This window comes from Paenibacillus sp. FSL K6-2859, from assembly GCF_038008265.1.
Classification (GTDB): Bacteria; Bacillota; Bacilli; order Paenibacillales; family Paenibacillaceae; genus Paenibacillus_AQ; species Paenibacillus_AQ nitricinens.
The window spans coordinates 1,845,211-1,960,553 of record NZ_JBBOYU010000001.1 but is presented as its reverse complement, the minus strand read 5'-3'; the positions used below and the strand labels follow the sequence as shown (position 1 = coordinate 1,960,553).

Here is a 115,343-nt window from a genome sequence, read left to right as displayed (position 1 = left end):
CTGAGCATATCCGCCTGCACTGCCGCCCGAGCCTCCGCCTTGGGAGAAAACCTGGTTGGATAATAGAATATCACGCAGAATGATTTGTAACGGCTGCAGGTCATTCGAATGAATATAGATAAGCCCAGTAAAAAAATCATTCCAATGTGCTACCAGATAATACAGCGCAATGACCGATATGACGGACTTAGATAAAGGGATCGCAATATAGAAGAAAAACTTAAAATGAGTACATCCATCCAATGCAGCGGATTCATAAATTTCTTTAGGCAGTGAAGCTTCAAAGAACGTGCGTGCAATAATAAGATTAAACACATTCACTGCAAAGGGAAGAATAAAGACCCACATCGAATTGGTCAGGGATAGATCCTTCATCAGGATATACGTTGGAATTAGTCCACCATTAAAAAATAATGTAAAAACGAAGAAAAACATCAGGAACCGGCGTGCACGGAACTCTTGTCTGGATAGTGTATACGCTGCTGGGATCGTAAGAAGCAGATTAAACATTGTTCCCAAAACTGTATAAATAACGGTATTCTTGTAACCTATCCAAATACGCATATCCTGAAAAATTTGCTCGTAGCCAAAGAAACTGACTCCTCTGGGAAATAGAGTAACCTTTCCTGTGGAGACCAATGTCTGATCACTGACAGAAGCAATAATAACAAAGTACAAGGGATACGCAACGATCAGGAAAATTAGAACACATAAGATAATGATCGAAATATCAAATAGAATCTCACCCGTGCTGCGCTTGTGAATAGTTGTCGCCTGCATAAGCATCACCTTTCGATGTTCTTTCCATTTACCAGAGGCTAATATCTGAGTTGCGTTTGGAAATCCAGTTCATGGTAACCAAAAAGAAAAAATTGATGACGGTATTAAATAGTCCGATGGCTGACGAATAACTGAATTGATTGGAAAGAATACCGATTTTATAAACATAGGTGGAAATGACCTCTGATACGGGAAGGTTCAATGAATTCTGCATCAAGAATACCTTCTCGAATCCGGTTCCCAGTACATTCCCCATACTCAGAATAAATAATATGATGATTGTCGGAACCAAAGCAGGGATATCGATATGCAGAATCATCTTCCATTTGTTCGCTCCGTCAATCTTGGCAGCATCATACAGACTTGGACTCACTGTTGATAATGCGGCCAGATAAATAATACTGTTCCATCCAGCATGCTGCCAGATATCCGAAATCACAAACACCGGGACGAAAGAATTCGTGGAGGCGAGCAAATTAATGTCTGCATCGCCAAGCTTGGAGATCAATTGACCAAGGATTCCTGTATTCGGTGACAGGAGAACATTCAGCAATCCAACCATAACTACAATTGAGATAAAATGAGGCATATATACGATGGTCTGCAGCAGCTTCTTAGTGCGGAACCATTTCACCTGATTCAGTATAAGCGCTAGTATGATCGGTGCCGGAAATCCAAGAACGATTGTTGTGATGCTGATAATCACAGTATTTCTCATCAAATCCCAAAACTGATAGTTATTGATGAATTGTGAGAAATAATGCAGACCGCGCCAGGCCCCGCCTGCCAATCCACGCGAGAAATCATAATCCCTGAAGGCAAGCTGAATTCCATACATTGGAATATAGTTAAAGATGATAACTACAACGATCGCCGGAATAATCATAATCCATAATTGATAGTCGCGTTTAAGCTCCATTAGATTTCTTCTATGTTTATTGGGAGTTATTGAGGACATCATAAGCCTCCTTAATAAGGAGACAGCTTCTCTTCATCCTGTAAAGAAAAGCCGTCTCCAGATGTTCTATAAATCTTTACAGCTTATTTCTTACTTTTGTAATCATCATAGTATTTCTGCATAGTGGACAAGTTGTTATCCAGCCCCATCTGCTTAATGTTACTCACATAGGAGTCCCATTCCTTGGTAACTCCCCCTTTGGTAACCCACTGCGAGAACTTAGACATCGCCAGATTAATCATATTCGTATTCACTAACACCATGGCATTGTTGTCTTCCGGGTTATATTTAATGAACATGCTTGGTAAAATATCGTTATCCTTGTCAATCCCACTGAGGACCGCCTGCAGGGGTTCTGTCTGTTTGCCAACAGATTGCATATCAGTTCCAAGTGTCAGCTTCAATGAATCAGAGATAAAGGTAGGTCCATTATCCGCCCAGGTTGATGTCCACTTCCATGTGCCTGGGTCCATTTGGCTGTCAGCAGGTGGCAGGACCGCGTAGCTTCCATCTCCATTATCTTTAATGTTCGTACCAAGTGAACCGAATAGTACCTGCATACTAACTGTAGGATTATACAGCTCATTAATAAATTTCATTGCCGCTTCTTTATTCTTGGACTTAGCAGACATGACGACCATATTACCGCCGAAATTCAGTGAGTAGCCGTCATAGTCATAGGACTGCTTAATCGTTGAATCTGCCGAGACTTTAAGCGGAGCGATCGACTCATATTGTGGAGCCAAGGTGTTGCCGAAGCGGTCCGTTACTTCCCAGCCCCATGAAAAGCCAACCTTCGCTTTGTCCCCGCTGCCGCGCGCAACCGATTGGAATTTGGAATAATCCTGCGTGAAGGCTTCCGGGTTGATTAAGCCAGCCTGCCAGCACTTATTCATGAATTCCACGAACTGCTTGTATCGATCATCCACAAAGTAATTTTTAATCTGGCCACCCTCAGTGAAATATCCCTGACCACTACTATCCGTTAATGTAATACCTAAACTGCCAAGCAATATTTGTGGCTGAAAATAACCAAATCCAGTCGTCCCCACCGGAGCGAAATCCATAGGAATTTCATCATTTACATCACCATCTCCATTGGCATCCTTCTCTTTGAACGCCAGGAGCACATTATATAATTCATCCCAATTAGTCGGTTCCTTGAGACCTAAATTGTCTAGCCATTGTTTATTGATATATTGCCGGCTTACCGTATCCGGCCAGAATCGTTGATATTTCGGTAAACCGTATATTTTGCCATCCAGCTGTGTAGCAATTAATTTGGTCTCCGGCTTCTCTGTAAACATCTGTTGAATGTTAGGGCCGCCTGTTGAAATGAGCTCGGTTAAATCCTGAAAGAGTCCGGTGAACTGGGCAAAATCAGCATCCGTGATCACATTCGGTCCTATAAGGATATCCGGAATATCTCCTCCGGCTAACAAAGCGCCTTTTTTCTGATCCCAGTCCGCTGAAATTTCTTGCCACTCAATATCTACCCCCACTTGCTCCTCAACCTTGGTCAACCATTCCATTTTGGCGAACTCTTGCGTAAGAGGATGCTTCAGCATGATCCCTTTTAGTTTGACTGTACCGGTTGTAGAATTCGTTGACGAACTTGAATTAGAAGAAGAGGCACCCTCATTACTCCCGCCTCCACACCCCGCAAGAATTATTCCAAATAGGCTAAGTGCTAATACGGGCTTCATTACCTTTGACAAATATCCCCTCATACAACGAACCTCCCTTTTTGGTTTAACGCGCACGTTCAAGCTGTGAGGCGAGCAATTGGAATATAATTTATTGCTTCTTGCTGCTCGCGCTTTACATGACAGCCACATCGCAACTTTAACCCGGGGTTGAGGCGGTTGTATACGAACAAGAATTTAAGTATTCGCAATATTTGAAAGCGTTAACAACTTTATAATTTCGGGTGTTTTTTGAATTCGTTTTCAATTATTGTTGACGTTCAAATTTGGTTGAGCATAATAATCCTCATACCCCTGTTGATATATTCGGTACAGTACTGGCAGTCCCATTTGTTTCAGCTGATTAATATACTGATCCCATTCTTTATCTACAGTTGAATTCATAATCCATTCCGCAAATTTCTCATCGACCAGTTTAAATATATCTGATTTCGCCAAGGCCATTTCATTAAGCGCCTCTGACGAAAATTTAATCATCGGATAGATGTCCACTGGTTTAGGTTCATAAGCTTTATAGATGCTGTCCAATTCTCTTCGTATCGTTACCGCAGGAGGAACAATCGTTTTGTTCTCCAATGATTGCGAAAAGTAAAGCGGACCATTATCCACGAGAGCATTCGTCCATTGCTGTGTATCCTGATCACCTTCTGGAGCGGGTACTATGGTATATATGCCGTCAGATTCCTTAGCCACATAATCAGGCATGGAGCCGTAATAGCCTTGGATCGAATTTTCCTCAGAGTAGAATTGATCAATCCATTGAATGGTCTCAACAGGATGCGGATTAGCTGTTGTCATGCTAAACAGATTGGTTGTTATTCTTACGCGAGAAGGACTCATTGGCCATAATGGCGCCACATTACTACTGCTGCGCAGCGGTGGCAAAGCCACATATTCATCGGCCCATTTACCAACGCGATCTGTTAATGACCAGCCGAAGGTCACACCAACCGTTGCCACATCATCTTGTTGCGCACTTGCCTTCATTCCTGAATAATCTTGCGTGAACACGTCAGGGTTGATCAGCTTTTCCTTCCAGAGCTCTGCCAGGTAAGAGACTAAGCTCTTATATTCATCACTCTCGAACAAAAATCGGATCTGCCCTTTCGTCACTCCGATCATCTCCTCGGTGAAATTATCTGTCACTCCATAAGCCCCTAGTAAACTGGTCACACTAAATAGACCTCTGCTCCCCAGACTTCCTCCAGCACCTGCCCACCAGTCCATTCCAAGCTCATCCTGCTTCCCGTTGCCATTGGGATCTCCATTGCGAAAGGCGGTTAATACCTCGCGCAATTCTTCCAGCGTAGTCGGTTCTGTCAGTCCAAGCTTATCCAGCCATTTCTTATTAATCATCAAGACATTATAGCTATCTGTATTAATCGGTCTTACACCGGGAAGAGAATACATCTTCCCATCCGGAAATGTACTCACCCGCTTGGTTTCGGGAACTTCTTCAAACATTCTCTTGATATTCGGGGCATATTTATCGATATATTCACTAAGGTCTACGAATTTATCTTTATTCGCGATGATATCCTGATCGGTCAATCCAGCCAAAAAAGCATCAGGCAATTCTCCGCTTGTCAGAGCAGTGCTTTTCGCTTCTTCCCATCCGTTACGTTTCTGCATCCAGTTCACATGAATTTTTGCATCAGAAGCGATGCGATTCAAATAAGGAATATCCTGAAGATTCTTGGATAGCTGATGTGTAGGTGTCATCACGCTAATCTGTACCCTGTCTAGCGGCTCTACATTGCGCTCTGTAGTATGTTCAGACTCATTATTCGCACTGCATCCCTGGAGCAGTATAATCACCGGTAGCATACACACACATATAACCCATCGTCTCATTCCTCGCATATTGAATCCCCCCGTATCTTATATCTGCAATAGACAAGAAGATATTCACTTGTTAAACAATCTGAATTGCCCAGGTGTGACTCCTACATGTTTTTTGAAGGCGCGAATAAAGCTGGAAGGGTTAGTGTAGCCTACCCTGCCTGCAATCCAATCAATAGTTTCATCGGAATGAATAAGCAGCTGCTTCGAATGATTGATTCGGCGCCCATCCATAAAGTCTTTAAAGTTCTGTCCGGCGTTCTTCTTGAAATAGTGGCTAAAATTCGACACCGACATCCCAAAGTGATCGGCAATAGCTTGTAGTGAGAAGTTGATATCGAACTGATTCTCTTGAATATATTTAAGCACTTCATCCAATGTAGCTGCCTTAGAGGAAGTATGCGTACTAGCCATCAATTCACATAATATATCCGCACTTTTCTCTAAAATCTCAGTGATCTGGGCTACCGTAATACGATTGTGAAACGATGTAATCCCAAGCTGCTCCATATTCTCCTGATGCTTTAAACGAATCAGATTGTTTAATATAATGGTCGAGATATTTACAAATACAGCCCGAATCATATAGGGAGGCGTTCGATCATGTTGCAGAAACTCAATGAGTCGTTGAACTGTTTTCTGCACTTCGGTGACATCACCCGTCATGATGAACAATTCCAGCGATTGAATCGTTTCAGCCGGATAAGGTACAGGCTCATTCCGCTGCTGCATCAGATCATGAAAGGACAGGATGGAATCTTCATTCTTGATGCGTAAATGTTCGACTGTTCTAAGCGCATTAATATAAGAAGCATGAAATTCGCCTGGGTTATCAACGGTATTTCCTATTCCGATCACAAGCTTAGCGCCGGTAACCAATTCAATCTCAGCCTGCAGCTTCATGAACATCTCCCGTAATGCTTGCTCCGCTGTGTGTGTGGAAATAAATAGAATATCATCATTATGAATACTCCGAATAAAATACCCTTCCATTGCGTCCTCGGGCTGTAATTTAACGCTCTTCACAATTTCAAATACTTGCTCGATATCTCCAATCACATTGATGACCACAGTCGTGCATTTCGCATACGTAAAGGTGATGCCATAGGACTTTGCCTCAAGCAGCATGTCTTGAAGTGAAGAGTACTGTCCACTTATGATTTCATACAGAATATTATCACGTAACTTCGGAACGATACTTTGGACATTCCGGTCTAATTGCTCTTTTGACTGAAACAGGTTCTGGATCGTGGAGCGTATAATATCAAACTCATTGCCGCCACTTTCCGTGTTGCCTTTAAATGCATGCCTGGAGAATTGGACAAGGGACTTAATCGGGGCATAATTATTACGGATGGATAAATAGATGATAATAATCTCAGTAAGCAGGATGGATATAACGAGAATAATTGTGTTGCGCTGCGTTTCCTTCGTCTCCATTAGTACCGATTCCAGCGGATTCATGCTTATGTATTTCCAGCCATTCTGCTTGGAAACGGTCTGGGAGGCAATATAAGCATCTCCGTCATAATCCATTTCACCGCCTGATGGTGATGCTTGCAGCTGCTGAATAAATTGCTTGAAATTCGCCTCATGCAAATCATCACGATGGTTGAGTGAAAAGATAGGGGTGTTATGTTGATCAAGAATGATGAAATCTCCTGTATAGCTATTAGACACTGACTTCATCATTCGCTCGATCGTATCATGCCTGATCATATAGATGACGCAGCCTTCGGATTGGTCGACACCTAGAGGAAGAGGAATCATCACCGTAATCATCTTAACGCGTCCTTCGCCAAGAATGGCAACATCCTCTGAAGGGCGAACTTGAATAGAGTTGATTACATTGATCTCTTGGTTGAACTGCTCTTGACTCCAAGACGTATATACATAACCATTCTTAGGATTCATAAAGCGCTCCAACTCATAGATATACCCTGTACTTGAGAACAGATACCCACTTTGTTTGATATATAAGAAAGTATCATTCAAGAGGGTATCTGTTGTTTTGTATTTCTTCATCTCATTAGCCACGACGTATCGCTGGTATGCATCATTTTTTAATAAGGATAATTTGATTTCAGGATTAGCTACAATCGAAGTGGGGAGAGAATAGATTGGCCGCATAAACAGATCCATACTGCTGGCTACTTGCTCGGTAATATGTGTATTCCAGTCCAATATTTTATTCTTCACAATTGAATTGGAATATGGATAGTAATAAAAGATAATAACAGAAAGCGGCAGCAACAAGACAATAATATATGAAAGTAGAAATTTCCATAAAATATTTATTTTAAATTTACGCATTTTTACCTCCATAATCATAATCACTGAGGAGTAGCACTGGGATGTGCAGCTATACTAAGTTCATCTGTCCTTCCTGTATCTCAACATCGTCAACCGAGGATTTCCAATCTTATCACTCCCACTTGTTAGATTTAGGCTGAATAAGGAATGTTCCAAACAAGATTTATGTTTTTGTTAATCATTTAATAAATCTACATATGAATACGGTTACATCGCTAAATTAGCACATGCATTGGCGATTGTAAATACCGAAACGGTATTCATATAAACTTATTTATATTTAATTAAATTAAATCTGCAATGCTGTAGCTTTCATGTTGAGAAATTCACACTGGAGAATGGATTGCTTAACAAGAAGCTACTTATCTTTATGGAGTGATATTCTCCCGACATTCAAAAGTCTTTGTGCCATAGGGACAACGAGGAAGAGTCGTCATATTGCCCTTCCCCTACCCATATATATAATATGAACTACATTGATCGACCCATCTATATGAAGCCAAACCCCATTTCGTGAGGGTTTATTCAGGTTGGATCTACAGAATTATAGGAGGGAGCACAGAATCATGCCAAGCGAAGAAATTAATGCGTTGGAGCGGGCGATTGCTGAAATTACTGAAATAGCTACTGGCTTCGGCTTGGATTTTTATCCCATGCGTTATGAAATATGCCCAGCAGATATTATTTATACATTCGGCGCTTATGGAATGCCAACACGATTTGGTCACTGGAGCTTCGGAAAGACGTTTCACAAAATGAAATCCCAATACGATTTCGGGCTGAGTAAAATATACGAGCTCGTTATTAACTCCAACCCTTGTTATGCCTTCCTGCTTGATGGGAACTCGCTGATTCAGAACAAACTGATCGTAGCTCACGTGCTGGCACACTGCGATTTTTTCAAAAATAACATGCGATTCTCTATGTCCAACCGGGATATGGTCGAGAGCATGTCAGCTACAGCGGACCGAATCGCCGGTTATTCAGTGACCTACGGCACCGATGCTGTGGAGAAGTTCATTGATTCGGTACTGGCCATTCAAGAGCATATAGATCCCAGCCTCATTCAGCCGCGCAAGCTGGGTAAGACCCATCTGCTGGAAGCCAAAATGAAGGAACTCAAGGATGCCCCTCTGGGTGGCTCCAAACCAGCCAATCCGTACGACGAGTTATGGAATCTAGACAAGAGCAATTCTGGACCACAGGAAGCATCATCCGGAAATCGTGCGTTCCCACCTGAGCCGGAAAAAGATATCGTCTGGTTTATCCAGCAATATTCCACCGTCTTGGAGGATTGGCAGCGAGACATTATGACCATGCTCCACGATGAAATGCTCTACTTCTGGCCACAAATGGAGACGAAGATCATGAACGAAGGCTGGGCTTCGTACTGGCATCAGCGTATCGTCCGTGAACTGGATCTAACGGTTGAGGAAACCGTAGAATACGCTAAACTAAATTCCTCCGTCGTGCAGCCTTCACGGCAAAGCCTGAATCCATACTATCTTGGTCTAAAAATCTTCGAAGACATCGAACGCCGCTGGGACCGTGAGAAAATATTTGAGGTTCGCGAGTTGGAGTCCGATACTTCTTTTATTCGCAGCTATCTGTCCAAGGAACTGGTGAACGACCTCGATCTTTATGTTTTTGAGAAAAAAGGCCCGGAATGGAAAATCACCGACAAAGCATGGGAAAATGTACGGGATCAACTGGTGCTCGCTCGAGTCAACGGCGGCTCTCCTTACTTAGTTATAGAGGATGCCGACTTCGAGAAGAATGGCGAGCTATTTATAACCCACCGCTACGAAAGCATCGAGCTGGATCTGAAGTATTTGGAGCGCACGCTCCCGCATATCTATTCGTTATGGGGTCGGACCGTTCATCTACAGACCGTTGTGGAGGACAAAAAGGCGCGGTTCTCGTATGATGGCAAGAAGGTACAGCGGAAGTTTATTTAGGGGTTAGCTTTACGAAGGCCCACAGAGCATCAGCGCTCTGTGGGCCTTCTTCATTTTAGTTGTTATGTTATTACCACTCTGGTAAGGGCACTATTATAACGACTGGACCCGGGTTAGACTTCCCATCAATAACCGTGAAATTAGTTCCGATAAAGGTGGATATTTTGTTCGTTAGATTTAAATGGGACATTACTCTATAGTTACCATCAGGTAAATAAAAATCAAATTTGCCATCAATCATTGAAACAGTTAACTGAAAAGTAGATCCCGACTCCGTACTAATCACAAAAAATAATCCGTCTGCTAAGTTCGATCCATCTGAATAGGTTAAAGTACCTGTAATATTTTTTTGAGGTAATGCTATATGGATTGAAACCGGACTAGTCTGCTCCTTCCCTATTGTAATAGGAAAGCTTAGCGGTGTTTGATTTTGATTCAAATCAGTAAATGTATTAACTTCATATGACCCCTCCGGTAAGTAAAGGTTAAATTCTCCATTTTTTACTTGGAAGAAGTTTTTAGTAGCAGGCTTCTCGGAACCAGTGCTAACAAGGCCGAGCCATCCATTTACCTGTGATCCCTCCTCAGAACTAATTGTCCCCGTATACTTCTTTGGCACTATAATATTTAGTAGATTCGGTTCAGGTTGGTCATTTGCTATTATAAAAGAATAATTTAGTCGTATTTGCTCTATGCCGCTAGATAAATTAATTAATTGATAGGCACCTTCAGGCAAAAACAAGGTAAATATTCCTTGGTAAATAGCTGCAGTGAAAAAGGACTGGGAACCATCTACATTAGTCTTATATACGGTTATAGATCCATTTGTTATAACACTTCCATCCGCATTTTGAACACTACCAACATATGCTTTAGGTATCGTAATTGCCAACGGACTTGGGATCGTCTTACCGTTAATCACCGTGAACCTATAATCTATTGAAATTCTATTAGCGATATTATTGACGAAAAAATTATCTGCCTGGTAGTTACCGTCAGACAAATACAGGCTATACTCGCCCTCTAGAACCTGTGCGAAATAACCTGGAACCTCTGGACTATCTGTTCTATGCACCATAAGTGTTCCTGAAGGTACTACTGATCCATCTACCCTAGCGATAGTCCCAGTAGTCTTAAGAGGAATTATTATAGCAAGTTGACTTGGGTCAATCTGACCATTAACAATCTTGAGTTTATAATTTAGTGAGATTTGCTCTTTGGTTTCATTATTAATCTGATTAACTAGATATGTTCCATCCGGTAAGTACAAAGTAAATCCACCTTCTACTATTTGTGCATTGAAAATAGCAGATACATTGGGCTCTATCCTTGAAATAGTTAACGAACCGTTTCTTACTGAAGTACCATCATGAAACTTAACACTACCTTGATGTCCTTCTGGGATTACAATATCAAGCGAACTAGGGTCAGGCTGTCCATTAGATACTTTGAAAATATAATATAACGAAATCTGCTCCGATGAGTTTAAATCAGAAACCTCTGTAATTAGATAATCTCCATCATGTAAATTAATATTAAATTTCCCGTCAATCACCATTGTTCCGTAACCAATACTCATATCATTTTCAACCTTTTTCAAAGAAAGAATGCCCTCTTTAAATAATTTCTGACCATCTGCACGTGTAACTGTTCCAAATACATTATTCACTGGTCCCGGCGTGCTTGTTGGTGCTGGTGGTGTCACTTCAGGCGTAAATGTCGGCATTGGAGTTGGTAATGGAGATACAATAGGCGTTGGCGCTGGTGTTGGTGTTGGTGTTGGTGTTGGTGTTGGTGTTGGTGTTGGTGTTGGTGTTGGTGTTGGTGTTGGTGTTGGTGTTGGTGTTGGTGTTGGTGTTGGTGTAGTTACCGGTGTCGGTGCCGGTGTTACCGTTGGTACCGTTCCCGTTCCCCCCGGTGATGATCCGCCTGGCGAACCAGAAGAACCAGATGTTATTCCTGCAGGAGCCTGTGTAGGCGTTGATACTGATCTAGTTACACCGTTAATAGTTATGCTCACATTTGAAGATACATCTTTTCCAACTTCTAAATTACGTGGGGCTTGTTCCATAATAATTCCGAGTGCATTTATAATTGCATGAACAATCGTCCCATTCCCTACAACATTCGTACTAGCGTTCAGAATCAAAGTTTGAATACTCACTCCATTAGCAGCTTCAATAGTTGCCGCAGATTGAACCTGAAGCTTATCAATAACTGTTGAACCTATAGCAACAATTCTAATCGTCCCTATCTTCTTATCAACAATCACTGAGGTTAGTCTAACATTTTCGAACTGAACACTGTGAGCTCCCCCACCTTTAACCGTAGTAATACCGTTAACCGTGACATCTTTTAACAATATATCTCCCTCGGCAATTCCTTCTGCGAGTAATAAGTTACCCGTGATCGTCATGTTTCTTAGTGTTACATTAGGAGAGTTAATAACTACGTCTCCGCTTACTTTCTCATTCCCTGTTAAAGGACCATAAGTACCCGCTATATCGTACGAGAGGCTTCCTATAGAAGCTTCATTCTTGATCGTTAAGGATCTGTCCAAGATTACGATAGCCTCTGCACGAGTAGCAAATGATTCTGGATGAAAGGTGTTATCCGCATATCCCGACATTATTCCTTTATCGTATACAGACCCTATAGCCCCTTTACTCCATACAGGACTAGCTGATGTGTCGATAAACTTATTAGTTGAATCTGAAGAAGACAGTGCAAGTAATTTACTAATAATCACCGCAAATTCTTGTCGTGTGACCTTCTTATTAGGCCCGAATGAACCATCTGAATAACCTTGTATGTATCCTGCCGCATTCGCCACTAGAAGACCTGAATAATACCAATCTGAAGCTTTTACATCTTTAAAAGAATGCTCCTCTGTCTTAACAAATCCAAAAGACTTATTGATTAGCACAACCAATTCAGCTCTTGTAATCGAATGATCCGGTTTAAAATCCCCGTCTGGATAACCTGATACTAGTCCTTTCTCCATCCATTTCGTAATTTGCGCTTCAGCCCAAGTCCCTTGAATATCAGAAGCCTTACTTGCAAAAATCGTACCGAAAGGTAATGAGGTAAGACAAACAATAAGCATGAATACGATAGTTTTCTTTAATAAAACCTGTTTAGTAATCACTTTACTCCTCCTATTTATGTATAAAATGAACTACAGATACTTCTAATCCTTTAACTATTAGTTCAATAGTGCTAGAGAATTCATAGCGATCATATCATACTGTTTTTTACATAGGTGTCTTATTTTGTCGATCATGATATGTTGTTTTCTTGTCTATTAGATCCGCTCCAGATGCTTCTATTATTAGCACGTTAAAAAGCCCGCAGCGTATAACCCGCTGCGGACCTTCTTACGTCGACACCCCGTATCGACTGAATAATTGAACTTTGCAAATGCTGCTGAGGTAAAAGTAACGTAGGGGAAGTTTGGAACTGTAGGAGCGTAGCGTTCGCCTTTGTTTCTGGATTTAATCCGCTAAGGAATAATCAATAAATTCAGAGACAACAGCGACCGAAAGTCCAAACATTCCCCGAAGTTACGATCATCACCGAGCAGCATTTGCCCTTACACATCATTCGGTCGATTTTTTCACAGGAACATAAATCTCCATCACCGTATCCGGCCGCGAATGGCAGCGTTCGTCATAGAATTCGAAATCCAGCTTACTGTCATCATAGAAGTAGCCGCTGTCCTTAAACCATTCTTCGAAGATATACTTCCAAGTGCTTTTTATAACCTGTGCAAACTGTATTTGCTCTGTATCCGTTGAAGTATCCACTGGCGGCGTTGTGAACACAGCATATTCGGCTTCCGGCACATCCATCGTCAGCATATCCTTTTCCACCTTGGAGTAGTCCTCTACAATAACACCTAGAAGATAGGTGGCATTGCCATTATCCGAGGAAGGAATACACAAACCGACTTCTCCGTGTTTAGGCGGATTTAATATTTTATACATTTTAGACTCCAGATTCTCACCCTCATAATGACTCCAAAAAGAAGCAATATCCTTAGTGTACATACTTCCTGCAACATTAGTTTGGATCCCATACCCAGCGACCTTAAATGCAGGCTGGCGAACAATAACAGGGTTCATTATAAAACCTCCGATTTCAAATCGTGTTTTTCCTTTAGTAAATCCGTCCATCCGTGCGGCATACTGTGTCGGGCTATAGCCAAAAGCCTTGCGAAAGGCCTTAGTGAATCCACTTTGTGTCTCAAAACCATAGTCCAGCGCAATATCAATGATTCTTCTACCGGCAAACAATTCAATTGACGCTAAAGATAATTTCCGGCTCCGCACATATTCCATCACGGACATTTCCTTGCATAAGCTGAACACTCGGCAAAAATGATACACCGAATATCCAACCTCAGCGGCTATTTCTTCCACAGTTATATTTTCTTTGATATGAGCTTCAATATATTCAACACATTTCTCTATATCTTTACTGTAATTCAAGTGCAGCACCAGCCTTCCCCCGTACGGTGATTTCATTATATCAACTGCAAGCGAGGAGGATTGTTCCTGTTTTGCTGAGCTGTATAATTAACTGTACAACAACAAGAGCTTGTCCCACTAATGAAATGCATCGCCCCCATTAGCTTACGGACCCAGATGACGTTATTGGCAAACATATGGCCTTTTGAGCGGAGTTTCGGACTCCAGTGCAGCTATTACTCAAAAAGCAGCTCATATTTAGTGCTTTTCCTACTAATAGCGTCTATGGAGTCCGATAACCTTCGAATGTGTTTAAAATCAACCTTTAGGGTCACCTGTGTCCTTTAGCAGCTCCGAACTTTCTACATAAAACAACCAAATTAGTCAGATGGGGGGCGGGGCGTTAAGATCAACATAAAGAGGGTAAAAGGAGGAAGATAAAAAAATGAAAGGGCAAAAAAGGGTGCCCCATAGCCATTTTCATGGCTTTTGGAACACCCACGTACTTTAAAGGAACTCTTTTTACCGATTAAGCAGACTTCCCACATACTTCAGCAGCTCATTAGCGCAGATGGGGCAATAGTGATGCCCATCAATCAGTCTAGCGCACACCTCATTGATCCGTTTGAGCTGACTTTCATCCGGCGTTTTGGACGAGGTGGTGATTTTGACGATATCTTTGAGATCTGTGAATAGCTTCTTCTCAATTGCTTCCCGCAGGCGGTCGTGGTTGTTGTACTCGAATTTCTTCCCTTTGCGTGAATACGCGGAAATCCGGATCAGGATCTCTTCACGGAACGCTTTTTTCGCATTCTCTGAGATACCAATTTGCTCTTCAATCGAACGCATTAACCGCTCATCCGGCTCCATCTCCTCATCCGTCAACGGATCGCGGATTTTAGACCAATTGCAGAAGGCTTCGATATTATCAAGATAATTCTCAAATAATGTCTTGGCGGACTCCTCAAAGGAGTAGACGAAGGCCTTTTGCACTTCGCTTTTAGCTAAAATGTCATATTCTTTGCGGGCAATGGAGATGAAGTTCAAATAACGCTCCCGCTCCTCTTTTGTAATCGATGGATGCTGATCCAGTCCGTCTTTAATGGCCCGCAGGACATCCAGTGCGTTCATGCACTGCAGATCACCTTTGATCAAAGCGCTGGAAATCCGGTTGATAACATACCGTGGATCTATTCCGGACATGCCTTCATCCAAATACTCCGTTTGCATCTCTTTGAGATCTGCTTCTTTGTAGCCCTCGACCTCTTCCCCATCATACATCCGGAGCTTTTTGATCAAATCCATGCCTTGTTTTTTACTTTCTTTCAGACGGGTCAGGATCGAGAAAATAGCAGCGGCACGCAGCGCATGCGGCGCAATATGCACATGGTTCATATCACTCTGGGCGATCAGCTTCGCGTAGATTTTTTCCTCTTCCGACACTCTTAAGTTATACGGAACAGGCATGACAATCATACGGGACTGGAGCGCTTCATTCTTTTTATTAGAAATAAATGACTTATACTCGGTTTCATTGGTGTGAGCGATGATCATTTCGTCCGCACTGATCAGCGCGAACCGGCCAGCCTTGAAATTGCCTTCTTGTGTCAGTGATAGCAGGTTCCATAGAAATTTTTCGTCGCATTTGAGCATTTCTTGAAATTCCATCAGTCCACGGTTAGCTTTATTGAGCTCTCCGTCAAAACGGTATGCACGTGGATCAGATTCCGAACCAAATTCAGTAATGGTCGAAAAGTCGATACTTCCTGTCAAATCGGCGATATCTTGCGACTTCGGATCGGATGGACTAAAGGTACCAATCCCTACCCGCTCTTCTTCTGACAAAATGACACGAGTCACTTTGACCTGCTCAATATCTCCCGCATATTCATTTCTCAGCCGCATCTGGCAAGACGGGCACAGGTTGCCCTCAATACGCACACCGAGCTCCTTTTCAATCTCTGGACGAAGCTCCAGGGGGATCAAATGTAGTGGGTCCTCATGCATCGGGCAGCCCTCTATTGCATATACCGCACCCGCATCGGTCCGCGAGTACTGTTCCAAACCACGTTTTAGCAGCGTGACTAGGGTCGATTTCCCCCCACTGACAGGTCCCATCAATAACAGAATCCGTTTACGAACATCTAGCCGGCGTGCTGCAGAATGAAAATATTCCTCCACTAACTTTTCGACTGCACGATCAAGTCCAAAAATCTCCTGTTCAAAAAACTTATAACGTTTGCGTCCGTTTATGTCCTCTACGCCATGCGACTTGATCATGTCATAAACGCGGGAGTGTGCGGTTTTAGCGGGAGAGGGGTCTTTTTTCAAAAGTTCTATATACTGCTTGAAGGTCCCGCTCCACGCCAAACGGTCGTTCTCAGCCCGATACGAAGCTATTCGCTCAAAAATATCCATTGCTCGCTGCCTCCTCTTGCGCTCCTACTTGCTCTCCTATAGCGTTAAAAAGTGTATTACATACCTATGCGGCAAGCGCGGAATAGTTGACCTCTTTTTTGCTGTGCTATAATAGAGAATCATAAAATCGCAGTAAAACCTTAATGGAAACCCGAAAATAAAGGGCTACGGGAGTGACACTATGGCGGTACGACATGAAACGGAGCTGTATGCTCCTTTGAAGGTTTTTTTTGAAAAGCAAGGATACAGCATCAAGGGAGAGGTTCGGACTTGTGATTTGGTGGGTATTCGTGAGGATTTAGAGCACCCTCTAATCGTAGAGATGAAAAAATCGTTCAACCTCGCCTTGCTCCTGCAAGGCGTGGAACGGCTAAAGCTCAGTCCTACGGTCTATCTCGCAGTGGAACGTGTCCGTGATAAAAAAGGGGCGGTGAACCAGCGCTGGGGCGAGCTTAGCGGACTGTGTCGCCGTCTTGGTCTCGGGCTGATCACCGTTGTTTTTTATAAGACCAAAGCCCCGCTGGTCGAGGTGCTCGTAGAGCCGGACGAGAAGCCTCCTGCGCAGCGCAGCAACAAGCGGCGGCGCGAGCGCCTGCTCTATGAGTTCCGCGAGCGCAGCGGAGACTACAACATCGGCGGCAGCACGCGCGTCAAGCTCGTGACAGCCTACCGCGAGAAAGCGCTGCGTGTCGCGCTTTCTCTACAGGCAGCGGAGGCGGAAGCCGCCGTCGCTGCCGAGAAGGCCGCTGCGAAGGCTTCGCTCGCAGCGGGCAAACGTGCAGCGGCGAGCACCGCTGCACAGGCTCCGGCGCTGAGCTCAGCGCCGGAGGGGCGTGCTGCCGGGGACACGGCAGCACGGGAGGCAGCGGCGGCTGGCACGCGAAGCGGTGCCCCTAGCGCTGCCTCAAGCGCCCGCTCGGCCGGGATCTCTCCGGCCGAGCTGCGGAAGCGTAGCGGCGTACCGAACGCCGCCGCTATGCTGCAGCACAACTACTACGGCTGGTTCCACCGTGTCAGCCGTGGGCGCTATACCCTGACTCCAGCCGGTCAGGCCGCGCTAGTGGAATACGCCGCTATCACTGGCGGCGCCGCCTCCAATAGTCATCACAGTAATTAGCTTGCCTATACTAAATAAAAAATTCTTTCAACTTCAAATTTTTGCTGGAGCCTTTATCTTTTTCTCTGCTTTTGATCTTTCACTAGGACTTTTATCTTTTTCTCTGCTTTTGATCTTTCACTTCGATTTTGATCTTTCACTTCGATTTTGATCTTTCACTTCGTTTTTGATCTTTCACTTCGATTTTGATCTTTCACTTCGATTTTCGTCTTTTAATCAGGTTCTAATCATTTACTCGGACTTTAAACTTATTATTCTAATGCACACGTAACAATGTCTAGGTAACATCAAAAAGCATCCCATCGACGGGATGCTTTTTGTGTTCCAATCCGTTAAGCCATAGAAACAGAACTTACCTTCGAAGCATTAATCTCAAGGGGAGAAGTTGGATTAAGGGGAAATCATCCCTATAATTCCTCAATATACGCGCTAAAAACCGAGATATAGGGATTTCCTCCCTATAAATGCATAGATTGCTCCATAAAAAGGGCTTTTTCCGAAATTTATAGAGAGAGATTCCCTATAATCTCCATTCCAGAATATAAATCAGCCAGTTATAGGGAGAAATCACCTATAATGACCTCCCCCGCACTCTACTCCTTGCCTAATGCACCACTCTGTCCTTTATGACTTCCAGGGTGTGTCATACATTGATCTGCCAGTTCATCTGCCCACACTTCTATCTGCGCATATGACCGCTCATCAACCTGTTCGTTACTTTTATACGTCCGATCCATCAGATTCCTTAATCAGCACCCACCTAACTCCGAGCCGTGAACTCCTTAACCGCCTCGCTCATCAGATTCATGCCGAGTAACAGCTCATCCCGGCCGGGATGGCTGAAGTTAAGACGAATGTGATTTCCGCTGCCATCGACACTACATAACGGTCCTGGCAAAAATGCCACTCCCTTACCTAGCGCACATTTTAGCAGTGCCATAACATCCATTCCCTCCGGTGGAGATACCCATAGAAACATACCTCCTGACGGCAGGTCGTAGGAGCTTCCCTTCCAAGCTGAACGTTTTAGCAGTTCAACCATTAATTTCAGTCGGGTGTTATATTCTCGGTTCAGCTGCGCAATATGCTCACGAAGATCAAAAGCGGTCACATCCAACAAATGATGCAAGAGCCGCTGATTTAATGCGCTCGATTGCCAGTCTGCCATCTGCTTGGCAGCAGCCATCATCCCGATCACTTCCCGGCTGCCTGCAGCCCAGCCCGTCCGCAGCGCGGGCGCAACGGTCTTACTGAACGAACCGATATATAATACGTGTCCGCCATCACTTATATTTTCCAGCGCATACAAGGATGGATATCTTGTGGCCCAATGTTCACCATACTTCTGGAAATGTAAATCACCATAAGAATCATCTTCTACAATCAGGATGTTATAAGCGATACAAAGACCCAGCACCTCACGCCGTCTCTCTAAGCTCCATAGGATACCACTTGGATTCGTAAAGCTTGGTGTTGCGAACAGCATCTTAGGCTTATGCAGTTCAATTTGCCTCCGCAAATGATCTGGATGAAGCCCATCCAAGTCACCCTCTACGGGAATAATGATGGCACCCTGCATCCGAAGAGTTTGCAAGAATCCTGGAGATGTCGGATTTTCTACTAATACACGATCTCCCGGGTCAATATACACCCGCGATAACAAATCAATCGCTTGCTGGCTCCCCGTTGTTAGCAGAACTCCACCCTCGGTAACAGTTACCCCTTTTTCTCTGAGCCAATCCCCGGCAAGCCACTCCCGAAGTGGACCATACCCTGCAGGATCACCATATTGAAGTGCTCCTGCATCTGCAGATATCACCGTAGAGGCTGCTTCGGCAAGCAGCGATAATGGGAACAGTTCTTCCGCTGGTAATTCTTCAGCAAGCGATATCATGGAGCTTCTCCGTGTTTGGGTGCGAATACTTAGAAGCGGTGACGATAGCAGTGTGTGCGCGCGAGCAGAAAATTGGTAAAGCATGCGAAATCCCCCTTCCCTAGTACCAAGTAGAAATGGCTAAGTTATCCTCCTTCGAGAACCATTATCCATTTAACGTGATATGCTTTCTTCTATTTCAAGAATATTCCGCCTTTACCTTCATTATGTCGTATAGCTTGGGTTATGCGTAGATTTGCCTGTTTTGTCTTGAAAATAGAGCAAATTTCTCAATGGCTTGCGCTCGCGTCGAAACATCAAGCTTCACATAAATTTTGCGCAGGTAATTGTCAATCGAACGGCGACTTACTGCAATTTCAAGCGCTATTTTATCATAAGTAATCCCCTGAACGATTCGCTCCATAATAAACATCTCTGTCTGCGTCAATTGAAGAACATCATCCAGTCCTTTAGACGTCGAAATCGGCCAGGATCCTTTTTCTATCCATTCTAGCGGCATTGAAAGAAAACCCACTCGCAAACCCAGGATCAGCTGTAAAAGCTGATGAGGAGAAGCTCCTTTCGAAAATATCCCGCTGGCTCCCAGCTCTATGAGGGGCTGTAGCAGATCCCTGCCGTCTTCATCCGTCATCACGACAAAATGTGAGTTTGGTGAGCTTTTTTTCATATTTAACAGCACACTCTCAATATTACCTTCAGGCATATGATAATCTGCCAGCACTAGCTCGGGATTCTTTTCCCTTACGATGGAAGCGCCTTCGTCCCAAGTTGAATACATTCCTAGAACTTTAAGCTCTCCTCCCTCTTCCAAAATCAATTTTGTCCCCAGCATACTTGTAGGATGACACCCCACAATAACCACCTGCCAAACCTTCATCATTAATGCCCAGACCTCCTGCTTTATATAATCATCCAGAAAGGAAAGCGCCGCAGCGTTTCCGGTTTAAACGCAAGCAAGGAAGTATGATGACTTGTTCGTTTATTCTCTCGCTGGTTACCTTGAGTACGTCTATCAGAAATTCCAATCTATAGAAATTGTATCGCAGTAGTTTAATAGGATGCAATTACTTTTTCTAGTTTTCACACTCTCTTACATTTTTGCGAAACTAGTCAAAGTCTGATAGAATGGGGACTTGAAAAAAAGACCAACCCGAGGTGATCAAATGCAACCGCTAGCGGAAACGTCCCCGGTACACTCGCGCCGTGCTGCTGTGAGAAGCGGCTCTTCCGTAAAATGGTTTTTACTGTTCTGGATCGTGATGATTGGAATGGGTGTATATGCTGTATACAGCTACACAAACCATTTAAAGCAGCAAGTGCTGAGCGAACTTAGCAATCAGAGCCAGCAGCAGCTTACCGTTCTTAAGACCGACTATGAGTCGAAAATTGCCGTTCTCACTGAAGAAGTGAAGGAATTGCAGAATACAGTGCAAAGTTTTAACGAACTATTAACCTTCACTAAAGATAATGCAAGTGCCAAAACAGACAATAGTAACAAGCTATATACGCAATTGAGCGAGGTTAGCAAACAGTTAGAAGCTTTGAAGAAAGAAATGGATCTGATTAAATGATGACACCAGTCAAAAGAGTGAACCGTTTCTTTATGCTTCTAACCGCACCTTTTTTAGGTTTACTGATATGTATGTGGTGGTATCGACCACCGCTCGAGCTGGATCTTGATGTAGGACAATTCGCACCTATCTCAGGGCCTCTGAATGAAACAGCTGTCCTAAAAAAGGATTTAACCCTAGCCGAAGGCACTGCATCCTACACCATAGATGCAGTCAGCGCTAGCGCTAAGCTATATAAAGGAACCACTACTGCTATGAATAAGTTGGTCGAGACAGCGAAGAATCAAGCGAGCCGTCCTGAGCTTATCTATAACCGCCGGATATCTGCCAAGCTTGGAATACCTTCTGAGGTCCTTAGCAGCGACCGGATTAGAATCGAGCTGTATAAGCTGAATCCAGGTAACTATAAGGCCTATGCTTTGAAGATCAAATTGAAGGATCCAACCGCGATGCAGATGAGTCTTGCTAAAGAAGCTACTGGTGGCGCAGAAACCACAATGCACGCTGTACAAAGTCATGGCGCTATTGCAGGTATTAATGCTGGAGGCTTTGCGGATAAAGCCGGAAAACGCTATCCCTTAAGTACTACTGTGGTTGATGGAAAGTACCTCAATGGTTTCGAGCCGACATTCAAGGATCTCAGCTTCGTAGGTCTGAACAAGTCCGGACAGTTAATCGGAGGGAAATTTTACAGTCGTGCACAGTTAGATCAACTCGAACCCGTATTTGGTGCAACCTTTGTTCCTGTTCTACTTAAGAACAACGTCAAAATACCGATCCCGGAAAAGTGGAAAACGTCCCCCAATCGCGCGCCACGTACAGTAATCGGTAATTATAAGGATGATCAGCTTCTCATCCTTGTAGCGGATGGTTATAATGAGCTTGGCAGCTCTGGTGCCCGGCTAGAGGAAATTCAGAACAAGCTATATAACATGGGCGTCATGGATGCTTATAATCTGGATGGCGGAGGATCGTCATCGCTCATCTTCAACGGAAGAGTAGTCAACAAGCCCTCAGACGGAAATCTTAGAGCTGTACCGACAAATTTCCTGTTTTTTGAATGATTATAGTAAAATGTCTATGCAACATATCACATTTGCGTTTATTTTTATTGATTTGCAGGGTATAATCTTGATAACGAATACATTTGCTAATGGAGGTGCCAGCATGTCGTTCTCATTAACCTTTTGGATCGTAACTATCGTATTTGTGTTATTTATGGTCGGCATCCTTACCTCATCTTACAACGACGACAAAACAAAAGGTCTATAAGCAAGAAATGTCTCAGTAGCCACTTGGCTCTGAGGCATTTTTTTATAAGCCTGAAACAAAAAAACTGCCACATAAGTAGAAGAAGTCTACGAATGGGACAGTTTCTTTGTTTAGAAAACTATAGGCTGTCAGAATTCTAAATGTGTAAATATGTACTTCCTAGGCGTGTCTTGGCAATTGCGTCATTTCTGAGAGGCATGCAGCGCAAATATAACGATCTTTATATTCACTCACACCTTCCATTGAACCGCAGAAAACACATTTTGGACGGTAACGCTCCAAGATGATATGGTCACCCTGTACCAAAATTTCAACCGGGTCGCCTTCATTCATCTGATACCTTTTACGCAGGGACTTAGGCAGAACAATTCTACCCAGCTGATCCACTTTGCGAACTACACCAGCAGGTTTCATATCTAACGTACACCTCTCCTGTTCAACTAATAATTTGTAGCTACTATATATTTCGGCTCATTCATTATATTTCGTTATTAAAATGTCGAATCCTGCTGAAAAAAAACAAAAAAATGTCTTTTTTCTAAACAAGATTAGGAAAATCCAGCTGTCGAAGGGCTTCATATACAATAATAGCCGCAGAATTCGATAAATTCAGCGATCTCACTGCATCACTCATCGGCATGCGCATTTTTGTTTCTTTACCCGCTTCCAGAATTTCAGCAGAAAGCCCCTTCGTTTCTTTACCAAAAACAAAGAAATCTCCATCTTGAAAATCAAAGTCGCTATATCTCTTTTCTGCTTTCGTCGTGGCATAAAAGAAACGTCCCTCACTGTACTTCTCAAGTACCTCAGCAAAAGAGTCGTGGTATTCAATGTTAACAGCGTGCCAGTAATCCAATCCTGCTCTTTTCAATGTAGCATCGTCTGTACGGAATCCGAGCGGGCGAACCAGGTGAAGATGAGTGCCTGTTGCTGCGCAGGTACGCGCAATGTTTCCAGTATTGGCCGGTATTTCCGGCTCAACTAATACGATATGGAGTGCCATTATAGGGTTCCTTCCTCTCTAAAGGCTTTAATAGCCAGATGTTTTACTCTAGTGCATAACCATAGCTTCTCCAAACAAACTGAAAACCTTCCACCCATAGGCGGAAGGTTTACGATAGAGTTCATTAACCTTGAGTTTGCCGGAAATGGTTCATGAAATCAGAAAGTGCTTTAACACTTTCGTAAGGAACTGCATTGTAAATGGAAGCGCGCAAGCCACCCACACTACGATGTCCCTTTAAGCCGACAAAACCTTCCAGTTCAGCAGCTTTAACAAACCGTTTTTCGAGTTCTTCCGATTGCATCCGGAAGGTAACGTTCATAATGGAGCGACTGCTCTTCTCAGCAACCCCACTGTAGAAGCCGTCACTTCCATCGATGTGATCATATAATAGACCCGCTTTTTCAAGGTTCTTGGAATGGATACCAGCAAGACCACCTTGCTCCTCAATCCATTTTAATACTTCGTTAACCATATATACAGAGAAAGATGGAGGTGTATTGTAAAGAGAGTTATTTTTGTAATGAGTGCTGTAACGCATGATAGTTGGAATGTTAGAAGGTGATTCTGCGAGTAATTCCTCTTTAGCAATAACTACAGTCACACCGGAAGGACCAAGGTTCTTTTGTGCTCCAGCGTAGATCATTCCGAATTGGTTGACATCGATTGGCCGGCAAAGGATATCACTGGACATATCTGCGATGAGCGGAATCGAGCCAGCATCCGGATATTCTGCATATTGCGTTCCTTCAATGGTCTCATTGGAAGTAACGTGAAGGTAGGCAGCATTTTCCGCAGCTTTAATCGAACTCAATTCAGGTATAGCTAAGAACTTCTTGTCTTCGGAAGAAGCAGCAACATGAGCGCCCCCTACCAATTTAGCTTCTTTATAAGCCTTATCTGCCCAGCTACCTGTCATAACATAGCTACCTACTTGGCCTGCGGAAATCAGGTTCATAGGGATCATTGCAAACTGTGTGCTTGCTCCACCTTGTACGAACAATACCTTATAGCCCTTCGGATTGCCGAGGAGCGAAAGCAGACGTTCCTGCGCTTCATTATGCACGGATTCGTAGATTGCTCCACGGTGCGACATCTCCATGATAGACATTCCACTTTCTCGGAAATCAACAAACTCCGCTTGTGCGCGTTCCAGTACCGTAAGCGGCAACGCTGCCGGTCCGGCATTAAAATTGTATGCTCTCTTATTCAAAACTACTCCCCACCCTTTCTCTCCTATCAATATGGATATCGCTTATGATAGCAATAATCTCACACACCAGCAAGTATAATTATTCACATAAAAGCTTTGATTGCTGCTTATTAGGATGTGAAAAAATGATAAGTTCGGCTCCAGGACTTGCTTTCATGCGGTAAAAGACTAATGTTCACAAAAACTTCAGGTGAGACCACATGGCGTTCTCCCCATAGCGCCATTCGTGCCACCGGGAAATCTCCGCTCTCGCGCACTCCTGTTCCACTAGGCTTATGGACCAACTCCCAATTGAACTCAGCCTCCGGGCCTCCCCAGCCACTCAGCTTGCAGTAAAAGGATCGGTCTGGCTCTTCTGACCAAGTAAGTGTATTACCAGATACCTCTAGTAAATTATTCGTATATTGAGATTCCGGTTCTTCTATTTTGAGCCCATTCGAGAGACGCAATTCAAAATCCGAACCTATGTTCAAGCCATCAATCCCTACGAAATTGTGGATGTACTCCTCGGTTTGGATTGGCTTATCCCCTTTGTTATGCAATTCATATGCAATTTTCAATTGATCGTTCTTTATAGAGATCGTTTTGGTCAAAAGCATTGCGTATCCGTTACTTTCCATCGGCTGGACAGTATATATAATCGAATCAACCCTAACCTCCATATCAATAGCAAAGGGAGTTAGTGGATACTTGCTATGAAAGCTATAGCCCTGCGAATCCAGCTTTTGTAACAATCCGACTCCGGGCTTTGGAAACCAGCCTCCGATCGGCGTTTCATCATACCCAATTGCCCGGGAAATGCCAAACTCGTTGCATAGTCCACTTCCACCAGTACCTTCGCCTTCCTTCAAGCTCTCTGGCACACAAAACGTATGGTTACCCTTTTCTAACGTAACTTGTGTGATGAACCCCGTCCAGTCAAAACGAGTCCCTTTATAATCTTCACCAATATCAGCGATATCCACAGATAATACGCCATTTGAAAGCCTATACCCCATCCCTCACAAACCCCTTTCAATCATTCAACAAATAAGTAAATTAGTCCCATTATATCATTTATGAAGAACCTTAGTTTTTATAACTTTCAAAAAAACGTCTGCAGCCGCTATTCATAACGGTGCAGACGTCTTTAATAAAATCTTGTTATGATTACGCCAGAGTCACTTCAATCACGTGAAGCTTCTCTGTCTGCAGAGCAAGGAGCTCTTCACGTGGAATAATCGCACTTCCTGAGCCGCGCTGCAGCGTCACCCCACTGCCATTCAACGTAACGGAGTGTATTTGGTACTCTCCGAAGTTAAAGCTTCCTGTGGCTTTATAGAGCACTTCAAATTCACGATCTGCAAAGATTGTCTTAATGGATGCTTTGCCCTCAGAATCAAATTGTTCTTTTACTAATTTAGGTTCTAGCAATAGATCGCCCAGCTTGCCCTTCACACCAAATACTTCAGTGACCATGGTTAGCAAGAGCCAGCTTGCAGAGCCTGTTAGATACGTGTACATCCCTCTGCCTTGCTCGTTAATATATTCAGGAATACCTGGGTAGATACGCGCTTTTTCGAAATCTGTACTCAAGCTGTAAAGAGATTCAAGGACCTTATGACCTTCTTTTACATAACCACGTTTGTAAAGCGCATTTCCATACATGATGGTCATGTGACTGAACATGGCCCCATTTTCTTTATGGCCAAAAGCAAAACCAAAAGCACGACCCAGATTTTGCTGAATCCCACCGAAACGGGAATTAAGCCTGTATCCAATCTTATCATCAAATAGATTACGATCTACAGCTGCTATAATGTGTGGAATTTGCTCCGGAGCCGCTGCATGACCCATAAGCGGGAACACTTGACCCGTTAGCGTCATACGAACGCCTTCAGAAAATTCACCCTCTACCTGTTCACCATCGTTATTATAATAACCATTAAACCAGCCATCACCATTCTCACTCTGTACCCACTCGTTGCTACGCAAATGGTTAAATAACCATTCCGCTTTTTGCTCCAGATCATCAGCTACTTTATCAATATCGAGAGATACACGAACTCCACTCACCTTATTTGGTGCGGCAGCATAATATCGATCCAATCTCTCTTGCTTACCTGATACAGAACCATAATCTACAGACTCATTAAGAGTATCCAGCAGTAGCTGCATTTCTTCCGCTAATTCAACAGTTTCCTGACCTTTGGAAGTCTTAAGATTACGCAGCACCCGAGAAATATCCAATAGATTGCTAGCATAGAAAGATGTAAATGCTACACTCTCTCCGCGATCCGCACCCATATCGAGGCCATCATTCCAGTCCGCTCCCTCGAGCAGGATATTATTATGTTCCCCTACATTAAAGAATGGAACTAGATTTTGCAGCAAAATATGTTCCAGAATTGTACCTTTGTAGATTTCCCCAGAGGCTGTTCTAAGATCACTGCCTACAGAGGTATTCCATGAAGTATCACGTTCCTTACAACGACTCATAAAAGTATCCCGGAAATAAGTCTGTTCTTGCAACAAGAAATCAAGATCACCACTCTGATCCAGATAGAGCATCGTTGTTAAAAACGGCCATGCCCCATGATCCATCCATACACGAGGGATATTGTTACGGTCAGCGATAAATTCACCTGGCTGTTGACCGATAATGGTTGCGTTACTGCCATCAATTCTCACACCAGCGTAATTGTTGAAGAGTAGGCTACGAACTTCGGCAGGCTCCATAATGAGCAGTGCCAGACAGTCTTGCCAAAGATCTCGCCAGCCACGTCCGCCTCTTCCATAATCATGATACGGTAAGAAGGAGTTACCATACAGTCTCCTAAGGACCGGTTGGATGGTTACCCATTTCATCCATTGATCTGCATCCGAGTCGCCGGTATGAAATTCAACCATATTCACTTTGTCTGCCCAGAACGCTTTAGTTTCCTCTAGCAGATGATCAAAAGCTTCAGATGTACCATATTTACTCATCAACGCTTCAACGTTAATTCTATCATTATCAATTGCCATAACTACGACATAAGAATGGCTTGCACCAGAAGACAAGGTAATTGAAGCAAAACGAAGACCACCAACGGCTTCATAACCCTCTCTATCCACGCCGCCACCTTTACCAATCTCTGGCGTAGCATTCAGAATAACAGCTTCTGGCCAGTCAAGACTTCCACCTTCACCGATAAATTCTTCTTGAATCGGGAAGAAACCATCAGGCTGACTGCCATCACCCTCTGCACCAAATACACCGTAAGAAGTGTGATTAATGCGATGACCACGCTCATCGAAAGATAGTGCAGGTTGAACCTCAACACCATAAGCTGAGGTGTAAATCCGGTTCAGCAGGGAGGTTACATGTCTGTGATCGCGCAGATCATCTGCGGAACGGGCATACAAGGGAACTACAGCCGTTGGTGTAAGAGTAAGCTCCTCTGTTCCCGTATTCGTCAACGTAACTTTCATAAGTTCTACCTTATCATTACCGCTAGGTACGAAGCTGGTAATCTCAGCTTTGACACCCATCTCAGAGTTGCTGCGAGTCACACGATGCCATAGGAATCCAGCCTCAAGTACTGCATCATCAGCAGATGAGGTGTAGAACGCTGCATTTTGCTTAGCAGAGTTTCCAGCTGCAGACCAAGCACCTTTGCCTTCGACGTAAACCCAGAAATTACGTGAGGCGCGTGAATTATGCAAATCTTCAACAGATAAGGGCGGTGTTAAAAATGTATTATGACCAGTCGTCGCCTGACCATGAAGCTTCGGGGTTACAGTCGACATCATTCCCCCCTCATTTACTAGAGGGAAGTATAAGAAACTACTATGATCCGGTTGCTGAAGCTTGAACTCCCCATCCTTTCCGGTGAATTCAAAGCCTTGAATTTTTTTGCGGTCCATTGTCCCCATCCTCTCATTTACACATCTACTTAAGCTTTAACCGCACCTGCCAATGCACCGTCAACGATATACTTTTGAATGAAGGTGTACAGGACGATAAGGGGTGCAGATACGATCATGATACCGCACGCCAACATAGGCCAGTTGTTTCCGTATTGACCGCGGAATTCTTTAAGCCCGAAGGTAATTGGATAATGTTCCGGACTTGGCAAATACATGATTGGACCTACAAAGTCATTCCAAATCGTAATCGCCGTCAGGATAACACCTGTTGCGATAACAGGTTTCATCAGTGGCATAATGATCTGGAATAAATACCGCATATACCCAGCACCATCCATACCGGCAGCTTCATCCATCTCACGGCTGATCCCTTTAATATAACCTACGAACATCATGAAGACGATCCCTGTCCCTCCTGTTTTTAGGAGAATATAACCCAGCTTCGTATCATAGCCCACAAATCCAAGCTCTTGTTTCATGGTAAGCATCAATTTGAACTGTGCAACCATAGGGTTAGGCAAGAACTGTGACATCAAGAAGAACAAATAAATAAAACCGCTCCACTTCACATAATTTCTCGCCACCGGGAAAGCTCCGAATAACGAAACGATAAGTGTTAGCACTGTTGCTACAACAGTGTACAGCAAACTGTTAATGAAATAATTAGAGAAATTACCTTTTAACCAAGCTTCCTTGTAATTATCCCATTGAATACTTTTCACAAGTCCGATCGGGTCTAGCAAATAGTCCGAAAAAGACTTGAATGAAATGTTTATTACAAACAATAGTGGCATGATATACAAAACAAGCAATACTGCAATCAGAATATAGGAGAGAGTTTTGGCGGTTTTGGAATCTTTCATTAATACTCCACCTCTCTCTTACGCATTTGTTTAACTGCAAATACAACGAAGACCAGAATCATAAGGAACTGCACCACAGAAAGCGCGGATGGAAGTCCCATCTGGAGAGAACCACGGAACGTCTCTTTATACACGTCATAAGCCATCGTTCTTGTGTTAAAGCGACCGTCCGTAGTTGCGAGAATAATATCAAAGGTCGACATCGCACCGATAATGGACAAAATAATATTAATGGTGAACGATGGTGCAATAAGCGGGAACGTAATGTTTTTAAAAGATTGCCACTTCGTGGTTCCATCAATATATCCAGCTTCATACAGATCTTTCGGTACGGATTGAAGTCCTGCAAGGAAAATCAGCATGGAGTAACCCATGTACATCCAAATTTGCGTAAATATAATATAACCAAACGCATGGGTGAAGCTTCCAAAGAACATATCTTTATATCCGAACAATGAATCATACAGTTGATTTACGGGACCACTTAGCGGATCGAACATCAAGCCCCATACCAGTGCAACTACCGATACACCGAGCACAACCGGCAAAAAGAAAACTGCGCGATAAAAATAATCGCCTTTCAGCTTCTGATTAATAACTACGGCCATAAGGAGACCGACACCGTTTTGTACGATTGTAACAATGACCATGAAATAAACTGTTCGTATAATGGAATCCCATCGTTCGCCTGAATTTCCGGAGTTAAAAACACTGTAATAATTGTCAAGGCCTACGAAATTCAATTTGCTTCCTGGAACGTTAGTAATATCTGTAAATGAATAAATGACCGTCATCATAGAGGGTCCAAAATAAAAAATAACGTACAACGATAATGGAATCATAAGCAGCAGAAGCGGTAAATATCTTTTTATACCTTTTCCGAACGGATACATTTCTCTCACCTACCCAATCCTAATTCAATAAAATGATCGGGGTCTGTACGAACAGACCCCGATGTTGTAGTACATGATGGTGCACAGTATGTTGTTGATGTCTGTTTATTGGAATAACAGCTTATTTAGGAGCTGCTGCTTCCCATTCTTTTTGTTGTACATCTGCAAGTTCTTTAGCAGTTTTGAATTCGCCGCCTGGTGCCAGGTATTCAGTGTGAACACCTTCAGCAGCAATGTGCTCGCCTACATTGTCGCGGTTAATCATAATGATTTCATAAGCAAGTTCAAAGTCTTCTGCCATGTATTGGGCAAGTTCGTTATCAATGAAGTCACTGCCAGTTGCGATGTTATCTTGTGTGGGTACAAATCCGGCAGCCTTAACATATTCCGTGTAATTTTCTGGTTCAGAGAAGAATTCCAGCCATTTCAAAGCGCCTTCTTTGTTCGGACCTTTTTCTGCTGCATACCAAGTTACATCGTACTTACCGACAAGAGATGAGTTCTTAGCAGCATCTTCAGTAGCTGGGATTGGGAAATATCCAAATTTCACATCAGGATTTGCCGCAGCGATTGTAGGTGCATCCCAAGTACCGTCAGCAATCATAGCTGCTTTACCTGTTGCGAAGTACGAAGGTGCTGTTGCATAGTCAATACCCAAGAAACCATCGATGATGTAGTTATCTTGAAGGGTCTTCATTTTATCCAATACTTCTACAGCCTCAGCATCGTTGAACGCCGAAGTGCCTTTCCAAACGCCTTCAATCCATTTTTGTTGGTCGCCGCCACCTAGAATCTTAGCTTGCAAACCGAACACTGGCAGTTTCAAAGGCCATACATCTTTACCAGCCACTACGATTGGTACAATGCTCTTGGATTTCAAAGTATCTAAAACACTGATGAACTCTGTCCATGTTGTTGGAACAGTCAAACCGTTCTGTTCAAAAATTTCTTTATTATAGAAGAAACCTGACATCGCTACTTTACCGGTTGGGATCGCATACACTTTATCGTTGTAAGTACCCGCTTTGGCAATATCATTCGCATTATAGTTTTTAACGAAAGCTTCGTTGCTCAGATCAGCAATCAAACCGGAATCAATCCATTGTTGCCAGTCTGGCACTTTCGCACCTGGTGTCCAATCTTTCGGAGACAATCTCATACCGGACAAATCGGCAAGGACGTCTACGTCACCAGCTGTAATTCTTGCTCTTTGTGCTTGTTTAAATTCATCATCCGGACCTGTCGTCGTGTACTCAATCTTGTATTCCGGATATTTTTCTTCAAACTTCTTATTAATGTCTGTAATGACCTTGTTAATGTTTTCTTGTTTCCAGTGCAAGATTTTAATAACCTTTTTCTCACCATTTGCGGGCTTGCTTGTTCCGTTGCCCGAAGTAGCCTCATCATTTGTGTTGTTGCCGCTTCCACATGCTGCTAATGAGAGCACTAGCGCTGAGCTCAACAATACCGCAGAAAGCTTCTTTACCATTTTTGTTACCCCCCAGATGATTTGTATGACCTTTTAACGAAACACCATCTTAATTCCTGAAATTACGAAACTTTAGTGATTATAATACAGAAAGCGGTTTCGTTGTTTTTATTATTACATCGTTATTTATCTTTGTAAAGACTTTTTTTATTCTTTATCTTTGAACAATTCTTGAACTAAAATCCTCAAAAACCCTTTTAAATCAAGGATATTTCTATTTGAACACCAAAGATCCCATTGACTATCTACCTATATAATTATAAAATCATTTACGAAAACGTTTCGCAATTCATATTTGAAAATCCATAAAAAACTTAACTCAACTATACTTTTATCATAGATTATAGAGTATTTCGCATTATAAGGAGGACCAAAGTTGGCCTATAACATTAAAGACATAGCGAAAATAGCTGGAGTTTCTGTTTCGACAGTATCTAAAATCATAAATAACTACAGCGATATTTCGGAAGACACCAAGACTAGGGTACAACAAATCATAAAGGAAACCGGATATACTCCCTCCAATTCAGCAAAAACATTAGCTACAAAATCATCGAATCTAATTGGTGTTATTTTTGCAGGAATGCTGAACGTTGACTTTACCCACCCTTTTTTCATCGAAGTCCTAAATTCCTTCAAAAAACAAATGGGACTATTAGGTTACGACCTGATCTTTTTCTCTAACGAAAAATTTCAAAGTGGCGATACTAATGATTATCTTGCCCGTTGTCTGCATTTTAATGTAGATGGCTGCCTACTTATTACCGGACAAGAGCTAGAAACCTCCATCAGCGAATTGGATAATAGTTCTATCCCATGCATCGGCGTAGATTTAAAGCTGTCAGGCGACAATTCGGGTTATATCATGTCTGATAATTTTAAGTTGTCTACCAAGGTAGTCGAACACTTTTACTTATTAGGCTATCGAGAACTTGGTTATATCGGCAGCTCCTCTGAGTCAGAAATCTCCAATATACGTGAAAGTGGTTTCCGCAAAGCACTTGAAGATTTAGGACTACCGATCAACGAAAGCTGGTTCTTAAACGGCAGCAACTTCTTTGAAGCCAGCGGTTATGAGACCATGCGTAGAATGATTTCAAATGGAAACTTGCCCAGAGCGATATTCGCGGCTTCTGATCAGTTAGCTATTGGAGCTATGCGTGCCCTAAAGGAATCTGCTATTACTGTTCCTGGAACCGTCGCGATTATTGGCTGTGACGATATCGAAGCCTGCAATTACACAACACCACTCTTAACTACGATTAAACAAAATAAAGATAAAATCGGCCGTCTAGCCGCGTTAATGCTGTATGATCTAATAAACAATCAATCAGGCACGAGCTCTTTCAGCGTCGAGCCTGAGCTCATCATAAGAGAATCCTGTGGCGCTCCTGAGCGGGGTTTAGTATAGCCCTGAAGCAAAAAAAGAGGATATCCGTAGCCATATCAATGGCCAAAGATATCCTAAACAACACAAAAGGTGTCCCTAAGCCCTTCCCATGGCTTCGGAACACCTTTATTCGTTTAAGCTTTATTTATCTAAGCAATCTTACAGGTCGAAGTACAGAGAATATTCATGTGGATGAACACGAATCGCAACCTCTTGAGCCTCGGAACGTTTCAGAGCAATATAATTATCAATGAAGTCCTTAGTAAATACGTCGCCTTCAGTAAGGAACTCGTAATCAGCTTCCAAAGAATCAAGCGCTTCGCCCAGGCTGCCTGGAACGCTGCGGATCTTTTCTTTGTCTGCATCGGACAATTCATAGATGTTCTTATCCAGAGGACCGTAACCCAGTTCTTGTGGGTTGATCTTGTTCTTGATTCCATCCAGACCTGCCATCAGCATGGCGGAGAATGCCAAGTAAGGGTTAGCCGTGGAATCCGGTGTACGGAACTCGATACGACAGCCTTTTGGTGTCACAGCTGCTACCGGGATACGAACTGCTGCAGAACGATTTCCTTTGGAGTATACCAAGTTAACCGGTGCTTCGTAACCAGGAACCAAACGTTTAAAGGAGTTGGTGCTTGGGTTAGTCAAAGCGATCAGAGCTGGTGCATGGTACAAAATACCACCAATATAATGAAGAGCCATTTCACTCAAGTTAGCATAGGCGCCTTTTTCGTAGAACAAAGGAGTGTCTCCATCAAAGATGGATTGGTGTACGTGCATTCCGCTACCATTATCACCGAACAGTGGTTTTGGCATGAAAGTCGCTACTTTTCCGTACTGACGTGCAGTGTTTTGTACAATATATTTATAAGTCATGAGATTATCAGCAGTTTTCTTCAAGGTATCAAAACGGAAGTTAATTTCCGCTTGACCTGCAGTGGCTACTTCGTGGTGATGACGCTCAATGCGTAGTCCAACTTCAGCAAGCAGACGGCACATTTCACTGCGGATATCCTGTTGGGAATCCACAGGTGCTACAGGTACATATCCACCTTTAACGCCAACTTTAAATGCCAGGTTGCCTCCCTCTTCTTTACGACCCGTATTCCAAGCCGCTTCTTCAGAATCGACGAAGAATGAGGAACTGTTCATACCGCTCTCGTAACGAACATCATCAAAGATAAAAAATTCAGACTCAGGTGCGAAGAATGCCGATGTTCCAACTCCGCTCTTCTGCAGGAATTCTTCAGCTTTCACAGCAATACCGCGAGGATCGCGCTCATAGCGTTCACCATCAGGAGTGAAAATGTCGCACATTACGTTCAGCGTTGGATGAGCTGTAAACGGATCAATGAACACACTGTTCGGATCAGGCATCATAACCATGTCTGATTCTTCAATACCACGGAATCCTTTGATGGAAGAACCGTCGAATGCTACCCCATTTACAAAAGTTTCATCTTCCACTTCAGAAGCAGGCAGAGAAATGTGGTGAGCACGGCCACCTAAATCTACGAATCGAAAATCTACCCACTCGATATTGTTTTCTTTAATTGTTTGCAACACTTTTTCAACCGACATGAATTTTTCCTCCCCCAAGTTCCGAACATTAAGCCCCTCACAGTATGCAAATGTTCTTGTTTCATTTTTATTTGCTGTCGTCATTATAAATCTCATACCTAACATCGTCAATGCTTATGTCAGGTATTTCTTTCAGCAATGTAAGATATTCTAACGCTTTCGTGAAATCCATTATTTTCGTTAATATTCATAACATTTCTAACTTATCCAATAGAAAAAAAGCCCAACTATCCCGTTATAGCGCGGGTTTAGAGGGCTTCCAAGGTAGCGATATGCTTACATATTATAGCGCCGAAACTGTTTCTGGCGAAGTTGAAAACTTACGTCCAACAATTGGAGCAAGCCTTTCTAGATCCTTAAGCAGATTATCGAACTGTTCAGGGAATAACGATTGAACACCGTCACCTGTCATGGAATTGTCCGGATCTGTGTGCATTTCGATGATTAGACCATTCGCACCAGCAGCAACCGATGCTTTGGCCATAGGTTCAACTAATTCACGACGTCCAGTGCCATGACTGGGGTCAGAGATTACCGGAAGGTGGCTTAAGCTTTGTAGAACCGGAATAGCCGATAGATCCAGTGTATTACGTGTATAAGTCTCAAATGTACGAATACCACGCTCACAGAGCATTACATCCTTATTTCCGCCGGCCAAAATGTACTCCGCTGCATTGAGCAACTCATCATAAGTTGCACTGAAGCCACGTTTCAAAAGGACAGGTCTTCCGCAAGTACCCAGCTTGCGCAGCAAATCAAAGTTCTGCATGTTCCGTGTACCTACCTGGAGGATATCCGCATGTTCTGCACAAATATCCACATACTCTGGTGTCATAACCTCTGTAATGGTTAACAGGCCATGACGCTTTCCTGCTTCAGCCATCATCGTCAATCCTTCTACACCTACACCTTGGAAGCTGTAAGGACCTGTACGGGGCTTAAACGCGCCTCCACGCAGTACCTGAGCACCTGAAGCTTTAACTAGACGAGCGATCTCATCAATCTGCTCTGGTGACTCCACAGCACAAGGCCCGCCCATGATTACCAGATTCTCGCCACCGATCTTAACACCCTTGATATCGATAATCGTATCCTCTGGGTGGAAATCACGGCTAGCTAGCTTGTAGGACTTGGAGATTTTCACGACGTTCTCCACACCCTTCATTTGCCGCAAATGCTCTGCAAGCTTAGGGGTGACACTTCCTACTAAACCGATAACGGTGTGATCTGCACCCTTGGAGAGATGTACCTGCAAGCCCTCTCTTTCGATAACTGCGATAATATCTTTAACCTGCTCTTCTGGCGTTTGATTGGATGTAATGACGATCATTTTAATAACTTCCTCTCTACACTTAAAATTTATAATAATTCCGCTAAATACACTCACACTACGACGCGTGTTCGCTTTTAAGCTTTTAAGCTTTTATGCTTTTAACCGATAAAGCGATTTTACTCTAAAAATCCTTTACCGTCAATCCTCTTTCCTGATTAATAAGATGAAACCGCTTGCTTCATATAAAAAGAGCGCGTAACCTCGATAGACGAGGTTACGCGCTCTTGTCACAATTCAAATATATAAGTTCGCTTACAGCGATTATGATGTACTTGCACTCTTTTTCTTAACCGGAGGAAGTAGCTTCGCCATATTTACAGTACGTTTGATCTCCCATGTCTCAGGATTCTCGGAATCATACTGCTCCAAATAATGAATAACTTCTTTGGTAATTGGGGTAGGTGTAGATGCACCAGAAGTAACACCCACAATATTCACACCCTTCAGCCAGTCTGTGTTCAGTTCAGACACATCAGAAATCCGATGAGCAGGAACTCCAGCAATTTCTTCCGACACCTGTGCCAGACGATTAGAATTGTTACTTCGCGGATCACCAACGACAATCAATAGATCACACTGGCCCGCCTGCTCCGCTACAGCCTCTTGACGCACCTGAGTAGCCATACATATCTCATTATGCACTTCGGCACCCGGGAAGGTCTCTAGGAGCTTTTTCATGATATGTTTAATATCCCACTGGCTCATAGTAGTCTGATTCGTAATAACAATCCGTGAAGAAGGGATGGATAATGTGGCGATCTCATCTTCTTTTTCAATCAGATGCACATGCTCAGGAGCAATACCAACAGCACCTTCCGGTTCCGGATGGCCTTTCTTGCCGATATAAATGACCTCATAGCCATCATCTACTTTTTCCTGAATAAGATCATGGGTCTTGGTGACATCAGGACAGGTCGCATCAACCGTAGTCAATCCTTTATCCCTTGCCATCTTACGCACCTCAGGTGAAACCCCGTGAGCAGTGAATATAACAGTCCCACTGTCTACTTGATCTAGAATATCCAGACGATTATGACCGTCTAAGGTAATAATGCCATCGTCTTCGAACGAATTTGTGACATGACTATTATGAACAATCATGCCCAGTATATAAATCGGCCGGGGAAGATCGAGATTTTGCGCAGCCTGCCTTGCCATTACCATTGCATCGACGACTCCGTAACAGTATCCCCGGGGAGAAATTTTAATGACTTCCATGACTTCACCAACTTTCTGCTTTCGTTGACTTCTGTAATAGGACACACTTTAAATTATACCCTATTCCAGCGGCGGAGCAAAGAGAAGCGGAAGCCAGATCACAAAAGTAGTTCCCTCACCCTGACGAGTAACAACTTCCACAGACCCACCATGTTCGTCAATAATCCACTTCGCAATGGATAAACCAAGCCCAATCCCTTCTGTAATTCCACGTGATTCATCTGCACGATAGAAACGGTCGAAAATATATGGAACCTCATCTTTATCCATACCTATACCCGTATCGGTGATCCGAATACCAACCTGGTTCTGATAGAAAATCGTATCTAAACTCACCTCGCCAGAAGGTGTGTATTTAAAAGCATTGTCGATGAAAATAAACAACATTTGTTGTAAATAATCTTTATTCCCAACAACATATTTCCCATTTAAAGCAGACATATCTCCAGTAACCCACTCCGCTTGCCGAGGCAGGAAAGACGCCCGACGAGCAATCTCAGTCATCATTGGTTCCAATGCCACGGGTTCTATCTCGAAGGTTCGCCCTGTATCAGCACGCGCAAGAGAGAGCATATCCGCTACCAGTCGGCTCATCCGCTTAGACTCGTCCGCGATATCCTTCACCGATTCCATGGAGAGCTGGCGAATTTCAGCCTCGCTCATCTTCCCTTCACCCGGCTCCATCTCCCATACTTTTTGCAGCAGATCGATATTCCCGCGAATGGTTGTGAGCGGAGTCCGCAGCTCATGTGAAGCATCCGATACGAAACGACGCTGAGCCGCATACGAATCCTCAAGCTCTGTGTAGAATCCTTCCATACGCCCAAGCATACTGTTAACGGTCTCAATAAGTCTTCCTATTTCGTCTGGAGGTCCATCATATTCAATACGGGAGCTTAGGTCATTTCCCGTCTGAATCCCATTCGCAGCTTCAATTACTTTTCCAATGGGACTCATCGCTTTACGGGCCAGGAATAAACCAAAGGTAAATGCCGCGATCAAGGTAGCAAAAGAACCGACGAGCAATATATTTTTCAAACGCTCCAAGAGCTTACTCTGCTCACCCACATAAGCAGCGACTTGTAATACAGCAACTGGATTATTATTAAAATTCTCTATTTCTAAAGAAATAGGCATTTCGTAGATCAAAAACTGATTGCCGTCTACAACAACATTACGATATCCCTGTACAACCTTATCTTGAGCAGGATAATCAAACTGTAGGCCAAAATTAATCATGTTTGTCGACTGTGATAAGCTTTTGCTACCATAAGTATAAATCTGTGTATACATATTGGAATTTTCAGGACGTCTGACTCCTCCAAGCTTCAACTCACCATTGTAGCGATCAATACTAAACAAGGGTTTCGTCTGTTCAGCTTGCACTCTTAGTCGATCCTTCAAGTCCCCATACGTATTAAAATAGACAAAACCGTAAATTGCGGCTGATAAGGCCAGCAGCATAACGGCCAAAATCCCTGAATACCAAGCAGTCAGCCGCAATCTTATAGACATGTTAGTTGTCACCTCTTAGAATGTAACCGGCACCCCGGATCGTTTGAATGAGGCGTTTACCGCCATGCTCCTCCGTCTTTTGACGTAGCATAGCTATGTATACCTCAAGTACATTTGATTCACCGCTATAATCATAACCCCATATTTTATCCATAATCAGATCCCGCGAAAGCACCCGTTTCGGATTCTGCATAAAGAGATGCAGCAGCTCAAATTCCTTCGCTGTCAGTTCCAGTCTTTTACCGGCGCGTGTAACCTCCCGTGAATCTACATCTAAGGTAATATCCTCATAAGTAACCGCTTGCTCACTGCCGCCATTTTGTTCACTCTTACGTCGTAGTAATGCTCGTACACGTGCAAGTAATTCTTCCAGCGCAAATGGTTTAACTAGATAATCGTCCGCACCCAGATCAAGCCCTTTCACACGATGCTCAATTTCATCCTTGGCTGTAAGCATTAGAACAGGCACATTACTGCCTCCTTCACGCAAACGACGACAGACTTCAAATCCATCCACCTGAGGCATCATAACATCCAGAATCACCACATCCGGATCACTGCTCAGGATTGCTCGTAACCCATCCGCTCCATTCACCGCAGTCTTTACATCGTAACCTTCAAAAGCTAGTCCTCGGCGAAGCATGGAAATAATTTTTTCATCATCATCAATGATTAGAATATTCGGTCGCATCAAGCAGCCCCCATTGTTTCTGTTTATTTATATTGTAGCAGTCATACCATGATTAGACAAAAACGGAAGGGTTGCCCCTTCCGCGTGATTCACCGTCCGGTGTTATCGTTGCTGACTTTGCCCAGTAGTCGTTGTATCAAAATCATTTTTGTTGCCGATTGTAACGGAAAGATCCAGCTTTTTACCATCACGCACCACATTCAGCGTTACTTTGTCACCGACTTTTAACGTTTGAATGAAAGCGATCAGATCTTGGTTTGTTGCATATTGCGTTCCATTTGCACCTGTAATGATATCGTAAGGGCGCAAATCAGCGGCATACGCTGGTGATTTAAAGATAATATCTGCAACGACAGATCCTTCTTTAATATCTGTGCCCATTTGCTTAGCAACTTCATCCGTAATCGTCATAAGTGTTGCACCAATAAATGGAACGGGTTCTTTTGGAATCGCTTGGTTCGCTTCCAGTTTATCTACGACTTCTTTTATCGTGTTCACAGCGATAGCAAAACCAATCCCTTGGGAATCCGTACTAACGGCTACGTTCATACCAATTACCTGTCCATTCATATTAAGCAGCGGACCACCAGAGTTACCTGGGTTAATAGAAGCGTCAGTTTGCAGCAAGTTCTTGTAGTTGCGTGTTCCACTACCATCTTCTTCATTAATATCGATGCTGCGTCCTTTTGCACTAAGAACACCAGAGGTTACTGTATGGTCGAAGCCTTGTGGGTTACCGATAGCAACCACTTCTGAACCTACTTTCAGACTATCCGAATCTCCCAGGGCAACTGTAGGGAAATCACTGTCTCCTTCAATCTTCAGAACGGCCAAATCCAGATCTTTGCTGGAACCTAGCAATTTCGCTTCGTATGGTTTCGTCACCCCATCCACTGTAACTTGGATGACATCGGCATTTTCAATGACATGCTGATTCGTCAAAATATATCCAGATTTCTCATAAATGAAGCCTGTTCCAATTCCATAAGGGATAAGCTGCGATGAGGAGTTTGAACCTGACTTCGAGTCCTGCTCATTTTGTGAAGAACCATTGCTGCCATATTGATCTCCGAAAAAGAATTGAGAAAACGGATCACTCAAATTCGGACTGGATGAACTTCCATTACGTGAACCGGACTTCACTAGCGTCTCAATTTTGACGACTGCTGGTCCAACCGCATCCACTACGCCAGTCACATCACGAGATCCTTTCACCAATGATGTAGTTGTAGTATTAGGTGTAGTACTAGCACTCTCATTCGTCGTCTTCGCCGTTCCATTCGATTCTGAGCTCGCAATGGTTGAAGCTGCATCTCCTGTGAACCAGTTGCCTCGATCTGCCATGAACATAGAACCTGAGAGAACGACCATACCCGCTAAGAAGGAAACAAATATTGTTTTCATTGAGCTTTTTGGTTTTTTATTAAACTGCCAGCCACCGCCACCTTCAGAACCGCCTCCGCCGTTTCCACCTCTTCCACCACCATTACCATCGAAGCCTGTACTGCGATATGAACTGTTATATGGAAGTTGTTTTACAGGCTGTGGAGGTGTAATCTCGACCCGCTCCGGCTCCATCCGGTTGTAATGCTGAGCACTTCCGTCAACGTTACTTTCATCTTTGTTCAATGATTTAAATGGTCCATAAGAATAGTAGTATGATGATCCGGATTCGGATGACTGATTATTATTGCTATTATGGTTATTATTGTCCCAATCCCGATCTGGTGCTGGTCCATTGTCACGATTAAAGTTGTTTTTGTTATCGTCCATGTTTATTTACCTCCTGCATCCTGTCGCCCGACAAGGATTAATTTGTTTTCTTGTTTCTTATTTTGTACTTTAAACCTTAAGGTCACATTAAAAACAATTTAAGCGGAGATAAAAGATATAGGCGAATAGACGGGATTAGGTATCAGAAGACACACCGCTGTTGGGCGGGACTGGGTTTCAGGCTACACCGCTCTGATACCTATTCCCTAAGCTGGGAAGTAAAAAAGAAGCTCGGGCGCGGAAAACAACGCGGCCCGAACTTCCAACATACAACCTAGAACAAAACCCTAGAACGACGTCCTTGAACGAAGTCCATGAACAAAGAACAAACAACGATCAATAGTTATAGGGAAAAACTCCCTATAATTAACCAAAAATCATAAGAAATCAAGATTTAAAGGGAATACCTCCCTATAATTCTCAGCATTATAGTTATTTATGAGAAAAACAAGAAATTTATACGGAGGATTTCCCTATAATCCTGTATACAAGCGTAAAACTCAAGTCTAAAGGGAAGTTTTCCCTATAACTTACTTTTAAGTCCCATAAACTACTCCAAATCATCTTAAACACCAATCCCTACCCCTGAGCCCAACCCTTTCGATGAGCATAAATTGCCAACTGGGTTCGATCATCCAGCTCGCATTTCATCAGCAGGTTGCTGACATGCGTCTTCACTGTCTTGATGCTGATATGTAGTTCCTCGCCGATGTCCTTATTGGTCTTCCCCTCAGCAATGAGCAGCAGGACTTCTTTCTCACGCTCCGTCAAACCGGAGGAATCGCCTTGTACGGTACGCTGGCGTATGCCACGCGTCAATGCTTGCGATACATCACCAGTCATGACTGGCATACCACGGAATGCGCCTTGCAGTGCATAGATCAGCTCCTCTGCTGACACGGTTTTGAGCACATAGCTGACTGCTCCAGCTTCGATAGCATCCACGACGAGATCATCCTCTAGGAAGCTGGTCAAGATAACGATTTTGAGACCAGGAAATTCTGACAGCACTGCACGAGTAGTCTCCACACCATTCATCACAGGCATCATCAGATCCATTAGTACGAGATCAGGCAAGCCTTCATGTCCACCAGCACGCAGCATCTCCAGCGCTTCTTGTCCATTCGCTGCTTCACCTATAACCTCAAACGTCGGCTCCAGCATCAGATATGTTTTAAGACCCATCCGTACCATATCGTGATCATCTACGAGCAACACTCTTATGACACTCATGCTCTATTCCTCCTCGTCCTCTGTATCTGTTCCTAATGCTCTTGTTCTCTCTGACTCAGCATTCCCTTGTACAAACTTAGGGATATGTACGCGTATGGTCGTTCCCGCACCCTTACGGCTAATGATCTCCACTTGTCCACCCAGTTTCTCCGCACGTTCGCGCATGGTGGTAAGACCGTAGGAACCCTGTTTTTGCTGTATATGTTCAAAGCCTTGACCGTCGTCACTAATACTCAGAACAACCTGTCTAGCCCCTTCACGCAGCGATAGACTCACCAGTCTAGCCTCAGCATGCTTCACAATATTCGCCATCGCCTCCTGAATAATCAGAAACAGCTGATGTTCAATGGCCTCAGACAATTCTCCTTGCAGTTCAAGCTCCTTCATTCCTTTTAAGCCGTTCTGGCGGCAATAATCAGGGAACCATTTTTCCAGTGCTTCGAAAAGATTCCTGCCTTCCAGCTCCACCGGTCGCAACTGTGCAATGAGCGCTCTCATCTGCTTTTGTGCCATCTGTGACATGGCAATTAACTGATCCATTACTAATTGACCTTGAGCTTCATTGACCTTCAGCACTTTAGGCAGCGAAGAAGCCGACATATGGATGGCAAAAAGCTGTTGGCTCACCGTATCGTGCAAATCCCGGGCCATACGCCTTCTTTCCTCCAACACCGCACTCTCCGCTGCCTGTTCCTTCTCAATAACCTCTTGTTCACCCAAACGCTGAAGAAGCTGCATCTTGTTCTCAACCGTATCCATCATGACATTAAATTCATGGTATACTCTCGCAAAAGACTGGTCATCACTCTCTGGCATACGTACGGACAGATTCCCTTTTGCCACCTGCAGCATATTTAGATCCAGATGATCAATCCGCCGCTGAATGCGCTGACCTGCCATATAGCCGATTACAACAGTGAACAACACGATTCCAAGACATAAATATAGCCACATGCGATAATCCATTACTTCGATATACCCAAGGCAAGTGCCTGCATACATCAACCCGGCGCTAACGGCTCCAGTGAGCAAAAAGTAAAACAACAACAACCATTTGGTATTACTGAAGATTGTTCCCATCTAACCCACCGTTTTAACTTTAATGTCACCTATAAAAGCACTTACGTTAATGCGGACTTTTTTGCCCGCTTCTTTATAATAAGGTGTTTTGCATTGCACACTGCTCATAAATCCACTACGTGATTGATCCAGTACTTCCATATCACCGATAAAAGAACTGCTGTTCACTGAGATCCCAAGATCCATATCATTCGGAATGTACACCTTGATATCGCCGATAAAAGCGGAAATATTAATCTTCGTCTCGCCATAAGCAATTTGTGCGTTCGTCAGATCCAAGACAGTATCACCTATAAACTGCGAGACATTCGTGTTCTTCAGTTGGAAATGCTCGCGCCCCATGTGGACATCCCCGATAAAAGCAGAGCGATTGGTCGACTCCTTGCTACCCTTTACCTCATGGAACTCCTCATGCCATTCCCCATGTCTTCTAGCGTGACGCTCATGACGTTCCTGACGTCTGCGCTCATGGCGCTCCTGTTTCTCCTGCCAACGTGATTCTGCGGTGGATTTATAAGCTCCCGTTTCGTCCTCGTCGTCTTCTTCATCTTTTTGAAGATTGATATTCCAGTCTCGCTGACCAGAAGGTTTGCCGAATTTCTGCTCGAATTGTTCATCTAATGTGGAATCCAGCGGCTTTGGCGGTTCTACATCCAGTGAGCTTTTTCCTGGAGGAAAGTAATCAGGTGGTGATGGTGGAGCCGGCGGCACCGGTGGTACAGAACCTGAACCTCGTGGTTTGAAAATTACATAAAGACCGCCGCCAATCAACATGATTGGAATAAACATTTTGAAAAAATCCCCGGCTGAGATATCGAACCAGTCCAAATTTCGTCCGAGGAAGAACACTCCGATCGCCAGAAAGAATAAACCGCCGATAGGTGAAGATCCACCTTTTTGATGTTCGTCGCCCGTACCCAGAAGTTGCTTCATCCCCATGAGGATCAAAATAACAGGCCAATAATTTGAGATCAAATAACCTAAGCTAAAATCGGTGTAACCCAATTGTCTAAGTAGAAACATGGCTCCAATCCCTATCAGGATCAAGCCGCCAAAAATCTGACTTGTGAACCTTCTTTTCATATTCCATTTCCCCTTTAAATTAGTGGAACGCTCTCTTCTTCAATCTTATAGCCTTAGTCTACAGGAAGGAAGCACTCATAAACAGCGGCGAGAGAAGGAACTTCCACTCAGTCTCTAGACGGAGACGATTGGGATATTATTCTATATAGTACTATAAATATGAAAAGAGACCGTCCCTCAGTTATAAACTGATCTGGGACAGTCTCTTTATTCAACAGTCTTCTGCTTCAGAAGCGCATTATTGTTGCGGTTTCTGAGCTGGTTTAGAAGTATTTCCACTTTGCTTAGTAGCGCCGTCATTTTCAACAGCAAACTCAGCATTGTATTTTTCATTCGGTGTTTTGTAATTTTCTTGAACTTTAGATTTTTTATTATTAGCCACGGAATTCACCTCCCTTATCCCTTATGCAGCATAGATAATGCTTACTAAGAGAACATCTCGGATGAGGCTAATGCTCTGCCCCAGTCCGTATTATGGCAAGGTGATGTCACTATTATGCATGACCAAGTGAAATTAAGTTCAATCCACCAAATTCATTGAAGTTTAACCGCTATATCTTAAATGGATTCTTCCAGCAGGGATTGCGGTACAGCATTATAGGTCTCAATCGCCTGAGTAAGCTTCTTCAGCATCACTTCTGTACATGTACCGTTTCCTCGCTTAATGAGCTGAACTACAACTGATTTTTTGCCCCATTCCTTATATACCTGCTTCGTAGTAGCAAAATACAAATCAATCTTCCGCCCTTTAATGGCAGATCCTGTATCAGCAACGATGCCGTATCCATAACCTGGTATATAAAGTATACTCCCTAACGGGATTACCTTAGGGTCAGCAGCAATGGTCGAGACTGTATTCTTATCTCTACGTACTTTCACACCTGAATAGGTGATTCCGTATTCGGGATGTTTAGACGTTTTACCCGTAGATTCATAACCCGCAGTATAACCCGTCGCCATCACCTTCATTGAAGTGATGATCTGATCAGGAGCTGGTGCAGCTACAGGAACAGAATTCGGCGATTTTGAAGAGCCTTTGCCCCCACTCCCTTTGGTAATCGGAGCTTTAGTGCTCTGTGGTGACTTTGTAGCTTCTGGTTTATTTTTTGTTGTCGCAGGAACGATTGGTATACTGGAATGCGGCTCATTTGAGAACAAGGTAGCACGGCCAGTGGTGAGAATAGCTTGCTGTTCTTTGGTTCTCATAGAAACAACATTTGCCTGAGTATGCTGCAACTCGCTCGTTGGAAATTTGCTAATATCTGTGTGCTGTAACGTGTCTTCTGTCCCATTGGCCACAACCGCTTGATGCTTGGATTCAGGAATAATACCCGCAGCAGTCAGCAGTAGGACTATTGTGACGAAAAGACACCAAAACCTCTGAAATATACCCATTTTGTTCATGTGATAAACCTCCCCCTTATTAGCGAAGGTTTCCCGATTCACAAAATTTTATACATGAGGATCCATTTCCAGATCCTCATGGGCATATGACAGAGGTCATTATTAACGTGCTTTTAGTGTGAATGATTTCAAGTCATTAGGAGATTACACGGTCTGCAATTTCCTGAGACAGCAGCTCAATGACTTCTTGAAGCGGCTTAGCTCCAATATCGCCTTCCCCACGTTTGCGGATGGAAACTGTCTGAGCATTCATTTCATTCTCGCCGACTACGAACATGTATGGCAGCTTCTCGAGCTGTGCTTCACGGATCTTATAACCCAGCTTCTCATTGCGCAGATCTGGCTCAGCAGAGATCCCACGACGGCGCAGCTTGTCCGTAACTTCCTTAGCATAATCGTCGAAGGCAGTGGATACTGGAATAACTTTAACTTGCTGTGGAGACAACCAAAGCGGCAGTGATCCCGCAAAGTTCTCTAACAAGAAAGCAACAAAGCGCTCCATAGTCCCTAAAATACCACGGTGCAGAACGACTGGACGGTGTTTCTGACCATCGTCGCCGATATATTCAAGTTCAAAGCGTTCAGGCAGCAAGAAGTCGATCTGTACAGTGGAGAGCGTTTCTTCTTTGCCTAATACAGTCTTAATCTGAACATCCAGCTTTGGACCGTAGAAGGCGGCTTCGCCTTCTGCTTCGTAGAATGGAAGACCAGCTTCTTCTACAACTTCACGCAGCATTCGCTGTGCAGTTTCCCACATTTCGTCATTCGCGTAATATTTCTCAGTATCCTTAGGATCACGATACGACAACCGGAAACGGTAGTCATTAATACCAAAGTCACTGTAAACCTGTTTAATCAACTCGATTACACGAATAAACTCGCCTTTAATTTGGTCCAGACGGCAGAAAATATGGGAGTCATTAAGAGTCATCGAACGTACACGGTGTAAGCCAGTCAATGCGCCTGACATTTCATAACGGTGCTGGATACCAAGCTCAGCAATACGGATCGGCAGATCACGGTAGCTGTGCATCGAGCTCTTATAAATCATCATGTGATGCGGGCAGTTCATTGGACGAAGAACAAACTCTTCATTATCAATTGTCATTTTAGGGAACATGTCCTCTTGATAGTGCTCCCAGTGTCCAGAAGTTTTATATAGTTCAACATTACCGAGAACCGGAGTATATACATGCTGGTATCCTAGACTTGCTTCCAAATCCACAATGTAACGTTCCAAAATACTGCGCAGTTTAGCACCCTTAGGCAGCCAGATCGGCAAGCCTTGACCTACCAATTGATTAAATGTAAAGATTTCAAGCTCTTTACCCAGCTTACGGTGGTCGCGTTTCTTCGCTTCTTCAAGTAGACGAAGATGCTCATCGAGCTGTGCTTTTTTGATCCAAGCTGTCCCGTATACGCGCTGAAGCATTTTATTCTTGCTATCGCCGCGCCAGTAAGCACCAGCTACATTCATCAATTTAAAGACTTTGATCTTAGAAGTTGACGGTAAGTGTGGTCCACGGCACAAGTCGAAGAATTCGCCTTGTTCATAGATCGAAATTACACTATCTTCAGGCAATGCTTCGATTAGTTCAAGTTTGTAAGGATCACCTAGCTCACCGAATATTTGGAGCGCTTCCTTACGGCTAACTTCCTTACGTACAATTGGAAGGTTCTCAGAGATAATGCGATCCATTTCTTTTTCAATCTTTAGCAGATCCTCAGGATTAAGCGGATGTTCCAAATCCATATCGTAGTAGAAGCCATCTTCGATAACTGGACCTACACCAAGCTTAACTTCCTTTGTTCCATACAAACGTCTTACAGCTTGTGCCATCAAGTGGGCAGTACTGTGACGCATAACTTCCAAGCCTTCAGGTGAATCCAAAGTTACGATTTCTATCAAAGCGCCTTCCTCAAGCGGAGTGGACAGATCCACGACAATACCATTCAATTTCCCTGCCACCGCATTCTTGCGAAGTCCACTACTAATAGAAGCCGCCACATCATCAATATTACTACCTTCTGCGTATTCCCGAACAGAGCCGTCCGGAAGTTTAATACTTACCATTTTAATTTCCTCCTTCATTTCCTTAAGCCAAACAACAATTTTAAATTTTTCGAAACGGAAATATCCACGCATACAAAAAACGCCCGTCCCGCAAAGGGACGAGCGATTGCACCCGTGGTTCCACCCAAATTCGATTCTCTCAATCCGCTCTTAAAGCAGAATCGAGTCAGAATCCTTCGTAAGCATGGAATAACGACCATGAACCGGCGGTTCTTACTATCCCATTTCAGGGAATTCATAACCGCAGCTACAAAGGGGTAAATCGATAGTAGGATACCGGAGGAAATTACAGCCCATGTTCCCTCTCTCTGATACGGTCCAGAACAATCCATTCATATCTTTGTCAAAGCTGTTAACGTGAATTATGGAGTAATTATAAATCTGTCCTCTCTGACAGTCAAGTCTGTAGAGGGGGCAAAATTTTGTAAACCGCAGAAACAGTCACCTACACAGACAGTTCTACATCCAGGCAACTGCGCTAGAACTGTCCTTAACAGGCTACTCTTCTCGGCGTTTCCTTTCAGGTAAGCGGCCTGCACGTTTCAAAGACTCACGCAGCAAGTATTCGATATGTCCGTTTACACTGCGAAATTCCTCTCCCGCCCAACGTTCCAACGCCTCATGCAGATCCGGATCGATCCGCAATGGAAAGCTTTTCTTGGCCGCCATGATGCACCGCCTTAATACAACGAGCCGGCGTTAATGACCGGACTCGCTCCGCGCTCCGACACGATCGCCACCATCAGATTATTGATCATGGCCGCTTTACGTTCTTCATCAAGCTCCACTACACCACTCTCTTTAAGCTGTTTAATTGCCATATCGACCATGCCAACTGCACCTTCAACAATAATTTGACGAGCAGATAGAATGGCAGAAGCTTGCTGCCGCTGCAACATGGTGCTGGCGATTTCTGTTGAATAAGCCAAATGTGTAAGCCGGGCTTCAATGACTTCTACGCCAGATAAGGACAAGCGCTCTTGAAGCTCAGTCGCTAACTCTTTAGCAATTTCATCTGCATTGGCACGCAGGGACATCCCAGATTCATTGAAGTTATCATAAGGGTATTTGCTGGCTACATGACGCAGCGCCGTTTCACTCTGAATCTCTACGAAAGCCATGTATTTATCTACATCAAAGAGGGCTTTAGCGGAGTTAATCACCTTGAAGACGATTACTGCAGCAATTTCAATCGGATTACCTTCGACATCATTGACCTTAAGCTTCACACTGTTAAAGTTACGAACGCGTAGGGAAACCGTCTTACGAACGCTGAACGGAATGACTGCAAACAATCCACTCGTTGCGATAGTCCCAATATATTTACCAAAAAAGGTAACTACAACTGACTTATTAGGTTGTACAACCGTAATACTTGTACTTAACACTACCGCTACAACGAATAGAATGACCGATACTGCGACATACTCCTGAACAGCACCGTAAATTCCACCCCCCAAACAAACTGCAATCAATGCAATAACCCAAAATCCGCTGATAGGACGAAGCGTTTTCTCCTTCATAAAAAGCACCCCCATAAGATATTCTTTTGATATGATTATGATATCACTTTTGGATAATAATGTGTATACAGAAATGTAATAATATAATGAATTTATGTTCACAGATCCCTAACCTTCATTTTCAAGGCGTACCCAACACCAAGCTTCGATTGCGCAGAAGACATAACTAGGGAAGATTCAGCCATCTTCTGCAATGAGGCTGGCTAACGATCTAAATCTTAACCTTACAAAAAAAAACGCTTGCTGCTCAATCATCCACTAAACGGATTAACGAGCAACAAGCGTTAAATTGATTTATATATTAGTTCTGCATGATGAAATCATTAGCAATTTTCGCATTCGGGTCATCGAACACGCGCAGAATATCGTAGCGTGTATTCCGCTGTGCCGGGATTTTGCCTGCTTCGCGGATCAATTGAGTAATCGACTCGATGTTGACCTTGTAGGTCGCACCCGCAGAAGATACTACGTTTTCTTCAATCATTGTACTGCCGAAATCGTTGCAGCCATATTGAAGGGAAAGCTTGCCGACCTCTGGTCCCATTGTTACCCAAGAGGATTGGAAGTTCTTAATGTTGTCTAGAACAAGGCGACTAATGGCTACCGTCTTCAGGTATTCCTCAGGCGTTTGTCTATCCAGCTTCAGGTTGGTATTGTCCGGTTGGAATGTCCAAGAGATAAAGGCCAAGAAACCCTCTGAATCGTATTTATTGGCAATACACTCGTCCTGAGCCTCACGCACACGAAGTAAGTGCAGTGCCCGTTCTTCCATACTCTCACCAAGTCCAATGACCATCGTAGCTGTCGTATTCATACCGATCTTATGCGCTGTCTGCATTACGTCCATCCACTCGCGCCATGAGCCTTTAAGTCGGCTGATCTTGCGGCGTGTACGATCATCGAGAATTTCCGCTCCCCCACCTGGTAATGAATCCAGGCCAGCAGCATGGATTTCACGCACAACTTCTTCGAGCGATAATCCAGATACTTCTTTCATCTTCATAATCTCAGCAGGAGAGAAGGAATGCATTGTAATCTCAGGAAAACGTTGCTTAATTCCGCGAAGTATATCGGTATAATAGCTGAAAGGAAGATTTGGGTTCGTACCGCCTTGCATCAGTATTTCTGTACCATTTACAGCGATAGTCTCAGCAATTTTTTGGTAAATTGTCTCATCCGGCAGTACATATCCCTCATCAGAGCCCGGTCTGCGATAAAATGCGCAGAAACGACAGTAGACATCACATACATTCGTATAGTTAATATTACGACCAATTACAAACGTGGCCATCGGGTCTGGATGCCAGCGTTCCATTATGGTGTTTGCAGCTGCACCCATTTTCTCAATTTCGTTGCTCTCGAACAGTCGGATGGTATCTTCCAATTGGAGACGTTCACCCCGTAGGGCTTTGTCCAAAATAAGATCTATCGCACTCATCGTTCGCATCCTCCTTCTAAACCCTTAGGGGTATGATAGAATCACAAAATTACAGGAAGAAAAAACGTTGTCTCTTTTTCAAGATGACAACCCTTTCTCATACAATTGAACAGTTCATTTCCTCATCGTATCACAATCTGAACAGCTTGAAAAATGCTTTTACATTCTTCGCAAATTCCCATCCAGAAGAAAAGCAGCATCGCACTAAGCGATACTGCTAGTTATCCTCTATTTCTCCACTAACGCTTGAGTGAACATCTCTTGCTGTTACTCGGGGTCAATTTCTGTCTTAGCAGCTTCCAGGGCGTGGCCAAGATCAGCAATCAAATCCTCTGCATGTTCAATACCGACGGAGAAACGCAGCAATCGGTCATCTACCCCCACAGCATTTCGAATCTCCACTGGAATATCAGCATGCGTTTGTACAGCCGGATAAGTCATAAGTGACTCTACGCCGCCAAGGCTCTCTGCGAATGCAATCAGACGAATATGACGAAGAAGCGGCTCCACGTATCTGGCATCTTTTAATTTGAAAGAAAAAATACCGGTATTGCCTGAAGATTGGCGATTCTGGATTTCATGTCCTGGATGATCCGGCAATCCTGGATGGAACACTTCCGCAACCGCTGGATGCTCTAATAAGTATCGAGCAATCGCTAGTGCATTGCTCTCGTGACGCTCCATACGCAGCGCCAATGTCTTCAAGCCTCTCATCAACTGATAACTGTCTGTTGGTCCAAGTACAGCTCCAATAGAGTTATGTAGAATAGCTATTTCAGCTGATAATTCTACACCCTTGGATACAATTAGGCCTGCCAGTACATCATTATGACCACCCAAATACTTAGTAGCGCTATGAACTACAATATCCGCACCTAATTCTATAGGCCGTTGGAAGAATGGAGTCAGCAGGGTATTATCTACAATGCTAAGTAACCCATGGTGACGTGCCCAAGTGCATACAGCTTCAATATCCGTGATCATCATAAGTGGATTCGTTGGCGTTTCAATAAATACAGCTTTCGTATTTGGACGACGTGAAGCTTCCAGTGCATCCAAATCATTCGTGTCTACATAAGAAGCAGTGATTCCAAACTTGGACATAATCCGTTCCAACAAACGATAGGTACCGCCGTAAAGATCCAGCGAAACGATCAAATGGTCGCCTTGAGCGAACAAGGTAAGCACCGTTTGTATCGCTGCCATCCCTGAGCTACAAGCAAATCCTGCATCTCCAGATTCCAGTTCCGCAGCTGCATTCTCAAGTACTGAACGGGTCGGACTCTTGGTGCGGCTATAATCAAACCCTGTGCTCTGACCGAGTTTTGGATGACGAAATGCCGTTGCATTATAAATTGGAAAATTAATTGCTCCAGTGGCTGGATCTTCTTGAGAACCTATTTGAGCCAGTCTACTTTCAATCCTAAGTTTGTCATCCATGATTAATGCCTCCTAATTTATATTGTAGCGTTATTATTAATAAACAATCGGGTCGATATCATAAGGCGTTTCTTGATATACATAGTAATTGAGCCAGTTAGAGAATAATAAATTGGCATGCGCACGCCATACTGCTGGAGGTGTACGTTCTGGATCATCTTTAGGGAAGTAATGTTTCGGCAAAGCCATCTCCATCCCTCTAGACACATCACGGTCATATTCCCATTTCAAGGATAGAGGATCATATTCGGAATGTCCGGTCACAAATATTTGTTTTCCGTCGTTTGTAGCCACTAGATACATACCAGCTTCTTCGGATTCCGCCAGAATCTGCAGATCTGGATTATTCTCAATATCTTCACGGGAGACATCGGTATGACGAGAGTGTGGTACATGGAACACCTCGTCAAAGCCGCGCAACAGTTTAATGTTATTTTGATTAATCGTATGAGGGAAGACGCCAAAACATTTCTCAGGCAATGCCACTTTACGAACACCAAAATGATGATATAAGCCTGCCTGTGCCGCCCAACAAATATGCATAGTTGAAGTCACATTGTCCTTGCTCCATTCAAAAATCTCTTTCAGCTCTTCCCAATACGATACTTCCTCGAACTCCATTTGTTCTACAGGAGCACCTGTAACGATTAAACCATCTAAACGGCGGTGGCTGATCTCGTCAAAGGTTTTGTAAAAGCTCTTCAAATGTTCCGCAGAAGTATTCTTGGAAATATGGGAACGCGGATGCAATAAAGTAACATCAACTTGTAGTGGCGAATTTCCAATTAAACGCAGCAATTGAGTCTCTGTCGTCTCTTTAGTCGGCATGAGGTTCAGAATAGCAATCCGTAGTGGACGGATATCCTGATGGAAAGCCTGACTTTCGTCCATCACAAAAATATTTTCTCCGGATAGTACTTCTTTCGCCGGTAAACTGTCGGGAATTTTAATTGGCATTGTCTTTCCACTCCTTAGCTGAATTTAGTTGTTTTGCCGCACTGCGGCTTGCTGAACAATAAAAAGACCTTCCTCGGAAATCGAGAAAGGTCATATCTACAGTCATATGCGCCTCTCTCATCTGCCAGAATATTCCTGAAGACGATTAGACGTCTGCAGAAATTCCGCAAGAATTAGCACCGTGCGTTTACACGCCGGTTGCCGGGTTTCATAGGGCTAGTCCCTCCACCTGCTCTTGATAAGATTTAGCTGTATTCAATTAAATTACTTTAAAATTCACTTTAAATCATGAACCTCCTTTTCGTCAAGTCCATACAATGCTGAAGAAGCCTCAAAATCACAATAAATTTGCTTGAAAGAGGCATACTCCGTTGTTATACTAGACAAGTATTTCATACCTGAACGAAAAGAAGAGGTGAGAAGAAGAATGGAAGGCGACCCGAGCTCGCAAATATGTGTACAGAATGAGCAACCACACAGGATAATCATCAGCTTGCCGGCGGCGGGAGCAGTTCTTCTTCATGCCCTCGAAACGTCATTTGGCCCTATGTATTGATTGTAACGCCCGGCCAAGCTGATTTTTTTCTCTGTGCTTAATTTAGCAGTCCCTAGTGAAGACCTGGGGATAGGAGGAGTGAAATCAGATGAAAATCCGGCTGGTGAATGCAGGGGTTTTTACACCTATTGATGAAATTGATGAAACACTAACACCCCCAACGGAAGGGTTCTATTGGATTGACGCCGATGTTGAGGATTTGGAGCTGCTTCAGCCCTTATTCAACCTACATGATCTTGCTGTTGAGGATTGCCTTAGCGAAGAGGATCAGCGTCCGAAGATCGAAATATACGAAAGTCACTACTTTATAGTTGTAAATAGCATCCGCTTTGACGATGAAGAAATTTTCCTACGGGCGCTCAATGTATTCCTTGGAAGACATTACATCATCACTGTCACGAAGCAAAAGATCAATGAACTACGAATCCTGAAGCCTATGCTCTGGGAGCAAGAAGTAAGTGAACCGGATATGTTCCTTTACTTACTAATTGACCTTGTCGTGGATAACTATTTCTCCGTCGGCGACCGAATTGAAGCTCGGATTGAGAAGCTGGAAGAAGATATTCTCATGCATACCAAGAAGTCACATCTCAGTGAAATTATCGGTCTGCGAAGTGAAATTCTATGGTTGAAGAAAATGCTGGGGCCACAAAAAGAAGTAATCAATACCCTAAATAAAAAAGACCTCCGTCTGATTGATGATCAGCTGCAGAAATATTTTAGCGACATTTATGAAAATGCGGTTAAAATATCTGAAACCTTTGAGACATATCGCGATCTCATGGGCAACTTACGAGAGGCATACCAATCCAGTATTGCCAACCGTGCGAATGAAATTATGAGAGTGTTTACTGCGATCACAACAATATTCATGCCCCTGACCGTAATTACCGGAATCTACGGTATGAACTTTGATCATATGCCTGAGCTTCATACAAAATATGGCTATTATGGCGTTATAGGTGTTATGTTGACGTTAGGCTGTGGGATGCTGTATGTTTTCCGTAAGAAGGAATGGCTATGAAACGAACCGGACGAATAAGCAAGACGAAGGCCCTGTAACCGAAAGGTATAAGGAAGCCTTCGTCTTTTTGGTTTGCGCGAATTTAAAAACTGGTCGCCATGCCCACTTTATGCGTTTGCTCCCGGCGGAAACGGATGCGGATCAATCGCAGACGCTCATAATAAATATCCAATCCTTCAGCAGCGGAAAAATCGTCACCATACACCTTATGTAACACCGGTTTTAGGAAAAGGTCTCCAAGCTCCTCATAGGCATTCCATATCGCATCCTGCTCATGCTGCGGCATATTGCCAAGCTCTACATGGATCAGCTTCTCGACGGAATAACCCTCTCTTTCTAGCTCCTCTACCGCTTCAATCAGTTCACGCCGGTTCACTCCACTGTTCACCTTAAGCTGTTCCAAGCCCAATCCATTCTCGATCCCCTGTAGCATAATCCTCCGCAAGCGCAATCGTTCTAGCTGCTTCTTATATTTGACCTCTTTCTGTTTATAAAGCCAAGATACGAAAGACTCCTCTTCAATTACTTCATATACCCAATTTAGAGGGAAGGAATGTTCCCTTGCCACCGCAGTAGTTATAGCCAGCCAATCGGCCCCAAACTGTGCTACCTTGCCTTCTCCTACACCCGGAATTTGCATCAGTTCCTCTGGCGTATGCGGTAGAAATGTACTTAACAAGCGCAATAGACGATTGCTGGCGAGAATATAGGGTGCCTTCCGTTCACTCGAAGCCTTACCACGGCGCCAAGCACATAACTCTTCATAAATGGCTTCATTCCCATAATGTTCACTGTAATATTGAAGCTTCAGCTGCTCCTGATTACGTCCGCTAAGACTATCCTCCTCGTGGAATATCCCATCGATTAAGGGTCGATAGCCATCTCCCATCTTCACCGCTAGCTCATGCCTGTACACACAGAGCATTTCATTCCAAGATCCACCTTCATACCATAAATTCTCAATGTAATTCTCCCCTCCTGAAAAATCACGCCAGCCCAGACTCCAGATCCCCTCTTCCTCTCCAATCCACAGCTGGGCGTACACCTCTTGATCCACTTCAGATATTCTGGATAAACGGTTCATAAATACAATTTGCATATTCATCCCTACCTTTCTCAACTTACAGCAAGCACAATAACCTTCCGGGAAGAGCTTCCCTCGGAGCGAACAAATCCTTTCGCAATCAGACCCCGAACGCAAAAAAGCACCTCTCTCACGATAAACGCGAAAGAGGTGCTCCCTCATTAATGCTATACTGTTAGATCCTACAATACCATATATTACCGAACAGTCAATGTCTTTTTATACTAGCTTCTAGCTAGAGCTAATGTAGCCAATCCAATCGCTCCAGCAAGCCCTGCATTGTCTCCAAGACCTGGTGAGACAACATAATTATCGATGTCGACATTAAGCGATGGATGTTGAACATATCCGCTCAATAACTCTTGCAGCTTAGTGCGAATTAACGGGAATAGGTGGCTTTGCTTCATAACACCACCGCCCATTACGATTTTTTGAGGAGACAGAATCAGCACATAGTTCATGAGTGCATGGGCAAGATAGTGAGCTTCCATCTCCCATGCCGGATGGTCCACTGGTAGCTCTCCAGCCGGTTGTCCCCAGCGTTTGCCGATCCCCGGACCTGCGGCTAATCCTTCAAGACAATCGCCATGATAAGGGCAGTAACCCTCAAACGTATCCTCTGGATGTCTACGAACTAGAATATGTCCCATCTCAGGATGTGACAATCCATGAACCATCTGGCCGCCAACAACCGCTCCTGCTCCAATCCCTGTCCCAACCGTTATGTAAAGACAGCTGTCCAGACCTTTAGCCTCTCCCCATTTACTCTCCGCAAGCGCTGCACCATTCACATCCGTGTCAAAGCCGATCGGAACGTTAAATTGTTCAGCCATTGTGCCTACCAGATTATATTGTCCCCAGTGGGGTTTTGGTGTCGTTGTTATGTAACCATAAGTAGGGCTGTCCAGTACGGGATCAATCGGTCCAAAAGATCCGATTCCGAATGCTTCTACATTTTTCTCTTTAAAATAGTCTATTACTAGTCCCATCGTTTCTTCCGGTGTTGTTGTCGGAAAGCTAACTCGGTCAACAATGGTACCGTCCTCATAACCAATCCCACATACAAACTTTGTTCCGCCTGCTTCAATCGCTCCCAATAGCTTCACAGCAATTATCTCCCTTTCTCTAGTTAGAAATTGATACGCTACCCATACACAAATGAATAATACCATTAAAAAAAGCAATCACCAGCCCTAATTATACGTCGAATGAAGCGCTATCACAACAAGTATAAACGCCTTTGGCGTCCTAACAATGACGGTAGGCGTTTAAGCGAGAAATATAAGGATCATGTATAGTGTAAAACTTATACGTTCTTATCTTTTAACAAAACACCCTCCATGCATCTTTGCATGGAGGGTGCTGTCATTTAGTTATTCAAGTCGTCGAACATGGAGCCTTTTACCGTAACCTCAATCTGATCCAGCGGCTTAATGCCGACCAGCTTGCCTAAAGATTTGTAAGCATTGCTACTCTTAGACAGCTCCACATCCGCCAGCCAAGCCTTGACATAATACTTGCCGTCTGGCATTTCAGCTGTAGTATAGACAGGAAGTTTGTCTTTGTTGATCGTAATGGTCACCGTAGACTTCTCTGTGATCTTGTACATATGCTGATTCAAGCCCACATATTCACGGTATTTGAAATTGCTGAAGCTTCCCAGTGTACTAGATTGTGAATAACCCTCTAGTATATTCTTCCAGAATTCATGGGTGCCTTCATCCTCTTCTCTATTCTGGGAATATGGAATTTCTTCCACCTCTTTAGTAAAGCTATTCTCAACCGTAAGTAATTTCGCGTTATTAACGCCCGTGTTATCCTCGACAGATAAAGCTGCTGGCTTTCTTGCAAAGTTATTGCCGCTTTTGCTCAGGGGTTCATTCCGGAGATTAACCGCAACCTTATCATTATTGATATACATAAGATCCGTTTCATAGCGGAAAGAATTCGTAAGGTCCTCAACAAGCTCCTTATGGTCCTTCGTGTCTTTATCTGTGTCCTTAAACGTAACCGTCTCCAGTGTAAAGGAATAGGTTCCAACAGGGTTAAAATAATATCCCGATTTAATCGGATAATCATATCCTTGCAGCTGTTTATCGGTTGCAAACACGGCATTATCGTAATCAGATTTGTTATTCAGCATTTTTTTAGCGGTATCTCTGGCTTTCTTATAAGCTTTAGCCATGCTATTCTCAACCTTCCAGCCAATGTCTGCACTGGCCTGCTGTGTAAAGATCCGCTCGAATTTCCCCCTTACCTTCGTCCATTCCTTCAGGACCTTATTCTCATCTTCATGAGCCATCCAGCGGATTACATTATAAGGGGAAGGCTCACTTGTCCAGAGGAGCTCTCTGATTAAAGAATCTGCCTTATTCGTGTCTATTGAATTCTTGTATAGCTTCGGTGCGATTTGTTCGAGACCGTTATAAATATAAGTACGAATGGTTTTGACATCTTGCCCAGGTGTAAATGGAGCCGAGGTGGTTCCACTCTCCGTATACGTTTGACAAGATTCAACATCTTGGCCTTCTGCGTTCTTACTGGTGCTGCAAACCTGATAATCACGCGTATAATTTCTGCTCACGGTACCTTGGAAACTGATATTGCCCGACCTTTGATTAGGAGAGTACGGAGCCGGATTACTATACCATTTGCCGTTAACCGGATCATCGCCAAAATCAGGGCGCTGCAAACTAGCTATAATGTCGGGTTGTCTAATGATTGTACTGGCAGCCTCGTCAACCACCGGATTGTTCTTCACTTGGAAATAGCGATAGATAGCATCCGAATTATTAGTTACTTCCAAAGCACCGGTAGCATTTCCACTCCAAGTGAAATCAGCATATGGCGGCTGTAAAACGGCCTTAATTGCTGCGCCATCTGCTAACCCGAATTTCACTTTTCTCGATAACACATTGTAATCCAGATCAAAGGAGCCTTTGGTTGTTGGCATCGCGTTGACCTTCTTAATCCATCCGTAAAGCTCATTATTTCCGTACATGACTTCCTTAGGTGACTTCTGCCTATTCAGATTAAACTGGATGTATATATCTTCCTCAGGCATTGTAAATGTCGCGTAAAGAATCTTGTCCGCCGTATTAGCCGCAAGCGTAATTTCACCTGCTAATGTTGACGCATGACCGTGGTATCTTACAGGGATTTCCTTTCCGTTACTCGTGATCTTCCATGCGTAATCTGTCGTTTTCTCGATAGCGAAGCTAGATCTCAGTCTGATCCCGACGGTTACCTCTTGTCCCGCTACTGCGCCGGTCGGCATGGTTTCGAAATGAGGGGATAGGTCGTTTGCCTGCAAAATAAACGGAGCGATAGGAATACCTAAGTAAGTAATATTTCCATCCGATCCTTGAATGTAAATCCTGCCTGATCCCCACGAAAGATATGTAGGGGGCTGTAGGACGTGAACATAATCTATCCATTGTCCACCTTTAGACGGGGTTGCATCCCTTGTATACACAGGTTTGTCTTTGAAATTGCTGTTTTGATTGTTGTACATAAATTTCTCATACAATTTCCCTGCATAATTCTCATTTAATCCCGTAATAATAGATTGTTCAAAAGTGCCTTTGGATTTCAGTAGATATTCGTTGTTCGTATTGGTATATCTATCAAAATCATTTCTTTGAATTCCTAGTAAAGCAGCTTTTAACCATGGTTCCTTAATCATGTTGAAATTCTGAATTTGGGTACCACTCCACCCGGCATACCAAGGGGCTCCTTCTGTAGATACGGAATCCCCAGTAACTGTATATCCAGAATAGGCATACATATTGTTTTTATAGGTCAACACCGGTCCATGGCTTTGTCCATAAACCATATCAAAATTAAATGTTTTTGAATCCATGTTTTTTTGCAACAAGTCTGTTCTTAACGCACCGAATCCCGATTGGATAGGATAATAATTAGCCTCACCATATAAATTTTCCATATCCTCATTGATATGTTTAATAACTTCTGCTGTTGTTGTTGGAATATTATCACCCGCCTCTGCTGAGACAACAGAAGTAACAAGCGTTTGAATGATTATAATGATAAAGCTAAACCATAATGATTTTTTCATTTAGTCACCTATTCCATAAATGATCTGATTATCGTTTACTTTACTTTTTTTGCAATCCAATTCCAATCTCGCCCATAGCCTGAGAATTAACAAAAATCTTAAACTCCTTTGCCTCAAACCACTTAAGCGGCAATGCATCACTTCTTTGCTTTTTGGTTCGGACATAATTCATGATGGAATCAACGACATTGCCCTCAATTTTTTGGCGAAGAATGGCTTCTGCTTCATTCATAGCTTGAACTGGATCTGTGCCTACCTTTGTAAAACTAATGCTAAATTGCATAATGATTTGGTCGGGTTCTGGGTCCACTGTCTCATAAACTACCATTTTCGATGCTGATACATAAGCTGGATCACTATTCGGTCCCATTTCTGTATACGGAATCTTAAATCCATGGACAGTCGCCTCTTTAGGCTCTGTTGAAGGCTTGCTGCTGCTTGGAGGAGGCTCATTCCCCGGAGTAGTGATGTAAACCGTCTTCACGGCATCATCCCATTTCACGTTCACGCCGAGTCCTTCATATACAAATCTCAGCGGGACAAACGTTCTTGATTGTTTAAATAGTGCAGCCGTATCCATTTGTTTCGTTTTTCCATTTAGCTCATAACTTTTTTTCCCGATATAGACACCCATTGTTTTGCCTTCAAGCGAGATTGTGGCTTTTTTAGCCTTACTGTCCCATAAGACCTTAGCTCCAAGTGCTTCACTTATAAAGCGAACCGGAAGCTGGACTCTTTGCTGAGCATCGATAAAAGGCTGTGCATCTGGAAAAATAACTTTTTCTCCATTTACTACTACCCTCAATGGAAGACTTGCTGCGAGACTAATAAAACTCGAAGAAAACAGGGTTACCATTAGCAAGACTACCAGCGAACTCATTAATTTTTTCATTTAACTGCTCCTCTCCATTTAGTTACCTTTAACTTTAGGAATCCAATTCAAATCTCACCCATAGCCTGAGAGTTAACAACATTGTTACAGTCCTTTGCCTCAAACCATTTAAGCGGCAATGCTCTCATCGCTTCACCCTCTCACTACGTCATCTCTTAGTTCAGGTACATAGTGTTAGTACTTGCACGGGCTGCTGCAACAATCTTGGATTCGATTTCCCGATATTTTGTTACGGTGTATCTTAGGCCTGCGGTTTTGCTGTTTATCGCTGTTGTTACACGACTTTTCTGTATTCGGACTTCATTGCTTAAACGCTGAACTTCTCTTAATTGGGCTTGAACATAAGATTCACTGTATGCTCCGCCCACGTTGGAACTTACTCCAGAAGCTAGGGACAATATCCTCTCGACAGCTTCAGCAATGTTTTCTTCCTTACGCACCAGACTTTTCTGCAGACTCTCCAGTTTATCCATATTCGCCAAGATCCTGGCGCCTTGAATAACACTAGCAGATGCAACTGCAATCTTCATAATGGTTTTTGTTATGGTTGATTTGATTTTGCTGATCGCTGAATCTTTAATCGTGCGGACGCCAGTGATAAATTCATCCTTGGTTTTCATGATTTTAGATTTTACACTTTGGAATATATCGCCCATTTTCTTCATGGCTTTGTCTTTTACACTAATCCAATATTCCTTTTGAGCTTTTACATATTGAATGGTGTTATCCACAAACTGATTGAAACCATCTTTTAGTTTGGTCATAAAGTCGGATACTGCATGTCTCACTTTTTGTGCAAATTCCACAATTTTATCACCGATCAAATTAGTCACTCGAACAGCTTCTGTAACCATGTTCGTTATAAATTCAACACTTTGATTATAGAAGGAAACCACTCTCTCCTTGATGTCCTCTACCTTTTGCTCAATCCAAGGAATCACACTGTCAATGACAAAACCGATCACATAAAGCGCAACTAGTGCTTTTATAGTGCTAACTAACACGGCTAATGCTGCAGTAACGGCTGCCGTAACAACGGCAACAGGCCCTACAGTTACCATTAATAACCCTACTACTGCTATTCCCGCTAACGCTAAGGGCCGAAGATCCACTTCTCCATCTAATACTTTGAATACCCCTTCAACCATACTCACCTTCAGAACATCAGGGACGACCTCCAAACCAACCGTAATATTATGCACGAGGTTAGGGACCAAGGCCCGGGTCTGAGATTCAGAACGTTGAAAGGTTTCATTGTTCTCATCGATCTTCAGTGAGAATAGAGAGTGATGAGCCAGACCGGCCTCCCCTTCTGATTTAGTATCAATATAAATACCCGATGAAGGATTTCTAAACAAGGCCGGAACAATGTCATTTTTATTTCTGAATTCTTTGATTTTTCCGTTTTCATTCATTTCATCGATATTCGATTTGAACTTATCTAGCACATCTCCATTAAATCCCGGAGCATTGAAGGTTGAAGCCGAAACGAGATATTTACGCAGATCCTCCGGCAAAATAAAGGAAGAATATAAGGCCAGGTTGCCGCCGAGCGAGTGCCCGGTCAAATATAAATCATAACTGCCGTCGGTCTTAAAGCTTTCCATGTATTCTCTGGCTTCCGCTTGCTGAATAGCTTCGGTGGAATACGCCGTAGTGCCGTTATTTTTCCAGTCATTGCGGTAAAGTGGGTTATCTATGGGTTCACTACCCCGAAAAGCTGCAACTTTTTCCCCTGTTTGGGTATCGACAGTGAAAGCAACAAAGCCTGATTCCTCTTGCTTATTATTGGAGACCACATTGGAGATTTCCCAATTCTGATATTTGGGTGTATTCATCTGCTGCAGCAGATGACTCCATTGCTCGTATTCTTTTTCTCCGTTAAGATCACTGGGATAACGTTCTTTTAATTTCTGCATACCCTCGGGTGAAGAATAGTATTTGATTACATCGCTGAGTGCAATTTTATCGCCATTATTTTTGTATTGATCAGAAAGCTTGGTATCTACTCCCTGCGAATCCAATATATCTAAATAAACGAGCTGCGAAATTTGCTTCAGTTCTACTTCTGTAAGAGTATCGGCCATTATAGTCCTCCTCTCTGCTCCAAGCTCTTCACTCTTTTTTCTTTCCAGGTCTCAATAAATCCCAGAATTTTCTCGGGGGACTCTTCAACTTCACCATCCATTCCAAGGGTGTATCCAACTCTGGTCACCACACTTAGAACGCCTGACTTTTTCTCTTCGTCACTATAAAAATTGTCTACGGTATCTTTTGATTTTTTAGCTTCCTCAAATTTCTCGTAAGCCTCTGGTGTGAGATAAATAATCGAAATTAGAGAATTAATGTATTGATAATCCGCAAGCTGATTAGCAAAGCTGAGATAATGTTCGGATTCAGCTTGCGAATTCATGTTTCCCTTAGCGTCCATATAATCATCTGCATTCAAATAAACTTTAACTAGTTGTGTGTTCATCGGATAATGATCCAAAAACTCCTTGTATGACATTCCAGTATCTGAATGTTCAGGGTAGGTTAACCCTGTATCGTTAGCTATGATCAGCTTACTGTCTGGCCAAATTCTTTTTGCTAGTTCTTGAATCGGCTGTTCTGCATTTTTGGCTACTGCCTGATTTAGATATTTGTCATATACCTTTTTCAGATCCTTAGTGATTTCAACAGGAACTTTTAGGGTCGCGTCATGCTTCGGTCGAACAATCGCCTTCAAAGTATTGTTGTTCATCGTTCCCCAGCTGCCGCCTATACCATCAAGAACAAATTCCTCACCATACTTTTCCTGCAAAGAACTTAAGATTTTCGTTTCCGCTTTCTCATCTTTAGAGGCACAGCCCATAAAGCTGAACATTGATAATATCAACATCAGAGTCCACACCTTCCTTGTAAAAAAAATTTTCATGCCGGCTTCACTCCTTTATGATGACATCCTATTAACTCCCTTAGAATTCAAAATCCAGCTTCAATTCTGGATATTTGAACATTTGATTCATGTACGTTTCAACCACCTTATCAAGGTGCGCCGTCATTTGGCTGGTTAGTTTTTCCATACGCTCCATGAGGGCATTTGTCAGCTTATCCAACCATTCCTCTACGTGGTCCATCAGCTGATCCCCCACCGGACTGCAAATCAGAAGGATGGATAAGACAGCTTGTGTGATTTCATTTAGCTCCTCTGCCGTTTTCGCCGCCTCTAGCATGGCTGCTTCGGATAAATGTTCGAACTTCGCACGAATATCATCAAATAAGAAGGATTCCGGAATATGATTCATTTCAGTTCTCCACTCACTGAACTTTGCATCCAACATTCGATCATATTTGTGGGCGATTTCTATCATTGCACCTCGCACTTTCCCTACATCCAGCTGATCCATTAAGGTAAATATCACATACCCCAAATGATCAGATGCACGTTCGGTTAGTCCGACTGTATCTCCAAATCCGCTCATCACAGCATCAAAAACAGGCGTATGATCTTCTGTTAGCGTATTAATCTTGGACAACAAGGCATAGGTATTCCCTTTATCACCTGTAATCACATTCCCCTTGGAATCAAAGGTATAGCGCTGCCAAAGGGAATCAGGGATCATGAATTCTGTTCCTTCTAGACCCGATTTAGCAAATACAATCTCTTCGTTATGTTTGCCTAAGGCGGATACTAGACTGTTGTAGGCCACAATATTTTTAACCTGAAGCTTTTCATTTTGCTTAGCGGACAGAATGTTTGCGATCCCCGGTGCGTCGAATACTACACCACCAATCCCCTCATTAACCGATGCTGCATAAAGAGCTAACGCTCCACCCATGGAATAACCAGTAACTAGGCAGTCTCCCTTTCCTTTGTTCTTCATTGCAAATTTTGAGGCTTCCTCCGGCATGCTGCTTTGGCCGCTTAGCAGAGACTGCAGATCAGCGAGCCAATCTTCGCCTTTATATGTAAAGATAATTAATCTATCGTCATGCTCATTTTTATAGGCATAGGCTGCTGCACCAGCAAAGGCTAGACTATCCGTTAGCTCAAGCCCATCTGCTACTTCTACAACGGATGCCAGCTTTATGTATTGTTGTTCAGTCAGCTTCACTTACAGATCCCCCCAAGAAAAATCATTTCATTCCAATTAAAATCTACTAACAAGGCAGACAGTTTAAGATCTGCCTTGTTATGTATACCTGCATTATTTTCCGCGCAGTTTACTTGCCATTTCTTGCTCGGCTTGTTGCTTGATGTTAGCGATTTGCGTTAGGTTCTTACTGATATTCTCTACACAGAGAACAAGCTCTTTAAAACTAGGCATAAGTCCGTCGAATTGTTGTACAAACGCTGTTTGTGATTCCCCTTGCCACCAACCGCTAACCGCATGAATTTCAGTCTGCAATTGTTTGATAAGTGTATCCGCATTACTTGCTTTAGTCTTAATGGACTTAGCTACTCCTAGAGCCTGATCCGGATTAAATGTAAGATTGTTTCCCGCCATTTTATTCACCTCCTTTCAAAGCATTAATCTTTGTTTTCGTCATTACTTTTGGCTTTGCTTTTGTTTTTCCAATTGTTTTTGTTTCAGTACCTCTTGTGCTGCTTTCTCTGCCAGTCTTCGCTTCTCTTCTCTTTCCTGTTCGGCACGGCTCACTTCTGAAGCCACTCTTTGAACTCCACTTCCAAGCCTATCTAGCGTTCTAAGCAGGGCCTTTATCTCGTGGTCCAGCGCATAGTATTCACTTTGAAACGCTTTAGAAGCTGTGCCAGTCCAGTAACTAGACGATTGTGTGTACTCGCTTTGCAGTTTTTTTGAAGTACTATTCACTTCATTGGCTAGTCTATGGATCTGTGAAGCCTTTCCCCTAATTTCTGATGGACTAACTGACATCTCTGCACCTCCATCTTAAACTCACATCCCCGCAGCAACTCAGTTGTCCTTGCTCAACACAGCGCATCTTAGTCCCATGTATTTGTTCTTTACAATGAGATAGCCATCGCCTTGCTCCCCACTCTTCTCCTGGGTTCCATAAGGTAAAGACACATTGTACAGATTTTGTTCTTTCATTCTACCCAGCAAGATCCCGGTCTGCTCTTCTCTTATGGTCTTGCCCAAAGAATCCCAATTAGAGGTAAGATCACTTGTATTGTCTGCCGCTAGAACAGCTACCTTCATGCCGCGTTCTTGCTTCACAATCCGCTCAATCAGCTCATGCAGCATGTACATGTCTCCACTCGTAAATTCACTTAGGCGATCAATGACAAAGATCATTTGCTTCCACTGTTTCATCAGCGCACCAACATCACCGCCGGACATCCTGCAAGAGAAAAGCTCGTTGCGTCTAGATTCCAATTTATCCTTGATCCCATCAATGAAATCATCCAGATCATCCACGTTCGCTATATCCGTTACGAAAGGCTGCTTCATCAGTTCATAAATGCCCATAGCGGATGAATCCAGCGCATATACCTCAAGATCCTGTTTATCACTCAGCAGCTTCATCCACGATACAAGTAAAGTGCTCTTGCCTGACATAGCCTCTCCCGCTACCATCAGCACTGGTGTTGCGAGAAGGTCTACAAACACGGGCTGTAAATCATTGTTGGCCAAGCCTATTGCTAGTATCTCTGTATCCTTATTGAGTGCTCTCAGGTCAATGGTAGAAGGCATCATCGGAATTGGAGCTGCTCCGCTAAGATTCAAAGCTTCCATTCTCTCCAATAAGAGCTCCGTGGCGGTATGTTCATATTCAGGAAGCGAAGTCTGGAATTCTAAAGGCGGCTTGCCCCGTACTAATCCTCTGCCTGCAACCTTTACCGGTTCCAAGCCTTCTGTTCTTCCTACAATTCCTTCATATTCACTTTTCTCCGTCATTTGGAAGCTAACCGCCATCTTAAAGTTGACCGAAAATTTATATCTGACCAGAGCACTATTGGTAGCTGTAGCTACCATATAGATACCGTACTTAAAGCCTTCACGAGCCAGCAGCACCATTTGTGCGTCAAAGTCTTCGTAAGTCTCTGATAATGCGAAGTAGTTGTCGACCATAATTACCAATGCTGGCAGTTTTCGTCCACTTTTACGATAATCACTGAATCCCTCACTACCGGTAGCTTCAAATAACGTTCTTCGTTCCTCCATGACCCTGAACACAAAACGCATAAACTGGTCAATCTTTTCTTCTTTCTCCAGTGTCATAACCCCACCGATATGAGGAAGCTTCTCCATAGCTTTGAGAGAGCTACCGCCAAAATCCATAATGTAGATGTTGACGTCATCCGGTGGATACATCAGAGCCAGCGATATACATAATGTTTTGAGGAACACGGTTTTACCTGTACCCGGCGTTCCATAGACAAACAGATTCCCTTCAGATGCAAAATCAATCTCCACCGTTTCCTGTTTCTGTTTTCTTGGATCATCCATAATTCCTACCGGCACACTGAGCAGCTTCTGCTGCTGAGGCCAGCTATTATTTGCAAAGCTATTCGTCAGTAATGAATTCAGGTAGACTAGTTCAGGCAACGGCGGCAACCAAGGTCCTTTTATTGGAGAAATCCCATATTGCTTGGCGGTCTCCGTAATGTATTCAACCATGGCATGCAGTTGGGAAGTAGAATCGTTTTTGGCGATTTTCTCTTCCTCCAGCGGAAAGATCTGCTCGCTTCTACCATTCAGGGCCACTTTGTAGATTCGTTTGGGCTTGTTCTCCTGTCTCTGCAGTTCACCCTTGGGATCATAATCAGCACCGGAATAAGCAGACTGGAATAACTCAAAGATCTCATCATTTCCGACCTGTATATACGCTCGTCCCGGCTCCTTAATCATCGCGGCATCTGGACGTTTAATAACATCCTTACTATCCGCTTCATCCTGTACCTTCAGACATATTTTGAATTTCGAGTTGCTCCATATCTGGTCATCCACTACACCAGCAGGCTTCTGGGTGGCAAGAATTAAATGAACACCAAGACTTCGGCCAACACGCGCTGTGCTCACCAACTCTTTCATGAAATCAGGTTGATCCTGCTTCAGCTCCGCGAACTCATCCGCAATCATAATCAGATGGGGAATCGCCGGCATATCACCTTTGATATTGTTGCTATAAAATAATTTCTGGTATTTATCAATATTATTCACGCCATATTCTGAGAAAACACGTTGACGCCGCATGAGCTCACTTTTAATAGATAGGAGGGCTCTCGTCGTTTGATTCCCATCCAAGTTCGTAATGGTACCGACCAGATGAGGCATTCCCTTGAATACATCTGCCATGCCTCCCCCTTTATAATCGATGAGTACAAAGGCAATATCATGGGGGTGATAATGAATGGCTTGAGCGACGATAATGCTCTGCAGCAGTTCACTTTTCCCGGAACCCGTCGTCCCGGCTACAAGACCATGGGGTCCAAACCCCGTCTCATGCATATCCAGATGTAAAGCTTCTCCACCAGCCCTCACCCCTATAGGAACGCTCATACCCATATAGGTTTTGTTACGGGTCCAGTTCAGCATTACATTTACTTCAGATACCTTTTCGTTCTGCAGCATTTCCATCAGCGTGATGGAGGATGGAAGCGAGAAATTAGCACTTGAATTTTTGATACGAAGCGGCGCAAGCTTTCTCGCCACCAGGTCCAAGTCCTTTATTTCTGTCTGGTCCGGAGTAAACACGATCTTCTCTCCGGTTAATCGATTGGCCATTTCACCGCTTTTTCCGTTCAAATGAATAACCGTTTTACAGTTCATGGGCAAATAGGCAGAATTCTTGGCGATAAAAAGGGTAGATACCCCAATTTGTGCACTGCCGTTGTACAAATATTTACTGATCAGCTCATTCTCAAGCAAAGAAGTATCTTCTACAATAAAGAGATAATGCGGCAATACCCCGCCAACCAAAGACTTCATCTCTCTCTCCTTCAAAGCGCCATAAATCTCGGACAAGGTCTGATGGGCAATGGCCTTACCACATAAGAGAAATCTGATATTGAAGCCGTCATCCCATAGATGGGGTACAAATTTAAGCCAATCCCATTTCTCCAGCTCATCCTCCGCGGCAAGAACAATAACTCTAACATCGTCATAACCATGATGAGTCACAAGCTGAAGCAGCATCAGCTTTATAAGTTCGGCTGTCTTATCGCTTTCACCGGCAATTCCGCATATTTCGGAGGTTACCAGATTAACCGTTATGGGAACATTCGAGACCTTTTCGAATTCCATAGCCAATCTCTGCGGCTCCATCAAAAGCGGGTCCGTTTCAAGGATGATAGCCTGCTTAGTGTAATTGATATGCAGTTCCAGCGGTGCACTGCCCACTCCGATCCGCAGAGCCAAAAAATCATTATGGGAAGGCGTTTTTTCCCATAGCTTGTTATCTCTCCGCATAATCCTCTGCACACATTCCGCTGGCTCCGGACTCATTTCATTCATAGCCTTAATCTGTTGTTCGCGAGCAATGGATAATTCACTGCGCACATCGGTTATAAATTGGAGATACTTCTCTTCTCGCTCCTTCTTTTTCCGTTTATATTTTCTAATCTGCGTTGTCGCTCCTGTAAGAGAACCGATTAAGGTCATCACTGTAGTTGCAACCGAGATCAATAAGTAAATGGACTGTGAAGTCATCGCAATTAATACGGTAATAATCAACATCACGATTGGTGGAAGTAATATTCCGAACCAAGAGATTTCTGGTTTCTCATTGATCATGGGTGGATTAGGAACATCCATTTCTCCCCGGGGCATATCTGGTAGGAAACGGGGCTGACGACTGAATTCATAGCTCATTAGATCTACCTTCCTGTAAAGGTTATTGTCTCCGCCTCTCCACCAAATAGCGAGATTCGATGCCATTCACGACCACTGCAAAAATAAAGGTCATTGTCCAGAACATGCAAGAAATCAGCGTTCTCTCCACATATCCGAATACTGCCCCCATGCACTGGGTCTACTCGATAAATACTGTTACCGTTTAACCGATTAGCACAATAAAGATATCTGCCATCCGTGCTCATACTAAGGACATCCATGTTGTCTACAATAGTTACCTTTTGACTCTCCACATCAAGCAGCGTCAAGCAATGTCTATTCTTAGGATCTGGAAAACATAGCTTATTTCCTATTCGGACCAGTGAACTTGTAGTCAATTCACTAATCCTTTCTCTATCCTCACCGGATTTTGTGCTCCGCTTAATCCCACTTGACGTAGCATAGTAGATTTGCCCTTCATACAAGAGAAAGCTCTCTACATACTCATCGATCAACTTCATATCGTGTTTCCCATTAGTAGCACAGCGATACAATCGATGGTCCTCTTCGTGAATATAGTAGATCCAATCTTCACATCGCCGAAGCTGATAACAGGGCTTATCTAACAAGACCTCTACCTGCTGCTTTACAATATCTAGCTTGCAGAGCACATCACCCTTTAACTGATCACTGTAATATAGAGAGTGGCCAGCCTCATTCATGAACCAGAACAAACCCTCGTAATGAATCGGCTCCGCTTGAGCATTCTCTCTGTCCAAGGAATAAGTTCCTGAATAATTCTTAATATCCGTAATAAAGATCGCTTCTCCAGCTTTCACAATTAATCCGCCATTTTGCAGGTTACCATTCATTTCATCACCCCTTCTCAGATAAGTGTGAGGAGTGCGCCATGGGCTACACCTTCTTGATCCAAGGTTTTATTATTATTTAATATTCTGCCTAGCGGCTCAGCTTGAAGCTTGAGGTCATTGCTCTTCTTTAAATTCAGGGAATCTGTTAGCATATCTAGCAAATCTTCTATCACTACAAACCCTGGAACTTTCAGATCAATTCGTTGAGCAGTATCCGTTTGAAGAGTCACCATGATATAGTCCATGCCGATAGTTCCTTTCATCAATTCTTAACGGAGAGAATATAATTTCTTTCACTAATTAATTGATAACCCACATCTCTTTCTGCTTCTTCAGCGAGCTTTAAATATCTAGTCTTAAACTTATAGGTCGCTTGCGCCTTTACATCTACTTCGGATACCTGTTGTCCGGTCTCCATATTTTCTTCATCAGAAAAATCTAAACTTACGGTAAAATCATTGTATCTTCCATCATTAGATGTAAATGTGAGTGTATTATCATCACGGCTTTGCTCCGATACATTGAGCGCACTCTCGAAAGCATCAGAGAAGTATTCCTTGAACCTCTCCTCGTTAATTTTTGCATCTAGTCCACGAAGCAGTTCATACTCCAAGCTCCGATCCTTGGCTGCACGGCAAGCATTAGAGATCGCAGTGCTCAGCACTACCTTTTCTCGAAATACAATCCCCATCTCTACCAAAGGCTCTACAGCAATCGAAACCAGAATGATCGCTAATATCCCTATTGCAAGATTTCTCATTCAAAGTCATTCCTATCAATCCATATAGTAGTCCAGATCCTTATAATGCTTCAGCCCCGTTGTTGACATAGAGAATTGGACCGGGATTTCACGCTCGAGCTTCTTTCCCCATAAAGTAATAGAAAAGGGATAAACAGCCTTAATCTCGACTGTAAGCGGTTCACCTCTTTGCCGATACGGTTTGTTCATTTCATTCCATTCGTAATAGGAGGTTTCATCATCATTTCCAATTGCATCATCTTGATCCACATTAGTGACTGTAATGGAAATATCATCAGCCTTATCCCGGTAAATAGGGCGCTCCTGTAATCTCTCCATAGCATCCTCATAATACGATTCCTTCAGGTAGTTATCTCCTGCTACAATCTGTGAGACACTATAGGTCTCCGTCACTAGCGTTAAATACCATGGAAAAAAGAAAGCCAAATTCACAAACAGCAAAATCGTAACCGATGTCAGGATGGTAAGTAGTACTGCCTTTGCTATCCCTTGCATTATGCTTTCACCCCAAATTAGCTAACCATCTTTTTAATCAAATCTTCAAATAAAAATGTCCAGATATCATCTATCCATCCGACTAGCGCGCCGTCTTTCAAATAAGTAACTACCACGCCAATTACAATGATAACGCCGACCGTAATCGCGATTTGCTTGATGCCTACTTCTCCTTTTTCCTCCACTAGCAATCCCTTTAGATCTGTTTTCATTCGTGTATCCCCCTATAAATAAATTTGACTTATTGAAACATCTTCATTGAACTCAGAATGGTAAATAGATAGTACATAACGATATAAATAGCTAATACTATAATAAGTAGAAATTGGATTCTTGCACTGCTTCGCTGCCTAGTCTCCAGCTCTTCTTCCAATGCCCTGATTCTGAAGCCATCCAGTTCATTCTTGAGATACGCCATCTGAGACACATTATCGTACCCTTTAAGCCTAGTCTCCATAATGTCGCAGAACTTGATCACATAATGCATTGGAATTCGTTTCTTCAGCTGCTTAAAAGCAAATTCCTCTCCGTAATCAATATTGTCGAGCATCACACCAAGCTCCTCCGCAATATCCGGATTGGCACTTGGAATGTAATCCTTTAGGACATCCGAGAAATGAATATTGACCGACTTTGTATATTGGTAGTAGACCATACTATAAAAGGCTGGGAAATCCAGTGATATATTTTTGTTCTTCTTATCAATAATCTTCTCCAGCTCCACTACAGGGTAGAGCCAGCCCAGCATGATGAAAATGGCGGAGACACAGCCAAGCAGGATGTTGACCTTCCATAACAGCAGCATGATCACAATAGCAACTAACGTGTACATCAATTGTTCAGTGCGTATTTCCTCCGGGGTCTTCTGAAGATCCAGTCGATCAATGATTTTCTTGAATCTGAGTCTTTCCGCACTGCCTAAAAGCCCTTTAATATATTTCTTGGCAATCCTACGTTTATATTGGCTGAACCTCTCTTGGAACGCCGCATTTTTACGCTGCTTCATATAATGACGTGCACGCTTTTTCTGTTTTCGGCTCACCGGTTTGAAAAAGGGATACAACAGAATCTTGATCAAATACAGGATAGAGAGCATAGCAATAAGCTTTACCAGGAATATCATCTGCGCTCACCACCCGTACCGACGTTTCCTTGGAGCACCTGGCTCCGTGCAAAGCTTAAACAAATGACACTAATCAAAACAGTGTTAATCAATTTCCCCACATTACTTACTAACATAAATTGTCTGAAATCCTTTACTGTCAATGCATATAAGAAAAATAGCACAATGATTCCTGTCTTAAACATAAAATCACGATTCATCTTTCTGAAAATCCGTTCCTTCTTGGAGTTAATCTCGCGCAGCACGGCATTTTCATCTACAATATCGAGAAAAATGTCTGCCATTCCTTTTCTCTCGTTATATTCGAAGACAACCGCTTTTTTCGTGAAATTATCGAATTTAGGGCCAAGCTGTCTATTTAATAGCGTAATGGCTTGCTTAAAGGAATAGCCGTTATTATCGCAATTATCTATAAACTGCTGGAAATATGGCCTAAGGTTAGGACTGATATATTCCTCGCTCTCCATCACTTTTTTAATCGCAACAAGTACACCTTCACGGGCCAGTGGGCAAATTACATCTTCGGCATCCATAATGTTCTCCAGCCGTTCCGTCTGAATGGCTCTAGACTGCATTACAAAAAAGGTGAACAAGCATACAAAGATTGAAATGGTGATTACAACAGAAAGCGTAACACTATTCATGAGCAGCACTACTAACAAAGCTATAATTGCGAAACAAATGCACAACATCGAGGTAAAGCTCTCTAGGGTAAATGGCATATTAAAATCCAAAATCAGGCCCTCTACCATTCGATTGTATTTCGCATAAATATTTTCCTTCTGCCTGACGATTCGTTCCTTCTTGATACGGTCGACATAACGCTTCGTATTATACTTGCCTAGGTACTCTGCGAGGGTATCCATAACGTCGAGAACATATCTTATAGACCCTTGAAAATACTTGACCTCAAAAATGGCGTTAAATAGTACAAATGCAGCCGTACCTAGAAGTAGACTAATGATTAAAGTTGTATTCATCGAATTCGTACACCTCTGTTTCGCTCTCCAAAGGATCCTTGGTAAAGAACTCAAATCTGCTCCTCTTAATTCCAGCCTTGAGCATAAGCTGCTGTACCTTCTCAGAGATCTTACCTACACGTAAATGTCTGCCGACAATTCGAAGCGTCTTCTTACCGTCGATCATCTCTTCAATAACGTCATCACAATCAAATCGGTAAATTTGATTAATCAGTGGATTCAAGCCATCCGAGCCCAAAATTTCTGAAATCGAGGTCACTTTACGAGTGCCATCTGCCAGTTTCTCTTGAAAAATCACGAACTTCACAGCACTGCAAATATTCCGAAGTGCAAGCTCCGCTGGCTCATTAGAGGCCATTAGATAAGCCGTAAGAAATCTGAAGATTGCTTCCTTATCTCCCTCCGCATGAAGTGTGGAAAAGAAATAATGTCCCGTCTGTGCGGCTCGGAGCGCTGTGGCAAATTCACCGGGTGTTCGAAGCTCCCCTGGTCCAATCCAGTGAGGCGACTGTCTCATTGCATTAATCAGCAAATTTTCCATCGTTGCTGGGCTGGAGTCATCATCATCAGGGACCGATTCATATTGCAGAACATCATTCATCACTCTGCCGTGTTCGCTATTATCTTCTCTTTGGACCAATCTCATCTCCGAAGGATTCTCGATGGTAATTATCCTAGATAAAGGATTGATCTCCTTCACAAGAATTTCATTTAACGTAGTCTTTCCGCTTCCTGTCGGTCCCACAGTAATCCAAGACAAATCTGATTTCGGAATCAACGACAACAGCTTATACATATTGGATGAGAAGGATTTATTCTCGATCAGCATTTTTGGAACAATACTTTTCTTACTAAACTTCCGAATTACAAAAGCCGGTTGATCATACGGTGAAATCTCCGCATGCGTGGCATTCACTCGATACCCTTCAATTGTTCTGGCATTTACCATTGGGATCTTAGGAATCAATCGTACCTTGGAGACACCTATGAGCTTAGATATAATTCGTTCCATATGATCACGGTCTGTGAACTGTTGATCCCACTGCAGACTTCTTCCGCCGCTCTCCACAAAGATTTGATCAGGGCCATTGGCTCTAATTTCATCAATGCTGGGATCCTCCATGGCTTTGGTGATAGGTCCATAATGCGTAATTTCATTCGTTAGGGCATTTTTTAATTCTGCTAGATCATAATATCCCTCGACCGAAGGTTTCTGTGCGTCGACAAATTCGTTTATGTATGCCTTCGTCATTTCCCGTTTTCGAGCTGGGTCATTCTCCCGCCTATAAGCGTGTGTTGTTACTTTAGTAATATACTTTTGACATAACTCCAAAGCCTCATCAAAGCTTATAGTCGTATATTTAGTGGTCAGATCCTCCATGTTCTCCTTCGGACCTACCTGATGCAGTACCTTTTGCTGCATATCGCTAATTTTCCCACGTGTCAGCAAGTGCGCTCTCCCCTTTATTGATCCGCTAACCGATCTGCTAGTTTTTGGATCTCTTTTTTGAAATATTTATTGATTAGGGGGTTATCTTTTATGTATAGCCTGCCTTCATGTGCACGAACTACGGCATCCTTTACAAGTGGCAGGACAGAGACTATGTTAAAACCCATGTCCTTCATAACCTTATAGTCGAATTCAATATGCTGGATATTCATCATCACTACGCTGGTGAACTTAGCCGTACTTATCCCAACCGATTTGGCATAGTCCAGCAGCTTCACCATATTTATCGTAGCTTCCATCCTCTCTGTTGCCGTAAAGAATCCGATGTGACAATATTTCATGGCACCTAGACAAAATTCCAATGGAGGGTTGTTGGGAATGTCAATCAGCACAATATCAAACATTTGCTTAAGTGTAGTAATAACACGCTCCAAATTCTCAAACTCGAAGTCAAAATACTCCTCCATTAAATCCTGTGGACTAGGTGATAACAGGAACAGCTTCTCATATTTGGTCTGTTGTAATTCATCTCTGAAATCTACCTTGTCGCTTTTTAACACTTTAATTAATCCTTGACCCTTCTTCTGAGTAGGGACATCTAGAAATTGATATAAGTTTGGATAAAATACTTTAAGGTCAACTACACAAGTATTCAGGCCCTTTTGAGATAACAGATAGCTTAAGTTACTTATTAGCATGGCATTATCTACACCATCACAAGCAGGGATGAAGCCTACCACACTGTAAATCAGGTTATTCTCCTGAAGTTCAGCACCGACGAGATCCTTCGAGGATATTTTCTGAAAAATACTGTCGATTCCTAGTCCTCGTTTCCGATCCACGATTCCACCTCTTTCTCCAAAGTAGGCAGTTGGTCAATGATGACATCACTACTCTTTCTGCTAAGTATGGTGATCAGAAATGAATTTCCATTTAGACCTTTGTATTTGGCATAATTATTAATTTGTGCACTCGTGCCCTCCAGAAGCAGTGCTTTAGGTTGAATGTTCTTCAAGAAATCTTTGCTCTTCATGACATTCTGTTTTTTATCCTCGTTTAGCTTCTGAACTTCTTTATAGACTTCGTAGATGGAGTGACTACTTGCGTTGAGCATATCCTTCACCACAATGCTTTCAAACAACACTTCTGTTTTTTTGATCGTATTCGTTGACTCGGAATAAATCGCGTTGGGATTGCCACCCGCGGCATCCTTCGCCTCAACCTCATAAGACACACGGATACGAACACGGTCTCCTGGCATCAAGATATCTCCACCTACCTCAAGAAAATTATAAGGAAGCGTCAACACCTCGTTCTTTTCATTCACTTGATAGAGCCATTCATTTTTTTGCGGTTTTTCATCCAGCAACTGATCTTTGTAAAGCACGCTGTTCCCTCGAAGATAATAGGCGGAAAGCTTGCCATTTACTGAATCTAAATCCTCGGACAAAAGCATATCCTCTGTGTATTCTTTTTTGATAATATTGTATTTCTCAATCATAGAATCCGTTATGACTACAAATGCCGGAATCCCCTCATTCGACTTCACTCGTAGCACTTCTACCACGTCGCTGGCATCTTTGCTGGCTTTAGTAATGACCATATAAGAAACCACAATGATCAATATACTAAAGAGCAAGGCTGCAACCCGTTTGAACATTTGCTTATTGGGTGTCGCATTCTTAAGCCCGCTTAAATCCATTAACTGCTCCCCTCCAGTAATCTAAGAAGTATATTTCCGTAAGCCCGCTCATGGTCTTTGTTTGAATGTACAAGCGGCACATCGGTTTCGATCTGAGAATCGAAGTCTGTGTCATAAGAGACATGTCCAGCTACTTTCATTTCGTATGTAAAGCTTTCTAATAAGCCAGATGCCGTAACTGCACTAACCCTATCTGGTGTGAAAATATCGCCTTGAAATCTGGAACGATCATTATATTTAGTGACAATGACTTTAGATTTAGCATTCAAATAGGCTGCATTCTCCTTATCCAGCGACTCTTCTACATTCTTCAAAGTGCTTAATACAGCGTAAAGATTATTAGGAATACACAAACCAAAGCTGTCAATATGAATTAACGCTTCGCGAAATTGATCTAAGGAGTTCATAGGCAGATCCAATAAGATTAAATTAAATTTGTTCCGGAGTAGGGACAACAGACCGACAAGTTTAGAGCTGGTATAAAATTGCTCCATTAATTTCCGATCGGAAAAACTGTAGCCAAGCCCCGTCAGCCACATATTTTCTTTTAAATGATACGCCGTGGTCAAATAGTCCTGAGGTCTGGCTAGCGTCCGAATGAGAGAAGCATTAATATCCTCATCCCGCTTGGTACGCTCATGAAAGCTGCTGAAATACATATTTGTACTTCGATATTCGATATCCAGGTCCACGATCAATACACTCAGACCTCGTTTACTTGCTTCACTCGCCACATTGATAGTTGTACTAGTGATTCCACACCCGCTATGACCGGTTATCGCCACAATGCGACTAATTCCGCGACTAACCTTATCAAGTTCCCTAGTAAGGCTATCCGTGGCCTGTAATACAGGTGGAGCTTTGGGTTTTGGTTTAAAACGATCTAGAAATGACCCTTTCTTGTCGATATTCTTTGAATGATTCTTATTTTCGTGAGGCTTTGTCTCATGTTTGAATTTCTGTTTGGTATCAGATAATTGCTCTAAAGCTTCACGAAATAGTCCTGGTGTAATACGTATGTATTCGAAAGTCTTTATTTGGAGATTCGGATATCTAGAGATGAGATTCTCCATTTCTATGTCTTTCCTTATGTCCCTGGTGAGGATTAAAATCTTTACATTTGACTGTTGGTTAGCTATGAGCCAACGGATAAGGTTATTTAAATCACTCCTGTTCTGTTCCATACTCGTAGATAATGCATCATCAGTTATGAATATGCTATCTACAGATGGTTTAATGTTCTGTAAAAACTCTAAGGTACTGCTTAGTACTAATTCTGAATCATTTACTACGTCTATGGCCCGCGTGCAATACTTTTCTACTATTTTCTGCAGCTTGTGCGTAACCAAGAGTATCTCCATCTCATCACCTACTATGGAAAATAATCACCTAAATATTTCCTTCCGATTTTAAATAAACAGAATTTTAGGATTAGAAACCTTAAATTGAAATTTAGTCAAAATAAGACATTAAAAGATAAAATAATACAGAGATTCGACAATAAAAAAGGCAGGCCAAGGAAAATATCCTCGACCTGCCTTTATGTTTATTCGTCTTCTTATAAGAAGAGAACTCTCTCCTTAACCTAAATCGCCTAACTCAATCTGCACAATTCCCCGTTCGTCCTGCACCTCAGCGATCAAATGCATCAAGCTGCCGAACTCCAGCTCTTGAAATTTGCGCGCAGCTGTTTCCCGCTGTAGTTGCCACAAGGCTTCCGTCAGCCCGCAGACCACAGGTACGTCGCAACGAATTTCCGCTAGCTCTCGCGATAAATGCAGCATATCCAGATCTGCTTCGATTTTGGTACGCACACCTTTTGGAAGTAGATGCAGATTCTCAATAACACCTTCAACTGTACCGTATTCGGTCAGCAGCTTCAGCGCAGTCTTCTCACCAATCCCTTTTACGCCGGGATAATTATCACTGGTATCGCCCATAAAGCCTTTCAGGTCAATCACCTGTCTAGGGGTTAGACCCTTTTCCTCCAGCAATTCAGCAAGGTCATACACTTTATAGTTAGAGCGTCCCTTTTTCATAATGACGACCTTAACGTTCTCATCAATGAGCTGAAGCATATCATGGTCACCCGTCAAAATATATACCTCAGAGTTTTCACTGTAACAAGAAGCCAGCGTACCAATGCAATCATCCGCTTCGTAGCCAGCAAGTCCAATATTCGGCACCCCAAGCTCAGCTACTACATCTTTTACTAGATCAAACTGTGGAATCAGCTCTAACGGCGCTTCAATCCGATTCGATTTGTAACCATCGTATTTCTCGGTGCGGAACGTTCCTTTGCCCATATCCCAGCAGCATACGACGTGAGAAGGCTCAAATGTACTTACTGCATCGAAAAAATACTGTAAAAAACCATACACTGCATTCGTAGGCAATCCAGCTTTTGTCTTGCGGATATATCCTCCATAAGAGGTCGCATAAAAGGCCCGGAACAGCAGAGCCATTCCATCTACAAGCATTACACGGCCCGTTGTTTCTGCTCTCATGTATAAACCTCTCCCTTAATCGTTCATTGTATTGTTATTAAGCACTTGTCCATACTATTGTACAAAGAGTATTCTATCAGAAAATACTTAATCTGATAAGGGATCATAAAGTTACACATATGGGAGCTTATTCTTATCCTTTGAAAATAATAAGCATAAACCTATCAGCAAAGGGATGCCTCAACAGCCATGATATGACTGTTGGGACATCCCCTTTAGGATTTATGCCTTGGAAGTATTGGTCCAAGCTTCAGCATATTGATCTTCTTTAAAGCCTACCGTAACTTTAACGCCATCAGTGACAATCGGACGTTTATTTAGCATACCATGGCTCGCGAGCAGCTCAAGCTTCTCCTGCTCACTAAGCTGTGCCATTTTGTCCTTAAGACCCAATGCTTTATAGACTTCACCACTTGTATTAAAAAACTTTTTCAGTTCAAGTCCGCTATTGGCCAGCAATTCACGCAGCTCCTCAACGGTAGGCGGCTGTTCTGCGATGTTTTGAAGCTCTAGCTCATGACCTTGAGCTTGTAGCCATTTTACTGCGCTGCGGCAGGTGCTGCATTTTGGATATTGATATACTTTTAGTTTGCTCATGTTGTGCTCCTTTAATGGTCGGCTAATAATTCGTAATTTCGGGGAATGTTTGGACTTCCGGCCGCTGTTGTCGCAAGAATTTCTCCATTATACCGCTAATCACGGTTGAAATCCGGAGAAGTCTATGCTTACGAAGTGTTCCCCTTCATTACTTCATAGCCTGAATATTATTTTTACCTCAAATTCGCTTTCGGGCCTTGCTCCAGTATCTCCTCCAAAGCCGCCATATCAGGCGGCAAAGGTGCTTCAAAGATCATTTCCTGCAGAAGCACTGGGTGTTTGAACGTCAGACGTACCGCATGCAGAGCTTGACGTGGGATGGAAGCATCTAGTGCTGCAACGGAATCCAACTGTTCACTTTGAGTTGAACTCAATTCCTGTAAATTATACAGTTCATGACGATACATGCTGTCACCAATCAAAGGACAGCCGATAGAGGTCATATGGACCCGAATCTGATGAGTACGACCACTCTCCAGCTTCAGTTCAACTTTTGAACCTTGTGCATATACGGTTTTAACCTCATATCGAGTCAGAGAAGGATAACCATCCGGTGTCACGATACGCCGATGCGGCTCCTCAGGATCACGGTCAATAGGTCCGTCAATATCGCCGAAAGGCTCCAAAGGAGCCCCATGAATAAATGCAGCATAACGTTTGTCCACTGTACCCGCAATCATCTGCTCAGAAATATGCTGATGGCTATATGGATTCTTGGCGATGATTAACACACCGGAGGTTTCCTGGTCCAGACGATGGACGGGTCGAAAGCGGAAGCGTTCATTTTTTTGCGCCCAATAATGAACTACTCCGTTAGCCAGTGTATCCGTGTAATGTCCATGTGTGGGATGCACGATGATCCCTGCTGCCTTGTTTACTACGAGTAGATGCTCATCTTCAAATAGAATTTCAAAGGGAATCGGTTGCGGTAAAATATCATCTGAAGTCTCTGTTTCCATGCGAATCTGTACAATATCGCCTGCCTTAACATGTACGCTGATATAGACACGTTCACCATTTAAGGTAATGCCTTGTTCTGTTTGCTTAAGCCGTGACAACAATTTACGTGAGACATCCATCCGTTTATGCAGGATCGTCTTCAAGAGCCAGTCATCCTCTTCAGGCGGTATAATGTAAGTAATAGGTGAGTAATAGCTAGTCATATTAGTCCCGGAACACCTTTTTACTGCGAATATATTCTACATCAGTAATCCCTGCCCGTGTATTAGCCGTCCTAGCCAGTGCAAAGAAATAATCGGATAACCGGTTCAAATAAATAACTGCTTCCGGGTTAATGTCTGCATTTCGTCCAAGTGTAACTGCCCGACGTTCCGCCCGGCGGCAAACCGTACGGCACACATGTAGAACCGAAGCTAACGGACTGCCCCCGGGGAGGATGAATTTTTCTAGTGGCGGATTCTCTGCTTGAAGATCATCAATCCAGCCCTCCAGCCGTTTAGCCATCTCACTTGTTACCATATATTGACCACCATCACCTAGCTTAATAAAAGCCAGATCGGTGCCGCAATCGAATAGCTCATGCTGAATTTCCAGCAGCTGCTCGCGTACATCATCAAACTTATCGTCCTCCATCAGGCACCGTGCCTGCCCTACAAAGCAATTTAGTTCATCAATGGTTCCGTAAGCTTCAACTCGGACATCGTCCTTGCCAACCCGGCCGCCAATTACTGAAGTTTGACCCGCATCACCCGTGCGTGTATAGATCACCATGGCTTACTCCTCCTATCCATTCTTCAAATCACATAATGCTAGTTTAAGCTTTCTTATATAAAAATGGCAAATGAAGAGTATAACATATCCTCTCCAATAGTGACTGCAATATTGCGAGGTATGAGCTTAAAAAGGAACAACAAAAAGAGGACCCTAGGGTCCTCTTTAACAGCATGTAGCGACGTTATTTCCCAACTGGACGCCCCTTCATGTATTCATTTATCTTGAGATCCAGTAAACTGCTAATTTCAATCACATTATCTGAAGTGAATGATTTTTCCTGCAAAAAAAGCTGCTCCATTTTGCTACGGAGTATTCTAATTTCATCTTCCAGAGAGAGTATGCGAGCAGAAGCATCACCCTTGGGGGACAGTTTCCCACTTCCAGAAAAACACTGCCCTCCATAGGAAGGTAAGTAATAATCGGCACTAAGCACAATCATCCCTCCTAAAAGTATTATTGAGCGCGTGCCACAAAATGTCATTAAAGTAATAAAAGCAACTTCAAAGCAACGCTTAATTCCAGAGTAAAATGCATCCTTGTTAGTTTCTAATATAGGGGTTAATTACTCTCAAAGTAAAATAATACCATAGGATTATAGGATAGGCTATAGTCCAATTTTCTCTATTCCATTCTCTCTCGTTCCAGTTGTGTGACAAAAGAACCAATGCGTTCTATAGCTTCATTCAGTTGAGCTACTGATGTAGCATAGGAGCAGCGTAAGTAACCTTCACCACCTAAACCGAAGACACTTCCAGGTACAGCCGCCACCTTATATTCAAGCAATAATCGTTGTGCAAACTGATCAGAAGTCAGTCCCGTTTTGCGCACGCTAGGAAAAGCATAAAATGCACCTTGTGGTTCATGGCACTCCAGTCCGGCATCACGCAAACCTTTAACAATCAGCCTCCGCCGCTGGTTATAAGAATCGACCATTCGATCCTTCTCTTCCATCCCATTGGTCAGTGCCTCAAGTGCAGCCACCTGGCCCATAGAGGGAGCACACATCACAGTGTACTGGTGAATCTTAAGCATAGCGGAGATTAAGTCAGGGTGACCACAAGCATAACCCATTCTCCATCCGGTCATAGCAAAAGCCTTGGAGAAGCCGCTGACCAGAATCGTACGATCCATCATACCTGGCAGTGCGGCAAAGCTTACATGATTAATTCCATAAGTCAATTCCGCATAAATCTCATCAGAAATTACAATAAGATCATGCTTCTCTACAACCTTGGCGATCGGCTCCCAATCCTCTCGGGTCATCACACTTCCGGTTGGGTTACTCGGGTAGCACAGAATCAAAACTTTGGAGCGCGGAGTAATCTTGGCTTCCAAACTCTCTGCCGTTAGCTTAAAGTTATTCTCTCCAGTCGTTTCAATACCTACCGGAATTCCCCCGCCAATAGCCGTTATCGGTGAATAGGAAATATAGCAAGGTTCGGGTATGAGAATCTCATCGCCCGGTGTAATCAATGCACGCAAGGCCAGATCAATAGCCTCGCTTCCGCCGACCGTTGCTATAATCTGATTAGCAGGATCATAATCCACTGCAAAACGGGTATGCAAATAATTCGCAATTCCCTCCCGTAGCTCGGGCATACCTGCATTGGATGTATATCCTGTAAACCCTCTTTCCAGCGAATAGACACAAGCTTCTCTGACATGCCACGGGGTCTTAAAATCAGGCTCCCCGACTCCAAGTGATATGATATCCTTGCTGCCTGCAGCCAGATCAAAAAACTTACGAATACCCGAAGGCTGAATTTGCTGTACTAGCGGGGCCAAATAAGAATTCATAGATTTGCTGTCTTCTCCAGTTAGCTGCGTTTTATTCGTGATCATATGATTACTTCCTTTATGGAGAGATCATCAGACGGTTGTCTTCCTCATGCTCCTCGAAGATGATCCCATCCTGTTTGTATTTTTTAAGGGTAAAGTTCGTTTTAGTTGAGAGTACTGAATCAATTGGAGACAACTTCTCGGAAACAAAATTGGCCACCTCACGTAAATTCCGGCCTTCCACTTCTACCAGGAGATCGTAGGCACCTGACATCAGGTACACGGATTTCACTTGTGGATACAGGTAAATTCTTTCCGCAATGCCTTCAAAGCCGCGACCCCGTTCGGGTGTAATCTGCACCTCAATCAGTGCGGTCACTTTTTCATCATCCACTTTATCCCAGTTTACAACGGCAGCATACTTAACAATTACATGATCTTTCTCTAATTGCCCAATCGCCGTCTTTACGTCTTCTTCTTCCGCACCAAGTAGCGTAGCTAAGAGTGAAGTAGATCTTCTCGCGTCCTCTTTAAGCAGTTCCAGCACTTTCCTCTTTAGTTCGTTCATTTCCTTCATGCCTTCCCCTCCGGATAGTTCGCAAATGACGTTGCGCTATTCATGCGTCGTCCCGCGAAAAGAGTTTAATACTAATATGACATGAATTGAGCATCTCTGCAAACAAAATAACCCCATATGATATCCGCATAGAAGACTAGGTTTACTCAGCTAAATGGATTTTTATACAAAAAACGCCCGTTTATACCGGAGCTCTCGGTATAAACGGGCGTCTGCCTTAAGGTTATGGGACAGGATGCTTCATCTGCTAACCATCTTGGTTACATTAAATGAGACGGTTGATGTTGTCCATTCGATTGGTAGCTGTTCGCATTGTGAGCAATAGATCCAGATTGTCCTGTTTTTTGCTGAACGAACTGACCTGATTTTTGTTGCAATTGCTGTGCAGTTTGGAGCTGCTTGTCCACATCTTGGCGTAATGCTTTTGCAGGTGCAGGATACATATTCATTTGGGACATATGCGTGTACAGATCGCCCTGAAGTCGGAGCGTGTTCATGGTCATCTCATTAAAGACCCGGCGAACCGCTGGACATGCCGATTCCGTAGCAGCTGTCGCATACTCACGAACCGTCCGCTTCAAATCACACAAAATGGTGTTCATTAAGTCCTCATCTGGCATAAATGCTGCTGGATTCTGTGCATTCATTTTATAACCTCCTTAAGATTAATAATGCAATTATTGTGGGCTTGTTGGGGCGTACTGTTGATGCTGCTGGATTAGCTGAGTGAGTGTATCCATGTGCTGCGTGTGATTTTGGATATGCTGCAAACAAACTTGTCGGACCTGCTCGTTCTGCGTTGTCGCGGCGGTAGCCGCACATTGCTTAAGAAGCAAGTCCTCATTAGAGATGGAGTCTGCGATATATTCCAATTCTTTTCCACTTAGTGCCTGCATTTGCATTGATTGCATGAGTTGTAGTCCCTCCTTGTAGTTGATTCAAACAGGCTTTAGTATACCGCCAAAGCACACCATTTATTTGCCCAACAGCATAAGAGAGATATGACAAAAATAAGAACATCCTGCGAATGAGACGGTAAAATGCCGCCCATACTTAATTATGGAACGAATGAAGGAGCGATCAATTTCATGAGACTAAACAGCGGCACCCCCCCATGGAGAAACACTTTACAAGACCCTCCAACTTATCCTGTGCTAGAGGATATCGTTCACTGTGATTGCCTAATTGTAGGCGCTGGAATGGGTGGAGCAATGGCTTCTTATCGCCTGTCGTTAAGCGGAGCTGAGACTGTTCTGATCGAAAAAAGACGAGTCGGAAGCGGAAGCTCACATGCCAATACTGGTTTACTGCAGATATCTAACGACAAATCGTTAACCTCATGCATGAACACGTTTGGAGAAAAGAGCGGCTTGCTCTTTTATCAGCTATGCCAAGCAGGGGTAAGAAATATTCTGGATCTGCCGGCCCAGCTCGATATCGATCCCCAGATTATTCCTCGCAGCAGCCTTTTATATGCCAGTACACCAGAGGATGTACCTGCTCTGCGAGAAGAATATGAGAATCTCGTTGCTCACGGATTCGATTCTGATTTCTGGGAGGAGGATAAAATTGCTTCGCTGTATTCTTTTTCTAAACCTGCTGCACTTTATTCACGCAGTGATGCAGAAGCGAACCCTTTCCGGACAGTTCACAGCCTGATCGCTAAGGCAGCAATCAATGGTGTACACGTTTATGAGCAGACCGAGGCTAAACATTATGAGTTTACTAAAAATGGAGTGATTTGCCACACAGAGAACGGACGTATTATTGCGAAGAAGGTTATTTTTGCAATGGGTTATGAAACGCAGGAGTTTAAAAAAGACCGAGGCGCTGAGCTGATCAATACGTATGCAGTGATGACCAAACCTTTGAAGGAATTCCCCAAGTGGCATGAGCGGAGCCTTCTCTGGGAAACCGCCCGACCGTATTTGTATTTTCGGACAACGCCGGAGGGACGTATTATTGCAGGAGGTAAAGATGAACCGTTGACGGATCCAGAGCGCCGTGATGTCAGAGTGATTTCACAAAGTCAAAGGTTATTGGAAGAGCTGGAAGCTTTGTTTCCTGAAATCAAAGGCATTGAGATAGAATACTCCTGGGGTGCTGTATTCGGCTCTACGCGTGATGGGCTTCCTTATATCGGCCCTCATCCCAAGTTCCCTCATTGCTACTTCATCGAGGGTTATGGGGGCAATGGGACGGTGTACAGCATGATTGCTGCGGAGTTATTAACAGATACGATTGCGGGTAAACATCGGCCGGAGCTTGATCTATTCTCATTGACACGAACTGCCAAACCTTCTCCTTCTTAAAAAACGGACGTGAATAAGCAGTATTGAGGTTTTAAAAAAAGCTTAGTCCTCTTATTGACAATAAGAGGACTAAGCTTTTTATGAGGATGCTTATGCTTTATCGGTACTCAGATTACGTACGAGCTGAATACGATCTTCTTGCACTAGGCTGTGCTGTACATGGAAGCACGAAGGGCACACATAAACATTAAGGGAGAATGGAGCTGTTAATACAGAGCCACCCAATGTAGCCGGTGAAGAAGGCTCGAAGCTGCCAACAAGCTGCTTACCCGCAAGGATAGTTAACTCATGGCATTGTGTACATTCCGGAGCTTCTTCCTGAATCGCTAGGATAGCCGATACACGTTCTTCATACTTATTCAAATCATAATCGTCACCGAATTGGTTGAGCGTGTTGTAGATTGGAACTACACTGTCTTTGTCGACGTCTCCCCAGAGATCATCATCATTAATGACCTCTTGTTTAGGTTGTTCTACGACTTCTTCTTCCTCTTCTTCGATACCGTCTATCCCTACATTAACCGTACGATATCCACTAAGTTCATTGTTGCAGTGAGGACAATTTTCCTCGGGTCCGAATTCCTCGTCCCATACGATTTCAGTATGACACCAAGGGCACACAGTTGTTTCCATCTTAATAATCTCCTTCATACTTCACGTTTAAATTTAGTTCATCATTAAATAAATAATACCGGCTGCTATAAAAGCAATAGCTGACACAAACAAAACTCGGGTAAGAATCTTCATGAAATCCTCCTAATACCCCACAAAGTGGAGCTGCTCATTTCAAAGCTTTTCCAGCTTCATCTGGAATCCTTTGTAGGGAGGTGCAAAACTTTCTATTTTCTTAAAATATAGCTGCACCAATCACATAAGACAACGAAACCGAGATCAGCATCGCTATTAGCCCAACAGCACGGTTATCTGCAGCGATCTCCTCATCAATAGAGAACACTGGAGTCAGGAATTCAAATAAAAAATAGGCAAGCAGCAGCAGCAAAAAACCGACGACCGACCACTTCATCGTCTCATAAATCGAAACACCTGATTCAATGCTGAAACGCAGTACGTTGCAAATTCCGAAGATTTTGCCACCAGTAGCCATGGCTACTGCCAAGTTCCCCTTGCGAATTTCTTCCCAGCAATTATATTTCGTTACCATTTCAAAAATAGACAGAAATACAACAAGCCCAAGAATTGCTACTGCAAAGTAGCCAAGCAAGGCACCTAGCGGATGACCCAGCAAAAGATCAATATCTCCTTGCACACTTTCCCCTTCTTTCTGCCGGGCAATCCCGCTATTGCAGCTCAGCCACGGTTACGCCTGCGCCGCCTTCATTATAATTTCCAAGCCTATAGCTCTTAACATGTCTGTGTTTACGCAAATATTCTTGAATTCCTGTGCGGAGCACACCTGTCCCTTTACCATGAATAATAGAAATTTGGCCCAGATTTCCTAAGAAGGCTTCATCAATAAAACGATCCGTCTCCATAATCGCTTCTTCCAAATTCGTACCTCGCAAATCCAGTTCTCTGCGAATGTTCTCATCACGGGAGCGTTTAACGGTTGTCGCCTGCCGAAGAGGCGTTGGTACAGAGGCTGCTTTCGAAGAGAGCAGTTCCAAATCATCCAGGCTTACCTTCATCTTCATGATCCCAAACTGCACTACAGCCTCTTTAGAGCCGCTTAATTCCACTACAAAACCTTTTTGGTTTAAGCTATCTACCTTCACTTCATCACCAGGACCAATCGTCCGCGGAGCCTTAGCAGGCTTACGAGTAGCAGCTTTCTTACGCGGTGAAGGTTCCGCTTCGTCTAAACGTCTCCGTGCTTCAATCAGCTTATGCTCTTTGACTGAAGCGCCTTCTTCCATAGCTAAGCGGCGTAAATCACTGATGATTTCTTCCGCTTCTTTACGCGCTTTCTCCAAGATTGCACTGGCATCTTTCTCCGCTTTCTCCAGCCGTTTGTCCCGCTGGCTTTCCAGCTTCTCCAGCTCTTGTTGTTGTCTGCTGCGTAGTTCTTCTACTTCACGGCGGATGCTCTCTGCCCGTTCATGTTCTTGTTCCGCTCCAAGTCGATTCTCTTCGAGAGAGGCAATCATATGCTCAACACGCAGATCCTCTTCCTTCACTTCGCCACGCGCATGCTCCAGAATCGCACCTGGCAGACCTAATCGCTCTGCAATTGCAAAGGCGTTGCTTCGTCCAGGAACACCAATCAGCAGGCGGTAGGTAGGGCTGAGACTTTGAACATCGAACTCCATGCTGGCATTGATGACCCCTTTACGCTCATAAGCATAAGCTTTCAGTTCACTATAATGCGTGGTAGCGACCATACGGCATTCTATCCGGTGAATATGCTCCAGAATGGCAATTGCCAGCGCGGAACCTTCTGCCGGATCCGTACCTGCGCCCACTTCATCAAGCAGAATTAGACTCTTAGGAGTCATTCTCCGCAGAATGGAAATGATATTCGTCATATGGCTGGAGAATGTACTCAGACTCTGCTCAATACTCTGTTCATCCCCAATATCTGCATAAATGGCATCAAACACACACATTTGACTGCCTTCTTCTGCAGGGATGAACAAACCAGACATCGACATGAGACTCAACAATCCAATCGTCTTGAGTGTAACGGTTTTACCACCCGTATTCGGTCCGGTTACAATAATCGAGCTGTATTGGTTGCCCAGCTCCACATCCAGTGGAACCACATGCTCCGCAGGAATAAGCGGATGGCGTCCTTTGCGCAGCTTCAAATACCCGCGATCGTTCATACGAGGCTGCGTAGCCTTCATATCTCGGGCAAGACGCGCCTTGGAGAAGGTAAAGTCAAGCTCGCCAAGAATATCGATATCATAGGTCATTTCTTCGGCTATATCAGCTACAAGTGCTGTCAACCTATGCAATATGATCTCGATCTCCCGTTCTTCACGCAGCCGTGTTTCACGCAGCTTATTATTCATCGCGACAATAGACTCAGGCTCGATAAATAAAGTAGCCCCTGATCCGGACTGATCATGTACTATACCACCGAAATGCGCACGATACTCCGCTTTTACTGGAATAACAAACCGATCTCCACGAATGGTTACCAGCTGATCCTGCAGCATCTTAGCAACGGAAGAAGAACGAATCATAGAATCCAGCTTCTCGCGAATCCGGGTCTCTCCTCCGCGTAATTCACGGCGAATCGTAGCCAGTTCAGAACTAGCTGTGTCAAGCACATCTGCGTTCTCGTCTATACATAAACGGATGGCATCTTCTACATGTTTTTGCTCCGATAAAACATCGCTGAGTGAAAATAGGAATTCTATCTTTTCCTCCTCATGCATAGCTGCCAGGAATCGTTTGACTCTTCTTGCGCCGCCAATGGTAGTTCCCACTGCCAGCAGTTCAGTTGTTCCCAACATTCCACCTATAGAGGCACGTTTTAGTGCTGCTCGAATATCGCTTATCCCGCCGAATGAAGGAATACCCTTCAGACGATCTACATTAGCCGCTTCATCCGTGGCTTGAAGCAGCTTCTTCACACCTTCAAAATCACCGGATGGTCTTAGTTGCTCCGCAGTCAATCGTCCCATTGAGGTTTGCGTATATTGCATTAATTTATTTAAAATCTTGCGATATTCAAGCGTATGCAAAATTTTGTCGTCCAATTACAGTCACAGCTCCCTTCATAGATGTTTCCATTATACAGAATTCAAGCCAATTTCGCTATTTGGTATCGGTTAAAGCATAAAAACAAGCATTAAGGTCACAATAAGAACTGCACATATCCTTAGCTTGGGCCAAAGGAGGTTAGTACAGTGAATTTCTTGAGTCATGTGGGTCGTTTTATTGTAGCAGCGCTTGTTCTGATGGTTGTTGGTTGGATTGTTCCACAGTTCACGATTGGTGGCTTCTGGAGCGCTCTAATCCTTGCACTGGTGATTGCGTTACTCGGCTGGGTTGTCGAAGGAATCTTCGGCAAAAAAGCAACACCCTTCGGGCGCGGTATCGTCGGTTTCATCGTTAGTGCATTAGTTATCTGGGTCGCTCAATTCGTAGTGAGTGGAGTCAGCGTTTCCATTCTAGGAGCTATCCTTGCGGCATTGGTCATCGGTATTGTCGATTTGTTTTTGCCGGTATCCACGCCGTTTGAGGCAGCAAAGTAACCAAAGCTATTCACAACACAGAACCCCTATTTCCGGTTCTTTTCCGGTAATAAGGGTTCTGTGTTGTTTTTATCCATATGACACAATCTCCGCTTCATGACGCTCAGCACAATTGACCACTCTGTTCTTGCCTTTCTTTTTAGCGGTATAGAGCGCTTTATCCGTTTTACGAAAAAGAAGCTCTTTCCCATCCCCAAGCTGATAATTACAAATTCCAATGCTGACGGTAATCGGCTTATTCCCAGCCTGCAAATGCTCGATTTGAGCAATATTGATCCGTAATTTCTCTACCGCCTCGTAAGACTCTGAAAAACTTTTGTCTGTAAAAATTACTGCAAACTCTTCACCGCCATATCTGGCCGCAAAATCATTTAACTCAATCATACCGCCAACCTTGTCCGCAATTACCTTAAGAACAAGATCTCCAACCCTGTGTCCGTAAGTATCATTAACTTGCTTGAAGTTATCTATATCGAAAAGAGCCAGCTGCAGTTGAAGGTTGTTGCTTTCACATTGCTCCAATAATGAATCCAAATATTCATGAAAGGTTTTATGATTATATAGTCCAGTAAGTGCATCTATCTTCAGCAGCTTATCCGAAATCGCCCTCTCCACCATAAGATCTTGGCCTTCCTTCGTTAATCTCTCCAGATTTACACGCGCTTCCCGCGCACGAATAATTACAGCCAGAGCCATCCCTACAAATATTATAAATACACACTCTACCATTAAGAATTCAAGCAGTGGTTTATGTAGGAATGGCCGTTCCAACCCGAAATATACCCCCGCATAAAACACAATACTAAATAGTCCCATTAGATACAGGAGCTTACGATCAAAATAAATAAGAGCGACCATAATCGGCATCATGAGCGTCATCTGAGCACCATCGATAAAAGGCTCTAATACAAAATACATAAGGTAGGACACTAAAAAACCACAACTAACCACCCCATATTTAGGGGATTGTTTATTATAACGAAGCCACAGCTCCGCAGTAATCATAAGGGCTACAATTAGTAAATTACAGGCTATAAATAAGTGCCATAGATTCGTGTCCATGGTTGTTTTTATTTGAAGCCGGTTAATATTCGACAAAAACAGCAACTGTGAGATTAATAAAAGAATAACTACCATCCAATAACCTTTTAAAATTCTACGGTGCCAAACCTCCGTATTTAGCGCATCGTTAGTACTTGAAATATGTATCCCCTACTTTTGTACGTTAATGTAATAGCTTTCATTATAATAAATTTTAGTTATATTTTCATCATTTATTTGCAATTTACGACAAAGTTTGAACAGTCTCCCTTGTTCACGGATTTTTCACATTTAATCAAAGCGCTTACTTAAATTTTAAGTTATGATGTCTACATAATTGTCACATTTTCACTATGCTTGGACTTCTTAGGAGGAGGTTTGGATCATTAAAAAATTTGCAATTCTACTTTCAATTGTGTTTGTTATAGCACTTACAGCCTGTGGAAACAACAATGATAGTGCTGCTGGCAAAGCTAACACATCGGAGCCAGAGATCGAGGCAGAAACAGAACTTATAATTACAGCTACGAATTACAGCTTTGATCAGGAAGAATACCATCTAAAAAAAGGTGTGCCCGTCAAAATTATTTTTAAAAACGATAGCGGCAATCACGGCATCCTTATCCCTGAATTCGAACTCCAGCTTAATAGCAAAAAGTCCTCGAAAGTAATTGTTCCAGAGGAAGCCGGCACATTCGAAATGACCTGTTCGATTATGTGCGGTTCCGGACATAGCGGCATGAACGCAAAAATCATTGTGGACTAGATAAATCATTAATAGCCGATCGTTAGGGAATTGCCCTGACGATCGGCTATTTATTTACCCTAAATCATTGACAAACAGGGCTGACCTGAAATAGATTTCTCTACACATCAGGTACAGCCCTCTTTCTTGCATCCGACATTCAACTATCCTGTTCGATCAGTTGAATCCATTCATTATATTCATTTTGAAGCTTGGCATATTCCTCTTGAAGATTACGATGCTCATCCGTCATCTTCTGTAGTTCATTCTGATGCATCTCAAACTGGACCTGTAGCAGACGAAGTTGTCCTTGGGCCAACTCATAGTTCTCGCCGACTTCACCAAGCTGCTGAAGCACCTCACTGCGTTCACGTTCAATAGATTTCTGCTTAGCCTCAGCCTCACCGGCCTCCTGCTGCCAAATATCTATCTCTTCACGCAGCTTCGCCTCCAAATCACTCCACTGCTGCTGTCGCTCGAATAATTCCTCGTACTTTTGCTTCCATGAAGCGCCGTACGCCTCTGCTTCCCTCAGAACATCCTGCTGCTCTGCAACAGTAGCAGCGGCCTCAAGGCTAGCTTCAGACAATTCTTCTAAGCGTCGAGCTGTCTCTTCGCCTTCTTCCTGCAGCAGTTGATATCTTTCCTGCAGACGTTCCCCATCTTGCAGCACTTCATCATATTGAGAGATCAGTTCCTCATAACGTTCACGAAGTGCTGACAGTTCCTTCTGAACCTGTCCACCTTGTTCACGGAGTGCTGCAGTTTCCTGTTCTGCATCCGTACGAAGCTGAACTTCCCGGTCTAACTGTTGTACTAATCCATCCGCTTGACCACGAAGGGTCTCAATCTCCTTTTGAAGCGCCAATGATTTCTCTTCGGTCTCCATTAGGTTCATTTCAAGCTCACTAATGTCTTCCATCCGTTTATCCGAGAGCTCCTGCCAATTTGCTGCCTCCGCCACAGATCCAGCCAGTTCTTCCTGAATACGGTGCAGATTCTCACTCGTTTCCTGTAGTGACTTCCGCAGCTCTGATGTTTCATTCTGGGACTGCTGGTAACGCTGGCGCAATTCTTCCAGCTCATCATTCAACAGCGTGCCTAGCTCAGTGGCCGTACGCAGCTCCTCACTGAGCTGTTCTTCGCGTTTAACAACCGCTTCATATTGTCCGAGCAGCGTCTGACGAGCATCTCGTTCACTCTTAAGGCTCGCCTCTGCCGCACGGAGTCTAGACTGAAGTTGTCCTGTTCCACCACGAAGCTCAGCCAGCTGTTTCTCGAGCTCTTGAATGCTTTGCTTATGTCTATGTTCCTGAGTACCTTGCGACTGTCGAAGTTCCTTATTCTTAGCAAGCTCCCGTTGTAGAGCTTCCCGCTCTTCAGCCAGTTCCTTGCCTAACTTCGTTGTCGTGTTCTCAAGCTCCTTACCTAGTGTCAACTTCGTCTCCTCGAGTTCCTTCCCTAATGTTGATTTAGTTTCCTCAAGCTGTTTCTCTAAGGTTGATCTAGTTTGGGTTAGCTCAAGTTCCAGAGCAGACATTGTATCTGTCTTCTCCTTAGTCAGCGTCTCACGAGTATTCTCCAGCTCTTGCAAATGCGCTGCCTTCTGCTCTTCCAGCTGCTGTAGACGGATGGCTTCTGCATTGGCCAGCGCCTCTCGATGATTCTCACGAATCATTGCCTGTTCAGCCTCATAGCTTGCCCGCAGTTCTTGCAGCTCCAGCTCACGCGCAAGCAACTCCTCTTCCAGCTTCTCTCGCGCGGCGTCAGCCGCATGGGTTGCTTCCTGAAGCTGATCCGCATGTACCTTGCGCTCGTTCTCCTGGATCTCCAGATGACGCTTGCGCTCTTCTTCAACCGCAGCAATCAGTCGTGCTGCTTCTTCCTTAGCCGCCGCTTCAAGGCGTTCATATTCTTCTTGTCGCTCCCGCTGAACCTCCAGCAGGCGAGATACTTCCAATCGCAGTTCACTGCGTTCACCTGTCATCATGTTGAGTTCATTTTTAAAATCCTGAACCTGAATAGCCTGCTCCGCCATATGTACTGCTGCAAGCACCGCTATACGCGGCGTATCCAGTCTGTTGTGTGATTTAGAAATCGTGCGCATATGTTCGTCAACATAACGGGCCACTTGTTTCATATATTCAGTGCTGCTTCCGACGAGTTTATAGGAAGTTCCGTATATCTCCACGGCGACACGTGTCCGGTCCATAGCCACAGTTGTGCCCTCCTTTGTATGTGTGCGGATTCTAAGCTAGTCTTACTGTTTCTATTGTAGCTTTTTTCTTAAGCATTTGGCAAAATCCCTTGTAATCAATAGATTCTCGCTGATATCCTCCGCATTTCACTCTACCCAGAAAAAGCCGCAGCGAATCTCAGTTTCTAAATGGATTCGCTGCGGCTTTACACAATTCCTGCTATTTTCTTAATTCTGCGCCAAAAGTTTGTTGAAGGACTGATAATAGCTTATCATGCACTTCTCCAACCTCTTCATCTGTCAATGTATGTTCACCGTGACGATACAGCAGTGAGATCGCAATACTCTTCTTTCCACTCTCTAACTTGCCACCAGTGTACACGTCGAATACCTGTACGGATTGCAGCAAAGTTCCTCCGTTTGCACGGATGGAAGCTAGCAGATCGCCCGCTGGTACAGTTGAATCTACAACCACAGCAATATCCCGTTCCATACCTGGGAAACGTGGAAGCTCATTATATTGCATACGGCTTTGCGTGTTATCATACAGCGGCTGCAGTAGAATCTCAGCTACGTAAGTATCCACTAGATCAAGCTCTCTTTGCAGTTCCGGATGAAGCTGGCCCATAGTTCCAATCTTCACACGACCCTCGTCTCCGACTAAATATACCGACGCTGAACGCCCAGGATGATACCCTTCTGGACTATCTCCCTCGTAAATAATTCTGTCTGTAAGACCCAAATAAGCAAATACTGATTCCAGCGCACCCTTCAAATCAAAGAAATCTACAGGCTGTGCAGAAACGTTCCATTGCTTCACGGTTAGGCTACCGCTAAGCAACAACCCAAGCACCGGCAGTTCACGCGGCTGACGAGTCAACTGTTCTTCATCTGTGAAGAAAACATTGCCGATTTCAAACAACGCTAGATCGCTTTGACGACGGTTGGTATTGTAGCTAGCAATATCCAATAGTTGTGGCAGAAGGCTGGTACGCAGTACACTGCGTTCTTCACTCATTGGCATAGCCAATTTGACCGCTTGTGAGCCTTCCGATAACTCAGGGAACATTTTGCTTTGTTCCGGCTGGATGAAAGAGTAGCCCATCACTTCCTGATAACCGCCATGCGACAACAGGCGGCGCAGTTCACGGCGGAGTGATTGCTTATGCGTCAATGCGCCTGGCGTTGTAACTCCTTCAATCAAAGTCGTTGGAATGTTATCATACCCGTACAGACGGGCAATTTCTTCGATAAGGTCAACATCATAGCTGATATCGCCGCGTCTAGTTGGCACTTGAACTTCGATCAGCCCTTGTGCGGTATCCCCGCACTTGAAATGAAGACGGCCAAACAATGTCTTCACTTCTAGCAAGGAAAGATCTGTTCCCAGATAACGGTTCAGCTTCTCCAAGGACAAAGTAAGTACCTTCTCTTCTCCAGCGACTGTTCCTGCTTGCACAATACCTTCATGCACAGATCCGCCAGCATAACGTGCAATAAGTACTGCAGCGCGATTCAATGCAGGGATCACTGCATTTGGATCCACTTCTTTCTCGAATCGAAGCGATGCTTCCGAGCGAAGTCCCAGTTGACGCGAGGTTTTACGAACGGTTCCTCCATCAAACTTAGCGGATTCCAGAACGAGATTTACCGTCTCAGCAGTAACTTCCGTATCCTGACCTCCCATTACTCCAGCCAGAGCTACTGCTTTAGCTCCATCAGCGATAACGAGCATATGTGGCTCAAGCTTCCGTTCTTGGCCATCAAGTGTAGTCAGGACTTCACCCTCATGAGCAAGACGAACGCCGAGTTCTCCGCCTTCTATTTTATCTGCATCAAAAGCATGAAGCGGCTGTCCGTATTCGAGCATCACATAGTTAGTGATGTCTACGATGTTGTTAATTGGACGAATTCCTGCCGCCATCAGACGATTCTGAATCCACAGCGGTGATGCTGCAGGTTTAACGCCTGAGATATAACGAACTCCGTAATGACTGCACTGTTCTTCATTCTCAATCTTAACGGAAATAGATTGCGCGGCTGCTCCGCTGACCTCAATCATTTCACTCGCAGGATCAGGCAATTTAATGTCGCGTCCAAGAATCGCGCTCACTTCATAAGCAGCACCAATCATGCTTAGGCAGTCTGAACGGTTCGGAGTCAGATCGAATTCCAGAATTTCATCATCTAGACCCAGCAACTTTGAAATATCTTGACCGATCTCTGTACCTTCAGGAAGTACAAGAATTCCTTCTTGTTGCTCTTTAGGAAGCAATTTATCATTGAGTCCCAATTCTTTAGCCGAGCAGATCATCCCTTGTGATAATACCCCGCGCAGCTTCGCTTTTTTGATATCCAGACCTGGCAGCTTAGCGCCAACAAGAGCTACAGGAACGGTTTGTCCCGCAGCCACATTTTTTGCGCCACAGACGATTTGCAGATCTTCACCTTGACTTGCATCCACGATACATACGTTCAGTTTATCCGCATCAGGATGTTTTTCTTTCGATTTCACATAGCCGGTTACGATACCGGAAATCCCTTTATTGCGGCGCTCTACTCCGTCAATTTCAATACCGGCAGCGGTAATCTTCTCCGCTAGCTTTTCGGCGGTTACTCCTTCAATCGATGTATAATCAGCCAACCATCCGGTTGATACTTTCATGTCCGCTCACTTCCTTTATGTTTCAGATGTATTTATCTACTTGCCGTTCGATCTGCTTCCTGTGGGATGCTGGATTAAGAGCTCTCAATTTCAACTACAAAACACTATTAAGAGCGGTCCCTGCAAGGAATCTTTGGACTTCCGGCCGCTGTTGTCCCCAGATTTCTTGATCTAAACCGCTCTTCGCGGTGGAAATCCGGGGACAAAGGCGGTCGCTATCGCTCCTACAGTTCCAAAATTCCTTTCCGATCCTAGCTTAATAGGGTTTTTACAACATGAAATCAAATGCTCCAAAATCCATCCTCCTAACCCGCAAGCCAGCTCGCCCACCAAAAATCTAAACGCCCTTGAATTGCTTTACAAAACTCATATCGTTGTTATAGAAATGACGGATGTCATCGATGCCGTATTTAAGCATAGCAATCCGCTCAACACCCATACCAAATGCGAAGCCGCTATACTTAGCAGGATCATAGCCACCCATTTTCAGAACGTTTGGATGCACCATGCCGGCACCAAGGATTTCTAACCATCCGCTTTGCTTGCACAGTCTGCAGCCATCGCCGCCACATTTGAAGCAGCTTACGTCCACTTCAACGCTTGGCTCGGTGAATGGGAAGAAGCTCGGACGAAGACGAATGTCTGTATTCGGGCCGAACATCTCTTGTACGAATTGCTGCAAGGTGCCTTTCAGATCACTCATCCGAATGTTACTTCCGATAACCAAACCTTCAATTTGATGGAACTGGAAGGAATGCGTTGCATCGTCATCATCGCGGCGGAATACTTTACCCGGGCAAATGATTTTAACTGGAACTTCACCGTTCATAGCCTGCATAGTACGAATCTGTACCGGAGACGTTTGAGTACGCATAAGCAGGTCATCCGTTAAATAAAAGGAGTCCTGCATATCGCGTGCCGGGTGATTTTTAGGCAGATTTAGGGCTTCAAAGTTATAATAATCGGTCTCCACTTCCGGACCTTCAGCCACACGGTAGCCCATACCAATGAAAATATCCTCAATTTCCTGAACCACTCTGCTAAGCGGGTGAATGCCCCCTTGCTGCATGCGGCGACCCGGCAATGTTACGTCTACTTTTTCAGCCTGCAGACGTTGCTGAGTCTCTTGCTGTTGAAAAGCTTCTTGCTTCGCTCCAATAATCTCCTCAATCGCACTACGCACCTGATTCGCTACTTGCCCGATAACCGGACGCTCCTCAGCACTAAGTCCTCCCATACCACGCAGAACTTCTGTAAGCTCGCCTTTTTTACCGAGGTATTTCACTCTTAGGTCATTCAAAACCTGTGGATCCATAACCTCCTGCAACTTAGCCAGCGCCTCAACCTTCAATGCTTCCAACTTCTCTTTCATGGCCGTGTACAGCCCCCTTCAATCATTGTCTAGTTCAACAAAAAAAAGGCCTTTCCTCCCGGTAAGGGACGAAAAGACCGTGGTACCACCCTTGTTAGACAAGCTGATCTGTTCCCCATAAGAGCTTCATTCCCTCTTTTGGCTGGACAGATACCTATCTCACTTTATACAGAAATAACGGTCTGTGACCGGTTTCCCCTACGCTTCCTTACAAGGCAATCTTAAGGAATTCAAGGAACTGCTCCGGAGTGAACTTCGACAGCTCTGTTTCCTAGAAACGCTCTCAATCACCGGCGTCTCCTCCCTGTAAGTCAGGCACTGTGTACTCTTCTCCATCACTGCATTTTACAATTCAATCTAATTGTCAGGTACCTCTTTTATGCAAGAGATATGTCTGTTTATTATATGCAAAATCTGTCGTTTTGACAAGTTCAAGCATAATTAGGGCAATTTTTATCTGGCTTTAAGCTGGCTTTAAGGTTCAGAGCCGTTCCGGGGACTTTTTTTCAGCTAACGTTCAGCGGAGCTTGATAATTTCCATTATTAAGAAGGCATGGTTGTACTCCATCATAAACCACCTTCATAGTACAAGGACTTTCATACCGGGAGGGAATTACATGCATGCACGAAGAACAAAAGTCGCTGGGATCATACTTAGCGCAGCCGTTCTGAGTCAAGCTTCAGCGTATGGAGCATACGCTGCATCAACGACTAGTACATCCACCAAAACGGCAACCACCACCACCGTATCCACTCTGGATAAACTCGGCTCGATAGCTTTAAAGAGTAACGTAAGCGTGAAGCTGAGCGATGTAGGCTTTTTAACTCAGGATGGCGGCAATATTCTTACATACACCCTCAGCTATTACAATGGGAGCGGAAGCAGCATCAATCTGGTGGACTATTTCTCTAAGGTAACTACTGCCGGAGGAACGGTTATCCAAGGGAGCCCAGTAACCAGCAGTGCAACTATCAAGTCCATAGCCTCCAAAAGCAGTCAATCCGTAACCTATTATGTAAACATCGGTAAATCCACCTCATTAAAAGGCGTTAAGATTTCAGTCTTTGGTTGGGATTTCAGCAGTACCGATTATCAAAAGAAGCTGGGTACTTTCACCCTACCTGCAACTTTTTCACAAGCGGTCGCTAGAGGCCAAAGCAAAAAAATAACCTTGAATAATCAACCCGTAACAACCCAAACAGAAAGTCTGCAAATTTACAAATATAACGGTAAGGTATACGCCAAAGTAGGTGTGAGCTTAACCAATCAAGGAACCAAAGTGCTAAGTGATTCTGGACTTAAGGGATACCTCGCATCCGCAGGCGGATCTGTATTTGAATTAACGCTTGATGACGCGAGCAGCAACTACAAAGTACAGCCACAAGAAAAAAAGACGATCTACTACATGACGGAAATCCCCTCTTATATGAAGACAGACAATATGACTCTGCAGTTTGCTGGAGAAGATACTTCATTAAAAATAGCTTTGCCCATCGTCACCTATAACCTTCCCGCTGCTACCACACCGGATCTTGTCGTAGCCAGCAATGTCATCAAGAAGCTTACGATCAACAATAATACTGTCGAGACGCAGTTAAAAAGCGCCAATGTCTATGCCGACAACGGCACCGCGAATTGGACGCTGCAATTTCGAGTAAAAAATAGCGGCAACAAAGCGATTACTTTGCCTGCTTATGAGTTTACCGTTAAAGCCGCTGAAGGATATAGCTTTCCGGTGGACACGAAGGCTTTCGCCAACCTTACACTCAAACCCCTTGAAGAAAAAATAATCGAGCTCAGTGCAGAAGTTCCGCTAACGATAGCTCAAGGAACGCTACAGCTGCAAATGAATGAACCCGCTGTCGAGGGTAAGATCATTTTTCCTACAGCCTATTATCAGATCCCTTACATTCTGCAAACTAATAATTGGCAGGACACAGAATACGCAGTGGAGAACAGCCACGGTACATTTGCTGTCAAGCTTACGAACATACAGCGGCTACCTTGGGCAGACAAAGATCAGCTTGTAGCTAAAATCAATATTCGCAACACGAAATCGACCTCTGTACAGCTTCCAGCGTTTACAAGTGTCATTAAAGCTGGTGAGAGTGATATTAGCAGCACTTCCCAAGTCGTCACAGAAAGCACACAAACCCTACTCGGGCCAAATGAATCCGCAGACGTTTATGTCGTGGCCAATGTTCCTTACACCTACCAGTTCAATCCATTAAAAATAACGCTGCAAGAAACCTCCGGCGAAAGCAAAATTAATTTTCTTTCGTTAAGTACAAATCAGTTGGATAGCCGTGTTCAGGAAGTTGCAGCACTAAGTTCCTTCCAAATTGACCTTGAAAGCAAAAAAGCAGAAGTATTAGAGCGCCGGACAACGGTTTATCAGGGTACGAGCTCCAATATCATGTACACAGAACTGGAAATGAACAGTGAGGAAACACGTAAATCAGAGCAGGCTCAACTCGTAGCTTATTACAAAACACCAGACAATCAATATTTCGAAGGCGAGGTCAACCAGTCTACAACTTCCACGAGCCCTAACGGAAAAAATCTGATTACCGTCTGGACTAAGCTTCCACTTGGAGTAGATCCTTCTCAGCTTGTTCTTTATATCGGTGAAGGGGTATCCGAAGGAAAACTTACGGCTCCTGGCGGGAAATCAACGGGATATATCAATACGGTGTCACTGGGACTAAATAATGTTGCGGTGGAGGCAAAGAGCAATCTTTTGGATGTAGAATTGTTCCCTTATACCCTATCCGTGACAAATGCAGTCACCACCGTCACTGGTGGAAAAGATACGCTAAGCACTGTCCTAACCTACAACCTGTCGAGCAGCACGCTTTACGAATCGGGTACGTATGAGCACAAGCTTGTACTAGAGCTGATCGACCCCTTCGGACAAACGATGGAAAAGACATTAACACTGGGCACAGATCTGCCATTAGGTAGCTTCAAGTCGTACACCACAACATTCACAAGCAATCTTTACAAAACTCTAAGTGGCGGCGCGATCCGATTGAATATATACGACGAATTCCAAGGTCATCGAAATTTGCTGGGAACTGGGACCTATGTTGTCACTTATCAGGCAGCGTCAACGACTTCAAACAGCAATTCCGCTTCAAACACCGATTCTAATGCTAACAATCCATCCGACATTTAGTAAAAGCGCAAGGGTGGCTGAATTCAAAAGAAATTTGATGATCTATGGAGGATAGAAATGAAGAAGAAAAAAGTGTTGCTCTGGACCATCGGAGTAGTAGCTGTAGCAACAGCCGGATTGTTGGTGTATACATTTTTACCTGATAAGAGCAGTCAGGCTGCTGAAGTGCCCGTAAATACAGCCACGGTTACGAAGGGCGATATCATAGTAAATGTATCTGGAGCAGGCTCCGTCACGGCCACCGAAACAGGAAAAGTGAAAACGAAGGACGCTGGAACCGCAGCTGAAGTGCTTGTCCAAGAAGGAGACCTTGTGAAAAAAGGCCAGACATTAATTACCTTCGAAGGCGATGACCTGAGTGACAATCTCAAACAGGAACAAACCTCTCTTACCTCACTTGAAGTGGATCTTCAGGACAAGCAGGAGCAGTATAAGAAGCTTGCCGTGGCAGGTGCCTCCGAGGATGAATTGGCCAGTGCCAAACGTTCGATTGAAAAAGCGAAAACAGATATCGCTTCTCAAATCGAAAAAATAGCATCTGTACAAGAAGATATGATCCCTCCAGATCCCCTAACCGCCCCTATTGACGGAACTGTTACAGCTGTTAATATAGCCAACGGTGAAAAAGCGATGGATGGCTCTGAACTCATCGATATCACCAATTATGCTAATTTAAGCGTCATAGTGCAGGTGGATGAGCTTGATATTCCTACAGTGAAGTTGGGGATGCCTGCCACCATTTCATTGGATGCCCTTCCCGACACTGAATTCAAGGGGAGTGTCACAAAGATTGCCAAGGAAGGTACAGTCTCAAACGGAGTATCCCTCTTCGATGTTACCGTTGGCTTAACTAGCTCCGAAGGTGCCCTTGTCGGGATGTCGGCAGAAGTTTCAGTTACAACGGCTGAGAAAAAAGATGTGTTAACCGTACCGGTTGAAGCTGTTCAAGAAAGAAATGGCAAGTATACAGTAGCTCTCCCCTTAACAGCGGGTTCAACCGAAAACTCATCTACCGAGGGCCAGGCACCAATGCCTAGTGGGGCTCCTGATGCTGCCCGCGGCGGAGTAATGCCCAGCGGAGCACCTGAAGCTGGCGGTGGAGTTATGCCTAGCGGAGCGCCTGATGCTCGCGGTGGCGCAATGCCTAGCGGAGCGCCTGATGCTCGCGGCAGCGGTGCTATGGCTAGTGGAGCAGCTGGCACAAGAAACCGCGGAAATAGTAATCAGCGAATGGTTTCTGTCGAAGTGGGCATTCATGATGAGAGCAGCATTGAAATTGTCAGCGGACTTAATGAAGGAGACAAAGTGATCATTCCTACAGTAATCTCTACCAAAACGGGTACAACTAGTACTGAGATGCAAATGCAAGGCGGTATGGGTGGCGCCGGTTTCGGCGGCGGAGGCTTTAGCGGTGGTGGCGGCTTCAGTGGAGGTGGTGCTGGTGGCATGGGCGGAGCACCAGCTGGTGGTGGTGGAGGTGGCAGCAGATGAGTGCTTCAGCACCACTGATCCAAGTCCAGAACATGACCCATGGCTATAATATGGCCGGAGAAACTATGACAGTCCTGAAAAATCTTTCCTTTACAATCGACTTCGGAGAGTTCGTAGCGATTATAGGTCCTTCCGGTTCTGGTAAATCAACACTCATGAACATGCTTGGATGCCTCGATATATCAGATGAGGGAAGTTACCTTCTGGACGGGCAAGAGGTTCGCAAATTATCCGACAACAAGCTGGCTATTATCCGAAATGAGAAGATCGGCTTTATCTTTCAAAATTTCAATCTTCTCCCCAAATTGTCTGCTGTCGAGAATGTAGAGCTTCCTCTAATATACCGCGGCCTCTCACATCGAGAACGTAGAGAAACGGCGCAACAGGCACTCCTTAAAGTAGGCTTGGAGGAAAGAATGCATCACCGACCTTCTGAGCTTTCTGGAGGACAGCAACAGCGTGTTGCGATTGCGCGAGCCATGGCTGGATCTCCCCCGATTCTACTTGCAGATGAACCTACCGGGGCGCTTGATACGCGAACTGGACAAGAGGTCATGCAGATGATTCGAGAATTAAATGAGCAAGGTCATACAATCATCCTAATCACACATGACCTCGAAATTGCAAAGCAAGCGAAGCGGATCATTCGTATTCAGGATGGCAACCTCGTAGAAGATCGGAGGAATGCGAGGTGAAATTATTTCAAAGTATGCGGATGGCTCTAAAAAGTATTTACAGCAGTAAAGTAAGAGCTTTTTTAACGATGCTGGGTATTATTATTGGTGTATCATCCGTTATCATTCTCGTTTCTGTGGGGCAGGGAACTACTTCTCAGATTACGGAGCAGCTTAATGGACTCGGAACAAATCAGCTGACGGTAAACATCACTGGCCGCGGGGCTACCACCTCCCTCACCTATGAAGAAGCCTTAGCACTAGGAGATATAGAGGGGATAGAAAATGTAGCTCCTGTAATCAGTGGCAACGTTACAGCCAAGCATAATACTGAGAATGTTAGCGTTACTGTTGAAGGCATTACACCTTCTTATGAGGACGTTAAGGATTTCCATGTACAGTCAGGACGTTTCCTGCTTGATATAGATACAGAGTACCGGCAGAAGGTTGCGCTGATAGGCACAGGTACGGCTGAGGATTTATTCGGCACAGATGATCCTGTAGGCCAAAAGGTACAGCTAAACGGGATCAGCTATAAAATCGTCGGCCTGTTGGAAGCCAAAGGCTCTAGTCTAAGTGGTTCCAACGATGATATCTTATTAATCCCTATAGCTACTGCAGAACGTCAGTTAAAAAGCAAAGGCGTACGTTCTATCACAATTGCGACGACTTCAGCAGACACTGTAGCCACGGTAAAAGATAAACTAGAGAGTACACTGGATGCTAAATTTAATTATGCGGATAATGCTTTTAGTGTATTTGACTCTCAAGAGATGCTGGAAACTGTAAATTCTACGACAGCTACGCTTTCAATGGCACTTGCGGGAATTGCCGGCATTTCACTATTTGTTGGGGGGATCGGCATCATGAATATTATGATCGTATCCGTCAATGAAAGAACAAGAGAAATTGGTATCCGCAAAGCAATCGGCGCCAAAAAGTTCGATATTCTCGCTCAATTCATGATCGAATCCATTGTGCTTAGCGGATTGGGTGGGGTAATCGGTGTTGGTATTGGAGTCGCAGGTAGTTGGCTCCTAGGAAAGTATACTTCACTTACCGTATCCATTGCCTGGGATATGGTACTGATCTCTTTTGTTTTCTCCTTGCTTATCGGCGTAATTTTCGGAATGATGCCTGCGAACAAAGCCGCACGGCTTCGCCCCATTCATGCACTACGTAACGAATAGTTACTTCAAGTAAGCTGCCCAGTCATTAATATGACTGAGCAGCTTTTTTAGCATAACAGAACGCATATTTTTGAGGCTGAGCTAGGTATCATTTACGAAGACGGTGGGTAATAGGATTTATGGATTTGAATATAGATAAGGCAATAGGCTCATACCGTAATCATTAATTTTATTATTATCGATATTTATTTGAGGAAGCGATTGCTCTATAAGTAGGACGTCCTATATACTTGTTGTACTACAAACTGCGGTCCACACACAATTTATCTTTCCCATGCCTCATTTCCCACTATGTTACAACACCTCTTTTTCACATAGTCACTCTCAACATCTTTGCCTGAAAATAAAATACACCTGCCACAAATGGATGTTCCGCAGGTTATAGTTAGCAGCAATAAGATTTGTTAAACATCTTATGCGGGGAGAGAATGACCGTGGCTGGATTTTTCGATATCAAAGTAACACGCAAACTAATCTTTATTTTCGCTGCGATCTCCATTCTACTGGTTGGGATTAGTGTAGCTTCTTTACTCTATCTAAATCACACCATTAACAGAATGTCAGATTCTTTATATGAAGATGTATTTGAGAACTCTGAGCTCATACTGAGCGCTGATCGTGATCTGTATCAAGCCGCAATCGCTCTCCACTCCTCCATGAGCTCGAACCTCACTGACGCTGAACGTGATCAGTTCATTCAGGAATTTAAGGACAATAATCAACAAGCACAAGAACGGGTAGGCCTAGCAAGTTCAGACATCAGATCCATCAACAAACCCTACAGTGATTTGAAGCAGGCCAATATACTTACTGAATTAGAGAATGAGCTCCATGCCTTTGAAACATCCCTAGTCCTATGGAAGAATACAGGGAGTAAATTGATAGCTGAACGGATGCAAATCGGATGGGACCCTGCTTCATATCATGCTGTAAATCTGAACATGCAGTTAAATGAAGTTAGAACTCATCTTGATCAATCAGAAGACCTGGTAGACACCTACGCCTTACAAGTAGCAGATGGGTTCCAAGATAAAAAGAGTGCACTTTTTGCGCTATACTCATTGGTCTTCTTTATTCTGCTTCTAGTTATTATTTATCTGGGTCGCAAAATCATTTGGCTCAAAAATGAAATGCTGGAGGAACAAACACTCTATCAGCTAATCGGTGAAACCATGTCTGACTTTATTATCTTGACTGATCCTAACGGGTTGATATTGTATAGCTCCCCTTCACATTCAAGTATTCTCGGCTATGTTCCTAAAAAGGGTGACCCACTATCCAACTATATTCGTGAACCGGAAATCGCTTGGGCCAAACTAAAGAGTATCGTTCAAGGAACCCCTCGTATCTCAGAGCTACGAATGCGTGGAGCTGAAGGGCAATGGGTATGGCTGGAAACGAAGGTGTCGCCTGTTCGGGGAAGCAATAATTTCCCAGCACAATTTATGTTAGTGTCCCGTGAAATTACACAACGGAAGCAGTACGAAGAACGATTACATAAGCTAGCCTTCTATGATCATTTAACCGCAATTCCCAACCGTGCTCATTTCAAAATGTACATGGAGAATCTCATCAACCAACCCGAGGAACGGAGAAAGAATATTGCACTCGCATTGCTGGATTGCGACAGATTCAAGCAGTTAAACGATACCTTAGGACATCTGGCAGGTGACGAATTTCTCCAACTGCTCTCTCGAGAGCTTTTGCAAACGGTTAAAGGTGTAGGCCAGGCGTTCCGGATTGGCGGTGATGAATTCGCGGTGGTACTGCACCGATTTACCTCTCCAGAAATGTTAGATGAAATGCTTCAGCGGTTGCTTAAGTTATTCAACAAATCTTGGTCTATTGACAATGGATCTAGCTTCCACACCTCCGCAAGTATTGGCGTAGCCCTATTTCCTGAAAATGGAAGCAGCATTAATGAACTTCTGCGTGCCGCAGATCTAGCGATGTACCTTTCTAAAGACCATGGTGGGAATGAAGCTAATCTCTACTACGATCTATTGGATGTAGGTTTAGCCAACCAAACCATCGGAAAACCATAAGAACAACAAAAAGAGCTGTTCCAGGGGTCAAAACCCTGAAGCAGCTCTTTTTTATTCTTTTAACTGGTTAACTGCAGATGATCATCTGAGATCCCATCATTCTCCTGATCACGATCTATAACCATCACCTTGATCAGCTCGTCATCCGTGGAACAATCAATAAAGCGATCCCCATCGCCATCTTTCTCTTCCCAGTCATTAAGACGTAATATATACCCGATAGAATTGGTATCTGGCAACACCTCAATGCGTGCAACTGCACGCCCATCCTCCATATACCGAAAGTCGCATTGTCCATCCTGAATTCCTGTATCCCAAACCCAAAGATTCCAGCCTTGATATTTCCCATCTGGCCGTTCATAGTGTACTTCGATAATTTTAGATCTCGGGGCTGGCTCACCACATTCATCATAGAGCACCATCATCGACAAGCCTTCAATTTCCACCTCGCTACCTGTAATTCTTCGGAATGCTTCTGTCCCTGCTCGGGTATGATCCACTACCACATTCCAACCGTTATTAGCTTCAGGAAGAGATAGCTTTACTCGATCATTATTGGCATTAAAAATGACTGTTATATTGTTCCAGAGATCGCCTCCTGCATGATTTCTAAGCAGGTACGACACAATCCCCCCATCACAGCGCATAAATTCCAGCGAACGCTCAATTTCCTGCCTACCATGCAGACGAAATGCCGGATGTGTACGCCGCAGTTCGATCAAGCCTTTATAATATTGAAATACAGGATTAAACACACTCTTCATATTCCAGCGGATCGCGTTAATCGTATCACCGCTACGATAGCTATTATGATCTCCAAATTTACTGCGCAGGAGTTCATCACCGGCATGCAGGAATGGAATCCCTTGCGAGGTCAGGATGATTCCATTTGCAAGCAGGGATCGGCGCACGGTCTCATTGCTGAGAATATTCTCCAGATCTACATTTACGTAAGGATTAGCCCGTGAAGCAGCATCCTGAAATCCCCCTTGTACGGTAAGCACCTTATCCCATAAATTCAAATTATCATGGGCCGTTACATAGTTCACCGATTCCACAGGAGAGTCTGTAAATTCGTGGATGGCTCCTTTGATTCCGGCTGCAACAGCCCCTTCTTTGCCGTATTCCCCTGTAATGAAGCCCCGTCCCCATCCATCACTATCACCTTTGATCGCCGAACGGAAGTTATCGTTGAAGACAGCATATCCTTTTCCCCGCTGCACACCTTTTAGCGTCTTTGTTGCCAGTGGAGAATCTCCTCCTGTCCAAGGTTCGCCATATAACAGCAGATTAGGATTTACCTCAAGTCTAAGCTCTTCCGTTATTTCACGCATGGTCACACTATCCATCAGACCCATAAGATCAAATCTGAAGCCATCAATATGATACTCCGTAGCCCAGTAGGACAAAGAATCCTTAATATATTTGCGTACCATCGGACGCTCTGTAGCCAGCTCGTTACCCACGCCCGAGCCATTAGATAAACGTCCCAAGTAGTCACGGCGATAGAAGTAATCTGGTACAAGCGGCTCAAAGGGGCCCTTCTCCACAGCGTACGTATGGTTGTAAACCACATCCATAATCACTGAAATCCCACGACTATGCAGTGCCTGAACCATTTCTTTAAATTCCCGAATTCGTAGCCCTGGATTGGTAGGATCAGTGCTATACGATCCTTCCGGTACGTTATAATGCTGAGGATCATAGCCCCAATTGTAGTCGTTATGTTCAATGGATGAACCACGCTTCATTACACTCAGCTCATCTACAGTCTGGAAATCAAACACAGGCATCAGATGTACATGGGTGATACCCAATTCGACCAGATGATCCATACCTATTGCATTTCCTTCCGAATCTTTTAATCCAAATTCTGTAAATGCTTTAAATTTACCCTTATTGTACATGCCAGAGCTCTCATGTGAGGAGAAGTCACGCACATGCAGCTCATAAATAACCGCGTCTGCAGGATGCTGCAATGGAGGAGCAACATCCTTCTCCCAATGCTCAGGATGGGTCCTACTTAAATCAACGATTGCTGTTCTTAAACCATTTGCCGATACGGCTGTTGCATAGGGATCTACTGCTTCCGTCACACTTCCATCAGCAAATACAGCACGGTACATATAATATTTCCCTTTTAAATCACCTGATAACTTAGTCTGCCAGACTCCGCCGTTCTGACGCTGCATATATATAATACGCCCACTATCTGCAGAGCTCAGATCAAATCCAATGTTACGTTGATTTCCATCTGTTTCGTACAAAACTAGAGATACAGCAAAAGCAGTAGGTGCCCAGACTTTAAATACACTGTACTCCATCGAGTACGTTAAGCCCAGGTCTTTACCTTCATAGACCTCAAACATTAATTCTGTATTTATAACATTTTTACTCATGAGTTAACACCATCCTATGGCTCCCTGCCTAACTTATAGGGATGCTTATAAGTCCAAATATTTCCAATTCAGATCATATTAATACTTGCACAGCTCTGCAAGTCGATAAAGGAGTATAAACTTTCTATGGATTCATACTATTATATGTAAGACATATTTACAGGTTTGGGTTCCTTACCGACTTTATACTCATCACTATTACTATCGGCATAGACATCTGTACAATAAAGCAAATAAAAAGTGAATTTAGTTATTCTAAATTGAGTATAACGCTCTCCCATGAACATAAGCCAACACAAGAAATAAAATTATTGATTTAAACACAAAAAAACCGACTTCCAAACATCGGAAGTCGGTAATAGTAGTTGGAACGTTATAAAACGTTTAACGGAGTAATGCATATGGAAATAGTTAGTTAGTGATGCTTTGAACAAGTGCAGCTACTTCTTCAGCAGTGCCAAGTTGCAGTGCTTTTGCAGCCAGTTCCTTCATGTCGGCAGCCGACAATTTAGAAATTTGACTACGTGCTGGCAGAATTGACGTTGCACTCATACTGAATTCATCAAGGCCAAGACCTAGTAAGAGTGGAATCGCTGTTGCGTCCCCAGCCATCTCACCGCACATTCCAGTCCATTTACCTTCTGCATGCGCTGCATCAATTACATTTTTGACCAGACGCAGGATGGCCGGATTGTATGGCTGATACAGGTAAGACACCCGTTCATTCATACGGTCAGCAGCCATTGTATATTGAATAAGGTCATTCGTACCAATACTGAAGAAATCAACTTCCTTTGCAAACTGGTCAGCCAATACAGCAGTGGAAGGAATCTCAACCATAATGCCGAGCTGAATGTTGTCAGACACTTCCTTGCCTTCTTCACGAAGCTTCGCTTTCTCTTCAAGCAGAAGATCACGGGCTGCACGGAATTCACCAAGTGTTGCGATCATAGGGAACATAATGCGAAGATCCCCATGAACACTTGCTCTCAGTAAAGCACGCAGTTGCGTACGGAAAATATCCTGACGATCCAGACAAAGACGAATTGCGCGGAATCCTAAGAAAGGATTCATTTCCTTTGGTAGATCCAGATACGGAAGTTCTTTGTCGCCACCGATATCAAGTGTACGTACAACTACCGGTTTGCCTTTCATATTCTCAAGCACAGTACGATAGGCGTTATATTGAATTTCCTCAGAAGGCAACTTATCGCGGCCCATGTATAGAAACTCAGTACGATACAAGCCTACACCTTCGCCACCATTCTCAATTACACCATTGACATCGTTTGGTGTACCGATATTAGCTGCCAACTCCACGTGCTTACCGTCTGCAGAAATCGTTGGTTTATCACGAAGTTTCTTCCACTCTGCAATTTGCAAGTCGTAAGCTTCCTGCTTGCGAACGTACGCTGCCACTTCTGCTTCACTAGGATTAATAAGAACGTCTCCGTTCAGACCATCGACAATCACTAGATCCCCAGAATTCACTTCTGTCATGACATTCTTAGTTCCAACAACTGCTGGAATTTCCAAGGAGCGTGCCATAATCGCTGAGTGGGACGTACGTCCACCAATGTTTGTTGTGAAGCCTTTAACATACTTGCGATTTAGCTGTGCTGTGTCAGAAGGTGTTAAATCCTCAGCGATAACAATAACCTCTTCATTGATTTCTGCAGGACTAACATAATGAATACCCAGCAAATGGTTCAGCAGGCGCTTGGTCACATCACGCATGTCAGCTGCACGTTCTTGTAAGTAAGCACTCTTCATGTTTTCGAACATTTCAATGAATTGTGTAGCTACTTCGTTTAGTGCATAGTCCGCGTTAACCGATTCCTGACGAATTTTATCAATTACGGGATTAATCAGCTCAGGGTCCTCAAGAATCAGCAGATGGGATGCAAAAATCTCTGCTTTCTTCTCTCCTAGTTCTGCTAAAGTACGCTCTTTAATGGTTTGCAGTTCAGCACTTGATTTAGCAAGTGCGTCATTCAACTTGGCGACTTCTGCTTCAGGATCACTGATACTAGTCTTTGTAATTGTATAATCCGGATGTTTCAGGATAAAAGCACGGGCTACTGCAATCCCTGCTGAAGCCGCGATTCCTGAAATTTTATTCATGGATTTCCCCTAGCCCTTCTTTAATCATTACATCAGAAAGTGCGCTCAGAGCTTCAGCTTCTTCGCTGCCTTCAGTAATCAGAGACAACGTGTCTCCAGCTTCCAGACCCAATGACAATACGCCAAGGATAGATTTCAATGTAACTTTTTTGCCTTTTGCTTCTGCATAAGCTTCTGTACCTTTGAATTTCGTAGCTGTATTTACCAAGGCAGTTGCCGGACGTGCGTGAATTCCATCTTCATCGATAATTCTGAATGTTGTTTGCATAATATTATCCAACTCGCTTTCTTTTAATAGAGTATTTTTTAATTTATAGTGAAGGCTTCGCTCCCTTTAATGTTTAAAGGAAGCTTCCACCCTTGCACTTTTACTGAATGGTAATAATATCCTTATCGCCAATAGATACCTTACCTGGCTTCTTCAAGGTTACGGAAGAGCCTTCTGGCAAATTGGAGAAAATAACAGGAGACATTACTGAAGGTGCATGTGCTTTTACATATTCTAAATCCACTTCCATGATCGGCTGTCCAGCAGCTACAAGGTCGCCCTCTTCAACTAGAACAGTAAAGCCTTGACCTTTAAGCTTAACTGTATTAACCCCTATATGAACGAGCACTTCCTTACCCCCATCGGACATAATGCCGATCGCATGCTTGCTCGGGAACACATTAAACACTTTACCGTAAACCGGTGAAGCAATCTTTCCATCATCAGATAGGAAAGCAAAACCGTCACCCGTCATTTTTTGGGAGAACACTGCGTCTGGAACCTCAGTGATATCCACTAATTCACCATTTACCGGAGAGACGATATCTTCTTTGATAATCGCTTCACCAGTTTCACCCGCCTGCTGTTCTTCTTCAGGCTTAGGTGCAGCCGTTACCGGCGTTGCTGCAGGTGTCTTCCCATTAATTACATCTTGAATCTGCGATTTTATTGTATCGGAACGTGTACCGAAGATCGCTTGGACATTATTACCCACCTCAAGCACACCTGATGCACCAAGCTTCTTCAGACGATTCTTATCCACACCTGATTTATCTTTAACTTCCACACGAAGGCGGGTAATACAAGCATCCAGATGAGCGATGTTCTCTTTACCACCCAACGCAGATAAAATGTTTCGAGGCAGATCATCACCAGTTTTAGAAACTGATTCTGCATCTGTATCATCAGCTTCATCCGTATCTTCTTCACGCCCCGGTGTCATCAGATTGAACTTGCGAATAACAAAGCGGAACCCGAAATAGTAAATCAATGCAAGAGCAAGACCTACTGGAATTACGAGCCACCAAGCCGTACGGTTCGGAATGATACCAAAGAGTACGTAATCGATAAAACCTCCAGAGAAGGTCATACCAATCTTAACATTAAGGATATGCATGGTCATAAAGGACAGACCTGCAAACACAGCATGTACTGCGAACAGCAATGGAGCTACGAACAGGAATGAGAATTCGAGTGGTTCAGTAATCCCTGTCAAGAACGAAGTCAATGCTGCGGAAATCATCAAACTTCCGACGATTTTTTTATTATGAGGTTTAGCTTCATGATAGATGGCCAAAGCAGCTGCTGGAAGACCGAACATCATGAAAGGATACTTACCTGTTGTAAATGTTCCTGCTGTGAATTCAACGCCATCACGAAGCTGCTGCATGAAGATCCGTTGGTCACCACGTACCAATTCTCCAGCTTTATCTACGTAGGTACCAAATTCATACCAGAATGGAGAATAGAAGATGTGATGCAGACCAAAAGGAATCAGCGAGCGTTCGATGGTTCCGAAGATAAACGCTGCGAGCGTTTTATTCGTATCAATCATACTTTGTGATACATAGTTCAGACCGTGCTGAATTGGCGGCCAAACTAAGGTCAATGCCAGACCGAGAAGCAAAGACGTAACCGCAGTCATGATTGGAACGAAACGTTTACCTGCGAAGAAGCCCAAATAGGATGGAAGCTCAATTTTGAAGAATCGTTTGTACATGGACGATGCCAATATACCGACGAGTATACCACCAAACACCCCTGTCTGCAGTGTTGGAATACCTAAGACGCTAGCATAAGAAAAATCGCCTTGGCTCAGGACATAATCATTGACGCCAATTACAGTACCCATCGTAACATTCATTACGAGGAAACCGATAATTGCGGCTAGACCAGCAACACCTTCACCTCCGGCTAAACCAATCGCAACACCCACGGCAAATAGTAAGGATAGATTATCAAATACAATTTGCCCTGAGTTCATCAATACGTTAGCTATCGCCTGAACGACATCATTCTCCAGTGCCGGAACGTACTGTAGAAAATCGGGGTTTACCAGCATGTTTCCTATTCCAAGCAGCAAACCAGCTGCTGGCAGTATGGCAACTGGAAGCATTAGCGCTTTACCAACTCTTTGTAAAACGCCAAACATCTTTTTAAACATCAAGTCACTTCCTTTCATTATTCACTTTTCAGTAAAACAGATGCCAAAAAAGGCATGAGCAACACAGTATAAAGGTTGTTATCTAACGCTAAGGTTAGATTACCCCAAGATGGGGACTAGCAACCAAAATACTGTAAATCACTCATGCCTGATCGAATCAGTTACACGCTTGGTATTCTGTTTTAATTAGGACACCGATATTGTAGCACCGTTTTTTTGAAGTGACAAGCTTTTTTTACGGCTTACCATTCGTCTCCATACCCAATTCGTCTTCTTTCTTCTGGGCAAGACGTTGCAGGTGAACGGTCAAATAGCTGACCTCAGCTGGATACACAGGAATGTGCACTCGATTCTCGATAATCTTAGTTAATTGCCAAGCCAAGGAATACATTTCGGGATATTCTCGTTTCATAAGACTATCCAGCGTTGAAGTCTCCCTTACCGATTCTCCACGGCGCAGTCTTTCTAGAACAAAACGTAAATGAGTCACCAATCGTGAATAATCAAGTGAATCACGTGGAATTCGATATTCAAGGTTATTCTCTACGATTCCGATCAAATCCCCAATTAAAAGAGAATGTTGTCTAACCTCAGAAATTTGTCTGTTACTCAACGCACTAACGATATGAAGTGCCACAAAGCCTACCTCATCTACAGGCAATTCCACATCCATACCTTCATTAATCCGCTCAATCGCATACTCTGCCATCTTGTACTCTTCAGGATAAATCTCTTTAGTCTCATACAGAAATGGATTGTGAATTGGGATATGTTGTTCATAACGCCGAATAGCAAATGAGATATGATCAGTGAGTGCAATATGAACATGCTCATTAAGTGGTTGACTACTGCTTTGCATAATATATAACAAAATTTCATGTACAATCTCAATCAACTTCTCATCCACTTGGGGAAGAAGCTGTTTATATTGTTCCTGTTCTTCCTGGCTGCGCAGAATAAACATCTTCTCCACAGCG

92 protein-coding genes, 1 riboswitch and 1 other annotated feature (2 of these 94 only partly in view) are annotated in these 115,343 nt (G+C 43.7%); of the genes, 14 read left to right on the top strand and 78 right to left on the bottom strand.

What is annotated here, in order from left to right; all coding sequences use genetic code 11:
• The 5 genes from MHB64_RS08505 to MHB64_RS08485 form a co-directional block, all read right to left on the bottom strand.
• A protein-coding gene (locus MHB64_RS08505; protein WP_445671631.1) for a carbohydrate ABC transporter permease crosses the window boundary here: on the bottom strand, positions 1–780 show its 5' portion. 123 nt of this gene lie to the left of the window's left edge; the window shows 780 of its 903 coding nt (coding positions 1–780); its start codon is at positions 778–780; its stop codon lies off the left edge, out of view.
• Positions 781–808: 28 nt separating this feature from the next.
• A complete protein-coding gene (locus tag MHB64_RS08500) occupies positions 809–1,699 on the bottom strand; it encodes an ABC transporter permease (RefSeq protein WP_256990701.1) in 891 nt (296 codons plus the stop codon).
• Positions 1,700–1,821: 122 nt separating this feature from the next.
• Positions 1,822–3,468: an extracellular solute-binding protein gene (locus MHB64_RS08495; protein WP_341134146.1), complete on the bottom strand. Its 1,647-nt coding sequence runs from the start codon at positions 3,466–3,468 to the stop codon at positions 1,822–1,824.
• Between the two features lie 219 nt (positions 3,469–3,687).
• The gene (locus MHB64_RS08490) at positions 3,688–5,307 is read right to left on the bottom strand and encodes an extracellular solute-binding protein (RefSeq protein WP_094870425.1); all 1,620 of its coding nucleotides are present in this window, start codon (positions 5,305–5,307) and stop codon (positions 3,688–3,690) included.
• Positions 5,308–5,352: 45 nt separating this feature from the next.
• Complete coding sequence (locus MHB64_RS08485) at positions 5,353–7,599, bottom strand: helix-turn-helix domain-containing protein (protein ID WP_179281602.1); 2,247 nt, start codon at positions 7,597–7,599, stop codon at positions 5,353–5,355.
• A 566-nt stretch (positions 7,600–8,165) separates the two neighbouring features.
• On the opposite strand from MHB64_RS08485, the gene MHB64_RS08480 reads away from it, so the two are divergent.
• Positions 8,166–9,557, top strand: coding sequence for a SpoVR family protein (locus tag MHB64_RS08480; RefSeq protein WP_341134145.1), 1,392 nt, complete (start codon positions 8,166–8,168; stop codon positions 9,555–9,557).
• Between the two features lie 70 nt (positions 9,558–9,627).
• Here MHB64_RS08480 and MHB64_RS08475 read toward each other — a convergent pair whose 3' ends face one another.
• From MHB64_RS08475 to MHB64_RS08465, 3 genes are all read right to left on the bottom strand, one after another.
• On the bottom strand, positions 9,628–12,705 hold the full coding sequence (locus tag MHB64_RS08475) for an S-layer homology domain-containing protein (RefSeq protein WP_341134144.1): 3,078 nt from the start codon (positions 12,703–12,705) through the stop codon (positions 9,628–9,630).
• Positions 12,706–13,156: 451 nt separating this feature from the next.
• Positions 13,157–14,083, bottom strand: a complete 927-nt coding sequence (locus MHB64_RS08470) for an AraC family transcriptional regulator (protein ID WP_256990042.1) — start codon at positions 14,081–14,083, stop codon at positions 13,157–13,159.
• 465 nt (positions 14,084–14,548) lie between these two features.
• On the bottom strand, positions 14,549–16,444 hold the full coding sequence (locus tag MHB64_RS08465) for a PrkA family serine protein kinase (RefSeq protein WP_094874370.1): 1,896 nt from the start codon (positions 16,442–16,444) through the stop codon (positions 14,549–14,551).
• A gap of 181 nt (positions 16,445–16,625) precedes the next feature.
• Here MHB64_RS08465 and MHB64_RS08460 point away from each other — a divergent pair, with 181 nt between their 5' ends.
• Positions 16,626–17,561: a DUF2161 family putative PD-(D/E)XK-type phosphodiesterase gene (locus MHB64_RS08460; RefSeq protein WP_341134143.1), complete on the top strand. Its 936-nt coding sequence runs from the start codon at positions 16,626–16,628 to the stop codon at positions 17,559–17,561.
• Positions 17,562–18,154: 593 nt separating this feature from the next.
• Here MHB64_RS08460 and MHB64_RS08455 read toward each other — a convergent pair.
• The 3 genes from MHB64_RS08455 to MHB64_RS08445 form a co-directional block, all read right to left on the bottom strand.
• Positions 18,155–18,298, bottom strand: a complete 144-nt coding sequence (locus tag MHB64_RS08455) for a hypothetical protein (RefSeq protein WP_341134142.1) — start codon at positions 18,296–18,298, stop codon at positions 18,155–18,157.
• A gap of 23 nt (positions 18,299–18,321) precedes the next feature.
• A complete protein-coding gene (locus tag MHB64_RS08450; protein WP_341134141.1) occupies positions 18,322–19,539 on the bottom strand; it encodes an aminotransferase-like domain-containing protein in 1,218 nt (405 codons plus the stop codon).
• 139 nt (positions 19,540–19,678) lie between these two features.
• A complete protein-coding gene (locus MHB64_RS08445; protein WP_042186245.1) occupies positions 19,679–20,335 on the bottom strand; it encodes a DNA-binding response regulator in 657 nt (218 codons plus the stop codon).
• Between the two features lie 283 nt (positions 20,336–20,618).
• On the opposite strand from MHB64_RS08445, the gene MHB64_RS08440 reads away from it, so the two are divergent.
• Together MHB64_RS08440 and MHB64_RS08435 are read left to right on the top strand one after the other, a co-directional pair.
• The gene (locus tag MHB64_RS08440; protein ID WP_094870508.1) at positions 20,619–21,026 is read left to right on the top strand and encodes a hypothetical protein; all 408 of its coding nucleotides are present in this window, start codon (positions 20,619–20,621) and stop codon (positions 21,024–21,026) included.
• Positions 21,023–22,090 carry a phosphodiester glycosidase family protein gene (locus MHB64_RS08435; protein WP_280787386.1) on the top strand — a complete coding sequence of 356 codons (1,068 nt, stop codon included), beginning with the start codon at positions 21,023–21,025 and terminating at the stop codon, positions 22,088–22,090. Before MHB64_RS08440 ends, MHB64_RS08435 begins: the two co-directional genes overlap by 4 nt.
• A gap of 367 nt (positions 22,091–22,457) precedes the next feature.
• On the opposite strand, the gene MHB64_RS08430 is transcribed toward MHB64_RS08435, so the two are convergent.
• The 8 genes from MHB64_RS08430 to MHB64_RS08395 all read right to left on the bottom strand — a co-directional run bounded on the left by MHB64_RS08430 (position 22,458) and on the right by MHB64_RS08395 (position 31,650).
• Entirely contained in the window at positions 22,458–22,712 is a 255-nt protein-coding gene (locus MHB64_RS08430; protein WP_039871533.1) for an AbrB/MazE/SpoVT family DNA-binding domain-containing protein, read from the bottom strand.
• A 124-nt stretch (positions 22,713–22,836) separates the two neighbouring features.
• Positions 22,837–23,301 carry a tRNA (uridine(34)/cytosine(34)/5-carboxymethylaminomethyluridine(34)-2'-O)-methyltransferase TrmL gene (gene trmL, locus MHB64_RS08425; RefSeq protein ID WP_042125678.1) on the bottom strand — a complete coding sequence of 155 codons (465 nt, stop codon included), beginning with the start codon at positions 23,299–23,301 and terminating at the stop codon, positions 22,837–22,839.
• Positions 23,302–23,425: 124 nt separating this feature from the next.
• On the bottom strand, positions 23,426–24,514 hold the full coding sequence (gene serC / locus MHB64_RS08420; protein ID WP_094876472.1) for a 3-phosphoserine/phosphohydroxythreonine transaminase: 1,089 nt from the start codon (positions 24,512–24,514) through the stop codon (positions 23,426–23,428).
• 110 nt (positions 24,515–24,624) lie between these two features.
• Positions 24,625–25,512: a hypothetical protein gene (locus MHB64_RS08415; protein ID WP_341134140.1), complete on the bottom strand. Its 888-nt coding sequence runs from the start codon at positions 25,510–25,512 to the stop codon at positions 24,625–24,627.
• Between the two features lie 151 nt (positions 25,513–25,663).
• Entirely contained in the window at positions 25,664–28,402 is a 2,739-nt protein-coding gene (locus tag MHB64_RS08410; protein ID WP_280787387.1) for a GH36-type glycosyl hydrolase domain-containing protein, read from the bottom strand.
• A gap of 29 nt (positions 28,403–28,431) precedes the next feature.
• On the bottom strand, positions 28,432–29,268 hold the full coding sequence (locus tag MHB64_RS08405) for a carbohydrate ABC transporter permease (protein WP_094870513.1): 837 nt from the start codon (positions 29,266–29,268) through the stop codon (positions 28,432–28,434).
• Positions 29,268–30,161, bottom strand: coding sequence for a carbohydrate ABC transporter permease (locus MHB64_RS08400; RefSeq protein ID WP_042186236.1), 894 nt, complete (start codon positions 30,159–30,161; stop codon positions 29,268–29,270). The genes MHB64_RS08405 and MHB64_RS08400 overlap by 1 nt, the downstream gene beginning before the upstream one ends.
• 121 nt (positions 30,162–30,282) lie before the next feature.
• Entirely contained in the window at positions 30,283–31,650 is a 1,368-nt protein-coding gene (locus MHB64_RS08395) for an ABC transporter substrate-binding protein (protein WP_094876474.1), read from the bottom strand.
• A gap of 376 nt (positions 31,651–32,026) precedes the next feature.
• Between MHB64_RS08395 and MHB64_RS08390 the strand changes: the two genes are divergently transcribed.
• Positions 32,027–33,061 carry a LacI family DNA-binding transcriptional regulator gene (locus MHB64_RS08390; protein ID WP_094876475.1) on the top strand — a complete coding sequence of 345 codons (1,035 nt, stop codon included), beginning with the start codon at positions 32,027–32,029 and terminating at the stop codon, positions 33,059–33,061.
• Between the two features lie 138 nt (positions 33,062–33,199).
• Here the strand turns inward: MHB64_RS08390 and glnA are convergent, their stop codons facing one another.
• From glnA to metA, 17 genes are all read right to left on the bottom strand, one after another.
• Positions 33,200–34,624 carry a type I glutamate--ammonia ligase gene (gene glnA / locus MHB64_RS08385; protein ID WP_060624822.1) on the bottom strand — a complete coding sequence of 475 codons (1,425 nt, stop codon included), beginning with the start codon at positions 34,622–34,624 and terminating at the stop codon, positions 33,200–33,202.
• A 283-nt stretch (positions 34,625–34,907) separates the two neighbouring features.
• Positions 34,908–35,954 (bottom strand): 3-deoxy-7-phosphoheptulonate synthase, encoded by a 1,047-nt coding sequence (aroF, locus tag MHB64_RS08380; RefSeq protein ID WP_094870516.1) that lies wholly within the window; start codon positions 35,952–35,954, stop codon positions 34,908–34,910.
• A 264-nt stretch (positions 35,955–36,218) separates the two neighbouring features.
• Positions 36,219–37,175: a 4-hydroxy-3-methylbut-2-enyl diphosphate reductase gene (locus tag MHB64_RS08375; RefSeq protein ID WP_094870517.1), complete on the bottom strand. Its 957-nt coding sequence runs from the start codon at positions 37,173–37,175 to the stop codon at positions 36,219–36,221.
• Between the two features lie 60 nt (positions 37,176–37,235).
• Entirely contained in the window at positions 37,236–38,690 is a 1,455-nt protein-coding gene (locus tag MHB64_RS08370; RefSeq protein WP_094876478.1) for a sensor histidine kinase, read from the bottom strand.
• A 1-nt stretch (position 38,691) separates the two neighbouring features.
• A complete protein-coding gene (locus MHB64_RS08365) occupies positions 38,692–39,381 on the bottom strand; it encodes a response regulator transcription factor (RefSeq protein WP_094870519.1) in 690 nt (229 codons plus the stop codon).
• Between the two features lie 102 nt (positions 39,382–39,483).
• On the bottom strand, positions 39,484–41,154 hold the full coding sequence (locus tag MHB64_RS08360; RefSeq protein ID WP_094870520.1) for a S1C family serine protease: 1,671 nt from the start codon (positions 41,152–41,154) through the stop codon (positions 39,484–39,486).
• A 579-nt stretch (positions 41,155–41,733) separates the two neighbouring features.
• Positions 41,734–42,387, bottom strand: coding sequence for a response regulator (locus MHB64_RS08355; protein WP_042186223.1), 654 nt, complete (start codon positions 42,385–42,387; stop codon positions 41,734–41,736).
• Positions 42,388–42,390: 3 nt separating this feature from the next.
• Positions 42,391–43,467 carry a HAMP domain-containing sensor histidine kinase gene (locus MHB64_RS08350; protein ID WP_094870521.1) on the bottom strand — a complete coding sequence of 359 codons (1,077 nt, stop codon included), beginning with the start codon at positions 43,465–43,467 and terminating at the stop codon, positions 42,391–42,393.
• A complete protein-coding gene (gene liaF, locus MHB64_RS08345; protein WP_094870522.1) occupies positions 43,468–44,550 on the bottom strand; it encodes a cell wall-active antibiotics response protein LiaF in 1,083 nt (360 codons plus the stop codon). It abuts the gene before it with no gap.
• A 238-nt stretch (positions 44,551–44,788) separates the two neighbouring features.
• Positions 44,789–44,932 carry a hypothetical protein gene (locus tag MHB64_RS08340; RefSeq protein WP_156113077.1) on the bottom strand — a complete coding sequence of 48 codons (144 nt, stop codon included), beginning with the start codon at positions 44,930–44,932 and terminating at the stop codon, positions 44,789–44,791.
• Between the two features lie 176 nt (positions 44,933–45,108).
• Positions 45,109–45,954 carry a 3D domain-containing protein gene (locus tag MHB64_RS08335; protein ID WP_341134139.1) on the bottom strand — a complete coding sequence of 282 codons (846 nt, stop codon included), beginning with the start codon at positions 45,952–45,954 and terminating at the stop codon, positions 45,109–45,111.
• A gap of 136 nt (positions 45,955–46,090) precedes the next feature.
• Positions 46,091–48,028: a threonine--tRNA ligase gene (gene thrS / locus MHB64_RS08330; RefSeq protein WP_094876498.1), complete on the bottom strand. Its 1,938-nt coding sequence runs from the start codon at positions 48,026–48,028 to the stop codon at positions 46,091–46,093.
• 498 nt (positions 48,029–48,526) lie between these two features.
• On the bottom strand, positions 48,527–48,697 hold the full coding sequence (locus MHB64_RS08325) for a toxin-antitoxin system HicB family antitoxin (RefSeq protein WP_042125648.1): 171 nt from the start codon (positions 48,695–48,697) through the stop codon (positions 48,527–48,529).
• A gap of 11 nt (positions 48,698–48,708) precedes the next feature.
• Positions 48,709–49,551: an SPFH domain-containing protein gene (locus MHB64_RS08320; RefSeq protein ID WP_094870523.1), complete on the bottom strand. Its 843-nt coding sequence runs from the start codon at positions 49,549–49,551 to the stop codon at positions 48,709–48,711.
• A gap of 301 nt (positions 49,552–49,852) precedes the next feature.
• The gene (gene mqnC / locus MHB64_RS08315; protein WP_094870524.1) at positions 49,853–50,989 is read right to left on the bottom strand and encodes a cyclic dehypoxanthinyl futalosine synthase; all 1,137 of its coding nucleotides are present in this window, start codon (positions 50,987–50,989) and stop codon (positions 49,853–49,855) included.
• Positions 50,990–51,256: 267 nt separating this feature from the next.
• Entirely contained in the window at positions 51,257–52,429 is a 1,173-nt protein-coding gene (locus MHB64_RS08310; protein ID WP_094870525.1) for an aminotransferase class I/II-fold pyridoxal phosphate-dependent enzyme, read from the bottom strand.
• Positions 52,430–52,465: 36 nt separating this feature from the next.
• Entirely contained in the window at positions 52,466–53,386 is a 921-nt protein-coding gene (metA, locus tag MHB64_RS08305) for a homoserine O-acetyltransferase MetA (RefSeq protein ID WP_042186211.1), read from the bottom strand.
• A 114-nt stretch (positions 53,387–53,500) separates the two neighbouring features.
• A riboswitch (SAM riboswitch) is annotated at positions 53,501–53,631 on the bottom strand.
• A gap of 399 nt (positions 53,632–54,030) precedes the next feature.
• Between metA and corA the strand changes: the two genes are divergently transcribed.
• Positions 54,031–54,966, top strand: a complete 936-nt coding sequence (gene corA, locus MHB64_RS08300) for a magnesium/cobalt transporter CorA (protein WP_042125638.1) — start codon at positions 54,031–54,033, stop codon at positions 54,964–54,966.
• Between the two features lie 82 nt (positions 54,967–55,048).
• On the opposite strand, the gene MHB64_RS08295 is transcribed toward corA, so the two are convergent.
• The 30 genes from MHB64_RS08295 to MHB64_RS08150 form a co-directional block, all read right to left on the bottom strand.
• Positions 55,049–56,065, bottom strand: a complete 1,017-nt coding sequence (locus tag MHB64_RS08295) for an HRDC domain-containing protein (protein ID WP_094870526.1) — start codon at positions 56,063–56,065, stop codon at positions 55,049–55,051.
• A 209-nt stretch (positions 56,066–56,274) separates the two neighbouring features.
• On the bottom strand, positions 56,275–57,156 hold the full coding sequence (locus tag MHB64_RS08290; RefSeq protein ID WP_341134138.1) for an ROK family protein: 882 nt from the start codon (positions 57,154–57,156) through the stop codon (positions 56,275–56,277).
• A gap of 263 nt (positions 57,157–57,419) precedes the next feature.
• The gene (locus MHB64_RS08285) at positions 57,420–60,128 is read right to left on the bottom strand and encodes a hypothetical protein (RefSeq protein ID WP_341134137.1); all 2,709 of its coding nucleotides are present in this window, start codon (positions 60,126–60,128) and stop codon (positions 57,420–57,422) included.
• Positions 60,129–60,168: 40 nt separating this feature from the next.
• A complete protein-coding gene (locus MHB64_RS08280; protein ID WP_094870529.1) occupies positions 60,169–61,020 on the bottom strand; it encodes a copper amine oxidase N-terminal domain-containing protein in 852 nt (283 codons plus the stop codon).
• Between the two features lie 155 nt (positions 61,021–61,175).
• Positions 61,176–63,107, bottom strand: a complete 1,932-nt coding sequence (locus MHB64_RS08275; RefSeq protein WP_341134136.1) for an Mbeg1-like protein — start codon at positions 63,105–63,107, stop codon at positions 61,176–61,178.
• Complete coding sequence (locus tag MHB64_RS08270; RefSeq protein WP_341134135.1) at positions 63,107–63,901, bottom strand: hypothetical protein; 795 nt, start codon at positions 63,899–63,901, stop codon at positions 63,107–63,109. Before MHB64_RS08270 ends, MHB64_RS08275 begins: the two co-directional genes overlap by 1 nt.
• 76 nt (positions 63,902–63,977) lie before the next feature.
• On the bottom strand, positions 63,978–65,117 hold the full coding sequence (locus tag MHB64_RS08265; protein WP_341134134.1) for an Mbeg1-like protein: 1,140 nt from the start codon (positions 65,115–65,117) through the stop codon (positions 63,978–63,980).
• Positions 65,118–65,210: 93 nt separating this feature from the next.
• On the bottom strand, positions 65,211–65,510 hold the full coding sequence (locus tag MHB64_RS08260) for a WXG100 family type VII secretion target (RefSeq protein ID WP_042125627.1): 300 nt from the start codon (positions 65,508–65,510) through the stop codon (positions 65,211–65,213).
• Positions 65,511–65,552: 42 nt separating this feature from the next.
• On the bottom strand, positions 65,553–65,900 hold the full coding sequence (locus MHB64_RS08255; RefSeq protein ID WP_094870533.1) for a WXG100 family type VII secretion target: 348 nt from the start codon (positions 65,898–65,900) through the stop codon (positions 65,553–65,555).
• Positions 65,901–65,939: 39 nt separating this feature from the next.
• The gene (gene essC / locus MHB64_RS08250; RefSeq protein WP_341134133.1) at positions 65,940–69,800 is read right to left on the bottom strand and encodes a type VII secretion protein EssC; all 3,861 of its coding nucleotides are present in this window, start codon (positions 69,798–69,800) and stop codon (positions 65,940–65,942) included.
• 5 nt (positions 69,801–69,805) lie between these two features.
• Positions 69,806–70,633: a DUF5050 domain-containing protein gene (locus tag MHB64_RS08245; RefSeq protein ID WP_094870535.1), complete on the bottom strand. Its 828-nt coding sequence runs from the start codon at positions 70,631–70,633 to the stop codon at positions 69,806–69,808.
• A 14-nt stretch (positions 70,634–70,647) separates the two neighbouring features.
• Positions 70,648–70,878 carry an EsaB/YukD family protein gene (locus MHB64_RS08240; RefSeq protein WP_179283640.1) on the bottom strand — a complete coding sequence of 77 codons (231 nt, stop codon included), beginning with the start codon at positions 70,876–70,878 and terminating at the stop codon, positions 70,648–70,650.
• Between the two features lie 17 nt (positions 70,879–70,895).
• Complete coding sequence (locus MHB64_RS08235) at positions 70,896–71,393, bottom strand: hypothetical protein (protein ID WP_094870537.1); 498 nt, start codon at positions 71,391–71,393, stop codon at positions 70,896–70,898.
• A gap of 15 nt (positions 71,394–71,408) precedes the next feature.
• Positions 71,409–71,888, bottom strand: coding sequence for a hypothetical protein (locus MHB64_RS08230; protein ID WP_094870538.1), 480 nt, complete (start codon positions 71,886–71,888; stop codon positions 71,409–71,411).
• 17 nt (positions 71,889–71,905) lie between these two features.
• The gene (locus tag MHB64_RS08225; RefSeq protein WP_094870539.1) at positions 71,906–72,100 is read right to left on the bottom strand and encodes a hypothetical protein; all 195 of its coding nucleotides are present in this window, start codon (positions 72,098–72,100) and stop codon (positions 71,906–71,908) included.
• Between the two features lie 29 nt (positions 72,101–72,129).
• Positions 72,130–73,011 (bottom strand): hypothetical protein, encoded by an 882-nt coding sequence (locus MHB64_RS08220; protein ID WP_094870540.1) that lies wholly within the window; start codon positions 73,009–73,011, stop codon positions 72,130–72,132.
• Positions 73,008–73,991 carry a hypothetical protein gene (locus tag MHB64_RS08215; RefSeq protein ID WP_094870541.1) on the bottom strand — a complete coding sequence of 328 codons (984 nt, stop codon included), beginning with the start codon at positions 73,989–73,991 and terminating at the stop codon, positions 73,008–73,010. The genes MHB64_RS08220 and MHB64_RS08215 overlap by 4 nt, the downstream gene beginning before the upstream one ends.
• Positions 73,969–75,441 (bottom strand): ATPase, T2SS/T4P/T4SS family, encoded by a 1,473-nt coding sequence (locus MHB64_RS08210; RefSeq protein ID WP_094870542.1) that lies wholly within the window; start codon positions 75,439–75,441, stop codon positions 73,969–73,971. The genes MHB64_RS08215 and MHB64_RS08210 overlap by 23 nt, the downstream gene beginning before the upstream one ends.
• Before the next feature lie 14 nt (positions 75,442–75,455).
• On the bottom strand, positions 75,456–76,283 hold the full coding sequence (locus MHB64_RS08205) for a hypothetical protein (protein WP_094870543.1): 828 nt from the start codon (positions 76,281–76,283) through the stop codon (positions 75,456–75,458).
• Entirely contained in the window at positions 76,262–77,143 is an 882-nt protein-coding gene (locus tag MHB64_RS08200; protein WP_094870544.1) for a hypothetical protein, read from the bottom strand. The genes MHB64_RS08205 and MHB64_RS08200 overlap by 22 nt, the downstream gene beginning before the upstream one ends.
• Entirely contained in the window at positions 77,143–78,216 is a 1,074-nt protein-coding gene (locus tag MHB64_RS08195) for a MinD/ParA family ATP-binding protein (RefSeq protein ID WP_341134132.1), read from the bottom strand. The genes MHB64_RS08200 and MHB64_RS08195 overlap by 1 nt, the downstream gene beginning before the upstream one ends.
• 507 nt (positions 78,217–78,723) lie before the next feature.
• Positions 78,724–79,650: a 5'-3' exonuclease gene (locus MHB64_RS08190; protein WP_094870546.1), complete on the bottom strand. Its 927-nt coding sequence runs from the start codon at positions 79,648–79,650 to the stop codon at positions 78,724–78,726.
• Between the two features lie 222 nt (positions 79,651–79,872).
• Positions 79,873–80,247 carry an arsenate reductase family protein gene (locus tag MHB64_RS08185; protein ID WP_094870547.1) on the bottom strand — a complete coding sequence of 125 codons (375 nt, stop codon included), beginning with the start codon at positions 80,245–80,247 and terminating at the stop codon, positions 79,873–79,875.
• Positions 80,248–80,420: 173 nt separating this feature from the next.
• Positions 80,421–81,410: an RluA family pseudouridine synthase gene (locus tag MHB64_RS08180; protein WP_094870548.1), complete on the bottom strand. Its 990-nt coding sequence runs from the start codon at positions 81,408–81,410 to the stop codon at positions 80,421–80,423.
• Position 81,411: 1 nt separating this feature from the next.
• Positions 81,412–81,978, bottom strand: a complete 567-nt coding sequence (locus MHB64_RS08175) for a cob(I)yrinic acid a,c-diamide adenosyltransferase (protein WP_341134131.1) — start codon at positions 81,976–81,978, stop codon at positions 81,412–81,414.
• A gap of 184 nt (positions 81,979–82,162) precedes the next feature.
• Positions 82,163–82,351 (bottom strand): aspartyl-phosphate phosphatase Spo0E family protein, encoded by a 189-nt coding sequence (locus tag MHB64_RS08170; protein ID WP_052404481.1) that lies wholly within the window; start codon positions 82,349–82,351, stop codon positions 82,163–82,165.
• Between the two features lie 251 nt (positions 82,352–82,602).
• The gene (locus MHB64_RS08165; protein ID WP_094870550.1) at positions 82,603–83,823 is read right to left on the bottom strand and encodes an aminotransferase class I/II-fold pyridoxal phosphate-dependent enzyme; all 1,221 of its coding nucleotides are present in this window, start codon (positions 83,821–83,823) and stop codon (positions 82,603–82,605) included.
• Positions 83,824–83,836: 13 nt separating this feature from the next.
• Positions 83,837–84,337: an Lrp/AsnC family transcriptional regulator gene (locus MHB64_RS08160; RefSeq protein ID WP_094870551.1), complete on the bottom strand. Its 501-nt coding sequence runs from the start codon at positions 84,335–84,337 to the stop codon at positions 83,837–83,839.
• 260 nt (positions 84,338–84,597) lie between these two features.
• Positions 84,598–84,984 carry a spore coat protein gene (locus tag MHB64_RS08155; RefSeq protein WP_094870552.1) on the bottom strand — a complete coding sequence of 129 codons (387 nt, stop codon included), beginning with the start codon at positions 84,982–84,984 and terminating at the stop codon, positions 84,598–84,600.
• A gap of 30 nt (positions 84,985–85,014) precedes the next feature.
• Positions 85,015–85,248 carry a spore coat protein gene (locus tag MHB64_RS08150; RefSeq protein WP_094870553.1) on the bottom strand — a complete coding sequence of 78 codons (234 nt, stop codon included), beginning with the start codon at positions 85,246–85,248 and terminating at the stop codon, positions 85,015–85,017.
• A 177-nt stretch (positions 85,249–85,425) separates the two neighbouring features.
• On the opposite strand from MHB64_RS08150, the gene MHB64_RS08145 reads away from it, so the two are divergent.
• The gene (locus MHB64_RS08145; protein ID WP_341134130.1) at positions 85,426–86,649 is read left to right on the top strand and encodes an NAD(P)/FAD-dependent oxidoreductase; all 1,224 of its coding nucleotides are present in this window, start codon (positions 85,426–85,428) and stop codon (positions 86,647–86,649) included.
• 90 nt (positions 86,650–86,739) lie between these two features.
• Here MHB64_RS08145 and MHB64_RS08140 read toward each other — a convergent pair whose 3' ends face one another.
• The 3 genes from MHB64_RS08140 to MHB64_RS08130 form a co-directional block, all read right to left on the bottom strand.
• Complete coding sequence (locus tag MHB64_RS08140; protein WP_341134129.1) at positions 86,740–87,282, bottom strand: hypothetical protein; 543 nt, start codon at positions 87,280–87,282, stop codon at positions 86,740–86,742.
• 214 nt (positions 87,283–87,496) lie between these two features.
• Positions 87,497–87,916: a DUF350 domain-containing protein gene (locus MHB64_RS08135; RefSeq protein WP_042125581.1), complete on the bottom strand. Its 420-nt coding sequence runs from the start codon at positions 87,914–87,916 to the stop codon at positions 87,497–87,499.
• 31 nt (positions 87,917–87,947) lie between these two features.
• The gene (locus MHB64_RS08130) at positions 87,948–90,314 is read right to left on the bottom strand and encodes an endonuclease MutS2 (protein ID WP_094870555.1); all 2,367 of its coding nucleotides are present in this window, start codon (positions 90,312–90,314) and stop codon (positions 87,948–87,950) included.
• A gap of 150 nt (positions 90,315–90,464) precedes the next feature.
• Between MHB64_RS08130 and MHB64_RS08125 the strand changes: the two genes are divergently transcribed.
• Entirely contained in the window at positions 90,465–90,812 is a 348-nt protein-coding gene (locus tag MHB64_RS08125) for a phage holin family protein (protein ID WP_060625232.1), read from the top strand.
• Positions 90,813–90,881: 69 nt separating this feature from the next.
• On the opposite strand, the gene MHB64_RS08120 is transcribed toward MHB64_RS08125, so the two are convergent.
• Positions 90,882–91,949, bottom strand: coding sequence for a GGDEF domain-containing protein (locus tag MHB64_RS08120; protein ID WP_094870556.1), 1,068 nt, complete (start codon positions 91,947–91,949; stop codon positions 90,882–90,884).
• A gap of 319 nt (positions 91,950–92,268) precedes the next feature.
• Between MHB64_RS08120 and MHB64_RS08115 the strand changes: the two genes are divergently transcribed.
• The gene (locus tag MHB64_RS08115) at positions 92,269–92,619 is read left to right on the top strand and encodes a cupredoxin domain-containing protein (RefSeq protein WP_280787402.1); all 351 of its coding nucleotides are present in this window, start codon (positions 92,269–92,271) and stop codon (positions 92,617–92,619) included.
• 139 nt (positions 92,620–92,758) lie between these two features.
• Here MHB64_RS08115 and MHB64_RS08110 read toward each other — a convergent pair whose 3' ends face one another.
• The 3 genes from MHB64_RS08110 to pheS all read right to left on the bottom strand — a co-directional run bounded on the left by MHB64_RS08110 (position 92,759) and on the right by pheS (position 98,832).
• Positions 92,759–94,810, bottom strand: coding sequence for a hypothetical protein (locus MHB64_RS08110; protein ID WP_445671630.1), 2,052 nt, complete (start codon positions 94,808–94,810; stop codon positions 92,759–92,761).
• Positions 94,811–95,015: 205 nt separating this feature from the next.
• The gene (gene pheT / locus MHB64_RS08105; RefSeq protein WP_341134128.1) at positions 95,016–97,460 is read right to left on the bottom strand and encodes a phenylalanine--tRNA ligase subunit beta; all 2,445 of its coding nucleotides are present in this window, start codon (positions 97,458–97,460) and stop codon (positions 95,016–95,018) included.
• A gap of 337 nt (positions 97,461–97,797) precedes the next feature.
• Positions 97,798–98,832 (bottom strand): phenylalanine--tRNA ligase subunit alpha, encoded by a 1,035-nt coding sequence (pheS, locus tag MHB64_RS08100; RefSeq protein ID WP_094874787.1) that lies wholly within the window; start codon positions 98,830–98,832, stop codon positions 97,798–97,800.
• A gap of 61 nt (positions 98,833–98,893) precedes the next feature.
• Positions 98,894–99,180: a binding site (T-box leader), on the bottom strand.
• 269 nt (positions 99,181–99,449) lie between these two features.
• On the opposite strand from pheS, the gene MHB64_RS08095 reads away from it, so the two are divergent.
• The 5 genes from MHB64_RS08095 (at position 99,450) to MHB64_RS08075 (ending at position 107,411) form a co-directional block, all read left to right on the top strand.
• Positions 99,450–102,011: a hypothetical protein gene (locus MHB64_RS08095; protein ID WP_341134127.1), complete on the top strand. Its 2,562-nt coding sequence runs from the start codon at positions 99,450–99,452 to the stop codon at positions 102,009–102,011.
• Between the two features lie 57 nt (positions 102,012–102,068).
• Positions 102,069–103,502: an efflux RND transporter periplasmic adaptor subunit gene (locus tag MHB64_RS08090; RefSeq protein ID WP_094878877.1), complete on the top strand. Its 1,434-nt coding sequence runs from the start codon at positions 102,069–102,071 to the stop codon at positions 103,500–103,502.
• Positions 103,499–104,197, top strand: coding sequence for an ABC transporter ATP-binding protein (locus MHB64_RS08085; protein ID WP_094870612.1), 699 nt, complete (start codon positions 103,499–103,501; stop codon positions 104,195–104,197). The genes MHB64_RS08090 and MHB64_RS08085 overlap by 4 nt, the downstream gene beginning before the upstream one ends.
• Positions 104,194–105,366, top strand: coding sequence for an ABC transporter permease (locus MHB64_RS08080; RefSeq protein WP_156113076.1), 1,173 nt, complete (start codon positions 104,194–104,196; stop codon positions 105,364–105,366). Before MHB64_RS08085 ends, MHB64_RS08080 begins: the two co-directional genes overlap by 4 nt.
• A 434-nt stretch (positions 105,367–105,800) precedes the next feature.
• Entirely contained in the window at positions 105,801–107,411 is a 1,611-nt protein-coding gene (locus tag MHB64_RS08075) for a diguanylate cyclase domain-containing protein (protein WP_179281612.1), read from the top strand.
• A 59-nt stretch (positions 107,412–107,470) separates the two neighbouring features.
• On the opposite strand, the gene pulA is transcribed toward MHB64_RS08075, so the two are convergent.
• The 5 genes from pulA to glcT form a co-directional block, all read right to left on the bottom strand.
• Positions 107,471–109,810, bottom strand: coding sequence for a type I pullulanase (gene pulA / locus MHB64_RS08070; protein WP_341134126.1), 2,340 nt, complete (start codon positions 109,808–109,810; stop codon positions 107,471–107,473).
• A 411-nt stretch (positions 109,811–110,221) separates the two neighbouring features.
• On the bottom strand, positions 110,222–111,934 hold the full coding sequence (ptsP, locus tag MHB64_RS08065) for a phosphoenolpyruvate--protein phosphotransferase (RefSeq protein WP_094870608.1): 1,713 nt from the start codon (positions 111,932–111,934) through the stop codon (positions 110,222–110,224).
• Positions 111,927–112,202, bottom strand: coding sequence for an HPr family phosphocarrier protein (locus MHB64_RS08060; protein WP_042131974.1), 276 nt, complete (start codon positions 112,200–112,202; stop codon positions 111,927–111,929). The genes ptsP and MHB64_RS08060 overlap by 8 nt, the downstream gene beginning before the upstream one ends.
• A 100-nt stretch (positions 112,203–112,302) precedes the next feature.
• Complete coding sequence (gene ptsG, locus MHB64_RS08055) at positions 112,303–114,366, bottom strand: glucose-specific PTS transporter subunit IIBC (RefSeq protein ID WP_341134125.1); 2,064 nt, start codon at positions 114,364–114,366, stop codon at positions 112,303–112,305.
• A 235-nt stretch (positions 114,367–114,601) separates the two neighbouring features.
• Positions 114,602–115,343 carry the 3' portion of a glucose PTS transporter transcription antiterminator GlcT gene (glcT, locus tag MHB64_RS08050; RefSeq protein WP_094870606.1) on the bottom strand. It continues 134 nt past the right edge of the window, so 742 of the gene's 876 nt are visible here — the last part of the coding sequence; its start codon lies off the right edge, out of view; the stop codon is at positions 114,602–114,604.

What these genes read in the sequence shown, in the direction of transcription:
- MHB64_RS08500 (WP_256990701.1), bottom strand. Translation starts at nt 1,699, where the DNA reads ATGGAGCTTAAACGCGACTATCAATTATGGATTATGATTATTCCGGCG.
- MHB64_RS08495 (WP_341134146.1), bottom strand. Translation starts at nt 3,468, where the DNA reads ATGAGGGGATATTTGTCAAAGGTAATGAAGCCCGTATTAGCACTTAGC.
- MHB64_RS08490 (WP_094870425.1), bottom strand. Translation starts at nt 5,307, where the DNA reads ATGCGAGGAATGAGACGATGGGTTATATGTGTGTGTATGCTACCGGTG.
- MHB64_RS08485 (WP_179281602.1), bottom strand. Translation starts at nt 7,599, where the DNA reads ATGCGTAAATTTAAAATAAATATTTTATGGAAATTTCTACTTTCATAT.
- MHB64_RS08480 (WP_341134145.1), top strand. Translation starts at nt 8,166, where the DNA reads ATGCCAAGCGAAGAAATTAATGCGTTGGAGCGGGCGATTGCTGAAATT.
- MHB64_RS08470 (WP_256990042.1), bottom strand. Translation starts at nt 14,083, where the DNA reads ATGAAATCACCGTACGGGGGAAGGCTGGTGCTGCACTTGAATTACAGT.
- MHB64_RS08465 (WP_094874370.1), bottom strand. Translation starts at nt 16,444, where the DNA reads ATGGATATTTTTGAGCGAATAGCTTCGTATCGGGCTGAGAACGACCGT.
- MHB64_RS08460 (WP_341134143.1), top strand. Translation starts at nt 16,626, where the DNA reads ATGGCGGTACGACATGAAACGGAGCTGTATGCTCCTTTGAAGGTTTTT.
- MHB64_RS08455 (WP_341134142.1), bottom strand. Translation starts at nt 18,298, where the DNA reads ATGGATCGGACGTATAAAAGTAACGAACAGGTTGATGAGCGGTCATAT.
- MHB64_RS08450 (WP_341134141.1), bottom strand. Translation starts at nt 19,539, where the DNA reads ATGCTTTACCAATTTTCTGCTCGCGCGCACACACTGCTATCGTCACCG.
- MHB64_RS08445 (WP_042186245.1), bottom strand. Translation starts at nt 20,335, where the DNA reads ATGATGAAGGTTTGGCAGGTGGTTATTGTGGGGTGTCATCCTACAAGT.
- MHB64_RS08440 (WP_094870508.1), top strand. Translation starts at nt 20,619, where the DNA reads ATGCAACCGCTAGCGGAAACGTCCCCGGTACACTCGCGCCGTGCTGCT.
- MHB64_RS08435 (WP_280787386.1), top strand. Translation starts at nt 21,023, where the DNA reads ATGATGACACCAGTCAAAAGAGTGAACCGTTTCTTTATGCTTCTAACC.
- MHB64_RS08430 (WP_039871533.1), bottom strand. Translation starts at nt 22,712, where the DNA reads ATGAAACCTGCTGGTGTAGTTCGCAAAGTGGATCAGCTGGGTAGAATT.
- trmL (WP_042125678.1), bottom strand. Translation starts at nt 23,301, where the DNA reads ATGGCACTCCATATCGTATTAGTTGAGCCGGAAATACCGGCCAATACT.
- MHB64_RS08415 (WP_341134140.1), bottom strand. Translation starts at nt 25,512, where the DNA reads ATGGGGTATAGGCTTTCAAATGGCGTATTATCTGTGGATATCGCTGAT.
- MHB64_RS08410 (WP_280787387.1), bottom strand. Translation starts at nt 28,402, where the DNA reads ATGGACCGCAAAAAAATTCAAGGCTTTGAATTCACCGGAAAGGATGGG.
- MHB64_RS08405 (WP_094870513.1), bottom strand. Translation starts at nt 29,268, where the DNA reads ATGAAAGATTCCAAAACCGCCAAAACTCTCTCCTATATTCTGATTGCA.
- MHB64_RS08400 (WP_042186236.1), bottom strand. Translation starts at nt 30,161, where the DNA reads ATGTATCCGTTCGGAAAAGGTATAAAAAGATATTTACCGCTTCTGCTG.
- MHB64_RS08395 (WP_094876474.1), bottom strand. Translation starts at nt 31,650, where the DNA reads ATGGTAAAGAAGCTTTCTGCGGTATTGTTGAGCTCAGCGCTAGTGCTC.
- glnA (WP_060624822.1), bottom strand. Translation starts at nt 34,624, where the DNA reads ATGTCGGTTGAAAAAGTGTTGCAAACAATTAAAGAAAACAATATCGAG.
- aroF (WP_094870516.1), bottom strand. Translation starts at nt 35,954, where the DNA reads ATGATCGTCATTACATCCAATCAAACGCCAGAAGAGCAGGTTAAAGAT.
- MHB64_RS08375 (WP_094870517.1), bottom strand. Translation starts at nt 37,175, where the DNA reads ATGGAAGTCATTAAAATTTCTCCCCGGGGATACTGTTACGGAGTCGTC.
- MHB64_RS08370 (WP_094876478.1), bottom strand. Translation starts at nt 38,690, where the DNA reads ATGTCTATAAGATTGCGGCTGACTGCTTGGTATTCAGGGATTTTGGCC.
- MHB64_RS08365 (WP_094870519.1), bottom strand. Translation starts at nt 39,381, where the DNA reads ATGCGACCGAATATTCTAATCATTGATGATGATGAAAAAATTATTTCC.
- MHB64_RS08360 (WP_094870520.1), bottom strand. Translation starts at nt 41,154, where the DNA reads ATGGACGATAACAAAAACAACTTTAATCGTGACAATGGACCAGCACCA.
- MHB64_RS08355 (WP_042186223.1), bottom strand. Translation starts at nt 42,387, where the DNA reads ATGAGTGTCATAAGAGTGTTGCTCGTAGATGATCACGATATGGTACGG.
- MHB64_RS08350 (WP_094870521.1), bottom strand. Translation starts at nt 43,467, where the DNA reads ATGGGAACAATCTTCAGTAATACCAAATGGTTGTTGTTGTTTTACTTT.
- liaF (WP_094870522.1), bottom strand. Translation starts at nt 44,550, where the DNA reads ATGAAAAGAAGGTTCACAAGTCAGATTTTTGGCGGCTTGATCCTGATA.
- MHB64_RS08335 (WP_341134139.1), bottom strand. Translation starts at nt 45,954, where the DNA reads ATGAACAAAATGGGTATATTTCAGAGGTTTTGGTGTCTTTTCGTCACA.
- thrS (WP_094876498.1), bottom strand. Translation starts at nt 48,028, where the DNA reads ATGGTAAGTATTAAACTTCCGGACGGCTCTGTTCGGGAATACGCAGAA.
- MHB64_RS08325 (WP_042125648.1), bottom strand. Translation starts at nt 48,697, where the DNA reads ATGGCGGCCAAGAAAAGCTTTCCATTGCGGATCGATCCGGATCTGCAT.
- MHB64_RS08320 (WP_094870523.1), bottom strand. Translation starts at nt 49,551, where the DNA reads ATGAAGGAGAAAACGCTTCGTCCTATCAGCGGATTTTGGGTTATTGCA.
- mqnC (WP_094870524.1), bottom strand. Translation starts at nt 50,989, where the DNA reads ATGAGTGCGATAGATCTTATTTTGGACAAAGCCCTACGGGGTGAACGT.
- MHB64_RS08310 (WP_094870525.1), bottom strand. Translation starts at nt 52,429, where the DNA reads ATGGATGACAAACTTAGGATTGAAAGTAGACTGGCTCAAATAGGTTCT.
- metA (WP_042186211.1), bottom strand. Translation starts at nt 53,386, where the DNA reads ATGCCAATTAAAATTCCCGACAGTTTACCGGCGAAAGAAGTACTATCC.
- corA (WP_042125638.1), top strand. Translation starts at nt 54,031, where the DNA reads ATGAAAATCCGGCTGGTGAATGCAGGGGTTTTTACACCTATTGATGAA.
- MHB64_RS08295 (WP_094870526.1), bottom strand. Translation starts at nt 56,065, where the DNA reads ATGCAAATTGTATTTATGAACCGTTTATCCAGAATATCTGAAGTGGAT.
- MHB64_RS08285 (WP_341134137.1), bottom strand. Translation starts at nt 60,128, where the DNA reads ATGAAAAAATCATTATGGTTTAGCTTTATCATTATAATCATTCAAACG.
- MHB64_RS08280 (WP_094870529.1), bottom strand. Translation starts at nt 61,020, where the DNA reads ATGAAAAAATTAATGAGTTCGCTGGTAGTCTTGCTAATGGTAACCCTG.
- MHB64_RS08275 (WP_341134136.1), bottom strand. Translation starts at nt 63,107, where the DNA reads ATGGCCGATACTCTTACAGAAGTAGAACTGAAGCAAATTTCGCAGCTC.
- MHB64_RS08270 (WP_341134135.1), bottom strand. Translation starts at nt 63,901, where the DNA reads ATGTTGATATTATCAATGTTCAGCTTTATGGGCTGTGCCTCTAAAGAT.
- MHB64_RS08260 (WP_042125627.1), bottom strand. Translation starts at nt 65,510, where the DNA reads ATGGCGGGAAACAATCTTACATTTAATCCGGATCAGGCTCTAGGAGTA.
- MHB64_RS08255 (WP_094870533.1), bottom strand. Translation starts at nt 65,900, where the DNA reads ATGTCAGTTAGTCCATCAGAAATTAGGGGAAAGGCTTCACAGATCCAT.
- essC (WP_341134133.1), bottom strand. Translation starts at nt 69,800, where the DNA reads ATGAGCTATGAATTCAGTCGTCAGCCCCGTTTCCTACCAGATATGCCC.
- MHB64_RS08245 (WP_094870535.1), bottom strand. Translation starts at nt 70,633, where the DNA reads ATGAATGGTAACCTGCAAAATGGCGGATTAATTGTGAAAGCTGGAGAA.
- MHB64_RS08240 (WP_179283640.1), bottom strand. Translation starts at nt 70,878, where the DNA reads ATGGACTATATCATGGTGACTCTTCAAACGGATACTGCTCAACGAATT.
- MHB64_RS08235 (WP_094870537.1), bottom strand. Translation starts at nt 71,393, where the DNA reads ATGAGAAATCTTGCAATAGGGATATTAGCGATCATTCTGGTTTCGATT.
- MHB64_RS08230 (WP_094870538.1), bottom strand. Translation starts at nt 71,888, where the DNA reads ATGCAAGGGATAGCAAAGGCAGTACTACTTACCATCCTGACATCGGTT.
- MHB64_RS08225 (WP_094870539.1), bottom strand. Translation starts at nt 72,100, where the DNA reads ATGAAAACAGATCTAAAGGGATTGCTAGTGGAGGAAAAAGGAGAAGTA.
- MHB64_RS08220 (WP_094870540.1), bottom strand. Translation starts at nt 73,011, where the DNA reads ATGATATTCCTGGTAAAGCTTATTGCTATGCTCTCTATCCTGTATTTG.
- MHB64_RS08215 (WP_094870541.1), bottom strand. Translation starts at nt 73,991, where the DNA reads ATGAATACAACTTTAATCATTAGTCTACTTCTAGGTACGGCTGCATTT.
- MHB64_RS08200 (WP_094870544.1), bottom strand. Translation starts at nt 77,143, where the DNA reads ATGGATTTAAGCGGGCTTAAGAATGCGACACCCAATAAGCAAATGTTC.
- MHB64_RS08195 (WP_341134132.1), bottom strand. Translation starts at nt 78,216, where the DNA reads ATGGAGAATCTCATCTCTAGATATCCGAATCTCCAAATAAAGACTTTC.
- MHB64_RS08190 (WP_094870546.1), bottom strand. Translation starts at nt 79,650, where the DNA reads ATGAGAGCAGAAACAACGGGCCGTGTAATGCTTGTAGATGGAATGGCT.
- MHB64_RS08185 (WP_094870547.1), bottom strand. Translation starts at nt 80,247, where the DNA reads ATGAGCAAACTAAAAGTATATCAATATCCAAAATGCAGCACCTGCCGC.
- MHB64_RS08180 (WP_094870548.1), bottom strand. Translation starts at nt 81,410, where the DNA reads ATGACTAGCTATTACTCACCTATTACTTACATTATACCGCCTGAAGAG.
- MHB64_RS08175 (WP_341134131.1), bottom strand. Translation starts at nt 81,978, where the DNA reads ATGGTGATCTATACACGCACGGGTGATGCGGGTCAAACTTCAGTAATT.
- MHB64_RS08165 (WP_094870550.1), bottom strand. Translation starts at nt 83,823, where the DNA reads ATGATCACGAATAAAACGCAGCTAACTGGAGAAGACAGCAAATCTATG.
- MHB64_RS08160 (WP_094870551.1), bottom strand. Translation starts at nt 84,337, where the DNA reads ATGAAGGAAATGAACGAACTAAAGAGGAAAGTGCTGGAACTGCTTAAA.
- MHB64_RS08155 (WP_094870552.1), bottom strand. Translation starts at nt 84,984, where the DNA reads ATGAATGCACAGAATCCAGCAGCATTTATGCCAGATGAGGACTTAATG.
- MHB64_RS08150 (WP_094870553.1), bottom strand. Translation starts at nt 85,248, where the DNA reads ATGCAATCAATGCAAATGCAGGCACTAAGTGGAAAAGAATTGGAATAT.
- MHB64_RS08145 (WP_341134130.1), top strand. Translation starts at nt 85,426, where the DNA reads ATGAGACTAAACAGCGGCACCCCCCCATGGAGAAACACTTTACAAGAC.
- MHB64_RS08140 (WP_341134129.1), bottom strand. Translation starts at nt 87,282, where the DNA reads ATGGAAACAACTGTGTGCCCTTGGTGTCATACTGAAATCGTATGGGAC.
- MHB64_RS08120 (WP_094870556.1), bottom strand. Translation starts at nt 91,949, where the DNA reads ATGGTAGTTATTCTTTTATTAATCTCACAGTTGCTGTTTTTGTCGAAT.
- MHB64_RS08110 (WP_445671630.1), bottom strand. Translation starts at nt 94,810, where the DNA reads ATGGACCGGACACGTGTCGCCGTGGAGATATACGGAACTTCCTATAAA.
- pheT (WP_341134128.1), bottom strand. Translation starts at nt 97,460, where the DNA reads ATGAAAGTATCAACCGGATGGTTGGCTGATTATACATCGATTGAAGGA.
- pheS (WP_094874787.1), bottom strand. Translation starts at nt 98,832, where the DNA reads ATGAAAGAGAAGTTGGAAGCATTGAAGGTTGAGGCGCTGGCTAAGTTG.
- MHB64_RS08095 (WP_341134127.1), top strand. Translation starts at nt 99,450, where the DNA reads ATGCATGCACGAAGAACAAAAGTCGCTGGGATCATACTTAGCGCAGCC.
- MHB64_RS08090 (WP_094878877.1), top strand. Translation starts at nt 102,069, where the DNA reads ATGAAGAAGAAAAAAGTGTTGCTCTGGACCATCGGAGTAGTAGCTGTA.
- MHB64_RS08085 (WP_094870612.1), top strand. Translation starts at nt 103,499, where the DNA reads ATGAGTGCTTCAGCACCACTGATCCAAGTCCAGAACATGACCCATGGC.
- pulA (WP_341134126.1), bottom strand. Translation starts at nt 109,810, where the DNA reads ATGAGTAAAAATGTTATAAATACAGAATTAATGTTTGAGGTCTATGAA.
- ptsP (WP_094870608.1), bottom strand. Translation starts at nt 111,934, where the DNA reads ATGAATAAAATTTCAGGAATCGCGGCTTCAGCAGGGATTGCAGTAGCC.
- MHB64_RS08060 (WP_042131974.1), bottom strand. Translation starts at nt 112,202, where the DNA reads ATGCAAACAACATTCAGAATTATCGATGAAGATGGAATTCACGCACGT.
- ptsG (WP_341134125.1), bottom strand. Translation starts at nt 114,366, where the DNA reads ATGTTTAAAAAGATGTTTGGCGTTTTACAAAGAGTTGGTAAAGCGCTA.